Raw genomic sequence first — 82,637 nt, 5'->3', positions numbered from 1 at the left:
CGGATGAAGGGCTCGCGATGCTTGTGTCGCAGCGAATGTCGCTGCGACACAAGCATCATTCTGTTCTGATCGCTCTGTCATGAACAGAACACATCACCACACCATAAAATCCACAAGGCGTCTCACACCGGAAGCTTACTTACGAACAGCAATTCCGACCATATACGTTGCTCGATCCTGATGACCGTCCCGTCGCCGCGACCGCGATCGAGGCAGACGCGCCGATAATCGTCACATGGAACCTAGACGACTTTCCTGTTGCCGAATTAAGAGAGCATAGCTTGGCGCAGCAGTCACCGGATGTCTTCCTGGTCGACCTCTGCAAGCGGGCCCCGGATAGGCATTGCCTTCTGAACGAAATAGGCAATCTGCTTTCACCGAAGTCTCAGGGCATTGAGCCGCAGTGCGTTTGTCACGACGGCCAGGGATGACAGGGCCATCGCGCCTCCCGCGAACATGGGCGACAGCGTAAGGCCAAAGACGGGATACAGTACGCCTGCGGCAAGTGGGATGCCGATCCCATTGAACAGGAAAGAAAATGCCAGATTCTGCCGGATGTTGCGCATCGTCGCCTGTGCCAGGCGGCGGGCGCGTACCAGTCCGGCGAGGCTGCCTTGTGCCAGTGTCATCCCGGCGCTTTCGATGGCGACATCGGTGCCTGTGCCCATGGCGATTCCGATATCGGCGGTGGCCAGGGCCGGCGCGTCGTTGACGCCGTCGCCCGCCATGGCGACACGGGCTCCCTTCTGTTGCATGTCACGAATGATCGCGGCCTTATCCTCGGGTTTGAGGTCGGCATGTACCTCGTCGATTCCCGCCTGCCGGGCCACGACTTCCGCAGTCCGGGCATTGTCACCCGTCAGCATCACGATCCGCATGCCGGCTGCGTGCAGTGCCGCGATGGTCTCCTTCGCGTCGGTCTTCAGCGGATCGGCCACGACCAGCAACCCAGCGGCCTGTCCGTCGATGCCGACGAACATGACGCCCGCGCCCTCCGCCCGGTGGGTGTCCGCGACAGGGATCAATGCCGACGCATCGATGCCCTGCTGCCGCATCTGGGCCTGGTTTCCGACGACGACGGCATGCCCGTCCACGGTGCCGGTCACGCCCAGGCCGGTCTGAGACGCGAAATCCCCGACCGGCGCGGCCTGAAGGCCCTGCTCCGTCATCGCGGCGACCAGCGCCTGGGCCAGCGGATGCTCGGATTGTGTTTCCAGTGATGCCGCCAGTCGCAGGACGATGCTGGAATCCCATGCACCTGATGTTTCGGTCGCGATCAGCCGGGGCTTGCCTTCCGTTACGGTGCCGGTCTTGTCGATCACCAGCGTATCGACCGTATCCAGTGCCTGCAGGGCCTCGGCGTTGCGAACCAGCACGCCAGCTCGCGCCCCGCGTCCCATGCCGACCATGATCGACATCGGAGTGGCCAGGCCCAGCGCGCACGGACAGGCGATCACCAGGACCGCAATGGCGTTCAGCAGTGCGTGTCCGAAGCGCGGTTGCGGACCGACCAGAAGCCAGACGACGAAGGTCAGCAGGGACACAAGCACGACCAGCGGCACGAACCAGCCGGAGACCCGGTCCGCCACCGCCTGGATCGGTGCCCGTGTACGCTGCGCAGCCGCCACCATGCTGACGATCCGGGCCAGCATCGTGTCCGAGCCAACGGCCTCGGCCGTCATCAGCAGGCTGCCGGTGCCGTTGATGGTTCCGCCCGTCACCTTGTCACCCGGGCCCTTGGCGACAGGTGCTGGCTCTCCTGTCAGCATGGCTTCGTCCACGCTGGAGCGCCCGTCCATGACGGTGCCGTCCACCGGGATGCTTTCCCCCGGCCGGATGCGGAGCCGATTGCCGGGCACGATCTGGGCCAGCGGTACGTCGTCCTCGCGATCCTGCGCGCCGACACGGTGTGCGATTTTCGGTGCGAGATCCAGCAGGGCGCGAATGGCGCGACTGGTACGGGCGCGGGCGCGCAGTTCCAGGACCTGCCCGGCCAACACCAGGGCCACGATAACACCTGCGGCTTCGTAATAGACCGGGACCGACCCGTCATGCATGCGGAAGGCAGCAGGGAACAGGCCAGGGGCTACTGTCGCGGCGATGCTGTAGAGAAAGCCCGCGCCGACGCCCAGCATGATCAACGTAAACATGTTCAGATGCCGGGTGCGGAGAGACATCCAGCCGCGTTCGAGGAACGGCCAGCCGGCCCACAGCACGATTGGTGCCGTAAGCGCCAACTGAATCCAGTTCGTCAGGCCGCCATCGAAAAATGCCAGCCCTCCCATATCCGCCGCCATGGCGATGACGACGAGCGGGACCGCCAATATGCTCGCTCCCCACAGGCGCCGGCTGAAATCCACGAGTTCCGGGTTGGGCATGTCGGCGTCGGATGGCTCCTCCGGTTCCAGCGCCATGCCGCAGATGGGGCAGGAGCCGGGGTGATCCTGTCGGATCTGGGGGTGCATCGGGCAGGTCCAGATCATCCCGGCCCGCCTGGGCTGAGGCTTGATGGGCGTCGTGTCCGCCTTGTGCAGGTAATGACAGGGGGCGGCCTCGAACTTTGTCTGGCAGTGCGCGCTGCAAAAATACCAGGTCCGGCCATCATGGTCGGCATGATGCGTCGCCGTCGCGGGATCGACCGTCATGCCACACACAGGATCCTTGACCAGGTGCGCGTCAACTCCGGTCGCTGCCGGGGTGGGACCCTCTCCATGGAGATGGGACGCGCAAGCTGCTGTATTGTCGTTCGTCATGAAGCCCCCTTGCTTGTGGCCGCCAGCCGCGGCGTCGAAGTATGCCATAATCGCTTGCACTTCAAGGTATGCCCCTGTAGGGTATAGTGCAATGAGGCAGTCACGGGTAAAGATTTCGCAGGGCCTGAAACGGGTCGAAGGTCAGGTGCGTGGCATCCAGAAAATGGTGGACGAAGACCGCTATTGCGTGGATGTTCTGCTTCAGCTTCGGGCCGCCAAGGCGGCGTTGCATCGGCTCGAGGGGCTTGTTCTGCGCGAACATATCGCGGGCTGCGTTGTAGAGGCGATCGAATCCGGCGATCCGGTGGAGCGTCAGGAAAAAATCGGGGAACTGATCGAAACGGTCAGCAAGATGACGGGGTAGACGTGCAAGAGATCGGCGCGATACGGTTGGGACGGTTGCTGGCCTGCCTGCTTCTGCAGGTGGGGCTGATGCTGGCATCCGTCATGCCGGGTCATGCCGCCACGTTGCCCTCTACAGTTGCTGTGGTTACCCAGCCGATGGCCGACATGCCAGGGATGCAGATGCCATCCCGTGCGGATACGACGACCGCACATTGCAATCATGAACCGTGCCACGACCATCATCCATGTCATCATTGCGGCGATTGCTGCGCCCAGGGTGCCTGCGTCGCCAATTGGCTGATGCCGCCCTCCGTGACCAGGGCGTTTGATTACTCAGGTGTTACGGCACCTTTCGGCTTGTCTCGCTCAGATCGCATCGTCGGTCATGGGTTCGCGCCGGCGCTGCCACCGCCCAGACAGATGGCCTGATTCTGTTCTGACAGTCTCAGGACTGGTCATTGACCTATGACCGGTTCCGCCTTCTCTCTTTTGCGGACTATTATTCATGTCAATACGATCCCTTGCGGGACGGAGCGCGATCACGCGCCGCCGTTTCGTCGTCGGGACGGGCCTGTGGGGGGCGGCGCTGGCCGTCCCGCAGGGCAGCGCGGGCGCCTACGCTCCGGTCTATGCGCCGGCGTCGGGTCGGCCCGACCCGCTGCCTGGCACCCGTTTCGACCTTACGATCGGTTCTGTACCGATCAATATCACCGGTGCGCGCATGCACGCGGTGGGTGTGAACGGCTCCACGCCCGCGCCGATCCTGCGCTGGCGTCAGGGTGACACGGTCGAACTGAACGTCACCAACCGGTTGGATGAGCCCACGTCGATCCACTGGCACGGCCTCCGGGTGCCGGCCCACATGGATGGCGTGCCCGGCCTCAGCTTCGGCGGCATCGCGCCCGGCGAGACGTTCACCTATCGCTTCCCGCTGCATCAGAGCGGCACCTACTGGTATCACAGCCATTCCGGCTTCCAGGAGCAGACGGGCCTGTATGGGGCTCTGATCATCGATCCGAAGGATGGTTACGCGCAGCATTTCGACCGTGACTATGTGATGGTCCTGTCCGACTGGACCGACGTCGATCCCGAGGACATCGTCTCCAACCTCAAATTCCAGAGCGATTACTACAATTTCCGCCAGCGTACGGTGGGCACGTTCTTCCGTGACGCGCATCGACAGGGGCTGGGTGCGACCATCCGGGATCGTCTGCAATGGGGTGCCATGAACATGGCACCGACCGATATTCTGGATGTTTCGGGCATCATCTACACCTACCTGATCAACGGCCAGTCTCCCGGGGCGAACTGGACGGGCCTGTTCCGACCGGGCGAGCGCATTCGCCTGCGCTTCATCAATGCATCGGCGATGACGCTGTTCGACGTGCGGGTTCCCGGCCTGACGATGACCGTTGTTCAGGCCGACGGTAATGACGTGGAGCCCATCCCGGTCGATGAATTCCGCATCGGGCCAGCGGAAACCTACGATGTAATTGTCAGCCCCACCGCCGATGGACCGTACACAGTCTTTGCCCAGGCCGAGGATCGTACCGGATACGCGCGCGGCACGCTCGCCACCCGTTCGGGCCTTGCCGGGCCGGTTCCCCCCATGGACCCGCGCCCTCTGCGCACCATGACCGACATGGGTATGGGGAATATGGACATGAAGGGCGGCATGGCGGGCATGGAGATGGGGAGTTCGCCGGGGAAGCCCGGTGAAGCCCCTGCCAGCGGCGGCATGGACATGGATCACATGGACATGAAGGAGGCCAACAGACCCGGAGCCGCTGCGATGGATATGCCGGGCATGGCGGCTGCGTCGCGGCATAAAACAGAGCTGAAGCCCGGCGTCGCGGTGCAGAGTGTCGCCATGATGCCGATCAACCGGCTGGCGGAACCGGGCGACGGGCTGGAGAACAATGGTCGCCGCGTTCTGACATATGCCGATCTGCGGGCGACGATCCCGGGCGCGGACCCGCGCCCGCCATCGCGCGAGATCACCCTGCATCTGACCGGCAACATGGAACGCTTCATCTGGGGGTTTGACGGCAAGAAGTTCTCGGAAGCGGAGCCCATTCGTCTCACCCTGGGCGAGCGGGTGCGCTTCGTCCTGATCAACGACACGATGATGGAGCATCCGATCCACCTGCATGGGTTGTGGAGTGAACTGGAAAATGGGCAGGGCGAGTGCCGACCCTACAAGCACACGATTACCGTCAAGCCGGGTGAGCGGCTGAGTTACCTGGTCACGGCGGACGAACCCGGGCTGTGGGCGTATCACTGCCACCTGCTCTACCACATGGAGGTGGGCATGTTCCGCACGGTGGTGGTGTCGTGATCCGGGGTCTGATAGGTGGCACGGTCCTTGCCGCTGGACTGGCTACCGCGGTACCTGGCACGGGACGCGCCCAGTCAGTCCCGGCACGCCAGAGCGAAGGAACCCAGGAAGCGCAGACCGCCTCGGCTCCCGCGCCCGTGGTCTATATCAACGGCATCCAGCCGGTCATGGACCATAACATCTACATGCATGCGCTGCTCGACCAGTTCGAGGCGCGCTTTGGTGCCGATGGCGGGCAGTTCCGTTACGATGGGCAGGCTTGGTTCGGCACCGACTACGACAAGCTCTGGCTGAAATCCGAAGGCACGGTCGGCACAAACGGCAAGTTCGGTGATGGAGATCATGAGGCCCTCTATGATCGTGCCATCTCCCGGTATTTCGATGTCCAGACTGGCGTGCGTCTCGATATTGACAACGGCCCCACACGGGCCTGGGGCGCGATCGGGGTCGAGGGACTGGCGCTATATTTCTTCAATGTGGAGGCCACGGCATATTTCAGTGACCGAGGCGCGGCGGGGCGTCTGCAAGGTTCCTACGATATCCTGCTGACCAATCGCCTGATTCTCCAACCCCAGGTCGAGATGAACTTCTATTCCGCGTCCGATCGTGCGCGCGGCGTCGGAACCGGGCTGTCCGATATCGATACGGGATTGCGGCTTCGCTACGAATGGCATCGGAAATTCGCGCCCTATATCGGCGTGAGTTATTCCGGCACGTTCGGTCAGGCCGCCGACATGGCACGTTCAAGGCATGAGCGTGTCCAGGACCTGAATTTCACCTTCGGGATCAGGACGTGGTTCTGACCGCTCCTGCCCGATGTGAAGTCGTTGCGGGGCGCACCGTGCGGTCCCGATTCAGATAAAAAAAGATAAGGAACTTACAAATGCTAACTGTCAATTTCAGGATCTCGGCCGCTCTGGTAGCACTTCTGGCCACAGCCTCGGTTGCGCATGCCCAGACACCCGCTCCGGCACCGGCCCAGCCGCAGGGTCAGGATATGTCCGGGATGCAGGGCATGTCCGGTATGTCGGGGATGGACCACGACAAGATGAAAATGGACGGCATGTCCGGTTCCGGCATGGAGGGCATGGAGAAGGGCATGAAAATGAAGGGAAAGATGGGAGACTGTATGAAGATGAAGGGCATGAATATGTCGAACGGCCACGCCATGGCGCCGTCAGATCACAAGATGAAAATGGGCTGCGGTGACAAGGAAAGCGGCATGAAGATGCCGATGGGGCCGCAGGGCATGCCTGACGCGGTTCATCAGCGCTGATCGGGTCCAGACCGGAGCGGGGCGGCGCCATCAGCGTCGCCCCTGGAAAGGCCAAGGGAGGCACGTATGACAAGACTGATCTGGGGGTTCGCCGGTATCCTGCTGTTTGGGATCGGCGCAGGAGCGACCGTCGTTTTCGGTGGCCTGTATGATGTGGGCGCCACCTCGCCGCACTGGCGGCTGACCTATCGTGTTCTGGAAACGGCACGCCTCCATTCAATCCGGCATCACGCCGAGGGCATTACCGCACCTGTCGATCTTGAGACGCAGGCACGGCTCGTCGGTGGTGCATCGCATTTTTCGATGCATTGCGCCTCATGTCATTCGGCGCCGGGCGTCGAGGCCGAGGATATGGCGGAGGGGATGTATCCGAAGCCACCGGTTCTGAATGATGTAGCGCAACGTTATACGCCGGGCGAACTGTTCTGGATTCTCAAGCATGGCATCAAGATGTCGGGCATGCCGTCCTGGGCGGATCATGGTGATGACGATCTCTGGAACATTGTGGCGTTTCTCGAGAAACTTCCGGGAATGAACAGTTCCACCTACCAGGCGCTGGTCGCTCGGGCAGAAGCAGCCGGCGGGCATCATATGCATCACGACATGGATATGCCGATGCCGCGACAGTAGATGCCGCTGGGATAATTGATCGAGATCAAGGAAAATATGCCATACCCCCGTATAGTAATAAGTGGTGTCCTGACGACATCCGGAAAACGGGCCGGTATGGGCTTTGCCGAGGATGATGGCGTGTTGGAGAAACCATGAGGCGTGTCTTTTTGAGCGTGAGTGTCGTGATCATGACGCTGCTCGTCAGCATGTCCGAGGGATTCGCTCAGGCACCGGGTGAGTCTCCCGCCGTTCCGGCCATGTCCAGCGGCACTATGACGGGGCCTACGACAGGCAGCCCGCCACCTTCGCTGGCGCTGCGGCGGGATCAGCCGGAAGACGATGGGCCGATGGCAGCGCCCCGGGATGCCGGTCATGGCGCCGAGTCGTCCGGCGGAATGGAGACGACCACCGCTCGACCCGACTCAAGTATGTCCGACATGGACGGCATGATGTCGATGGGTGGTGACGAGCATGCAAGCCATCACCCTGGCATGGGCGCGGCGGGGAACCCCGGTGCGCCACCATCCGGGCCGGCGGTGCAGGGCGATATGATGAGCCGCATGCTGCCTCAGGCTGGGCAGGCATTGAGTGCGGTTCCCGGAGCAGACAAGGCCGACGCGGGTTGTTGCGGAGCGCGCGGTCGCACGCCGCTTTATACTTTCATGATGACGCATCCGAAGCTGACCGACGCCGAACGTCAGATGCTGGCCGATATTGCGGCACAGAGGCTTCAGGACGGTCTTCGCGAAGTCGGCGCCGCATCGGTCGATGCCGCTCAGTCCCTGTCGTGGGAGACGATGCGTCGATCCAGCCAGCATCTCCATGAAGGCGTTGCGTTGCTCGATAGCGGAATGGCCGCGCGCGCGGCCGCGACCGGCCTCGTGAATCCTCAAATGGTGGCATTCAACTGGTTCACGGCACAGATGGGTCTGCCGACAGTCGCGGCGAGCCAGCAGAACGGCCTGTTTTTCGGATTGACGCCGGCCCACCTGGTGTTCATGACGATCCTGATCCTGGTATCGATCGCTCTGCTGATCTTGCAGGTCCTGCGGTTGCATCGCGTGCAAGAGATTCTCAGGACCACCACGGCATTCGCACCGAAACCAACGGTCCCGCCCACGCCACCATCGTCGACCGGCGGCGGTCCAACACCTCCTGTTCCGCCGCCTCCCCCTGTACCGGGACCAGGCGGTGGAACGGCCACTCCGATCGTCGGCGCACCTCGACACGGCCTCTGGCGTGGCGGTCTGAAAGTGGCCCGGATCATTCGGGAGACACCGGCGATCGTGACGTTCTATCTAGTTCCGGCCGATGGGGGGCGGATTCCCTTTGACTTCAAACCCGGCCAGTTCGTGCAACTCACCATCGAGCCGACGTCTGGCAAGCCCGCGAGCCGGTCCTATACGATCGCATCGTCGCCGGGGCAGGTCGAACATCTCGAACTAACGATCAAACGCGAGGAACATGGGTTGGTCTCGCGCTACCTGCACGACACGGTCAAAGAGGGTGATCTTTTAAAGATCGCGGGTCCATCGGGTATGTTCACCTTTACGGGTGACGAGGCAGACTCGATCGTCCTGCTGTCCGGCGGCGTAGGCATCACACCGATGATGGCGGTCCTGAGATACCTGACCGATATCGTCTGGCCTGGCGAGATCTACTTCGTCTATTCCGCTCATGCCAGCATCGACTATGTGTTTCGCCAGGAAATCGAGTGGCTGGAACGTCGCAATGACAAACTGCACGTTATTGCCACCATGCGGCGGTCGCCGGGGACAGAGTGGTCGGGGCCGGAAGGGCGCATCACGAAGGAACTGCTTCAGCAATCGGTGCCAGATCTCACAAACCGGCGTATCCATGTCTGCGGCCCACCCGGGATGATGGCAAGCATGAGAGCGTTATTGACGGATCTCGCTGTGCCGGAAGCCAATGTTCATAGCGAGGCATTCGGACCAGCCGCGATGAAGGCCGAACCTGCGGTCGGGCCTGTGGCGGCCCCCTCATCCCCGGCCGTTACGCCTGCCGCAACGACCATTACGTTTTCCACTTCAGGGAAATCGGCTCCGTTGCAACTGGATGAAACGGTTCTCGACGCGGCTGATGCGGCAGGTGTCAATATTCCATCCTCCTGTCGATCCGGTATCTGCGGCATGTGTACGACTCACCTGCAGCAAGGTGAGGTGACGATGGCGGTCGAGGATGGGCTCGATCCGGCTGACAAGGCCAAGGGTTTCATCCTGGCCTGTCAGGCGAAGACCACGGGTGGTCCGCTGGTCGTGGAGGCGTGATGCAGGAGCGCAGCGAAATCATTGTCGGCGCCCTGGTCGTCCTGCTGGTGCTGTTCCCGCTGGGCTTTCTGGTGCATGTCGCGCCACGCTTTCCTGGGAGTCTGGCTGGCAGCCTGATTGGCATTTGCGCCGCCATCCTGATGCTGGTGCCGCTGATTTACGTAGCGGGCAAACGCATTCCCGTCGTGCATCGTTATTTCGCGCCGCGTGTCGAGAGCCGAACCCTTCTGTCGGTGCATATCTATGCTGGCGTCCTTGCACCCATTTTGGGCCTGATCCACGCCGCCCATAAATTCGATAGCCCGATGGGGATCTCGCTAACCGGCATCATGCTCGTCCTCGCTATTAGTGGCTATGTCGGGCGCTACATGTTGATCCAGATCGGGCGCGGATTGCGCGGTCGCACCCAGGAACTGGCCCAACTGCGCACGTCTCTGGCAGATGCCGGGGTGGCGCATCTGATGCCCGAGACGCCGGATGTGCCCCATAATATCGTCCAGCGCCTTTTTCTGACCTCGGCCTATCCCGGTACGCGGGGTACATCGGATCGCGAGGCCACGATTGCCTCGGCGCTGGCCGATGTTGAGTATGCGGTCAGGTCGGAGAGGGTGGCGAACGCACTGTTCGGGCGTTGGCGCAAGATTCACGTCATCCTTGTGGTCATCCTCTATTTTCTGCTGATTCTGCATATCTGGTCAGGCCTGTATTACGGGCTGAGGTGGCTATGAAGCCCGCTGTCATACTCTATACGGTCTTTGCGCTTGCGGCTCTGATCGTCGGACTGGTTGTGCCCCTTGCCGTGCATCGTTCCGGCAGTAACGCAGTTCCTGGTTGGGAAGGGTTGGTGAATCCCGGACCGATCTCGAAAGCGCACCAGTTTATCGCGGGCCAGTGCGAGACATGTCACAGGCCTTTCACAGGTGTGGTGACCAATAACTGCGTGACCTGTCATTCTCTGGCGTCGTTCGCCGACAAGCAATCCACCCGGTTTCATGTCGCGGCGACGCAATGTACGTCCTGTCATGTGGAGCACGGTGAGCGGCCACATATGACCGTGATGGATCATAGTGCATTGACGAGGGCGGATTTCTGGTCAGACACCGTTGCGCAACTTCGCTCGGCCGGGCTGGTTGGAGCGTCGCCGATTCCGGGAAGCGCTGCGGCTATTCCGACTGATCATCGACTTGACCGTGATGCCGTTCTCCATCTGAATTGCGCAAGCTGTCACTCCAACGTGGATCCTCATCGCGCCCGCTTTGGTCCTGATTGCGCGAGTTGTCACTCCACCAAGACATGGCTGATCGCCGCGTTCGAACATCCCGCCGATCAGATATCGACGGATTGCAACGCCTGTCACAAGGCGCCGCCCAGCCATTACATGATGCATTTCAAAATGATTTCGCAGCACGTCGCGCATCAGGATGCCCCGGTGGAGCATTGCTATGCCTGCCATACCACCGATGCATGGAACAATATTCGAGGGTATGGATGGTATAAGCACCATTAAATCTTACGAAATTTGCGTCAGAATATCGCCATTTAACGCGCGTGTGTGATGATGAAATCACTAGAAGCGGCGACATTGCCCAAAAAAGATATTGTAAATCAGAAAATATATCGAACGTTACGTATGATTATTTCGCACGTCGTAAACCTTTGAAGAAAGCAGTTGGCTTACTCTGGCCCGAATAGGGTTATTTCCAGGTTACGGCTAGATAGAAAAATTGACATTTCTTCAAAAAAATCTATAATTATTAGGACACTCCTAGAAGGGTTCAGGCTTTACTATATGCTTACCATTGATGATGGCGGAGGAACGTTATGATCGCATACTTGAGGAATTCGTTTAAAATAACGACGTGTATCTCTTTGATCGCTTTGCTTTCTGCATGTGGCACGACGACAGATCGTCGACTCACTGAGGACGAACAAAGTTGCCGGAGCATGGGGCATACTCCGGGAACGGCTGAGTTCAAGAACTGTCTGGCGGATTTAAATGCCAGAAGGTGTGCCACTTCCCGGCAAAAGGGGTGGGGCGAACATCACGATGCATCGCTGGACTGCACAAGATTGCCCTGAATACGCCGTTTATTATGTTGTGAAACATCGTTTGTGTATATCATTATATAATTAATAGGTGTCATGATGTCGCGATCCGGCTTGAGTCAGAAGCGCCGAATGGTGAGGCGTCGTTTTTGTTTGAGACATTCGGTAGCTTTTTCTGTGGATTACGGGTGGTCTAACATATTCTGTCGACGGTGCGGTTCATGTTGGTGTTCTGACTCGGATACAGATCGGACATCGCATCTTTTGTGATGTATACTGCGAGTCCACATGTCCAGTTTCGGGGAGCAGATAACACAGGCTGGACGACCGACAAGAGGACGGTTAGCGACTTAATCGGCCTCGGGTTTTTCATGAAAAGTCAGAGGGTGGGAGTGATTTCATGACGGATTCAGGGGTGGGAGAGAGGCTTCCGCCCGTCCGTCACGGAGTGTTCCGCCATGGCGAGCGCCATCCAGAAAATCGCTCTCAATGCGTCCCGTGATATCCCTTTCAACAAACTGGTGCTGTCGCAGTCCAATGTGCGGCGTGTGAAGGCCGGCCTGTCGATCGAGGAACTGGCCCGCGACATCGAACGTCGCGGGCTGCTCCAGAGCCTCAACGTACGCCCTGTTCTGAACGATGATGGGACGGAGACAGGTTCCTACGAGGTGCCGGCTGGCGGCCGTCGCTTCCGCGCGCTCGAACTGCTGGTCAAGCAGAAGAAACTGGCCAAGACTGCCCCGGTGCCCTGTGTCGTGCGCGAGGCCGGATCGGCCATTCTCGCCGAGGATGATTCCCTGGCCGAGAACGTGCAGCGCGTGGCGCTGCATCCGCTGGACCAGTTTCGTGCCTTTCGGGACATGCTGGAGAAGGGCATGTCCGAGGACGAGATCGCCGCCGCGTTCTTCGTCGTGCCCACCGTGGTCAAACAGCGCCTGCGCCTGATGACCGTGTCCGACAAACTGCTCGAGATTTACGAGCAGGACGGCATGAAGCTCGATCAGCTCATGGCGTTTTCCATCAGTGATGACCATGCCCGTCAGGAGCAGGTCTGGGAGATTATCGCCCAGAGCCATAACCGCGAGCCCTATCTGATCCGCCGCATGCTGACGGAAAAAACCGTGCGCGCATCGGATCGCCGCGTGCGCTTCGTCGGGCTGGATGCCTATCTCGCTGCCGGTGGCCATGTCATGCGTGACCTGTTCGAGGCCGATGACGGCGGCTGGCTGCAGGATCCGACCCTCCTCGACCGGCTGGTGATGGACAAATTGGCTGGGGCGGCCGATGACATCCGCGCCGAAGGCTGGAAGTGGGTCGAGACGGCGCTGTCCTTCCCGTGGGGACACACGCGGGGCTTCGCGAGGATTGAAGGCTCGCCGGTTGTGCTCTCGGAAGAAGAAGCCGCCCGTCTAACCGCTCTGCACAGCGAGCAGGAAGCCATCGAGGCGGAATACGCACAGGCCGATGAGTTCCCCGACGACGTCGATACCCGGCTGGGGGAGATCGAACAGGCTATTGAGGCGCTGGAAGAACGCCCTGTGTCCTTCGATCCGGCGGAGGTGGTCCGGGCAGGGGCCTTTATCAGCCTGGATACTGATGCCACGCTGCTGGTCGAACGGGGCTTCGTCCGCCCTGAAGATGTGCCGGCGGAGCCCGAGGACGGCCCGGATACACCCGAGGGTGATGATGACGCGGTCGTCCATCACGGCGCGGGTGATGACGTCGAAGGAACTGGGACGGAAGGCGCCCCCGGCACCGAGCCCGAAGAGGAAGATGGGCTGAAGCCGCTGCCCGACCGCCTGCTGACAGAGTTGACGGCCTGGCGCACGCTGGCCCTGCGTGACGCGTTCGCCGGCAATCCGCACATCGCGTTGACCGAACTGCTCCACACGCTGGTGCGCGATCTCTACTGGCAGGTGTCGGGCGCGGATTGCCTGGAAGCCTATGTCCGGGAAATCCCGCTGCGGGTGCATTCGCCAGACATGCCGGGCAGTGTTCCCGCTCATGAACTTCGCCAGCGCAACGAGGGCTGGAAGCATGATCTTCCCGATGACGAGGATGCACTCTGGCAGTGGCTCGACGGGTTGGATGATACCAGTCGCCTGGCCCTACTGGCGCATTGCCTGTCTTTTGGCGTCAACGCGCTGCATGAATCGTCCCATGGTCCGTCTCTGGCACGTAGCGTCAGGGAGCGCCTGGCGCGAGCCGGCCGGCTGGCGACAGTGCTCCAACTCAATCCGGCCGAAGCGGGATGGCAGCCGACGGTGGAGAACTATCTCGGCCGTGTCACCAAGGCGCGTATCCTCGAAGCCGTACGCGAAGCACGCGGCGATGAGGCAGCGGCCCGCATTGCGCATCTCAAGAAAATGGACATGGCCAGTGAGGCCGAGCAGTTGCTGGACGGCTCCGGCTGGCTGCCCGAAGCATTGCGAACTGCTGGTTTGACCGACGGTCATCAGAAACAGGTCGCTGTTATCCCCATCGAAACCGCCACGAATATCGCGGCCGAATGACGGGCGCCTCGTAATTCATGACTCCGAACCTAACCGGCCCTGGCTTCGGTCAGGGCCGTCCTGCTGATCCAGGAGAAACAGGACATGACCAATCCAGGAAATACGCCTGAACGGGCCGATACCTTCACCGCCTTTTCCGAGCATTATGAGGCCTATCGGAAACGGCAACAGGAATTTGGAGCAGTCAATCGCAAAGCACTGTTTGATTGCCTTGATGCTGCTGGGATCGAAACAGCGGTGGTCACCTTCGATGGTTGCGGAGATAGCGGCCAGATCGAAGATATGGCGGTCACTCCGGAAACCGATAATACGGTTCTGGAAAACTGCATGCCTTACATCTCTGTCGACTGGCAATGTGCCACGTCGAAAACTGATGATTGCAGCGTCAAGGATGTCATTGAGAACGTCTGCTACGACCTGCTTTCCGAAGCGCACGGTGGTTGGGAAAACAATGATGGTGCGTATGGCGAGTTTACCTTTGACGTCGCGGGACGGTCCATCGCCCTGGAGTATAACGAGCGTTACACCGCCGTCGAAAACTACGGCCATGAATGGACGGAGGAAGGGCACCATGGCGCATAGTTATCATCATGCCCTCTCCTCTGTGCGGAAATGGGGCGGTACGGTAGAGGATTACCTGCCGTTGCATACATGGTTCGATGAATCGAAACTGATCACGGCGGACTTCCGGCACCGGGCGCTGCGACACCATGCGGAAGGCATCTTCCTTGCCGAAAAACTGTTCGGTGTCACACTCACGCTTTCGACCGGGCGGGCAGTGCCGACCCGGCTGATCGGCGAACAGCACGTCCGGGAAGATTTCGGGTTTATCCCGAGCTTTGCGGACTGGGTGAAGGAAATCCGACCCTGTCCATGGATGGGACGCGCCAGGCCTCTCGATGTAGAGCATGAAACACCGCACAGTATGAGCTGATGCGGGATTTCGAGAAAGCGGCTTCCGTTATCCGGAAGCCGCTTTTTTCGTGCCGGTCCGGCCGGGAAGGAGTGAGAGGGCGGCTTCGCCTCTGATGCCGAATATCCGGCAAGAGAGGAGAGTCCCCATGTCCGCTTCCATTCTGTCTTCCGCCCGCACGGGCTTCCGGATTGATCCCTCCCGTGGCGAACGCAGCGCCCGCGTATCGTCCGAATGGTTCTCGCGCCCCGATGACGAACGCTATCTGTCGCTGTCCGACCTGCATGCTGCCACGCTGGCGCGGGCAGACCGGGCCACAGCCCGCACGGTGGAAAGCCGCGCCATCCGCGTCGAGGCCTCGCGCGACAATGTCGAGCGTCTGACCCTGACCGTGCCAGGACAGCATGAGCCGATCGCGCCGACGCATTGGTCCTTCGGCCAGATGTGCAGCCTGGTCAGCGCGCCGTCCTCCTATCTGCGCGACCTGCCGGCACCGCTGGCGGCGATCAATCTCCAGCACGGGCTGCTGTCGCACCGCGCCGAACTGGTGAAAACGCTGGAGACCGAAGACGGACGGGTAGAACTGCGCGCCGTGACCGGTCCGGATTATGGCCGCATCTGGGATCACGAATTGGTCGGGGCGGTGCGCAAGATCGCGGGTGACGGCACAGGCGATACCAACTGGAAGGTGCCGGGCGTCATCGACTGGGCCACCATGACCCATAATCCCTACGTCGATATCACCAAGGAAACTACGACGCTGTATGCGTCAGACAGGGACGTGTTCCTGTTCCTCGTGGATGATACGCATCCCATCGAGGCCGGACGCCTGCCCAATGGCGATCCCGATCTCTATTTCCGGGGTTTCTACGCCTGGAATTCGGAAGTCGGCAGCAAGAGCCTAGGCATTGCGTCATTCTATCTGCGCGGGGTGTGTCAAAACAGGATGTTGTGGGGCGTGGAAAATTTCGAACAGATCACCATCCGGCATAGTAAGTTCGCGGCCTCGCGCTTCGTGCATCAGGCGACACCAGCACTACGGAATTTCGCCACTGCCAGCCCGGCCTCGTTCGTCTCCGGCATTCAGGCCTCGCGTCGGGCGCTGGTCGCGAAAACAGATGAAGACCGCGAAAGTTTCCTGCGTCGTCGCGGGTTCTCGAAACCGGAAACCGCAAAGATCATCGAAACCGTGCTGCACGAGGAAGGCCGCAAGCCCGAGAGTGTGTTCGATTTCGTGCAGGGGATTACGGCGCTGGCGCGGACAAAGGCCAACCAGGACACGCGGCTGGATCTGGAAGAGAAGGCCCGCAGGCTGATGGAGCGTGCTTCCTGAAAGCCGCTTTTCTGTCTTTCCGTAAAGACGTTTTTACGAGCCCGGCCACTGCGCCGGGCTTTTTCGTTTCGGGAGTCATTCCGATGGCTGATTTCTTCACGCATTTCTCGTGCGTTCTCGATGTGGGTACGGTGGAAAACGCTGCCAAGGCGCTCGATCTCTACAATGAATTCATGGACGAACTGGCGGCGGAAGACCCGCCATCTGATGGGTTCCGGCTTTCTGTAGAACCGGAATATGGTGGCACCAAGCTTTGGATGCGCGATGAGGTGACTGGCGATCCGCATCAGGTCGTGGAATTCGTGCTACGCTGTGCGCGGGCCTTCCGGCTTCGGGGCCGATGGGGGTTTCAGTGGGCCAATAGCTGTTCACGTCCCCGGATCGGCGCCTTCAGCGGCGGTGCGCATCTGCTTGACCTTGGCAGGCGCAAAACGATTTCATGGATGACCACCGATCGCTGGCTGGCGATCGCCCTGGACGGAGGCAATCCCGACACAGGAGGGCAGGGCGATGACCTTGCATGATGCAGGCGATCTCGCCCGTCGGCTGGCGGAGAACGCGGAGGCGGTGTGCCGGCAGTATCTGTCCGCCGGTCGCCGTCACGGCAATTACTGGCTGGTCGGTGACGTGCGCAATACGCCCGGCCGGTCGCTGTTCGTCCGGCTCCACGACACCGCCAACGGCAGGGCGGGAAAATGGACGGACGCTCAGTCGGGTGAGCATGGCGACCTGCTCGACGTGATCCGCGAAAGCCTCGGCCTGGTGGATTTCCGCGACGTGGCCGACGAGGCACGCGCCTTCCTCAGCCTGCCGCATCCTGACCCAGTGCCGCCGTCACAGGACCGACCTGCCCGTGAGCGTGCTTCCGCCAGTTCTTCCGAAGCGGCACGACGGCTCTGGGCCATGTCCGGGCCGATCATAGGCACATCCGTAGACGCGTATCTCCGTAGACGCGACATTACGCTTTTGCACGGAACCGAAGCCCTGCGCTTCCATCCGCGTTGCTTTTACCGCCCGGACGAGGACGGTCTGACCGAGACCTGGCCCGCCATGATCGCCGCTGTCACCGACCTCGACGGCACTCTGACCGGTGTGCATCGCACCTGGCTGGCGGCGGACGGCCGTGGCAAGGCACCGGTCGACCATCCGCGCCGTGCCTTGGGCGGGCTGCTCGGTCATGCCGTGCGCTTCGGGGTGGCATCCGACGTGCTCGCCGCCGGGGAAGGCATCGAGACGGTGCTTTCGCTGCGGCAGGTTCTGCCCGATCTGCCATTGGCCGCCTGCCTGTCTTCGGCACATCTCGCTGCCCTGATCTTTCCGCCGCTGCTACGCCGTCTCTACGTCCTGCGCGACGACGATCCGGCCGGGGATCAGGCGCTGGCGACGCTGCACGCCCGCGCGGGTGACGCCGGGATCGAACTGATCGGCCTGTCGCCACGGCTGGGCGATTTCAATGATGATCTCCGTGCGCTGGGACGCGGCGCGCTGCGGGCGATCCTGCATCCGCAACTCGCGCCAGCGGACGTGGCACGCTTTCTGGAGGCCGCCGATACCTGAGCGGGCCGGAAAGAGGAGTGGGGGGGCCGTCTTCTGTCGGCGGGCCTGTCGTGCCTCCCGTCCGGCAGGTCCGCGCCCCGGCCTTTCAAGTGGGGAGCGGGCGTCAGCCGGGCCGGGCCTTCAATGGCGTGAGCCGGCTATTTTCCGTCGCGCCCTGTGGGGGCGCTTTACATCGCGAGGCAAAATAGCCGGCCCCCTGCCATCCTTCGCTGTGCTGCGGCCGCGCGCCAGCGCGCGGTTCCGGCCCGTCCCTGGTCTGCCGCTGTCCGCCCCCGGAAAGGCCGCGAAGGGCGCAGCCGGAGACCTGGGAGGACAGCCTCATGACCCGCATGACCGACGATTTCGAACCGCCGCACGCCGCTTCATCCACCGCGCATGTGCTGACCGAACTCCAGATGTATGGCTACCGTCCCTTCGCGGACGAGCCGGACCCCAGGCCGCTACCCGAAGCGCAGCGCATCGGGGGTGCTGTGGCCGACATCTTCGACGCCATCGCTGCGACGCTGACCGACACACGGCTGGAAGCCGATCTCGAAGCATTGCTCTGGTCCACCGTGAACATCTTCCACCGCATGGTCGGCCAGGTTGAGCGTGAGCTTGACCGCAACGAGCAGGCGCAGAAACGGAGCCAGCAGGAACAGGATGGCAGCGAGATCCGCTCGGTGGAACTGGAGCGGCTGATCGCCGAAGGGCTGACCCTGATCGAGCGCCGCAACGCCTACGAGATCTTCCGCGACGAGGCGCAGGAGCAGTTCGAGCGCCTGACCCTGAGCGCGTGGCGTCCGAAGGCCGGCTCGCTGGTGTCACGTCGCACCATGACGGCCTCCATGATCGACAGCCGCGATTTCCTCAACGCCCGACGCCGCGCCGAGGGCGAGTTGCTGGTCCCGCCCGGCCCCAAGGTGGTCGTGACCGGGGGCCTGGACTTCGACGACCATATCCTGATCTGGGACCGGCTGGATAAGGTGCGGGCCAAGCATCCCGACATGGTGCTGCTCCACGGTGGCTCGCCCAAAGGTGCTGAGTTCATTGCCTCACGTTGGGCCGATCACCGCGATATCGTGCAGATCGCCTTCAAGCCGGACTGGACCAGGCATGCCAAGGCGGCGCCCTTCCGTCGTAACGATGCGCTGCTCGACACTATGCCGATCGGCGTCATCGTCTTCCCCGGTTCAGGCATCCAGGAAAATCTGGCCGACAAGGCAAAGCGGCTCGGTATCCCGGTCCTGCGGTTCGGAGGCGGCGCGTGAGCGCTCTCTCCTTCCCCGCAAGCCAGCGTCTCAGGCAAGAACCTCAAGACCGTGCTTCTGAATGACGCTCAACAGCTTGAGCGCCATCCCGCTCGGCCGTTTGGCGCCGCTCTCCCACTTCTCGACCGTGCTTTCGCTCGTGTTCAGATACCGCGCGAAGACCGGCTGGCTGACATTGTTCGCCTCGCGGAGACGCTTGATCTCGATCGGCTCGATCGCAGGGGGCACCACCAGATGGCGCGTGTCAAAATCACGCATCGTCGCCTTGTCGAGCGCGCCGACCTTGTGCAGCATTACCGCCCCGGAATGAATGGCCTCGGAAATGTCGCTCCGGAAGCTATTTTTTCTCTTCATCGCCATGGCATATCTCCGTCAGGTCTCGATCCTTCAAAAGCCGTTCGACCTGTTCCCCGGTCAGCACGGCATAGGCTTTGGCGAGGGTCCGGAAGTCTTCCAGTTCATCGCTATCGATATTGTCCCGGTCCTTCTTCGCGAACAGATAGGCGTAGATCCAGTATCGACCGCCTTTCGCAAGAATAATGCTGCGATGCAGGTTCTTGTTCAGGCGCTTCTTGAAGACACCACCACCCAGATCGACGGCCTGACCCTTCATGACCTCCCGGATCGCTTTGCAGAGTTCATCGTCTTTGATGCGAGCTTTCCGGGCCGCCCTGGCGAACCAGGCGGTCTTGAATGCCCGCTGGGATGGCTCGGCATTGGTCATGACCTCCTATGTAGCACCAGGTGCTATGGATCGCAAGGTTCTTCGCAACGCCACCGGATCACGGGGGAAGGCAATAACGCTCGACCTGATTGACCGCAACGTCCGCATACCAGCGATAGATTTCGATGATATCGTCACCGGCGGGACGTAAGCCGCGCGGATTTTCGTTCCGGTCACCGTATCATCTGCGCTATAATGCGGGTTGCGCCGTGGTGGTGGTGGCAGGCGCGACCGTCCGACATTGTCGGTTGCACGGAGACCGCCGCCATGTTCATCCTTGCTCCCTTCCTGCTCGTCGCCGGCATTGGCTTCCTGTGCTGGTTGTTCTTTACCGTGGCAGTCTTCGCCCTGCCCTGCGCCATGGGTCTGATGGCCGGGTTCTGGGCGTATGGTGCGGGTGCTGGTGTTGTCGGCGGGATCATCGTCGGTTTCGTCGCGGGCGCTGCAACCTTCGTTATTGGCCAGGTCGCCTTCGCCTTGGTGCCGTGGATGTGGCTCAAGCTGCTGATCGTCCTGCTCTATACGGTGCCCGCCATTATCATGGGCTACAGCACGACACATGGGATCGCCCAGATGCTGATGCCGTCTCCGGCGTGGCAGCTCTTTTTCTCCATCATCGGCGCGATCGCGGTGGGCGTCACCGCTTTCATCCGCTTTACAACCGTGGCCCCACCCGGACCGTCCGGCGGCAATATCGCGCGGGTCTGACACCGCTCTGGCAACCGGCGAGGCAGGACAGGATCGGGGGCTTTCGCATCTGGCCGCCTCGCTGTCAGGAGGGTATGGCAGGAGCGATCGATGAGGCCCTGATTGCAGCATATTGGCTGAAGGTGCTCTTTCCCTGGAGCGTGGACGTCCAGCGCTTCCTGTCAGCATCGGCCGGTGGAATCCCGGAAGGCAGGGCGTGTCCGTGCGAAACGCAGTCCCGGAACGGGGCGTGTGCAGGGTCGGAAGCAGGGCATGACGATGCCTTCCCCTTCCTGGCCGACACTTGCGTGGGGCGCGGGTGGCCATAGTCTCCGTGATGTGTGCTCTGTCGGGCCGCGCACGCATGCCGCCTCTCAAGATGGCTGATCTAGCCGAAGGTCGGCTGCGCCTCGATCGGCCATGGCGCAACAGCGGTCCATAATTTTCTTCCCCTGACGGCTGCGCCGTCATTCCTCGCGAAACAAGAAAATTCCGTCCCGCCGTCCTCCGCTGCGCTTCGGTCCCTACGGGATGCGCCGCCGCTCGCCTCCGTCTGTCCGATCGCCATCGAGGCCGCAATGGTGCGGGCTCGGTAACAGAGATCACGGAGCAGTATCATGGCTACCATCGGCACCTTCAAGAAAGTCGGCAACGGATATAACGGCGAGATCGTCACCCTCTCGCTCCAGACCCCCAACGTCCGCATCGCCCCCGAGACCACGCGCCTGAACGAAAATGCCCCCAGCCACCGCGTCTTCGTCGGCCGGGTCGAGATCGGAGCGGCCTGGTCCCGGCGCTCCAACGAGGGGCGCGACTATCTGAGCCTCAAGCTCGACGATCCGAGCTTCAACGCCCCGATCTTCGCCAACCTCTTCGATGACGAGGACGGCGAGGGCTACAGCCTGATCTGGTCCCGCCCCAACGGCCGCCGCAACGGCGACTGAGGTGCCAGCGATCCCCCGCCCGGCCGGTCCGGGTGGGGCCTTCGCATGACCGATCGCGAACCGGCGGGTGGGCGCACCAGTCGCGCCGCGCCCAATCTGCCAATGTGTGGGCAAGAAAGGGGAACAGGGCTTCCCTCAGCCTTCCCATTGTACCATGCCCGGCGTGAACCGCCTCAAGGACGCGCGGTCCCCCCAATTTTGCCCGGCGCACCCTACGGGCACACCAGACAAAATCGGCTCCCCCGCGCGCCGCTGGGGCGGTCGCCTGCGGCGATCCTTGACCCGATTCACGCGCGCATGAGGCGACGGCCTGTCTTCGAAAAACGAAAGGAGCAGGACGATGACCACGCTACACGACCAGATCCAGATGCTGCGCGCCGAACTGACCAGCTTTCACCTCAGCCGTCGTGAGCGGGCCAAAATCGAGCGTGAACTGAACCAGGTATGCGCGCAATTCGCAGCAAAATGCCACGACGGGGAGGCCTCCGCGTAAGCGGGGGTCTTTTCGTCTGGTCGCCCGTACCGACGGCGGACCCCACTGACGGTCCTATCAGAAGCAGGACGCCGGTGTTTCCTCACTATCCAACTGAAAGAACGATATTGAATCTCCATTATACGACTATTATAGTCGTATTTCTGGTGTGCATGCCCTGCATGTCGGATGTGATCATGGATGATCACTGGCCGACAGGTAAGGGCGGCACGGGCACTCCTGAACTGGACACAGGAACGGCTCGCTGAAAAAGCCCTCGTAGCATTGACCGCGCTCAAGCGCCTTGAATCCGAGCGTGGCCTTGGTGTCCATGAGGGCACGATCGACCAGGTCCGCCGCGCGCTGGAAGCAGCGGGCATCCTGTTCATCGAGTCCGGGCAAGGGCGTGGTGTCATGTTTCTTCACGAGACTTCCGATCCACAGACGCGACAGGATGCGGGCCGTCGCAGACGCGCGCCGTCCTGATCGGCCTGGCCGCGCAGCCTTCCCACTCGGCCCCGCGTTGTTTTTTGCGTCAGCGCGGAACCGTCGAACGGTCGTCATTCCACGAATTTGTTATCGAACCGATCCAACAGCGCTATCACGAGGGATCGTCATGACCCACCCATCCTTCCAGGATCACCCGCCTCTGACGGCGCGTGTGAACGCCTATGACGAGCAGCATCTCGACCTTTATCTCCGCCTCCTGATCGCCGACGAGGAAGGTGCCGACTGGCGCGAAGTCGTTGCGGTGCTGTTCAAAATCGATCCTGTCTGTGAACCCGTGCGCGCCAGGGCTGTTTACGACAACCATCTTGCACGGGCGCGCTGGATGACCAAAGCCGGCTACCGGCATTTGCTGGAGCCGCGCCTGCAATAGCCGGGCTTCGCCGGCCCACGCGCTGGTCCCCCACGGCACTCTCCCCAATAGAAAATCAGGGTCTATGCGCTCGCGGTTCCGATCCGGCTAATTGAGGCTGCCCCCTTGCCGTATGAGGGGCCAGACAGGGAGGTCACCATGCCGACATCCTTCTGGCGTTCACAGGAAATACGCGACCGTATCAGCACTCTGGACCGTTCCGGTTTCGCCGTCGAGTTCCTGCGCCGCAACGCGACGTACCGTCGCGAGTATGCCCGCCTGCAACGACGCATCGCCCGCCGGGCAACGGACGCCGCCGCAGAGCGCGCGGCGTTCGCCGAACGCTGGGGGTTGGGCTTTTGTCCATGCTCCCGATGAACCCGCCCGCCGCGGCCGCATGGTCTGGAGGCCCGAGGTCTCCCCGGCCACGCTGATTCTCACGCCGGCACCCTCGGGTTTCGCGACGGTGACCCCGATCGAACCCGCCATGCTGGGGAATATCCTGGCCCGTCACGACGATGCGGATGGCGGGTGGCTTACGATCGGCGACGCGGTTGGCGATCTCTTTCTTCGGCTTCTGGACCCTTCGGCCTTGCAACGCCCCGCCGTGCTGCTGCCGCTGGACGCTGCCGGCGAGCTTCGTCTCGACGTGGCGTTGCGCTTTTTCCGGCATCTGCGTGGCAGCCGCGTTGCCCTGCTTCCACGCGCGCTCCAGCTCACGCCGCTCCAGCGTGCGCGGCAGATTCAGCTTCTGATCGCCTTCGACATTCAGGAAATTGGTGGCGGCCCACGTGAGGTCGCCATAGCCGCCGGCCGTTCATGGCAGGCGATTTTACCTTCCATCGAGTGGAAGAACACTGCGGCGCGGCGCTTTGCGGATCGCCTGATTCAGGACGCAGAGAACCGGGTAAACGGCGGTTACCTGGATTTCTTACACGGCAAATAGCATCAGCCGTTTTTCGCTCTCCTGCGCTGTTTCCCTCCATTTTTTCGACGCTGGCCTGCGCCCGGCTGCGCACGGTAACTCTTGCGCGCGTCATGGTCCGCCGAAGGTGGACACTGAGTCTGAAAAATCTTCGTCCACCCCCAACGCCTGCTTTCTTCGCCACCGTCATCCCGATCCGCCGCGACTTCGCCGCGACGCTTCAAAACCGGACGGAGGCATATCATGCTCAACAGACCCACGCCCTCACCGGCGCGCTATCTGCGCACCCATGAGGCTGCGCAAATTCTCGGACTTTCGCCGCGCACACTGGAAAAATATCGCTGCCACGGTACAGGACCGACGTTCCGCAAGCTTGGTGGTCGCGTCGTCTATCTGATCGATGACCTCGACGTATGGGCAGCCGCCGGTGCGTGCAAATCCACCTCCGACCCGAATTATGACGCGGCGCGTGCCGCCGGGCATGACCCACGATGAATGCCGCGCCGGGTATTCCGCGTTCCAGGCGCGCAAGCGAACGCAACAGGCTCGACCCGTTCGTGGTCTCCGGCGGGGATGCCAGCCCGCGCGATCAGCGCGACCTGATGGAGCGACCGTTCTTCTCGCTCGCGAAGACAAAGCGCACGGTGCCGATCTTCTATGAAGCCGGTGACGTCCGTGTCGAAGTCTTCGGCATGCCCGACCATGGCATGGCGACGATCTGGGACGCCGATGTGCTGATCTGGGCCGCCAGCCAGATCGTCGAGGCGGAAAATCTTGGTCTTACGACATCGCGCTTCCTGCGCTTCACGCCCTATCAGCTTCTGAGCAGTATCGGGCGTCAGACGGGAGCGCGGGATTATGGGCTACTCAAGGCGGCACTGACCCGGCTCCAGTCCACCGTGGTCGCCACTACGATCCGCAACGGCCAGAACTGGCGCCGTCAGCAGTTCTCCTGGATCACCGAATGGGAGATCTGTGCCAGCCAGACGGGCCGCGCCGCTGGTGTCGAGATCGTCATTCCCGAATGGTTCTATCGCGGCGTGATCGACCGCTCGCTCGTGCTTGCCATCGACCCGGCCTATTTCCGCCTCACCGGCGGCATCGAACGCTGGCTCTATCGCATCGCCCGCAAGCATGCTGGCCGCCAGCGTGCGGGCTGGACCTTCGAGATCGCCCATCTGCATGCGAAATCCGGCAGCCTGGTGCGTGTCTCGGATTTCGCCATCCAGATCCGGCATATCGCCGCCCGCCAGTCGTTGCCCGGCTATCGCCTGGGCATCGAGCGCGACGGCGCGCGCGAATTGCTCCGCATCCTACCGGCCGACTTATCCACAATTCCTGTGGATAACCATGTGAATGGTATCGGGATTTCACACGCAACCCTTATCGGGACATCACACGCAGGACTATCGGGACTTCGCACGCACGAATCGCAGCTAAGTCTTTGGCCTGAAACGGCGATTCCGGCCCTTAACTTATCTAACTTAGAATCTAACTCTTATGTTGATGGGGCGGGCCGCCTTGTGGATAACGGCCCTGGTCCCTCCGTTTCCGGCCCAAAAGCACGCGGAGACGGGCCATGATCGTGGCCCTCCTCAACCAGAAGGGCGGCGTCGGCAAGACGACGCTGGCGCTGCATCTCGCGGGCCAATGGGCTCGGGAAGGCCGGCGCGTGACGGTCATCGATGCCGACCCGCAGGGCTCGGCGCTGGACTGGTCGGCGCAGCGCGCACGGGAGGGACTGCCCCGCCTGTTCGGCGTGATCGGCCTGGCGCGCGACACGCTGCATCACGAGGCGCCGGAACTGGCTCAGGGGGTGGATCACGTCGTCATCGACGGTCCGCCTCGGGTGGCGGCGCTGCTGCGCTCCGCCCTGCTGGCGGCCGATCTGGTGCTGATCCCGGTGCAGCCTTCGCCGTTCGACGGCTGGGCCTCGGCCGAAATGCTGCGGCTGCTGGCGGAAGCGCGGCTCTTCCGTCCCGGTCTGCTGGCCCGTTTCGTGCTGAACCGCTGCGCCGCGCGCACGGTGATCGCCCGCGAAACCCGGCTGGCGCTGGTGGGGCATGAGCCGGCGGCGCTGGCAGCGCGGATCGGCCAGCGGGTCGCGTTCGCCGACATGGCGCGCACCGGCCGCTTGGTCTGCGACTTGCGCCCGCAGGGGATTGCCGCCCGCGAAATCGCCGCACTGACAGCCGAGATTGGGGGGCTGGTGTCATGACCCTGCTGACCGGCGACAGCGCGCTCCTGATGCCCTGGCACGGCCCCTACGACATGATCCTGGTCGATCCCCCCTATGGCGATACGTCGCTCGCATGGGACCGGCGCATAGCGGATTGGCCCGGCAAGGCGCTCGCTGCCCTGAAACCCAGCGGCTCGCTCTGGGTTTTCGGCTCCCTGCGGAGTTTCCTTGCATCCAACGCGGCATTTCGGAATGCGGGCTGGAAATATGCCCAGGAACTGGTCTGGGAGAAGCAGAACGGTTCCAGCTTCCATGCCGATCGGTTCCGGCGCGTGCATGAACTGATCGTCCAGTTCTATCGCGACGATACGCCCTGGCGCGCCGTCTACAACGTGGTTCCGACCACGTCCGACGCACGGGCACGCACGGTACGACGGAAACACCGGCCGCCCCACATGGGTCGGATCGATGCCGGTCGTTACGTCAGCGAGGACGGTGGCCCGCGCCTGATGCGCTCCGTGATTCCGGTCCGTAATACGCATGGCCGGGCCATCCACCCGACCGAGAAGCCGGTGGCGTTGCTGGAGATCCTGATCCGCACGAGCTGCCCACCGGGTGGCCTGGTGGGCGACTGGTTCGCCGGCTCGGGGGCTGCTGGCGTCGCCTGTCGGCTCGCCGGTCGGCGCTATGTCGGCTGCGAGATCGATCCTGTCATGGCGCAGAAAGCGCGCGACCGTATCGCGTCCGTGCTGCCGCTCGGCGAGGGAATATCGCCATGACAGAGCGTCGCACGCTACCCGGCTTCGCGTCGCGCCCCGCCGACCCGGAACGCTGGGTCAAGGCGCCGGACAAGCCTGCGGCTGCCAACCACTTCACCGCCCGGCTGACCATCGACGTCACGCCGGCGCTGCGCGCCCGCATCAAGGTCGCGGCGTTCCAGCGCGGCATGACCGTCGCCGACATGCTGCGCGCGCTGCTCGCCCGTGAGTTCCCTGACAATCCCGGAGACGTGCCATGAACGGACGATTTTCTACGCCGCCGCATCGCCGCGCGGCGTCGCTGACCCATGTCGAACTGACCTGGATCGAGAAGCGTATCGAGCACTGGTTGCGCTTCGGCCACCGCGTTGACGAACAGATCCTTGATGGTCGCCGCCGCATTTCCAGTTTCGCGCCGGGCAGCATCTTCGCCTTCGTCCGCTGGGCGTCGAACGATCTGGGAGCCACGGTCTCCCGCGTGGACATCGTGCGGGCGGTGGAAGCAGGAAGTCCATTCCAGACTCTGCCATTTGTGCGTCCCGGTGGCGAAATCCTCCTGCGTGTCGATAGCTGGCCGAGGGTCGAGCGCGTGCTTCGGGCGATCGACGCTGTTGACGCGCTGGGCATCGACCCGGCGGATGCCGCGCCCGATTACTGGCGGCATCTCCACCATCGCATCACTGCCGGACATGAGCCCCGCAGCTACACGCGCGAGCAGCACGCAGCCTGGCTCAAGCGGCGGCAGGTGACGTCATGACCCGGCGTGGCTGGTTCTTCGCCACCTATTTCGCGGTGCTCGGTGTGGGCGTTTCGCTGGCCCTGCATCCTATGCCCCGGCTGATCTGGAACGAAACGGCGAGCGTGCCCGTCGGGCTTTATCGGCTGCACACGGACCCTGCGCCGCATGTCGGCGATCTGGCCGCTGTCCGTCTGCCCGAGCGCGAGGCGATGCTGCTGGCGACGCGCGGCTACCTCCCTCTCGGTGTGCCCCTGCTCAAACCTGTAGCGGCCATCGCAGGGCAGTTCGTGTGCCGTACCGGACAACGCATCACCATCGACGGAAAATTCGCTGGCGACGCGCGATCCGTCGATCATCGTGGTCGCCCGCTGCCCGTCTGGCGGGGTTGCCAACACCTCGATCCCGGCCAGGTCTTCGTCATGAATCCGGCCGAGCCACGCAGTCTCGATGGCCGATATTTTGGCGCGCTGCCCCTCTCCACCGTCATCGGCCGAGCCACTCCGGTCTGGCTTCCATCCGGGAGCGGCCAGGCCGTCGCCTTATCCTCCAATCCATCCGCGAAAGGACACTAAGATGGCACAGATCGGTCTTTTCACCCGCACCAAAACCGGCTTTGCCGGGCGTATTCGCACCCTTACCGTGACGCAGGATCTTATCCTCATTCCGGCCGATTTTTCCGACGCCGAACATGCACCGGATTATCGCATCCATCTCACCGATGCCGACGGTCCGGAGGTCGGCGCAGGCTGGAAACGCACCGGCGAGAGGGCCGGTGAATACGTCGCCGTAGCACTCGACGATCCCGCCTTCACGCAGCCCATCCGGGCCAATCTCTTCCGCACCGCCGACGACCGCGCGGTCTGGGTGCTGAACTGGACGCGCCCGTCAAAGCGCGCCGAAAGAGGAGATTGAGACGATGCGACCCGCGTTCTTCCTCGCTGTCGGCATCACCGCGATCGGCGTATTAGCTGCTGCCGACCAGACACGGGCGGCGTCGGTTTCGACACTCGCCGACACCGATTCTTTTGCTGCCCAAATCGCTGAGGCAGTCCGCCGTTTCGACGTTCCTACCACCTGGATACGGGCGGTGATGCGTGCTGAAAGCGGCGGTGATACCAGTGCGATTTCGTCGAAAGGCGCGCTCGGCCTCATGCAGATCATGCCCGCGACCTGGGCCGACCTGCGTGTCCGCTATGGGCTGGGAAGTGATCCATTCGATGTGCATGACAACATTCTCGCGGGTGCCGCGTATCTGCGCGAGATGCACGATCGCTACGGATCACCGGGGTTTCTCGCAGCCTATAATGCCGGACCGGGACGCTACGAGGACTTCCGCGATCGGCAACGTCCGCTGCCGCCCGAAACCCTCGCCTATGTCGCCGGTCTTCTGCCTCTTCTCGGCCAGAACGGTGACGCAATACCGCTTCCGGCGGCGCGTCCCGATCCCCTGGCCTGGAGACGCGCGCCGATCTTTTTCGCACGCGCGAACGATGCGTCTGCCAACATCACCGCACGCGATCTGTTGCCTATTGCACCGCACTCCGCTGGCCTGTTCGTGACGGTTTCTGACAGGGAGTCGGCACCATGACCATGCCGAATCCGCCTCTCCTTACCGCCCATTCGCAGCCGGTCGCAGGTCAGCGCATAATCGTGGTCCGGCGTGGTCCAGCGTTTCTCATGACGGATCGTAGCAGGGATCAGGGACCGCACTGGGTCTGGGCAAAGGAGAGGCGAGATAAAAGGGCGCACATTGCGCCTCGGTTGGGGTGTTGGTTTTCCAGCGTTTTTTCCTTTCCTACACAATGTTTCTCCCTCTCCGCCAATGTTTGCCGACCCTACTTTTCCTTGTTGCACCTGTCTTTTTCGCACATTGGGGGCGCCAATGGCCCGCGAGAATGATTTCCAGCCCCGTCTGGGCCGCATCCGCTCGCCCCGCGCCCAGCGGCTCAAGCCCTTCGTCGCCCAGGCCCTCGCCTCGGCCCAGCGTGCCGGAGGCGGTGGCTTCCGATCGGGCCGCAGCGGCGGCGGTTCCCGCTCGTCCTTCGGGCGTGGCCGCGTCGCAGCAGCCAGGGCCAATCGTCTGCTGACCAGCCGTGTCCGCCGCGTGACCGTCAAGGCCCGTGTCGTGCGCCACAGCGGGCGCAAGGCGCCGCTCGCCGCCCATCTGCGTTACCTGCGCCGGGAAGGGGTGACGAAGGACGGCGAGAAGGCGCGGCTCTTCGGTCCTGGCATCGACGATGCCGACCCGAAGGCGTTCGCCGAGCGCTGCGAGGATGATCGCCACCATTTCCGTTTCATCATCTCACCCGAGGACGCGCCCGACATGGCCGACCTCAAGGGCTATGCCCGCGAACTGGTCGGGCAGATGGAAAAAGACCTCGGCACGAAGCTGGACTGGGTGGGGGTGGATCACTGGAACACCCAGCATCCCCATGTCCACATCCTCGTGCGGGGCGTAGCCGAGGATGGCAGCGACCTCGTGATCTCCCGCGATTATATCCGGGAGGGCCTGCGCGCCCGTGCCCAGGATCTGGTGACGCAGGAACTCGGGCTACGCAATGACGTCGAAATCCATCGTGCCCTCGAACGCCAGGTCGGCGCCGAGCACTGGACCCAGCTCGACCGGCAACTCGCCCGCGATGCGGGCCGCAACGGCATCATCGACATGGCGCCAGCGCCGGATCGGCAGCCTGATCCGTTCGAGGCCCTGAAGGTCGGGCGCCTGCGCCACCTGGAGGGGCTCGGTCTCGCCCATCAGGTCGGTCAGGGACAATGGATGCTGGATGAATCCGCCGAGGCGACGCTCCGCGAGTTCGGGGAGCGCGGCGACATCATCAAGCGTATCCACCGCTCGCTGACGGAGCGCGGGATCGAGCGGAGCACATCGAGCTACGTCCTGGCGGGTGAAAGCCTCGACGTTCCTGTCGTCGGCAGGCTGGTCGATCGGGGGCTGGACGACGAGCTGAAAGGCACGGCCTACGCCGTCATCGACGGCGTGGATGGCCGCACGCATCATATCCGTTTTCCCGATCTCGACGCGACCGGTGATGGCAGCATGGGGTCGGTCGTGGAGCTTCGCGCCTTCGATGACAGGAAGGGGCAGCGTCGCGTGGCGCTGGCCGTCCGTTCCGACCTGTCGATCGAGGATCAGGTGACGGCGCGCGGGGCTACCTGGCTCGACCGGCAGGCAGTGGCGCGCGACCCTGTTGCATTGGGGCAGGCGGGGTTCGGTGCCGAAGTGCATGAGGCGATGGAGCGGCGGACCGAGCAACTGATTGAGCAGGGTCTTGCCGAACGCCGGACGCAGGGGGTGATCCTGGCGCGCAACCTGATCGGGAAACTCAGGGACCGCGAGCTTCACGAAGTGGGAGAGCGGCTCGCCGCTGAGACGGGCCGGACGTTCAGTCAGTCGGCATCGGGCGAGTATGTCACCGGCACGTATCGGCAACGCATGGCCCTGGCCTCCGGCCGCTATGCGATGATCGATGACGGCCTCCAGTTCCAGCTCGTGCCATGGACGCCGTCGCTGGAGAAGCAGCGGGGCCAGCACGTCTCCGGCGTCGCACGCGACGATGGCGGGATCGACTGGAGCTTCACCCGGAACCGGGGGCTCGGGCTATAGTCGTCGTGGCGATAAGGACAGTTAAATTCCCCTGGATTGAAGATAGACCCGCCGAGGGAAAGGAAGTTGCCGACGCTCGGTTCGTCAGTGGATATAGAGAATGATGAACGACCGACACGGCCAATATGTCGGGAAAGCAGCCAATCGGAAATCGGCAATGACACTGCACAATCCGGCGACAGGAACGGCCCATCGGGCGAAAGGGAATTGACAATATTCTATATATCCACGAGTAAGGATATATGGATACCGAATCGACCCTGTTGGCCCTGAGCGCACTGTCGCAATCCACGCGGTTGGAGATATTCCGCCTGCTGGTGCGCCATGAACCGAACGGGCTGCCGGCCGGAGACGTCGCGCGGCATCTCGATGTCCCGCAGAACACGATCTCGGCCCACCTCGCCACTCTGACCCGTGCCGGCCTGCTGACCTCGCAGCGCCATAGCCGTGTGATTGTCTATCGTGCCTGCCTACCGCGCCTGCGGGAACTGATGCTGTTTCTCGTCAAGGACTGCTGCGGGCAAAGCCCTGAACTTTGTGAGCCACTGGTTGCAGAACTGTCGTCCTGCTGCCCATCCGAGTGAACCCCCCAATGACCGATCGCGTCTTCAATGTGTTGTTTCTGTGTACGGGTAATTCCGCACGTTCGATTTTGGCCGAGAGCATCCTTCGCAAGGATGGTGCTGGCCATTTCAGGGTCTTCTCCGCCGGTAGCCATCCCAAGGGGCAGGTCAATCCTCTCGCCTTGAAAGTGCTGGCGAGCTTCGACTACCCGACCGAGGGACTGCGTTCCAAGCCCTGGGATGAGTTTGCTGTTGCGAACGCTCCCGTTATGGATTTCGTTTTTACCGTCTGCGATGACGCTGCTGGAGAAGTCTGTCCGGTATGGCCGGGGAAACCCATCACGGCCCATTGGGGCATTCCCGATCCGAGTAATGTTTCGGGAACCGATGCCGACCGGGAGCGAGCGTTCGTCTCGGCGTTCAAGGGTCTGAAGAATCGTATTTCCCTGCTTGTCGCATTGCCGCTGGCCAAGCTTGAGACTGCCAGTTTGGTGACGAAATTGCGCGACATTGGCACCGAGCCAACTGGCGTCACAATCTATCATAACCCGAATTGCGGCACATCGCGCAATACGCTTGCCCTGATCCGAAATGCGGGGATCGAGCCAACCATCATCGAATATCTCAAAACACCGCCATCGCGCGCCGAACTGGTCAGTCTGATCACGCGCATGGGGATCTCGGTTCGCGATCTCCTGCGGCGCAAGGGCACGCCCTATGATGAGCTTGGCCTCGATAATCCGGCCCTGAGCGATGACGACCTAATCGACGCCATGATGGCGCATCCAATCCTGATCAACCGGCCCATCGTCGTCACCCCGCTGGGTGCGGCACTCTGCCGTCCGTCCGAGGCAGTTCTGGACATCCTGCCCAACCCGCAGCGAGGCGCTTTCGTCAAAGAAGACGGCGAGAAGATCGTCGATGAATCCGGCAAGCGGATCGTCTGATGCTGGCGCTTCTGATTTTCGTTGTCACGCTCGTTTTTGTCATCTGGCAGCCTCGGGGGCTGGGCATCGGCTGGAGCGCAATGGCAGGTGCCGCCGTGGCCCTGGCGGCTGGTGTGATCCACTGGCACGACATTCCTGTCGTGTGGCACATCGTCTGGGACGCGACCTTCACCTTCATCGCGCTGATCGTCATCTCGCTGTTGCTGGATGAGGCCGGATTCTTCCATTGGGCCGCCCTGCACGTCGTGCGCTGGGGCAAAGGGCGAGGCCGTACGCTGTTCCCGCTGATCGTGGTGCTGGGAGCGGCCATTGCGGCTGTGTTCGCCAATGACGGCGCGGCCCTGCTGCTGACGCCCATCGTCATCGCCATCCTCACGCAGCTTCGCCTCAGTCCTGCTGCGGCGCTGGCCTTTATTATCGCCACTGGCTTCGTCGCGGATACCACCAGCCTGCCGCTCGTCATCTCCAACCTGGTGAACATCGTCAGCGCCAATTTCTTTGGCATTGCGTTCGATCGCTATGCCGCGATCATGGTCCCTGTCGATCTGGTAGCACTTGGTGCAACGCTGGCCGTCTTGTGGCTGTGGTACCGGCGGCAGGTGCCTGCGACCTATCCCGTCGCCGAACTGCCCGCACCTGCCACGGCCATTCGTGACCCCCATGTGTTCCGGGCGGCATTTCCGCTACTGGCCCTCGTACTGGCGGCCTATTTCCTGACCGCGCCGTTTCATATCCCGGTCTGTGTCGTAGCCTGCCTGGCCGCCGGAACCCTGTTGCTCGTCGCCGGGTATGGCCGGGTGATCCCTGTTCGCAAGGTGCTGCGGGGTGCCCCGTGGCAGATCGTGATCTTCTCCCTGGGCATGTATCTGGTGGTCTACGGGCTGCGCAATGCCGGGCTGACTGACTACCTTGCGACCGCACTGGTCTGGCTCGGTCATCAAGGGACGTTCACGGCCACCATCGGCACCGGCTTTCTGGCGGCTGTTCTGTCGTCCATCATGAACAATATGCCGAGTGTGCTGGTCGGGGCGCTGGCGATCCAGCAGGCTCACGACATCACGCCGCTGACACGCGACCTGATGATCTATGCCAACGTCATCGGCTGCGACCTCGGGCCAAAATTCACGCCGATTGGTAGTCTCGCAACACTGCTGTGGCTGCATGTGCTGGCATCCAAGAACCATCGGGTCACATGGGGGCAGTATATGAAAGTTGGACTGGCGATTACGCCGCCCGTCCTGCTGGCAACACTCGCGGCGCTGGCCCTGTGGCTGCCCCTGATCAGCCACCCGTAATACAAGAAAGGACCGATATATATGACCGCTCCTGACCTGCCAGCCCTGCACCCCGAATATCTTGAACGGGTCGATCTCGCGCGGCTCGAACCGCAACCGCGTGTGGACCATCCGCCGCGTATCCTGCTGCTCTACGGCTCTTTGCGTCCCCGATCCTTCAGTCGGTTGCTGGTGCTTGAGGCGGAACGCATCCTGAAGGTGCTGGGGGCCGAGACACGGGTGTTCGACCCGACCGGCCTGCCGATAGCGGATTCCGTGCCTGCCACGCATCCGAAAGTGCAGGAACTGCGGGAACTGTCGATCTGGTCGGAAGGCCAGGTCTGGTGCAGCCCCGAACGGCACGGCAACATAACCGCTGTGTTCAAAAACCAGATCGACTGGTTGCCATTGTCCGAAGGCTCGATCCGTCCGACGCAGGGCCGCACGCTGGCGGTCATGCAGGTCTCAGGCGGATCGCAAAGCTTCAATTCCGTCAATGCCCTGCGGGTTCTGGGCCGATGGATGCGGATGTTCACCATCCCCAACCAGTCCAGCGTGCCAATGGCCTATACGCAGTTCGGTGACGATGACCGCATGAAGCCGTCCCCCCTCTATGACCGGATGGTAGATGTCATGGAGGAACTGATGAAGTTCACATGGCTGCTGCGCGACCGGGCCGACTACCTCGTGGACCGCTATAGCGAACGGAAGACGGAATTCCGTCTCCCGGAAAGCCTGTGAGCCGGGCAATGGGCGAGCAGTTCGATGTCGTGATCGTGGGGGGCGGTCAGGCGGCCCTCGCCGCGTCGTATTTTCTACGACGGACCGGACTGCGTTACGTCATTCTCGATAACGGGACCCAGGCAGGTGGTGCATGGGTGCATGGCTGGGACTCCCTGCATCTGTTCTCGCCCGCGTCCTACAGTTCTCTCCCCGGCTGGCCGATGCCCGACACGCCGGATGGCAGCTACCCCACCCGCGACGAGGTGCTTGACTATCTGCACCGCTACGAAGCGCGCTATGCGCCGCCGATCCACCGCCCCGTAATGGTCGGACGTGTGGAACGCACTGACCAGAAATTCCTGAATGTCAGCACCAGCGTGGGTGATTTCCTAAGCCGCGCGGTCATCGGCGCCACCGGCACATGGTCTGCGCCCTTCATCCCCGATTATCCGGGCCAAGGGTTGTTTGCGGGAGCGCAAATCCACTCCTCCCATTACCACAACGCGGTACCCTTTGCCGGTCGCCGTGTGCTCGTGCTGGGCGGGGGCAACTCCGGTGCGCAGATTATGGCGGAACTGTCGCTTGTCGCCCAGGCAACATGGGTCACGCTGCATGATCCCGTCTTCCTGCCCGATGACGTGGACGGACGAGTCCTGTTCGAGCGGGCGACCGCTCGCGTTCTCGGCGGCCCGTCGGCCATGCCCACTGGCGGCTTTGGCGATATCGTCATGGTACCACCCGTGCGCGCCGCCAGGGAGCGAGGCGCGCTCCACGCGGTGCGCCCGTTTGTGCGGATGACGGCTACGGGCGTCGTCTGGCCCGATGGCCAGGAAGAGGCCATTGACGCGATCATCTGGTGTACCGGCTTCCGACCCGCGCTTGGTGCATTTGCGCCGCTCGACGTGATCGAGCCGGACGGGCTGATCCGCGTTGACGGCCAGCAGGCCATCAGGGAGCCACGTCTCTGGCTGCTGGGTTATGGCTCCTGGTGCGGCCCCGCATGCGCCACCCTGCTGGGGGCGGGCCGTGTCGCGAGATCCATGGTCCGGCAACTGGCGGCCTGGCTTGCGTCGCCAACACAGGATGTCCGTTTGTAGAAAACTTGAAGGTCTTCATTCTATGATCAGGATGAGGGCGGAAGACGGCATGGAGATAATGCCCTATTATATGCCGACACGTCTGCCATGTTTACCCACGCGACAGCAGCCATCCCTTCACGAGAGCATAGAGCGCCGGAATAACCAGCAGGGTCAGCACGGTCGACGAGACCATGCCGCCCACCATGGGGGCCGCGATCCGGCGCATGACCTCGGACCCGGTGCCGGCGCTCCACAGGATGGGCACAAGGCCCGCCATGATCGCCGTGACCGTCATCATTTTCGGCCGCACGCGCTCCACCGCGCCGTGCATGATCGCAGCCCTCAAGTCCGCGCGCGTCAGTGCGCGCCCTTCGGCCTGGGCCCTGCCGCTGACGTCTGCCAAGGCATTGTCGAGATAGATCAGCATGATCACGCCCGTCTCGGACGCGACACCCGCGAGGGCGATGAACCCCACCACGACAGCGACACTGACATTGTAGCCCAACCACCAGGTCAGCCAGATCCCACCGACCAGCGCAAACGGCACCGACAGCAGCACGATCAGCGTCTCCGTGATCCGTCCGAAATTGAGATAGAGCAGCACGAAGATCAGAACCAGCGTTGCCGGCACGACCAGCTTCAGCCGCGCCATGGCGTGCTGCATATATTCAAACTGGCCGCTCCACGCGACGCGGTATCCCTGCGGGAGCGTAACCCGCTCGCGCACGGCGCGGGCCGCGTCGTTGACGTAGCCGCCGATATCGCGTCCGTTCAGGTCCACATAGACATAGGCGACAAGCTGGGCATCCTCGGTGCGGATCGAGGGCGGTCCCCCGGTGAGACGGATCACCGCCACCTGCCCCAGCGGGATCATCGCCCCGCCCGGCGTCGGCAGCAGCACCTGTTCGGCGATCGCCTGCGGGTCATCGCGCAGGTCACGCGGGTAGCGGACGCTCACGCCGTAACGCTCGCGCCCTTCCACGGTCGTCGTGACCGTCTGGCCGCCGAGCGCCGTGGCCACCACCTGCATCACATCGTCGACCGACAGGCCATAGCGCGCGATCGCGTTCCGGTCGGGTATAATCTCCAGATAGTGGCCACCCTCCAGGCGCTCGGCAAACGCACTGGTGGTTCCGGGAATGGTGCGCACGACCTGCTCGACCTGTTCCGCAATTCTGGCGAGCTGTCCCAGATCCGGCCCGAACACCTTCACCCCCACCGGGGTACGAATCCCCGTGGCGAGCATGTCGATGCGGGCGCGGATCGGCTGCGTCCACGCGTTGCTCACCCCCGGCAGGTCAAGCGCCCGGTTCATGTCGGCCTTCAGTTGGTCCGGGGTCATGCCGGCCGGCCATTCGCTTTGCGGCTTGAGAGTGATCACCGTCTCGAACATTTCCGTGGGCGCCGGATCGGTGGCCGTCGCCGCGCGCCCGGCCTTGCCGAACACCGACTGGACCTCGGGAAAGCTCTTGATGATGCGGTCCTGACCCTGCAGCAGCTCGACCGCCTTGGTGACCGAGAGACCTGGCGGCGTGACCGGCATGTAGAGCCATGTCCCCTCGTTCAGATCGGGCATGAACTCGCTGCCCAGATGGGCCGCCGGATAGATCGTACCGGCGCCAATCCCGATCGCAAGGAGGACGAGCAGGACCGGTCCCCGCAGCACGACGCGGATTACGGGACGATAGAGCGCGATCAGCACGCGATTGATCGGATTACGCGCTTCGGGAAGGATGCGGCCGCGCACGAAGGCCAGCATCAGGACCGGCACCAGCGTCACCGCGAGCAGCGCGCCGCCCGCCATGGAAAAGGTCTTTGTGTATGCGAGCGGCTTGAACAATCGTCCTTCCTGCCCCTCCAGGGCGAACACCGGCAGGAAGGACACGGTGATGATCAGCAGGCTGAAGAACAGCGACGGCCCGACCTCGTTCGCCGCCGCCAGCAGCGCCGGGCCACGCGCTTCACCGGGCGCCAGCCGCTCCACGTGCTTGTGCGCATTTTCGATCATCACGATCGCCGCATCCACCATCGCCCCGAGCGCGATGGCGATGCCGCCCAGACTCATGATGTTCGACCCGACACCGATCATGTGCATGGCCAGGAAAGCGAACAGGACGCCGACAGGCAGGGTCACGATCGCGACCAGCGCACTGCGGACGTGCAGCAGGAAGACGACGCAGACGAAGGAGACGATGAGACTCTCCTCGATCAGCGTGTGCCGGAGCGTGGCGATGGCACGCAGGATCAGGGCCGAGCGATCATAGACCGGCACAATGGAAACGCCCGGCGGCAGGCTAGGCAGCAGCTCGGCGATCCGCTGCCTGACGCTCCGGATCGTCGTCAAGGCATCCGCTCCGTCGCGCTTGACGACGATGCCGCCGACCGCCTCTCCCACACCGTCCAGTTCCGCGATGCCGCGCCGCTCGTCGGGGCCGAGTTCGACGCGCGCGACGTCTCCCACCGTGACTGGCGTTCCGACGGCGTCGACCTTCAGCACGATCCGCTCCAGATCGCGGACATCGCGCACATAGCCCCGACCGCGCACCATATATTCCGTTTCGGTCAGCTCGATGGTGCGACCGCCGACATCCTGATTGCCCTGCCGCACCGCATCGCCCACGCGCGACAGCGGGATACCGTAGGCCTGGAGCTTCCGGGGATCGACGACGATCTGATATTGCCGTTCGAACCCGCCAATGGCGGCCACCTCGGCGACGCCGGACGCCTTGGTCAATTGAAAGCGGATCACCCAATCCTGCAGGCTGCGCAATTCCGCCAGCGTGCGCTGTTTACCCTGGACGACATATTCGTAGACCCAGCCGACACCGGTTGCATCCGGCCCCAGCGACGGCGTGACACCCGCGGGCAGGCGCTTCTGCGCGAAATTGAGATATTCCAGCACGCGCGAACGCGCCCAGTAGAGATCGGTACCGTCGTCGAAGACGACGTAGACGAACGACGTGCCGAACGTCGAAAAACCGCGCACCACTTTCGAATGCGGCACGGCCAGCAACGCCGTGGTCAAGGGATAGGTGACCTGATCCTCGACGACCTGCGGCGCCTGGCCGGGATAGTCGGTATAGACGATCACCTGCGTGTCCGAGAGATCGGGAATGGCATCGAGCGGCGTGTTCATCACCGCCCAGACACCAGCCCCCACGAGGAACAACGTTGCCAGTATCACCAGCAGCGGGTTACGCGCCGACACCGCAATGATTCTGGCAATCATCGACCGGCACTCCCTGCCCGGGCAGGCTTGCTGTCCGGCACGGTAAAGGCCTGTAGGGCGGCGCGCAGATTACTTTCGGAATCGATCAGAAAGTTGGCGCCGACCACCACGCTTTCCCCCGCCTTCAGGCCATCCAGGATCTGAGCCTCGTCATTGCCACGCGCGCCGACGCGCACCGAACGGGGTGCAAAACGGCCCTCCCCCGTTTCGACCAGCACAACCTGACGGGTGCCGCTGTCGATAACCGACGAGGACGGCACGACCAGCACCGGCCCCGCCATGGACGCAGGGACATCGATCGCGATATCGGCATACATGCCTGCCCGCAGCACACTATCCGCATTCGGCAACACGATCCGGATACGTCCGGTTCGCGTCTCGGTGGAGACGCTCGGATAGAGGAAATCGACGGTTCCGTCGAAGCGACGACCGGGAAAGGCGACAAGGCTGGCGTGCGCCTGCTGACCGACCCGCACCGCGCCCAGATCCTGCTCCTGCACTTCGGCAATCAGCCAGATCGGTGCGGTCGCCGCCGTCCGGTACAGCGGTTGGTCCGGCCCGACGCGCGCGCCCTCCACCGCCATCTTTTCGGTCACGACCCCGTCCGCCGGCGCAACGACCGGGATGTGCCGCACGGCATGCCGGGTGCGTCGCAGCCGCGCGATTTCGGTCTCAGGCGCCCCAAGAGAGCGCAGGCGCTCCAGCGCGGCCGTTGCCATAGCCGGGTCCAAACTGGTGGCAATCAGATATTCCTGCTCGGATGCAACCAGATCCGGCGCGTAGATTTCGGCCATGACCTGGCCACGCCAGACAGGATCGCCTGTGGCAGCGATATCGAGATGCTCGACCCAGCCGCCGACCCTGCTTGTCACCAAGGCGATGCGCCGTTCATCGAACTGGGCAATGCCGGTGGCATGCACGCTGCGGTTCAGCACCGGCTGCACTGCGGCAACGGAAGTCCGCACGCCGAGGATCTGCAAACGACCGGGCGGCACAAAAACCGTTCCCGCATCCCGGATCTCGTTCTCATAGACAGGGAGGTACGCCATCCCCATGGCATCTTTCTTCGGCACCGGCGAAGTGTCGGGCAGCCCCATGGGATTGCGATAAAATAGCACCCGGCCACGATCCGCCGACCGGGCCGAGGGACCGGAGGATCGCGAGGACGCGGCACCAGACCCCTGTGACCCGTCAGCATAGACCGGAACATAATCCCGACCCTCCGACGTCTTCTTCGGATTGGCGGAATAGGCGGGCTTGCCGTCCGGATCCTGGTAATAGAGTGGCGTTCGGTCAGTCGCCGTCGCCGGTCCTGGCGTAGCGGTCGAAAGCGGGAGCAACGCCAGGACCAGGGACAGAAGACGCACCTTCACAGATCACCCCCGATCAGGCGCTCGATGGTGGCCAGTTCCGTCTGTTCGTCGGTCTCGGTCCGGAGAAGCTCCAGCTCGGTGTCGTGCATCTGATGTTCCGCCGCGATCGCTGCCGCGAGATCGCCATGCCCCTGGCTGTAGCTGGCCAGCGTCGTCCGCGAGAGCGCGTCCGCCTGCGGCATACGCTGGCGACGGAGGAGGCTCTCCACATCGCGCGCCGCCTTGAGGCGGGCCAAGGCTTCGGCCAAGGCTGCCTGGATGGTCGCCATCGTTCCGTCGCGACGGCGCTCGGCGGCATCAAGGCGCGCGGTCTGCGCGTCTTCGTCGGCGCGCTTGGCACCGAACTGCACGGGGATGCTCAGCGAGACCATGGCGCTGAACCCCGTCGGGGCATTGGTCTGCACGACCGGGCCGCCGCCGACCGTCACATCGGGATACCAGGCCCGCTCGGCCAGCCGTCTCCGGCTTTCCGCCTCGTCGATTGCCGCGCTGTTCGCATGGACGGCGCCATTCCCGCTGCGCGCCCGGTCGAGCAAGCTCTCCACGCGCGGCAGAACCGCTGGGATCGGACGTAGCCGCATGGGCTCGGCCAATGGGGCGCCCGGGGGGCGGGCCAGCAGCGCATTCAGTTGGGCGGCGGCGGACTCTCGCTCGGCCTCCAGCCGGCTCGCCTCGATGACGGTGTTCGTCTCCTCCTCCTGGGCCTGGATCACGCCCGATTGGGCACCGTCGCCCTGGCCGTAGCGCACCATGGTCGCCTGCCGCATCTTGCGGGCGAGCGTCTGGATCTGCCGGTTGACCACCAGCGCGCGGGTAAAAGCGTAATAGCGCGCGAAGGCAATTTTGATCTGCGCGTCGAGTTCGTCCTGGGCGGCCCGCTCCCGGCCGCGCGCCGCGTCCACCTCGGACAGCGCCGCACGATGACGCAGATCCCGCTTTCCCCCGAGCGGGAAAGTTTGCGAGATCGTGATGAAGTTCATGCTGAACAGGCCGCCGGAGTGATAATTCTGGTAATTCTCCGTCAGCACCGGATCGTCCAGCGCACCGGCCGCTTCCGCCTGGGCCGCAGCGGCGGTCGTATCGAGTCCGGCGGCCCGCACCGCGGGGTTCAGGCGCTCGCCGAGCGCGAGCAGGCTCTCTACGGTGGCACCCGGCGGCCCTTCAGCCGCACGAGCAGCCCCGGATGAAACGATAAGAGCAGCCGCAGCCAGGAGCAGGCGCCCCGCCGCGTCACGGTTCCGCCGGGTTGCCATGCTATTTCTCCAGCGTGACAACAACGGAACCGCGCACCGTCTCGGTTTCACCCTGCACCTTGGCCGCGAGCGTGATCGCCCACGGGCCGGGAGCACCGGCATCGAGGTCGATACGATAGAGCCCATCGCCTGACGCCGGCTCGATGGTCGTGGGCGAGGTCATCGTCGCCATGCCCATGGGGCTCATGTCGGCCTTGCTCTCGAAGATGACGGCGTCCATGACCGGCTTGCCGTCGGGCACATGCACAAGCCGCACGATCATGACAGCCTTGTCACCGCTCAGATGTGCCTGCTTGCCGGCAGCCTCGAAACGATAATCCGTCGCTGCCGCGAATGTCGGTGACACAAAGGCACCGGTCACGACGACGCAGGAGGCGAGCGCCAACGCACCCGCGATCAGATATGTACGCATGATAATGGAATCCTTCCCGCCCCGGAAATCCGGGGATAGAGCGCTGATCGACGTCCGGTTGCGGTCAGGACGCGCGAATACGCGCGCTCCTGAACGCAGGACGTGCGGAAACCAACGCCGTCACGGCGCCGGTGGGATCAGGCGGTTCTGGGAGGGAAGGAAAGCGGCTCGGGCGAGCGGCCGACAGGAACACGTTCGGCAAGGCTATAGGCGATCATGCTGTAGCGGACCGGGCTTCCGATCGCCGCGGCCTGCGTTGGGCGATCAGGCACGCCGAGGCACTGCATGGTTTTCAGGCACTCCGGCGTCATGCCCTTGAACGGTGCGGTCGTTCCGGCGGGATGCATCGAGACCGACCCATCACAGCATGGCATGGCCGCATCCAGGCTCGTGGCCTGCTCGGCATTCTGCGGCGGCATAGCCTGCACGGTGGCCGCGCCCATAAAGGCAAGACCAACGATAACGAATACCAGACGTCGGAGAAAGCACCACCGCATACCGGCCATCATCTCGCAAACAGGCAAAGGGGGCAATCTCTTATGCACGGAGCGGAAGTCATGCCGCGCTCTTGGGCCGGTCGTTTGGGCTGGGACATCCCTCGCCACGCGAGGCCGGGCAACTCACTTGAATGTCCGATCTGCGGAAGGGACTCGGCCGATCCGCGTCCTCCATCCCTCCGCGCACCACAGATACTTGACCAGTGCCGCGATCGCGAGCACGAGCACGATCAGCGTGAGCAGGCCGAACAGGCCCATGCCCCATCCCATGCCCTGCATGCAGTTTGTCATCATGACGGCCTCCCATGAGGCAATGATGCGGCCCGGCATGGCGATCCGCACGAACCATGACGACGTTGGCATTGTCCCGACTGTTTTCAATGCCAAGAAGGGCATTCCCGGATGCGTTCCCCGCACGTCGCGAAGAACGACGTCATCGCCCGCACGCATCTGGCGGAGATCGACGGCAAGATGCGTGACTTGCAGGCCCTGCGTCGGGAACTGGTCGCGATGATCGGGCAATGCCACCATGGCACCGTCGCCGACTGCCGTATCATTGAGGCGTTGGCACCGCGTCAGTGAGCGTGGCCGTGCCGATGATGCAGGTCGGGATAATGCGGATGCCGATGGACCATCGGCATGTGCCGGTGCCGATGCGTGTGCGGTTCGCCCGTCGGATCGCCAGGCCCGTGCGCATGCTGATGGTGTTCGTCATGGCGATGCCGGTGCTCATGTTCCATGGCCTCGTGCGCATGCTCGTGATCGTGGCGCTCCGACAGGTGGAGCCACAACCCGAAACCCATCAGGCCGCCGGCGATCAGCAACCTCAGCGACAAGGGATCGTGGAGCACCACAACCGCCAGCAGCGCGCCGACGAACGGCGCAAGCGAGAAATAGGCCCCCGTGCGCGCGGCACCGAGATGGCGCAGGGCCAGCACGAACAGGACAAGGCTCACCCCGTAACCCATGAACCCCACGGCTCCAGCGGCGCCGAGTCCCCCGACAGTCGGCAGGACACCGCCCCTCCCGAACGCCAGCAGAAGATTGACCGTCCCTGCGACCAGCCCCTTGAGCATTGCGATCTGCATCGGATCGGCCGCAGAAAGTTTGCCGGTCAAGTTGTTGTCGATCCCCCAGCACAGGCAGGCCGCTGCGATGAACAGGGCGCCCTGGTCAAGCATCGCATGCCCCTGCCATGATAATAACGCGGCGCCCGAGAGAATGGCGAAGGCGCCCAGCAGAAGCCGCCGGTCCACGTTCTCGCGGAATACGATCCAGGCAATCCCCATCGTCGCCAGCCCTTCGAGATTGAGCAACAGCGACGCGCTGGCCGCGTCGGTGCGCGCCAGCCCCAGCATCAACAGCAATGGGCCGGCAATCCCACCCGCCAGGATCACCAACGCCAACCAGGGCAAGTCCCCACGCCGCAACGGCGCTTCCGCAACGGGGCGTCCACGCATCCAGCGCAACAGATGCACCGCCGCCAGACCGATCCCGGAACCGAGATAGAGCAGCCCGGCCATCATCCACGGATCGACGGAGCCAAGGAGAAGCTTGGCGAACGGTGTGCTGGCTCCAAACAGGATCGCGGACAATAATGCGAAAAGGATGCCAATGCGGTTCATGGCCCGATCCTACCGCACGGTGGCTCAATCGAGAATGGGCCCCGCTGCAAGCGATGAGCAGACTACCGCCCGCGCTCTACGCTTCGATTTTGATGATAACGTGCCGGTTTTCCAAATGGATACACGATGCATGGACCGCACCGTCAAACGGCGATCGTCACATTACTGGCCAGGACGACACCATTACTTCATCGCCGCTGCCGCCCCAGGTCTATGTCGAACCGTCTCCGCAGCATGCCAGTCGCCCATGTTCCTGAACCGGCGGGCAAGGAACGTCGCCATAGGAGCAGAAGACGCAGCAATCCCCCGGCTTCGGTTTCAAGACGACGCCACAATGCGGGCAATCGTAAAAGAACTGGCAGGCATCGGTCGGCATGGTTTCCAGTGATTGCTGGCCACATGCGGGACAGGTCAGAAGCGAGGCAGGCCGAATCATCTTACAGACAGGCTCCTGAGCAGGACGGGTTCCAGGCGTGGCCACACCAATGCCGCCAGCACGATGAGCGCGGTGGCAAAGGATAGCATCTGGATAACCCCGATGCGTCGCCGGATAGACCCACTTTCCACACCCGCACAACAGACCCTGGCCTGCCGCCGATTGAGCGCCCAGGCGCTGACCAGCGCCGCGACCGCCAGCGCAATCAATGGCACGCGCCATGGCGCAAGTCTCGACAGAACACTGAAAACCCCCGCACCGGCGCCCAGAGAAGCGAAGGCGAGCGGAATGAGGCAGCAGGACGACGCGATCAGCGCACCCACACCGGCGGCCATACCGCCCGCGACACACAGGACTCCACCTCTTTCCATGCCCATGCGGCTACGTGATGTTCGTTGAGGCAGGTCCGCCGTCTCATCCATGATCGTCACTTTCCCATTGCGTCGCGCTTCATGCTACACCCCGTAGTGGCTACGGACTCAAGAGCAGGAGTGACGCATGGTCGCCATCACGATCGGCAAGCTGGCATCGGAAACCGGCGTTCATCTGGAGACGGTGCGCTACTATGAGCGCATCGGCCTCATTCCCGCGCCGCGAAGGGCGCGTAATGGCTATCGCCATTATCGGGCCGAGGATGTCAGGCGCCTGTCATTCGTCCGACGCGCGCGGGATCTTGGTTTCGACATCGAGGAAATCAGAACCCTGCTCGCCTTGGCAGAACCCGGCCTACCCTCCTGCGACGAGGTCAGAACACTCGCCATAGCTCATCTGGGCGACATCCAGAGCAAGATCTCCGACCTGCAACGGCTCGCATCGCTCCTGACAACAAGCATCGAACAATGCCGTGAGTCGGAGGCCCTGACTTGCCCGGTGCTCGATATGCTGGGTGCCTCTGCGATCGGAAGCACGCCCAACCCGTGACGTATCGTTCCGGGAGGCGGTTAAGGTCTTGGCGTGGGTCCAATAATGGCGTCCGATCCGCGGCAGGCTACCCGCGCAAGAACCCAATCGCCACCGGCTCGATCCGTGGCCAGAGCCATGCAAGACACCCCATGATCGTGGCGAACCCCATGATGCCGAGCGTCTGCCAGCCAGGCCTGTGTCCTGTCTGGTACGCCTGATAACCCACCCAGAACCAACCGACAGCAACCGCCAGGATCGCGACCGGCGTCAGCCAGCGATAGGCGTTGGCGAACCAGGCGAGAATACCGCCTACTGACCCGAGGATCGCGGCCGGCAGCGCGAGCGGCACGACGCAGCACACGCCGCAGGCCAGCGCCGCACTGGACGCCGTCATGGCAACCGCGCTGGCCGCCTTGTTTCCCGATGCGCTCGCCTCGCTCATGCGCCGCACTCCGCCGCGCACCCGCAGGTCTTTTTCATCGGCGCGGTTGCTGGCTGACTGCGCGACGCAAACTGCTCAAGCAGCGTTTCCGCAGCCTCACGCGCATACTCCGGGGCAGTAATCGTCAGAGTCAGCGCATCCATACGTTCAGCGATGTCAAACGCGAGGAACGCGCAACAGGTTCGTTCGCCTTCGACCATACGCGCGATATCGTCCCGTGCGGCAGGATCATAATCCAGCACGAGATGAAGACCATCTCGGTGCGCTGACCGAAGCGCCCTGGCGTTGAGACTGGCGATCCACTCCAGCCGCCTCGCCAGATCGCTGTTCTCCAGTGTGCAGGCAAGTGGGGCAGGCTCGTTTGGCTTCGTCACGATACTCTCCTCGATGCCGTTCCGCCCGTTCGCGTGACGGTCTGGCGCTTGTTTACGAGTTCAAGTAACTTGAGGTTCAAGATATTTTTTACGCGAGTTTCCCCCCATGCCCGGATACAAGATCGGCGAGTTGGCCGAGCGCACCCGTACCAATGCCCCCACGATCCGCTATTATGAAGAGATCGGCCTGCTTCCACGTCCGGAACGACAGGAAGGCAATCAGCGGCGTTATGCTGAAGACGATGTTCGACGGCTTACCTTCATTCGGCGCTGCCGGGCGTTTGGCTTTTCGATCGATCAGGTTCGGGCATTGGTCGAATTGGTACAGGACCGTACGCGATCCTGTGCGGAAGCCCGCGACCTCGCGCATACTCACCTGATGGACGTCCGGGCGAAGTTGCGCGAATTGAAGGCGCTCGAGAAAAGCATCGCCGGGTTCGTCGCGACCTGCGACGCACAATGCGCCGGCGGTCCCGGCTCCGAGTGCGTGATTCTTGACGAACTTGCCACCATCGAGCCGGCGGGGAACCGCGCATGCTGCGAAAGTGCGGTCTGATCTTCGCCTATAATCCATCTTCGGATGGGAGAAACCTGATAGAACGAAAGAGATAAAAACGATGAATTCCACACCACCGAACGACATGGCCGGCACCCTGCGACGGGTCATCTCTCTCGTGGGACTTCTGAATCTTGCCTATTTTGGCATCGAATTCACGGTAGCGCTTGCCATCGGCTCGGTCTCCCTGTTCGCGGATAGCGTCGATTTCCTGGAAGACGCCTCCGTCAATTTCCTGATCGTAGCGGCACTCGGCTGGACGGCGCGCAGCCGGGCGCGGGTCGGAATGGCCCTTGCCGCTATCCTGCTGGTTCCGGCGCTCGCGACGCTCTGGACCGCATGGCAAAAATTCAATCTTCCGACACCGCCCCAGCCGCTCGTCCTGTCGGTGACAGGATTGGGGGCGCTTGTGGTAAATTTCTCCTGTGCGCTCATGCTGACCCGCTATCGCTATCATGCAGGCAGTCTGACGCGCGCTGCCTTCCTGTCGGCGCGCAACGACGTGCTGGCCAATATCGCGATCATCGTCGCAGGCCTGGTCACGGCCTTTCTGTGGCACGCCGCATGGCCGGACCTACTTGTCGGGCTCGGTATCGCCGCGATGAACGCCGACGCCGCCCGCGAAGTCTGGCAGGCCGCGCGCAATGAGCACCGCGCGGCAGCATAGCCCCCTCAATTTACGTCCGGGGCGCGAACAGGATCAGGCTGGCCCCGCCGAGGCACACTAGGGCACCAACAATCTCCCACCGGTCCGGGGTGCGCCCCTCGACCAGTCGCATCCACATGAGCGAGGCGGTGATGTAGACGCCGCCATAGGCTGCATAGGCCCGCCCCGCCGTATCCGTATCGATACGGGTCAGCAGAAAGGCGAACAGGACCAGCGACACCATGCCCGGAACGAGAACCAGCGGCGAACGCCCCAGCCGGAGCCAGCTCCAGAAGGCGAAGCATCCGCCGATCTCTGCAAAACCCGCGACGACATAGATGATGAAAGGTAGCACAAACCCCACTGTTACATACTTTCCAGTCAGGATCGTGAAGCAGCCACTCCACGATCACCATATCCCGCCATTTGAATGGCCCCGGGTTTTCGGAGACGTTTTCTATCCGGTTTAAGCGGCCAATGCATGCGATTTCTGTTGTGCATGGAAACGTGCCTCAGCCACTTCTGGCGGGATGTTTCCAATGGATGACAGAAGGCAACGATTATTGATCCAATTGACCCATTTAGAGGTGGCCAGTTCGATGCCGCCACGGGGCAGACACCACAAGGTTTGGCAAACGCGGCTTTGGAGTGGATACGCTGCGGATTACGGAGCGGCTCCGCGCCCGGCGGTTCAGGCCGAGCGAAAGTCCTGCTGCGGCTAAATCAGTTCTTCGCGATTTTTGACGTGTGCGTGTCGGTCCAGAATGATGACGTCGCCATGCTTCGCCTTCTCCTCGGGCTCGATGTGAATGTTGATCACAGCCTGCCCGAGCTGTGTCCTGAGTGCGTGCTCGATGTGGTCGCAGATCTCATGCGCCCTGCCGACGGTCATCCCCGTCGGGACCACGAGATGAAATTCAATGAATGTCGTGTTGCCCGCGACACGCGCCCGCACGTCGTGGGCTTCGATCGCCCCTGATGCATTCCCTGCGATCGTCCGGTCCAGGCGTGAAATCAATTCGGGATCGGAGACTTCATCCATCAGCCCGGCGACGGCTTCCCGCACGACACCATAACCTGCCCAAAGGATATTGACTGCGACCAGGCCGCCGATGGCCGGGTCAAGCCGGAGCCAACCAGTCACCGGGATCAGCGCAAAAGCGATCAGGACCGCAATGGTCGTCCAGACGTCCGTCAGGATGTGCCGGCCGCCCGCGACGAGCGCGGGCGACTTCCACTGCTTGCCATTGCGGATCAGTAGCAGCGCCCAGAACAGGTTTATAACCCCGGCGCTGCCATTCAGGGCCAAGCCCAGAAGCGGCGTGTCCGGTGCTTTCGGGTGCTGCCAGCCGATCCAGGCTTCCTGGAAGATCAGAATTGCCGTTGCGAGCACGAGGCCACCCTCGATGATCGCGCTCAGATATTCCGCTTTCTGGTGGCCATAGGGATGGTTTGCGTCTGCGGGTTGTGCGCTGACCCACAGGGCGATAAGCGCGCCGACGGCGGCCGCTACATTGACGATTGTTTCCAGCGCATCCGAGTAAAGCGCGATGCTGCCCGTCATCCAGTAGGCGGCAAGCTTCAGGGCCAGAACGACCAGACTGACGGCAAGTGTGCCCCATGCGGTCTTTATGGTGCGGTTCATGGGGACTACTCCTGCATGCTGCGACCCGTTTGCGATACTCGATGATTTGTTTACGACGCTTTGCACCCTGCCTCCGTGCCGAGATGTTCTGACGTGCATAAAGAATGATCGCTCAGGACCTGAATGATCCGACAGGTCCCGATTGTGTTGCATGAACACTGATCCAACATGCGTTGCAATTCGCCCTGGAGAGCCGTCAGGCGGGCAATACGGTTCCTGACCTCGATCAATTGGCGTTTTGCTATCTCATATGCGGCCATACAGTTTTGATTGGGATCGTCAGCAAGATCTAGTAATTCACGGATTTCATCTAGTGAAAATCCAAGTTCCCGCGCATGGCGAATAAAACTCAGGCGTTTTTTTGCTTCCTCTCCATAGACACGCTGCCCTCCTTCACTTCGGTCGGGCTCCTCAAGGATGCCGATCTGCTCGTAATAGCGGATGGTCGGCACCTTGACGCCAGTTGACCCGGATAATTTTCCGATACTGAACATAAAAGCCCCCTTGAACCTCTAGCGACTAGAGGAAGTAGATAACGGATTCGCTGCTGGGTGAACAGGAGAATCCGGATGCCGGACAGGCGCGAGTGGGATGTCACGGGCATGGACTGTGCTGCTTGTGTCAGCAAGGTGAAGGGCGCGCTTGGTCAAATCGCAGGCGTCCAGAATGTAGAGATTTCCCTGGTGTCTCAGAAACTGCGACTGACCATGGATGAGAATGCGATTTCCGTGACCAAAGTCGAAGAGATGGTCAGGAGCCTGGGATATGGTATCCGGCGCCTCAATCCTGCCACTGTAGCTGACATTGTATTTGCTCAGGATGCGACGAATGACGCCGGCGCGCCTGATACGCCCTGGTATAAAACCGGAAAGGGACGACTTGTTGTCACGACCGGTATTTTGTTGGTGCTGGCCTGGGGTATCAGCCTGATCGCACCAAACGAGATGAAACCCTGGCCATTTGTCGGGGCCTGCCTGGTAGGGCTTTTTCCGGTTGCCCGCCGCGCCTTAGCCTCGCTCCGGGTTGCTCAGCCGTTTTCCATCGAAGCCCTGATGATGATCGCGGCGATCGGTGCGCTATTTATCGGCGCGGCCCAGGAGGCTGCACTCGTCGTCTTCCTCTTCGCGGTCGGGGAACTCCTTGAGGGCGTTGCCGTCAGTCATGCCCGTGATGGTATCCGCGCGCTCGGAGCGTTGGTACCGAAAATCGCCTTGCGCGAAGACACTGCCGGTATCCGGGAGGTTCCTGCTGTCGAACTCCGACTAGGCGATGTGGTCCTGGTCCGGCCGGGAGACCGCATTCCGGCGGATGGAGAGATTATTTCCGGCGTAAGTGGCATTGATGAAAGTCCGGTCACTGGTGAGAGCGTGCCAGTGTCGCGTGGGCCGACGGATGCCGTCTTCGCCGGCTCGGTCAACACGGAAGCTGCGTTGCGGGTTCGCGTGACCCGCACTGCGGCGGACAACACCATCTCCCGCATCATCCATCTTGTAGAGCAGGCCGAGGAGGCACGCGCACCGACTCAACGGTTCATCGACCGCTTCAGCCGTTGGTACATGCCGACGATCGTCGTGCTTTCGGCGGTCGTCGTATGCCTTCCCCCACTGGCGTTTGCTCAGGCTTGGTCGGTCTGGGTTTATCGCGGGTTGTCCCTTCTGCTGATTGGTTGCCCCTGCGCGCTCGTCATATCGGTTCCCGCAGCCATAGCGTCCGCGCTGGCCCTGGGGGCACATAACGGGCTGCTCATCAAGGGAGGAGCGGTCATCGAGGCCACTGCGCGGGTGAAGACAGTCGCACTCGACAAGACTGGAACCCTCACACTGGGACGGCCTGACGTCACCGACATCATCGTGCTGGACAGCTTGCCCGAAACTCAGGTTCTTGCTGTCGCCGCCGCCGTTGAAGGCGCGTCCAGCCATCCATTGGCCCAGGCTATCCTGCGCCGAGCCCAGAGTAACGGGCCGGGTATCGACATTCCCGTTGCACAGGAGAGCAGGGCAATTCCCGGAAGAGGGGTGACAGGCCGCATTGACGGAATGGATTTCACGATCTCCAGCCCCCTTCAGGCGGTACGCGACGGCGCGTTGTCAGCTACTGACACCGCACGTGCCACCGAACTTGAGGCGGAAGGAAAAACCGTTGCCGTCTTGTATGGTGACAAGGCACTCGCGTTGATTGCCCTCCGTGACGAGCCGCGCGCGGACGCGGCAGAAGCCATGCGCCAGTTACGCAACCTCGGTATTACGCCGGTCATCCTGACGGGCGACAATAGCCGGACAGCCGCCGCGATCGCCTCAATGCTGGGGGCGCATTACAAGGCCGAACTGCTGCCGGAGCAGAAGTTGGCCGAAATACGGGCTCTGGCCGCGCAGGGCGGTGTTATGATGGTCGGAGATGGCATCAACGACGCGCCTGCACTCAAACAGGCAACTGTCGGGGTCGCAATCGGCTCGGGGACCGATGTTGCCCTGGAGGCAGCCGACGCCGCCATCCTGCGGAACAGAGTCTCCGATATTCCAGCGCTGATCCGCCTCGCCCGTTCGACCATGCGAAATGTTCGTCAAAATGTCTCGATCGCTCTTGGGCTGAAAGGAGTGTTCCTGATTGCCACCATCGCGGGGCTGACAGGGCTCTGGATCGCCATTGCGGCCGATACCGGGGCAACCGTTCTCGTCACCCTCAACGCGCTGAGGCTGCTGCGCTCCCGCAGCCTCGATGCAACATCGTAAAATATTATGAGAATTTTCAGTCGAATGTCCGTGTGTTGTGTTCGGTGTCGGTGGAAATCTGTGGCGGCGAGCCTCGCAATGGCTTTGGTGTCGGGTGGCGTGGCCACAGCCGACGATACGACAGCGATTCCCGCCACCTTGCATGATGTCATCGCAGCAGCATGGACGAATGATCCTGCCCAGAATGATCTCGCGACTCAGGAAGCTGGGGCAAAGAAACGCCAGCGTGCCGCGAAATCCTGGTTCGCAGGTGGGCCATCGGTCGATGCTCAATATTATGACGACAGACCCAGCGGCCGTAACTATGCGTACCGCACGACACAGGTGGGTCTCTCCGTTCCTCTCTGGCTGCCAGGACAAGGAACGGCAACTGAGCATGTGGCTGAAGCCGATGCACAGGCCGCTGTAGTACAGAAGGATGTCGCCCATATGGCGGTGGCCATTCGTGCCACGGATGCCATCGGGGCTGTCCTGCTCGCCGAGCGACGGCGATCTGCCATGGATTCCACACTGGCTGCGTTGCGACGCATGGCCAGGGCCGTGCGGGCATCGAGCCATGCAGGAGAAAGCACATCGGCGGAACAGCAGGCGGTGGATGCGCGGATCGCTCTTTCGGAAAGCGATCGCAATGCCATCGACGAGGAAGTCGAGGCCGGCCAGGCCAATCTGGATATTCTGACCGGCCATCCGACGAAAGCCGGTCTGTCGGAAATCGACACGCACTGGCCGCTATTCCTGCGAGCGACCGCGCGGCCATGGAGCGAGGCGAACGACCCGCGCGTGCGTGCGGCTCACCAGAGCGTCACGGTCGCCACGGAACAGGATCATCTTGCCGCTCACAGTTATATGCCCAATCCGGAAATCGGCGTCGGCGTGATCAATCAGGGCCAGTACGGTTCGCCATGGGACACGCAGGTTGGGGTCAGTCTCAGGATGCCGATCCCAAGTGACGTCACATCGGTTCCCGTGAGAACGGCCGCTCAGAGTGCGCTTTCCACCGCCATCCGGCAGGAGATCGCCACCCAGAGGACCGTCAGGGCCGAGATGGCGCGCGTCCAGGCACATCTGAAAAACACATCGGCCTCGATCGTCAGTACGGCTCAGGCCGCGCACGAGATGCTTGCGCGCGCGGACGCCATGGAGCGGTCGTGGCGATCCGGTGAAACATCACTCATAGAGGCGCTTCGTGCCCGCATGGATGCCTATAACGCCCTGCTGACCTTCAGCCAGGCCGAAATCGATCATCGCATTGCGATCGTCAGAACTGTTATCGCCTTGGGGTACATACCATGAGATCGACCTGTATCCTCGTTGTCGCAGCCCTATTCGTGGCTTTACCTCACCTGGCTTTGGCGGAAGAAACAGAGGGGTGGCAGCAGACCGTGACCATGGATGCAGAAGCCCGGCAGGCCGAGGGTCTTGAAACCGTCAAGGTTAAAAAAGGCTCCGTAAGACCCCGAATTCAGGCGATGGCGAGTGTAACGGAGAACATCGCGCGTTCCGTGTCCATACGGCCGGCAGGCGATGGCAAAGTCCGCGCGGTCTACGTCCTGCCCGGCCAGCAAGTCACCGTCGGCCAGACGCTCGTCTCCTATATTGATCACTCATTGCATGTCGTCGATCTCCAGCTTGCCCAGGCGAAAGCTAGTCTGGCCAGCGCCCAGGCCAACCTCGCTGATACTGCACTGGCGTACCGTCGTGGTAAGTCATTGGCCGGGGCCACAGTCTCCGCGGGCGAAGTGTCGCGTCGCCTTGCCGTGATGCACGAGGCGCAGAACGCTGTCCACTTTCAGGACGCTGCGGTCAAAACCCTGACCCATCGTCTTGAGGAAGAATTCACCTCGCCAACGGAACGGATCGTGGACTTCGAAAATTCGGTCCTGATCGCGCCGGTTGATGGCATGGTCGAACAGGTCGGTACGGCTGTCGATAATGATATTTCGCCCACAGACGTCGTAATCAGGATTACGAGTCTGGAAACCGTATGGGTCGTGGCTAACGTCCGCCCCGAAGATGCATCAGACATTTCAATTGGCACTGAGATGACGTTCATGCCCGTGGGAGCCGATCCCGCGCAAGCCGCGATGGCAAAGGTTCAGACCATTGAAGGTACTGCCGATCCCGAAACTGGGCTGGTGAAGGTTGTCGCGACATTTTCGGATCCGCGTCGGAGATTCCGGCCCGGCACCCAGCTCAATGCCTGGCTTCCTGCGCAGGAGCAGGCCAGCGGTCTGATCGTGCCGTCCGCCGCCCCGCAGAATGTCGACGGGCATATGGTGGTGTACCGGCAGACCGGCGCCGATACGTTTCAACCTGTTCCCGTTCGTGTGCTCCTCGAAGGGCCAGAGCAGAGCGTGGTGTCCGGAGATCTCAAGCCTGATGACACTATCGTCGCAAAGGGGAGCTTTACGCTCAAGGCGATGGCGCTTCTGTCCGGTCTCGATGGAGACTGAAAATGCTCTTTGAATTCTTCCAGAAGCAACGCTTTTTTGTTTTCGGTCTGATTTTTGCCCTCCTGATAACCGGACTGGCCTGTGTCGAAGGGCTTCCTGTCGAGCCTGTTCCCGACATTTCACCCCGCCAGGTCATGGTGACGGTTACTGCTCCCGGGCTTGCGACCGAGGAAGTCGAAAAGTTGATTACCTTTCCGGTCGAGACCAGTCTGACTGCTCTTCCGGGTCTCATTGATTTGCGCTCGGTATCAAGGACGGGTGTATCTGCGGTCTATCTACAATTCGACGATGCGACAGACATCGACTTGGACCGCGCACGTGTCGCCGAACGTCTGCCGGCCGCTCGTGAGAGTGTCGCCGTTCCGGGTGTCAGCGTTCAGATGGGGCCGCGGACGACCGGCATGGGCGAGATCATGCAGTTCCAGATCCGCGGACCTGGCTATTCGCTCCTGGACCTCAACCGCATCATGCACTGGACGGTCGCGCCTGAACTGAGACTTCTAGCGGGCGTGGCCGAGGTCAATATCAATGGTGGCGCGGAACAGACCTTTCAGGTCACGCTCGACCCGCTTCGGCTGCGTACCTACGGAGTCACGGTGACAGACGTCTATCAGGCAGTTGACCGTAATAACGCCTCGGCTGGTGGTGGCTGGATTGCCCACCAGGCCGAGCAGCAGGTGATTGTTGGCCGTGCCCTGGTCGGCGACCTGAATGATTTCGGTCTGATCCCGGTCAGAATCGGCCGGAACGGGCATGTCATCCGGGTCCAGGACGTGGGGAGTATCGCACTGGGTCCGCGGACGCGCCTCGGCGCGGCGACCCGGGACGGAAACGGAGAGATCGTCCTGAGCGCGGTAATGATGCAGGACGGAGCAAGCTCGAATGCCGTTCTTGCAAATATCCGCAAAGCACTTCCTGGTATCCAGAAGTTGTTGCCAGCCGGCGTGACGCTTGACCCCTACTATATGCGCTCGACGCTAACGGGAGAAACCATTTCCACCGTCAAGGAAAATCTCCTGATCGGCGCGGCTCTGGTGCTTGTCGTTCTTATCGTGGTTCTGGGTGACTGGCGCGCGTCGCTGGTCATTGCCTCCGCCATCCCCGCCGCGCTGTTGTCAGCCTTCATCGGCATGAGGGTTTTCGGGGTCTCGGCCAACCTGCTGAGCCTCGGCGCAATTGATTTCGGTATGATTGTCGACAGCTCTCTCGTTGTCGTCGAGCACTTCATGACGTTGAGGGAGGCTGAAGGCACAAAGCGTTCCATGCGGGACACAGCTATTGAAGCGGCGAAGTCTGTCGTCAGGCCGGTGACATTTTCGATTTTCGTGATCATTATGGTCTACCTGCCGATCCTCACTCTGGAAGATATCGAGGGCAAGATGTTCCGCCCCATGGCGCAGACCGTCGCCATGGCGTTGCTGGCATCACTGATTTACTGCTTCATTTGCATCCCCGTCCTTGCAGCAGTACTCCTGCGTGATCCGAAGTCTCACCAGGAGACGAGGTTCGTGCAGTTTGTGCGACGCTATTACGAGCCGATGCTGGCCTGGAGCGAAAAGCATAGCAGGACAGTGATCATCGTCACGATCTCTGTGTTCCTCGTTTCGGTTGGCCTGGCCACGCGGTTGGGTGGGGAGTTTATACCGACGCTGGAAGAAGGCTCCCTGACGACAACGGTCACGCGCTGGCCGAGCGCCTCACTGCCTACCGTCATTGATGAAATCGGGAAACAGGAACGAATCATCCGTTCGTTCCCTGAAGTTCAGACGGTGGTAACAAATATTGGCACACCGGCTGTTCCGACAGATCCTATGGGCCCCAACGAGTCAGACAGTTTCATCATTCTGAAGCCCCTCTCGCAGCGGAAGACCGGGCGGACCCAGGATCAGTTGGTTCAGGCGATGGCCGACACCCTCAAGGCGAAGCTCCCCAGTGCCAATTACGAATGGTCACAGCCGATCCAGATGCGAATGGATGAATTGCTCTCAGGTGTTCGCACTCAAATAGCTATCTCCGTTTATGGCGATGACTTGAAGGAACTGGCGAAACTGGCCGATGAAGTGACCTCAGCCGTGGCGGCGGTTCCGGGGGCTGCGGATGTTGCCCCACAGGGCGACGGAACAGTGCCCTTCATGCATATCGACATCAATCGGGATGCCGCAGCCAGACGTGGGGTGGCCGTGTCCGACGCTCTTGCCCAGATCACGGCTATCGGTGGATTGATCGGAAAACCTGTTGTTGTGGGCAACGCGATCATACCAACTCAGATCCGCCTTGATCCGACTTCGACCCTGTCAGTTTCGATGATCGGAAATCTGCCCGTGCGCAGGTTGGACGGACAAGGGTGGGTCTTGCTGTCGGATATTGCGAAACTACAGGTGATAGACGGCCCTTCCCGGATTGATCGGGACCGTATTCATAGGCGCGTCATTGTTCAGGCCAATGTCCGGGGGCGGGACGTCAGTTCCTTTGTCGCAGCGGCGCAAAAAGCGGTTGCGGAGAAGGTCAGACTCCCGTCAGGCTATCGTCTTGAATGGGCCGGACAGTTCGAGAACCTGAAATCGGCAATGCAACGTCTGGGTCTGGTTCTACCCATCGCTCTCTTGTTGATATTTGCGCTCCTGATTGCAGCATTAGGATCATTCAGGGCGGCCTCCCTGGTATTCATCAATCTCCCTATAGCAGCGACGGGAGGAATTTTCGCACTGACCTTGCGTGGGTTGCCGTTTAGTATTGCTGCCAGCATCGGTTTCATTGCGCTGTTTGGTGTGGCCATTCTCAATGGCGTCGTTCTTGTAAGTCAGATCCGCGCGCTTCAGGAAGCCGGCATTGATGCGGCAACGGCGGCATTCGAGGCAGCACGCGCCCGATTCCGGCCTGTCATCGCGACCGCAAGCGTCGCTAGTCTGGGCTTCTTCCCGATGGCGTTTTCGGGAAGCATGGGCGCGGAGGTCGAGCGGCCGCTTGCGACTGTTGTGATTGGAGGTCTTGTGACATCGACCCTGCTCACTTTGCTTGTTCTACCAACCCTTTATGCTAGCCTGTTTCGGAAGCGCTGAATTCAGAGGACATACGAGCCTTTTGTGACTACTTCATTTCACCGTTGCCGCCAACCATGGCGTTTGCATCCCACACTAACCTTCCTGTGCGGTGGATGTCGGTCGGTTAGGATGCGGCCGATCATCAGGAATTTCAAAGTCTGTACACTCGTTCGATTCACGAAGAAGACCTAGAAGTGCATCAGGAACGGGCTCATTGATAATGCTACCAAACCGCGCACGAAAATGCTGTTTTATCCAGAATTTGACGATCTGGTCCTCAGACTCGATGTCCATCTCCGAATACCTTCCATGACCGATCAGTGAATTAAGTCACGGTCCTGCGGCCCCAACGTCATGAGGTGATCCACGATATTTCGTACATTCATCCAGAATTGCGCGCTGTCGCTCTGACCCGCGTCAACACATCGCAAGACATGCGTATGCGCTTTGTTCCGCGCTCCACTCCATCCGAAGGATCGGATCAAGGCGTCTGCCATGTCTGACGCAGAACACTTATCGGAAGTTTCGTCATCGTTTTCTATCGCCAAATCCGCTCTCCGTCTCGCACGACATGACGACGACGGAAGCGAATTGAGGGCGTGACTCCCCGTACCCGCCTGGCGTCGGGCGGGTCGAAAGGTGTTTTGCACTGGGCGTAGCCACCTCCTGCCTATTCCCCTGCTGAGAACAGCCAAAGCTGTTCACCGCAGGACCGTAGGTCCGGGTGTTCTATTCGGCAGGCCACCCGACATAGGAGGCCGCCCAGTTGCAAAAAAGCGTTTCGACACGCTGATTTCAGGATAGCACATGGGATATCCCCATGTCACCCTTACGTAAGCGCGCGTGCGCGCTGCACCTTCGCGATGCATATCCGTCAACTCGGCAAAAAGTTTGGAGATGAAGCGAGTATTGATTAATGAAGTCGTAGCATTCTCTGCTTTGACCAACACTGTATTCAGAAGTTCCTATACTCTGCTATTCTTCTAAAAAGAAATTCCATGTCTCTATATTTCCAATAATTCCTATTCTTTTTAACATATTTTCCATCCGATGCAGGCTGCGCTGCCGATCGTCCATTCCTCATTGTCATTGCCGTCACCGTAATTTTGAAGCTCAGCCCTATCTCCGAATCGCCTGCTACCGGTGTGTCCCAGGATCGGCTGGGCGGACCTTGTCCGCACAGCGCAAGTATTTTTTCGCTCTGGTTTGCCCGGCTGCGAACAACGCTTAAAAGCACTTGAACGCAGGAATCCGCCGTTCCTTCCTCCTCTAAAAGGGAGGGCTCCCGATGTCGGGCACCAAGATTCTTTGGGGGCAGATCATCGTCGTCTTGGCGATCGTCCTGCTGACCATGTGGACTGCGACCGAATGGATCGCTTGGAAGCTGGCCTTCCAGGCTGAACTCGGGCGACCCTGGTTCGTAATCCTGCGGTTCCCATTCTACTTTCCGCCCGCGTTCTTCTGGTGGTGGTATGCGTATGACGCCTATGCGCCGGAGGTCTTCGCACGGGGTGCCTATATCGCCGCGTCGGGCGGCATCCTGGCTGCGGTCACTGCGATCGGGCTATCGGTCTGGCGCGCGCGCGAGGCGAAGCGGATCGAGACATATGGCTCGGCCCGTTGGGCTGACGCCAAGGAGATCGCCCAGGCCGGCCTACTTGACCCCGACGGCGTGGTACTAGGCCGCTATCGTCAAGAGTACCTGCGGCATGACGGGCCAGAGCACGTCCTGACCTTCGCACCAACGCGCAGCGGCAAGGGTGTCGGCATGGTCATCCCCACGCTCCTGACCTGGCCCGGTTCGGCCATCGTCCACGACATCAAGGGTGAGAACTGGGAGCTGACGGCGGGATTCCGCGCCCGTTTCGGACGTGTCGTGTTGTTCGATCCCACCAACGCAGCCTCGTCCGCCTATAATCCTTTGCTGGAGATTCGGCGCGGGGAGTGGGAAGTCCGTGATGCCCAGAACGTCGCCGATATCCTCGTAGACCCGGAAGGCAGCCTGGAGAAGCGCAACCACTGGGAGAAGACTTCGCACTCCCTTCTCGTCGGCGCCATCCTGCATGTCCTCTATGCCGAGCCCGACAAGACTCTGGCCGGTGTCGCCAATTTCCTGTCGGACCCGAAGCGCCCGATCGCCACCACGCTGTCAGCGATGATGCGGACGAAGCATCTTGGCGATGCCGGCCCGCATCCCGTCGTGGCCTCGGCCGCGCGCGAACTGCTGAACAAGTCCCCCAACGAGCGCTCGGGCGTGTTGTCCACAGCCATGTCCTTCCTCGGCCTCTATCGCGACCCGGTGGTCGCGGAGGTGACGCGGCGCTGCGAATGGCGGATCGCCGACATCGTCGGCGCCGATCGCCCGGTGACGCTCTACCTTACCGTGCCACCGTCTGACATCAGCCGCACCAAGCCGCTGATCCGTCTGGTGCTGAACCAGATCGGCCGGAGGCTGACAGAAGATCTTGATGCTGCGGCGCGGCGGCGGCGTGTGCTGCTGATGCTCGACGAATTCCCGGCCCTCGGGCGTCTGGATTTCTTTGAATCGGCGCTGGCCTTCATGGCGGGCTACCGGATCAAGAGCTTCCTGATCGCCCAGTCCCTCAACCAGATCGAGCGGGCCTACGGGCCGAACAATTCGATCCTCGACAACTGCCATGTCCGCGTGAGCTTCGCCACCAACGACGAACGGACGGCCAAACGTGTCTCCGACGCGCTCGGAACCGCCACCGAGATGAAGGCGATGAAGAACTACGCGGGCCACCGTCTTTCGCCTTGGCTGGGCCATCTGATGGTTTCGCGCTCGGAGACGGCACGCCCGCTGCTGACGGCGGGAGAAGTCATGCAGCTCCCGCCAGCGGACGAGATCGTCATGGTCTCCGGGCTGTATCCGATCCGTGCGAAGAAGGCCCGTTACTTCGAGGATGCGCGCTTCCAGGAACGCATTCTGCCACCGCCAAAGCCTACGCCCCCGAAGGACGGGTGCCCGGACGACTGGAGCCGCCGCCCCCTCCCACCCAGGCCGCCGGCACCCGATGCGGCGGCCGAAACGCGGACAGTGGAGGACGAGGAAGAAGACCCGAAGCAGTCCGCCCGGCGCCATCAGCCCGAACTGGACGAAGGCACTGTCGAGAAAAAGGAGCCGATGGAGAACGAGTTCACGCCCGATCCGGTCGATGAATTCGACGACATCGCGCCCCGCAACAACCGGATGAATGATCTCATGCGCGGTGTCGCCCGGCAGGCGTCGCTCGACCGTGGCGATGAGCTTGAGTTGTGAGGCCGCAATGGCAATGCCGAAAAAGAAGGCCCAGATCTCCGTCTATCTCGATCCCGAGGTGATGAAGACTCTGTCCGCCTATGCCGCGCGACGCGCGCAGCCGATGTCGCTGATCGTCGAGGCCGCTGTCGCCTCCTTCCTTTCGCCCGATGGCGAGGAGCGCCGCGAGGCTGCCACATCGAAGCGTCTCGACCGGCAGGACCGGCGCCTCGCGCGGCTGGAGCGTGATATTGGCATCACGGTGGAGACCCTGGCGCTGTTCATCCGCTTTTGGCTGACCACGACCCCGCCACTTCCCGAACCGGCCGCCAAGGCAGCGCGGGCACAAGCCGGAGCGCGCTACGATAATTTCGTCGCGGCCCTCGGCCGCAGGCTGGCTCAGGGACCACGACTCCAGCAGGAAATTCCGGAGGACGTTTCGGACCCCGCCGCACAGGATGATCCGGAGTCGTAATTTTCGCACCCCGCAAGTATTTTTGCCCTCCGTCTCGCTGCGTTTCTACGACGCCTGAATTCTTGTTGAACCGCCCCGTTTCCTGCCTTTCCTAATGATCCCCGTCGCCGTGCGCCCATCGCGCTCGGCTTATACCGGGGAAGATCATGTCGGTTTCCGCCATCAACCAAGGGGCAAGGGTACGGAGCATTTCCATGCTGCGTACGGCGATGGGGCCTGCGATCGCCGGGCACCTTGCCGATGCGGCTGTGGTCGAGCTGATGCTCAACCCCGATGGGCGGCTGTGGGTCGACCGTCTGTCTGAGGGGCTGGCTGATACGGGTGATGTGATTGCACCAGCCGATGCCGAGCGCATCGTCCGCCTGGTCGCACACCATGTCGGGGCGGAGGTGCATGAGGCAGCCCCGCGCGTATCGGCGGAATTGCCGACTGGCGAACGGTTTGAGGGATTGCTGCCGCCCGTTGTGACCGCCCCAAGTTTCGCGATCCGCAAGCCCGCTGTCGCCGTGTTCACCCTCGACGACTATGTCGAGGCCGCGATCATGACAACGGACGAGGCGGCATTCCTGCGCCGCGCTGTCACGGAACGGAGGAACATTCTGGTCGCGGGCGGCACATCGACGGGCAAGACCACGCTGGTCAATGCCCTCCTGGCCGAGGTTGCGAAAACCGGCGATCGCATCGTGCTGATCGAGGACACGCGCGAACTGCAATGCACGGCGCCCAATCTCATCGCCCTGCGCACCCGTGAGGGCGTCATCACCCTGTCGGATCTCGTCCGGTCCGGTCTCCGCCTGCGTCCCGACCGTATCCCCATCGGTGAGGTACGTGGGGCCGAGGCCCTTGATCTGGTCAAGGCATGGGGTACTGGCCATCCGGGCGGTATCGGCACGCTGCACGCCGGATCGGTGCTGGCTGCCCTGTATCGTCTGGAACAACTGATCCAGGAAGCGGTGGTCACGGTGCCACGCGCCATGATCGCGGAAACCATTGACGTGATCGCTGTCCTGTCTGGACGCGGGACGGCCCGTCGCCTGTCCGAACTCGCCACCGTGGACGGGATTGATCCCGGCACTGGTGCCTATCGCATTCATTCAATCGATACCGATGGAGATTAGAAATGAACCTCACGCTGTTCCGTGTGCGTCGGCACGCGCCTGTCCTCTCCACCATGCTGCTGCTGTCCATCGCATGGTGCTCCTCGGCCCTGGCGTCGGGCTCCGACATGCCGTGGGAGGAGCCGCTCAACCAGATTCTGGAATCCGTGCAGGGACCGGTCGCCAAGATCATCTCGGTGATCATCATCACGGTCACGGGTCTGACCCTGGCGTTCGGGGAAACATCGGGTGGGTTCCGCCGCCTGATCCAGATCGTCTTCGGCCTGTCCATCGCTTTCGCCGCCAGCTCGTTCTTCCTGTCGTTCTTCTCGTTCTCCGGCGGAGCACTGATCTGATGGCGGGATATGACGATGACGCGTTGCCGGGGTTCCATGTCCCGGTGCATCGCTCGCTGACCGATCCCATCCTGCTGGGTGGTGCGCCCCGTGCCGTCGCCATCGCCAATGGCACGCTGGCCGCCGCGATCGCGCTGGGCCTGCGGCTCTGGCTGATCGGAGCCGCATTCTGGATCGTGGGCCACGGGCTCGCGGTCTGGGGGGCGAAGCGTGATCCGCTGTTCATCGAGGTCGGGCGGCGACATCTCCGTTACCCCGCCTGGCTGCGGGCGTAGGGAGGGCAGGGCGATGATGTCCCTTGGCGAATATCGCAATCGCGCCGCCCTCCTGTCGGATTTTCTCCCATGGGCCGTGCTCGTGGAGAAAGGCGTCGTCCTGAACAAGGACGGCAGCTTCCAGCGCACGGCGCGCATCCGTGGTCCCGATATGGATAGCGCCACGCCTGCCGAACTGGTCGGTGTCACCGCACGGCTCAACAGTAATCTCCGCCGTCTGGGCTCCGGATGGGCGGTGTTCGTCGAGGCGCAGCGCGTCCCGGCCACACTCTATCCCGAGAGCGATTTCCCGGATGCCGCCTCGCACATGGTCGATCTGGAACGGCGTGAGCAGTTCGAGGATGAGGGCGCGCATTTCGAGAGCCGGTATTTCCTGACCCTGGTCTGGCTGCCACCGGCGGAATCGTCCGACCGGGCTGCCCGGTTCCTGTTCGAGGGCAGGGAGCGCGAAGGGCCGGACCCACACGGCATACTCCATGCGTTCGTGGATCGCTCCGACCGGATGCTGGCGTTGCTGGACGGTTTCATGCCCGAGGCCACCTGGCTCAATGACGGTGAAACGCTGACCTATTTACATTCGACCATTTCGACGCGGAACCAGCGTGTCCGGGTGCCGGAAATCCCGATGCATCTTGACGCGCTGCTGGTCGATCAGCCGCTTTCGGGCGGGTTGGAGCCGAAACTCGGCGATGCCTTCCTGAAAACGCTGACGATCACCGGTTTCCCGTCGCGGACCTTTCCCGGAATCCTGGATGACCTGAACCGGCTGGCGATGCCCTATCGCTGGTCAACCCGTGCCATCCTGCTCGACAAGACCGACGCCACCAAGGTGCTGACGAAGATCCGCCGGCAGTGGTTTGCAAAGCGTAAGAGCATCGCAGCCATTGTCCGGGAGGTGATGACCAACGAGGCATCCGTTCTCGTGGACAACGACGCTGCCAATAAGGCTGCCGATGCTGACTTGGCCTTGCAGTCCCTCGGTGCCGACGATGTCGGACAGGCGTATCTTACCGCGACCATCACGGTCTGGGACGGTTCCGCCTCCATCGCGGCCGAAAAGCTTCGGCTGGTTGAGAAGATCATCCAGGGCCGCGATTTCACCTGCATGACGGAAAGCCTCAACGCGGTGGAGGCATGGCTGGGTTCGCTGCCCGGCCATGTCTACGCCAATGTTCGTCAGCCCCCGGTCTCGACGCTGAATCTGGCGCATATGATTCCGCTGTCGGCCGTCTGGGCAGGGCCGGAGCAGGACGGGCATTTCAAGGCAGCACCGCTGTTCTACGGCAGGACGGCGGGCGCCACACCATTCCGGTTCAGCCTTCATGTCGGCGATGTTGGCCACACGCTGATCGCAGGACCAACAGGGGCGGGCAAATCCGTGCTGCTGGCGCTGATGGCGCTCCAGTTTCGGCGTTATGCGGGATCGCAGATTTTCGCCTTCGATTTCGGCGGGTCCATGCGTGCGGCGACGATGGCGATGGACGGGGACTGGCACGATCTTGGAGGCGGGCTGACGGACGAGGGCGATGGGCATTCCGCCGTCTCCCTTCAGCCGCTGGCAAGGATTGACGATCCCGACGAGCGCAAATGGGCCACGGAATGGCTGGGGCAGATCCTTGTCGGTGAAGGGGTAACGCTGACCCCCGAGGTGAAGTCTCACCTCTGGTCGGCGCTGAACTCCCTGGCGTCGTCGCCCGTTCAGGAGCGGACCCTGTCAGGTATGGTAGCACTTCTCCAGTCCAACGCCCTGAAGCAGGCAATGGCGGCATATTGCCTGGGTGGTCCCTATGGCCGCCTGCTGGATGCGGACACCGAGCGGCTGGGTGACGCCGATGTCGTGGTGTTTGAAACGGAAGGGCTGATCGGGTCCGGGGCGGCATCGTCCGTGTTGTCCTACCTGTTTCATCGGATCGAAGGACGGCTGGATGGCCGTCCGACCCTGCTGGTCATTGATGAGGGCTGGCTGGTTCTGGATGACGGGGACTTTGCTGGCCAGCTTCGGGAGTGGCTGAAAACCCTGCGCAAGAAGAATGCGTCGGTGATTTTCGCCACCCAGTCCCTGTCGGACATCGCCAATTCCCGCATTGCCCCGGCTGTGGTGGAAAGTTGCCCGACGCGGATCTTCCTGCCCAATGAACGGGCCATTGAGCCGCAGATCGCGGCCATCTACCGCGATTTTGGGCTGAACGACCGACAGATCGCCATTATCGCCCGCGCGGCGTCGAAGCGGGAATATTACTGCCAGACCCAGCGGGGAAATCGCCTCTTCGAACTGGGGCTCGGGCCGGTGGCACTCGCCCTGTGCGCCGCCTCCGGCAAGGACGACCACCGGCTGATCGACGCGATGCTGGTGGAACATGGGCGGGCCGGCTTTCTCCCAGCCTGGTTCGAGGCGCGTGGCGTCATGTGGGCGGCCGATCTTCTTCGGGAAGGAGCGATGCCATGACGGAAGAACCTTTCCGTATTCGGGCAAAAGATTTCCGCCCCGGATGTGCCGTGGTCTTCGGCGCTGCTCTGGCTTTTGTCATGCCAGTCGTGTCAGCCCATGCCCAATGGGCGGTCTATGACGGCGCCAACCACGTCCAGAACGTGCTGATCGCGGCCCGCACGCTCCAGCAGATCGACAACCAGATCACGTCACTGGCCAATCAGGCGCAGATGCTGGTCAACCAAGGTCGCAATCTGGCGAGCCTACCACTTTCGACACTGTCGACGCTGCAATCGACGATTTCCCAAACCACAGCGTTGCTCGCGCAGGCGCAGAATATTGCCTACAGCGTCCAGTCCGTCGAGCAGCAGTACCAGCAGGCGTACACGTCCGTGTCCTCTGGCATGTCCGACGGTGCCCTGTTCAGCCAGGCACAGACACGCTGGCAGAATTCTGTGGGTGGGTTCGAGGACGCCCTGAAGCTTCAGGCGCGGGTGGTAGGAAACATCCCGAGCGACAGTTCGGCCATGACGCAACTGGTTTCGGCCAGCCAAACGTCAACCGGGGCGTTGCAGGCCGCGCAGGCCGGCAACCAGCTTATGGCCCTGCAATCCCGGCAACTGTTCGACATCCAGGCGGAACTGGCCGCCAATGGCCGGGCTGCGGACCTCGAACGGGCGCGACAGGCGGCGAACGAGGCAGGGGCGGAAGCCCAATATCAGCATTTTTCGCAGTATGACGCCTATGTTCCCCAGGCCGTCGCCATCCCAAGTTCTGGATATTGAGCAATGGCGAGCGACAATGTCGGCATCATCGACGGTTTCCTGAATACCTTCGAGACTACGATCGACAGCGGTTTCGGTCTGGTGAAGGGAAGTGTGGTGTCGCTGGCCGGCTCGCTCTCGGTGCTGGACATCGTGCTGGCCGGCCTGTTCTGGGCTTGGGCCGCCGATGAGGACATCATCCAGCGTCTGGTGAAGAGGACGCTGTATATCGGCTTCTTTGCCTTCGTCATTGACCATTTCAGCGGCCTGTCGGGGATCGTTTTCAACAGTTTCGCGGCCCTCGGGCTCAAAGCCGGGGGCGGCACGCTGGCGCTTGGGGATTTCATGCATCCCGGCCGACTGGCGGCGACCGGGCTCGATGCCGCGCAGCCGCTGCTGGATGCGGCGAGTAAACTGGCGTTTTCCTTCGGTGCGCTGGCCAGCATCGTGCAGATCCTCGTCCTGCTCCTGTGCTGGTTCATCGTGCTGGCGGCCTTCTTCATCCTCGCGGTGCAGCTCTTCGTGGCGATCGTCGAGTTCAAGCTGACCTCACTCGCGGGCTTCGTGCTGATCCCGTTTGCCCTGTTCAACCGCACGGCGTTCCTCGCCGAGAAGGTACTGGGCAATGTCGTGTCGTCCGGCGTGAAGATCATGGTGCTGGCGGTTATTTCCGCCATAGCTTCCGTGCTCTTCAGGCAGTTCACGACGTCCTACGGTGATAGTGCGCCCACCATCGGCCAGGCGCTGTCCGTCGTGCTGGCGTCACTCTGCATCGTGGGTCTCGCCATTTTCGGCGGCTCGCTCGCCAATGGGCTGATTTCCGGTGCCCCGCAGCTTGGTGCCGGGGCAGCAGCGGGAACCGCGATGGCGGTGGGCGCGATGGGGGCTGCGGCTGTTGCCGCGCCCGCCGCCGTGGCGTCTGGCGGAGCGGCGGCCCTCGGTGCGACGGCAGCGGCAGCGCGCGGAGGGGCTGCCGTCGCAGGTGCCGCCACGACAGCCTACTCCATGGGGGCGGCCGGACAGACTGGTGCGGCGGGCATGGCATCGGCGGCTGGCAATGTCGGTCGCGCCGCTGGGGGTGCTGCGATGAACGCCGTGAAGAGCAAGGTCGGCGCGGCAACATCCTCGTTGAAGGAAAGCTACTCTGCTGGCGGACGCTGGGCCGCCGGTGCGATGGGCGGCGCCGGAGAAGGCGATAGGCCATCGGGTGACGGTGGGTCTTCAGGCCCGTCCGGCGGCGGAGGTGATCCCGGTACCGGGCCTGCCGGTAGCGGTAACCCTGGTGGCGGCCCCTCGGGAGGCGACCCCGATAGCGGCGACGGCTCCGACGGCAAGCCGCCCCGCTGGGCGCGGAACATGAAGCGCCGCAACGCCGCCACCCATGCCGCCGAGGCCGCCCATATCATCCGCTCCGCCGATGGCGGGGGCGGGTCCACGTCCATCGATCTCTCGGAGAAAGAATGATGTTCCGTCGCTCCACAACACGCTACGGGACCACGCCCGAGCCCGTCACCCCATACCAGAAGGCAGCGCAGATCTGGGATGAGCGCATCGGCTCGGCCCGCGTGCAAGCCCGCAACTGGCGTCTCATGGCCTTTGGCTCCCTGTTCCTGTCCGCCGGTCTCGGGGGCGGGCTGGTCTGGCAGTCCGCGCGCGGCACCATCACGCCGTGGGTCGTGCAGGTGGACCGGCTGGGGCAGGCGCAGGTCGTTGCCCCGGCCACGTCCGGCTACATGCCCGCCGATCCGCAGATCGCCTGGTATCTGGCGCAGTTCGTCCATGACGTGCGGTCCCTGTCTTCGGATGCCGTGGTTGTCCGGCAGAACTGGCTGCGCGCCTATGATTTCACCACCACGTCCGGCGCTGTGGCCCTCAATGATTATGCCCGCCTGAATGATCCGTTTTCGCGGATCGGGCACGAGCAGGTCGAGGTGGACATCGCCTCGGTGATCCGGGCCTCTCCCGGAAGTTTCCGGGTGGCCTGGACGGAGCGCCATTACCGTGACGGCGCGTTCACCGGCACCGAACGCTGGACCGCCATCGTCTCGGTTGTTCTGCGCACCCCGCGCGACGCGGATCATCTGCGGAAAAACCCGCTCGGAATCTACGTCTCCGCCATTAACTGGTCGAAGGAGCTTGGCCAATGATCCGTCGTGCTCTTCGTGCTTTGCCGTTGCTGACCCTGCCCCTGGCGGGTTGCGCGCAACAGTACCATCCACCCGTCATACGATATGACGACGCGGCCCAGGCCATGCTCCTGCCTGATCCGCCGAAGCCTGTGCGGGTGGTGGAAGTCCCGCGGCTGCTTCCCCTGCCGGGTCAACTCAAGCCGCTTCCACCCTTGCGGCGTGCCCATGTCGTGCCCGAGGCGGCTGACCCTACCGTGCGCGTGACCCAGGCCAATCTTGCCGCCCGCATCCAGCCGACGCGGGCCGGTTATGTGAATGCGGTGCAGGTCTATCCCTACAGCGCGGGCGCGCTCTATCAGGTCTATGCCGCGCCCGGCGAGATCACCGACATCATGCTCCAGCAGGGCGAGAAGCTGGTCGGTACTGGCCCGGTCGCGGTGGGGGACACCGTGCGCTGGATTGTCGGCGATACCACCAGTGGCGCGGGCACGACCAGGCGCGTGCATATCCTGGTCAAGCCGACGCGACCGGATCTCATCACCAATCTGATCGTCAATACCGACCGGAGGAGCTACCTTGCCGAACTGCGGGCGACACCCACGACCTATATGGCGTCGGTGTCCTGGGATTATCCCGAGGACGACCTGATTGCCCTGCATCGGCAGGACAGCGACGCCGATGATGCAGCCCCGGTGGATGCGGGGCTGGATCTGAATGCGCTGAATTTCCGTTACGCTATTCAGCCGGTGAAAGGTGGCACGCCGCCCTGGCTGCCCAGCCGGGCGTTTGACGATGGCCACAAGGTCTATATCGCGTTTCCGTCCGGTATCGGGCAGGGCGAACTGCCGCCGCTGTTCGTGTTGGGGGCCGATGGCGGGCCGGAATTGGTGAACTACCGCGTCCGGCAGAACTGGATGATCGTCGATCGCCTGTTTGCCGCCGCCGAATTGCGGCTGGGCGACAGGCATTCCGAGCAGCGGGTACGGATCGTGCGCACGGATGGCAGGAAGTCATGAGCGGCGCGGAAGAGCGCCCGGAAGGGAATACGGGAGCCACCACAAGCGGAAGCGGAACAGGACCATCATCCCCGCCGCCCTCTCCCGATCTGCGGCTGCGCGCGCAGCGTCCGCCGGTGGTCCGGCTCTCGCGCCCCGTCATCTGGACGCTGGGTGGTGCGGGGATGCTCGCGATCGGTCTTGCGCTGGGCTACGCGCTGCAAAATGGTGCGCAGAAGGGGCCGCTCCAGGGGGCACAGGACACCGACACCCGCCCCTCGGCCGACGGGCTGGCCGCACTCCCCAATGACTATACCGCCACCCCGAAACTCGGGCCGCCTTTGCCCGGCGATCTCGGCAAGCCGATCCTCGATGCACAGCGGAACGGTCGCGCGGGACCGGTTTCCGGCATGGGAGACCGGCGTGGCGATCAGGAGATCGAGGCGGCACGCACCAGCAGGCTCTTCGCGCAGATCGAGGCGCGGGAGGGCCAGGCTGCGCAGACGATTCCGGTCATGGCCACCGCTCCCGGAGCACAGGCATCACCGACCGGCCCCGACCAGCAGACCGGCAATCGCGCCTTTCTGGCAGGTCAGCCGGATCGCGCGACGGTCAGCCCGGACCGGATCGTATCTCCCGCCTCGCCCTATATGCTCCAGGCCGGGACCGTCATTGCCGGCGCGCTGAACACGAAGATCAGTTCCGATCTGCCCGGCCAGATCGTGGGGCATGTGACCCAGAACGTCTATGACAGTCCGACAGGCCGGTTCTTGCTCGTCCCGCAGGGTAGCACCCTGTTCGGAGCCTATAACAGCGGCATTTCCTTCGGGCAGCAGCGCACCCAGATCATCTGGACGCGGCTGATCTATCCGAATGGCGAAAGCCTCGTCCTGGAAAAGCTGCCCGGTGGCGACGCCATCGGCCAGTCTGGCCTGTCCGATGAGGTGAACAATCATTGGGGGCAACTGTTCAAGGCGGCCCTCGTCACGACCCTCCTCAGCGTGGGCTCCGAGGCCGGGACGTCATGGAACGAGAACAACCTGATGCAGGCCATCCGCTCCGGCGCGAGCAACGGGTTTTCTATGGTCGGCAACCGGCTGATTGATCGCAGCCTGAATATTCAGCCGACGCTGACAGACCGCCCGGGCCTGCCGTTCACGCTTATCCTGAATCGCGACCTTGTCCTGAAACCCTGGCACCCAAAGGAACCGGCTCCATGACGAAGCTGCGCATCACCGAAATTCCCGACGAGAAGCCGGTCCGTGTCACCGTGGACCTGCCTGCGGACCTGCATCGCGATCTCGTCGCTTATGCTGCCCTGGTCAGCCAGAACGGCCAGTCCGTCGATCCGGCCCGTCTCGTACCGCACATGATCCGTGGCTTTATCACCTCCGACCGCGCGTTCCGAAAGCTCCGGCAGGAGCCACGGCGGGCACCCGTTAAAACGCAGTCGCCTGCTGCTCCAGAAAACGGATGACTGTCCTCGCGGCCGGTGGGCAGCGCTCACGATGCCAAGCCGCGCCATAGGCGAAGTGGGAAAATCCGTCCCCGTCGATGACTTCCACTACCGCGATCCGCTCCCGGATGGCAGCGGGCAGAAAACCCAGCCAGGCATCCGGCAACAGAGCGATGCCGCTGCCATTCGCTGCCAATGCGACGACCCGCAGGCTTCTGACCGCCTCCTGACGTGTCACCGGCACGAATCCCGCCTGCCGCATCTTGCGCATCAAGAGCGCGAGCAGTTCCTCGCCGGTATCATCCTTGCCGATCAGAAAGATTCCATCATGCAACTCAGCCCATGACGCGGTTCCGACCTGTGCGATCGGATGTTCGGCCGACATGATCGCAACGACACGATCGCTCCAGAGCGGGACGGTGGCCACCATGCTGCCGGGCAGGGGCAGCGTCATTATCGCGAGGTCGATCTCCTCCTGTTCCAGGGCCTGGAACAGTTCTTTTTTCGCATTATCCCGATAAGTGAAGGAGATACCGGGTTGCGCAAGGCTGTACGACTCCAGTATCGCCGAGATCCGGCCGGGTGGGATGCTGCCCTGGACGCCCACGGAGATGACGCCGGTCTCGCCCCGGCTCCAACGCCGCGTGCGCTCGTACAGTCCGACTGTTCCATCGAGCAACTTCTCAGCCTCTCGCAGAAAGGCAACTCCCGCCGGGGTGAGCCGGGCACCGCTCGACGTGCGTCGAAAAAGGGAGACGCCAAGTCGCTCTTCCAGTAACCGCAAGGACCGGCTTACGGCAGATTGTTTGCCTCCCAGCGCCCGTGCGGCTCCATGGATACTTCCCTCCCTCGCGATGACACGCACGAACAGCAATTCCCGCAGATCGAGAGGTGGTCGCCGAACCGACATTTTCTGTCTATCCCGATTTTTTGAAGACCTTCGGCATGACCTGCCAAAATCCAGTCATTGTGCTTTCAAGTCTGCAACAATAATTCGTTCACGATATATTATGACGTTACTCTCTGCCTTCGCCATGAAGCCATCGCAATATCCGCGCTGCGGTGCAAAATGCTCTTGTGGCATAGTGCGCTAATGTACCACCTCGCCGAAGAGAAATGGAAGCATGATGAACCTATTGGACGAATTCATCCCGCGCTTCGATTTCAGCGAGCGACACAGTGTCGATATCTCCGCCCCGGCCAGTCGCATCATGAACGCGGTGGCTGCATGGCGGAATCAGGACGATCCGCTGGTTCGTGCCGCCATCCGCCTGCGCGAAATGCCCGCCCGGCTGTTAGGCCATGCGCGGCAACGGAATCTGGACCTCACCGACTTCACGCTGCTGGAACGGCGAGGCGATGCCGCCCTGGTCTACGGCCTCGTCGGCGCGTTCTGGCGGGCGGATTACGGATTGTGCGACATTCCCACAACGGACGCTTTTCTCACCCCTTGCCATGATGACGTCTGCAAGCTCGCTCTGGGCTTCTCCATCCAGCCGGGACCACACGGTACCCAGTTGCTGGTGACGGAAACCCGCGTGTTTTGCGCCATGGACCGGGCCAGGCGTCGCTTCACGCCCTATTGGTATCTGATCCGCCCGGTCAGCGGCCTGATCCGCCGCCGCATGCTCGCGACCATCCGGGAACAGTCGGAGTCTCCGCCCTCTCATCACCCGCGCGCAGCATTGCCATGAAGCTTTACGACTACCCCACCGCCCCCAATCCACGGCGTGTGCGCTTCTTCATCGCCGAGAAAGGGCTGACGATTCCTATCGTTACAGTTGATCTGGCGAAGCACGAGCAGTTCGCGCCCACGTTCCGCCTCCTTAACCCCTCCTGCACCGTTCCCGTCCTGGAACTGGACGACGGCACCGCGATCAGCGAGGTGCCCGTCATCTGCCGTTATCTGGAGGAGTTGCATCCCGATCCCCCTCTGATGGGCGCGACGCGAGAACAACGCGCCATCATCGGCATGTGGGACCGGCGCATGGAGATCGACGGCTATCTTGCCGCGATGGAAGCCGTACGGAACAGCCTGCCGGGACTGTCGGGCCGCGCACTGGTCGGACCACACGGCTATGCGCAAATCCCCGAGCTTACCGCGCGCGGCCGTCAGAGGCTGGCCGATTTCATGGCCGATCTGGACACCCGGCTGCGCGATGTACCCTATGTCGCGGGCAATGCCTTCTCGATCGCTGACATCACCGCGTTCGTCACGCTGGATTTCGCCCGTAGCCGACTGAAGCTGGCATTGCCAGACGAGGCCTCCGCCCTGCATGCATGGGTCACGAGCATCGCGAAACGGCCAGGAGCACAGGCATGACGGCCTTTGCCATACTCTTGTTAGCCGGCATCTCGTTCAAGAGCGCTGTTCTACTTATGAACATCACCCGCCCGAACATCCTGACGATGTGTGCCACGGGATTCGGCACGCTACGCCGTAGCCACCCCCGATTTGCTCCGGGCTGCTTACAAAATGCTTACATTCCTGTGCTACGGCACACTGTAAACAAAAAACGGTCCCGAAGGAACGTCTTTAACCGCCTGATTTTCCTTGGAAAATCTGGAGCGGGCGATGGGATTCGAACCCACGACCCCAACCTTGGCAAGGTTGTGCTCTACCCCTGAGCTACGCCCGCGTCCTGTTCGACGAGGGCTCGTTTAGATCAGACTTTCCGAAGGCGCAAGGGACAAAACGTATTTTATCAGCTGAAAAAATATCACCCTGTCCAGACGCTCTGCACAGCTTGCGAAAAACACTGGAAAACCCTCAGATTCCTGGCAATTCATTCACTGTAACGACACGCCAGGCACCATCGTGACACTCGAGAATCGTGAGAGAAAGATTCTGGATCGAAAAATGGAGTGCTGTATCCGGTGTGATTTTCAGAGCATGCGCCAGCGCGGCTCGTATCGCTCCGCCATGACTGACGAGAACCATGTCCCGTGATGCATTATCTCTGGCCAGCCGACTCAGTGCGGCCCCGACGCGCGAACAGACCGTCATCATGCTCTCACCACCCGGCGGGCATTCATTTCCCGAGAGGGGCCAGAACTGATGTGGAGGCATCTGTAGTTTTCCAGGGAGATCGCCATGTGGCAACCCCTGCCATTCACCCAGATCCTGCTCAACCATATCCGGTTCAACTGTCAGGCCCCGCGCACCATAACCCGCGTTCTGAATTGCCTGTGCGGTTCGCCGCGTGCGGATCAGAGGCGAGACAAACCACAGAGCGTCTGATGGTAAACGACGGGCCAAGGCATTATACATTGGTTGCTGTGCAACCAGGCTTTCAGGACATAGCGGCACATCCATGGTACCGTAGAGCATTGCCCGGGCGTTTTGCTCAACCAGAGCGTGGCGGATGAGCCAGAAACGCGTGATACCTGATTCCAGTTTCGGCGCATCCAGAAAATTGCCGTGATTCTTCTGTCCTTCAGGAATCAGTCCGGATGTCACGGCTACCATCAGAAATCTCCATTTTGTTTCATGATATTATCTTCCACATCATCAGCATCCGGCAGTGGCGCATAGGTCGGCAGAGGGTCGACTGCCCGAATGCGATCCCAGTGCCGCCTGATCAGGCTGATTTTTGCGATGACCTCACGCACATCGGCGATTTCACGCTCAAGACGCAGGTCGGTATCCATTCCCTCATGTGAGGGTTCTCCGGACACGAGACGGGCACCAACTGAGATTCTCAGTGCGCCGGCACAGGCGCCGCCGAGGATTGCGGATGGAACGGCAACCGGCTGGCCAATGTGACACAACCGCTTTGCCAGCCCGCTGATCCGTTCGGGCTCATCTGCTGAAAAAATCCGACTAAGATCCGCATTCAGCCAGTGATAAAGACGACGCGCATCCGCAAGTCCGAAAGGCTTAAAGCCCTCACTTCCTGTTTCGTGCATGGTTAAATCCGGCGCTTTGACAAGAAAGCTGAGGATTGTGGTCATGCCATCCCAGGCACCAGGCAGGGCGGGTCTCACTGGGTCCGGCGTTTCAAGCAACGCTATGTCGTCACAGGATATCAGCGCATCGCGTGCCGCCTCCAGAAATCGCTCAAGCCGCGCCCGTGTCTCCTTAGCCGGAACAGCTTTGAAAGCCTCCATTTCGGCCATGGCTGCATGCCATCTGAGAATCAGCCCATAATTCGCATCATCCGGCAGATACCGGGTGGCTGCGCAATCCGGCCATTCGTTCTGGCCCGCGTAGTCGCGCAGGCCTCCCGGCAGATATCCGCAATTCAGTCTCTCGCGCCATTGCGCGGGAAGCAGCAATGCACCACAAAATGGTGGACCGGTCACAAACTTGGATCCGGTAATCATGACGGCACGACCGCTGGCTACCCACCCCCCGACACGCTCCGGCGTCACACGATCCTGGCAGGCGTCAACGACAATATCGACCGCATTACCGAATTCGTCCGCGAAGGCTTCGAGAATCTCCTCTGTCGGTGCCAGAAGGCCTGTTTTCGACAGATCAAGCTGATGCAGAAGCACGTGACGCCCTCGTGCAATCGCATCGGAAATCCGTTCCCGGCAATGCCTCGCCAGGATGTCGGACGCAACAGCCTCTCCTTCTGTATCCCGCAGCCTCACGTCCTCGACCTGGATATAAGCTTCGCCGTCGCCAGAGCATGGTCCATCAAAACCATTAATCATCTGGCCGCGCGAAACCTTCGACCGACGGGCAGTATCATCGGCAAAGTGGCGCCCCGCAGCAGCGAGAGGCACACCGCTGCCCGTTTCATCGGGTGCAATCAGAATATTGGTGAGTGCTTTCCCGCCGGCCCCAAGCAACGAGATGGCCAGAGCGGCGAGTTCACAATCCGTACCTGAAGGTGCAAGCACGATCCCTTCCTCAGGTGACAACCCGAAATACACGGCCAGGAAAGCACGCACCTCACCGGCAAGCGTCGCGCAAAGACCCTTACTGTCATCGCAAAGGAGCGCGTGCTGTAAACGCTGGCGGGCCTTTTCGGCACCGGAAAATCCACGCTCCGATACGGAAGACGCTGTTGAAGATGCGAACGTGACCGCCCATGGTCTGGGGCGATGCGAACAGCCATAATGATTCAGGCCCGTGTGCGGATTGACCATGAGTCTTGCGTCACCACCTGCGGCCATAAGCGTCTCGGCAGGCCCGATAAATGCCCAGGAGCGGGCAAGCCACTCCCTGAGATCCTCAAGATCAGTGGTTGAGAGATGCTCTGTCACTTCTGAAGGTACAGGAAGAAAAACCCGCAATATGGGCCAGACTTCGCCGATCACGGACGCTTCGGGAGGTACGTCACTGCTCATGGGGCCGAGCCAGTCTGGCCGCCAGACGTCATCGCCCGGAAGAACTGCATCCAGACCACAAAACAGAGCAGCAGTTCGCGCTGCTGCAAAACTCGCTCGCGGCATTGCCCGCTCCGGAGACAGCTGCTGCCCCACATCAAGCAGGGTCGCCAGTTCGAGAGCGTGTCTGACGACAAATGCCTGATAGCGCGCATCGTTCCGGCATATTGCAGCATCACCGATGTCAATCGTCCCATCAGACCTGATACGGAAAGTAGCTGTGACTTTTGAAACGAGACGAATAATACGCTGAGCTGCGATAACCTGCAGATCTGGTCGCTCGGAGCCCTGAAAAAGAGCCTTACCGGGGGCGCCTGCCAACATGAATGCTTCCATTTTCCGTTAAATAAACATTAACTCCGCACCGGTCGCGGTTAAATAAGGCGCACGACGCGGCGCTCTTCAATCAATATGAAAGTGCTTGCTAGTGATCGGACCCGCACTCGGCTATACGCAAATTGTAGCCCTTCCGGGCCTTCGAAACGGGATGGATTGATGCGTATTCTTTTGACCGGTGGATGTGGATTCATTGGATCCGCCGTAGTGCGTCACCTGATTGGTGCCACTGATCACTCGGTTCTGAATGTGGACTGCATGACTTACGCAGCTTCCCCGGAAACGGTACAAAGTGCCGCTTCATCGGACCGGTACCAGTTCGCCGAAGTGAACATCACCGACGGGCCTGCCCTGGCAAAGCTCTTCGACTCCTTCCGCCCGGATGCGGTCATGCACCTCGCGGCAGAGAGCCATGTGGACCGCTCCATTGATGGCCCGGGCATTTTTATCCAGACCAATGTCGTCGGGACTTACACGCTGCTTGAGGCAGCGCGAACCTACTGGCAGACACTGGATGAAGTCGCGCGCAAAGCTTTCCGGTTCCATCATATCTCCACGGATGAAGTATTCGGGGCTCTGGAACCGAGCGACCCGCCATTCACAGAGACCACACCTTACGATCCGCGCAGTCCGTATTCAGCCTCCAAGGCATCTTCCGACCATCTTGTTCGTGCCTGGTATCATACTTACGGCCTGCCAACCTTCGTCACCAACACCACAAACAATTACGGGATCTGGCATTTCCCCGAGAAGCTTATTCCGCTGGTAACGATCAATGCCATCGAAGGCAAGGAACTGCCGGTTTACGGAAAAGGCGAGAATATTCGCGACTGGCTTTTCGTCGAAGACCACGCAGAGGCACTCGTCAAAGCCGTTGAGATCGGTCAGCCAGGCGAGACTTACGCGATCGGCGCCCGCCAGCCGCGCACGAACCTCGAAGTCGTCAGGACCATCTGCCAGATTCTCGACGAACTTTCGCCTGATCCGAAAGGCCCCCGCGAGCGCCTGATCCGATTTGTGCCAGATCGTCCGGGACACGACTTCAAATACGAAATCGACCCTACTCATGCGGAAACAGCATTGGGCTGGAAAGCGAAGCACAACTTCGAGTCAGGTATCCGCCGCACAGTTCAGTGGTATCTCGACAACCGTTCATGGTGGGAATCCATCCGTGCGCGCCGGTATACCGGTGAACGTCTCGGTCAGACAACGACAACAACATCCGGAACTGACGCGAAATGAGTAAGACCCCCCCCCGTCGAGACGAACATGAAGGGCATTCTGCTGGCTGGAGGATCGGGGACACGCCTCTATCCGATGACTCTGGCGGCCAGCAAGCAGCTTCTTCCTGTCTATGACAAGCCGATGATTTATTATCCTCTGACGACGCTGATGCTCGCCGGAATCCGGGATATTATGATCATCTCGACGCCGGCGGATCTGCCGCAGTTCAGGCGTCTGCTGGGAGATGGCTCACAGTTTGGGGTTCGGTTTGAATATCGCGAGCAACCGAGCCCGGATGGCATCGCACAGGCGTTCCTGATCGCAGGTGACTGGATTGATGGTTGCCCCTGCGCGCTTGTGCTCGGCGACAATCTCATCTTTGCCGATCATCTGTCAGTATTGCTGCGTGCTGCGGCGACGCGCCCGAAAGGGGCTACAGTCTTTGCCTATCAGGTACGCGACCCTGAGCGCTATGGCGTTGTCAGCTTCGACGAAACAGGAAAAGCACTGTCAGTCGACGAAAAACCGAAGCATCCCGTATCAAACTGGGCGATTACCGGACTGTATTTCTATGATAACCGCGTCATGGAGTTTGCTCGCCAGGTCAAACCCTCGCCACGTGGTGAACTGGAAATTACGGATCTCAACCGGCTCTATCTTGAAGAAGGAAGTCTGCATGTTGATCGCCTGAGTCGCGGTTGTGCCTGGCTGGATGCAGGTCTCCCTGACAGCCTGATGCAGGCTGGCCAGTTCGTGCATACGATTCAGTCCCGACAGGGCATGCTTGTGGGTTCACCGGCAGAGGTCGCTTTCCGCATGGGCTATATCAATGCGGGTGATCTGCGTGCTCACGCCGCCAGAATGGGTAAAACCGAACTGGGTCGCATGCTCACAGAGCTCGCGGATCAGGGTTGAGCCTGACTGCAGGATTGCCTTCCGCTCATATCAGCGGAAGGTGACCCGGTCGCCCGAAGCTGCTTAATATGCCCCGGTTTCATCCTTTCGTATCATCTGAAAGCAATATTGTTTTCTGTGGAGTTGACTTATGAAGGTAGAACGTCTGGCCATTCCTGACGTAATTCTCGTTACACCGCCTCGCTTTTCGGACAATCGCGGTTTTTTTTCTGAGACCTACAATGTCCAGCGTATGACGGAAGCGGGAATTGCGCTGCCTTTTGTACAGGATAACCAGAGCCTTTCTCGTCAGAAAGGTGTTGTTCGTGGCCTGCATTGTCAGCTTGATCCGCATGCTCAGGGAAAACTTGTGCGCTGCACGAAAGGGGCGATCTGGGATGTAGCGATTGACGCTCGCTCCGGCTCTCCCACTTATGGCAAATGGGTCGCAGCTGAACTTTCAGAAGAAAACTGGTCACAGCTGTGGATTCCGCCCGGTTTCCTTCATGGTTTTTGCACGCTCGCCGAGGAGTCCGAGGTCCAGTACAAGTGTACCGGTCTCTATGATAAAGCATCAGAACGTGCCGTGATCTGGAACAGCAGGGAGCTGGCAATCGACTGGCCCGTTTCATCCACAGACGCGGTGCTGTCCGAAAAAGATCTTGAGGCGCCGGAGTTTTCCGCAGCAAAAGACTGGTTTCATTCCTGATGACAGATACAGCTGCTGACAGCCGTCCCATTCTCGTCACGGGTGGAAACGGGCAACTCGCCACTTCTCTGGCAAATCTCGGTGGTGCAAAGATCTGCCGTGTCGGGCGTCCGGAATTCGACTTCGACCACCCGGAAACCATAGAAGCAACGATCGCTGTCCATAATCCCGCAGCCGTGGTCAATGCGGCCGCATGGACTGCGGTTGATCTGGCGGAGAAAGAAGTCGCGGGAGCGGAAGCCGCAAACCGGGATGGTCCGGCCTTGCTCGCCGCCATCTGTGCGAAGCGCAATATTCCCTTCATTCATGTTTCGACAGACTATGTTTTCTCCGGAGACAAAGGTTCTCCCTATGTAGAAACGGATGCTGTTTCTCCGGAGACTGTTTATGGCCGCACTAAAGCTGATGGTGAACGGCTTGTCATGAAGGCCGATCCGAAAGCTATCATTCTTCGGACCTCCTGGGTTTATTCCGCCCATGGCAAGAATTTTGTACGCACCATGATCAATGCGGGAGCGAAAAATCCTGTCCTGAAAGTTGTGGGCGACCAACGTGGCAATCCAACAAGCTCTGATGATCTGGCGGAAGCAATTCTCGCAATACTGGCTCTGATCGGGCGAGACGGCTGGAAGGATGAGTATGCGGGTATCTACCATGCCTGCGGTACCGGTGAGGCCACCTGGCATGAGTTTGCCGTCTCAGCCCTTAAGCGCGCCGCATATCATGGCCAGGCCATGCCTGAGGTTACTGCAATCCGTACCGAGGACTGGCCTACTCCGGCAAAGCGTCCAGCGGATTCGCGAATGGACAACAACAAACTTGCCCATGTGTTCAATGTACAGATGCCTGACTGGCATGACAGCGTTTCCCGAACCATTGACACACTTTTTGCAGCAAAAGCATCCTGAACAACCCGGCAATGCCATGGGACTGCGCGCCCGATGAGTGCTACCCCCATGGCACCGGCTTCATGGGCGCCTCGTTTTGTCAGGATGGGGCAGGATACGGCTGATGGACCGCCAGTAGCGATCCTTCTTTCTCTCTTTAATGGCGAAGTTTTTCTTAATCGTCAGCTCGATTCATTTCTTGAGCAGCAGCATCGAAACTGGTTATTACTCTGGCGTGATGATGGATCATGCGATGCATCCCGTGCGATTCTGAAGGCTTTTCAGGCCAACCGGGGTGCTGGTCGCTGCACCGAAATTGACAGCGATTCAGACACCAATATCGGAATAGCTGCATCTTACTGGCGGCTTCTGGAACATGTCCCTGCCGGATATCTGGTTGCTTTCGCGGACCAGGATGACGTCTGGCTCCCGGAAAAACTTTCACGAGGCATCACCGCACTTGAAAGAGTTCCGCCGGACACGCCAGCGCTTTATTCTGGTCGACAGATTTTGACAGATCGTCTTCTGAATCCTCTGACTACCTCTCCCGTCACAGGAAATCTGCAAGGCGTTTTTTCGGCTCTTGCACAGAATATCGCAACGGGCTGCACGATAATGCTGAATGAAAAAGCCCTGCATCTCATGAATGAGATGCGCCCTCCGCCGCCTTTCATTCTTCATGACTGGGCAGCCTATCTCGCTGTCTCGGCGGCTGGTGGAACAGTATGTGTCGATGAACAACCCGTTATTCTTTATCGGCAGCATTCAACCAATGCAGTGGGCGCTCCCACATCCTGGTTCCGTCGCGCTTATGCCGCAATACAAAGAGGCCCTGGCGTTTTCATGACGATTTTTCGCTCCAATCTTACGTGGCTTCTCAATCATCAGGATGCCATTGCGCCGTCAGTCATAAACAGCCTGGAAACAATACAAAGGGGCATGACGGCAGGTACATACTTCAGACGTTTGCAGCTTCTGAGGCAATTCCCAGGCCTGACGCGGTCCGGTTTCAGTGAAAAACTGCTATTTCGTCTGTGGTTTATCTTTGGATAGATGACTGTCTGCCCCGGCACTCAGAGCCAGAGATTCCTCTCTTCTCAGATCTTGCTGTCATGATGGGCTCGTTGAGCGGTTTCTTTCACGAGGCCTTTCCAGGCTAAGCCGTGACGCTATGCGGTCAGGATGAAACCATAGCTCAGGGCGCTGAGAATGGCCTGTGTCAGTCACGCCGCCTTTTCCTCCCAACAGCGCAATCTCATCATTTTCCGGATTTATCATCCGCATCCATTGCAATGTCATGCTGCGGGATCAACCGCGCATTCTAAATGACCAGACAATTATCAACGATTAATGCTGATTCATGGCACGACGTTACAGACACAGAAAATGATGGTAGACCCCGCACCGGTGTTTCACCGCCGGCACGCAGATCAGGATCATCTCGGGAGCGCGTTCATGTTTCTGGCTCACAGGACCGGGCAGCCAGCACGCGCCGTCGAAACGGAGGCTGATGCCATTGGTGCTACCTGGCTGGACCTCATTGATCCGACGGACACCGAGCATGATCTGGCAACACGTATCGCAGGCGAAGATATTCCCCGTCGCGCGAATCTTGATGAAATCGAGAGTTCCTCGCGCCTTTTCACCCATAACGACGCTGTTTATTTATCGACTCCCCTCGTGCGACGTACGGAAACCGAGCTTATCTGCCCGCCGATCGGCTTCGTTCTTACACCTAAAATTCTTATCAGCGTCCGCTTTTCCGAATATGCCTCATTCGATATTGCGGCACGTCAGGTTGCGGACACGACCGCCCCCCTGAACAGCGATGACATGCTTATCCTGCTACTCGAAGCCATCGTGGATCGTCTGGCTGACGTTCTTGAGCATGTTGGACTGGCACTAAATCAGCTCTCGCGTGATGTTTTCGCCGGCTACAGTCCTCGCGCCGGGCGGATTGCAGCATGGCAGCGTGCGCTTCTTCGTCGTGTCGGTCATGCGGAGGATTTTTCATCCCTCGTCCGGGATAGCCTGCTTGGTCTGGACCGTATTGCGATCTTTGTCAGCGAAACAACGAAACACAATCTGCCCCATTCTCTCGCAACACGTCTGGGAACCATAAATCGCGATATTGCCTCTCTTAATGACTTCGTATCACAACTCTCCAATAAAGTTCAGTTCCTGCTTGATGCTGCGCTGGGCTTTATCAGCATTGAGCAGAATGATGGTATGAAAGTTCTGACGGTTGTCAGCTTCATTGGCGTCGCACCAACTCTGATTGCGGGCGTTTATGGAATGAATTTCAAGGATATTCCGGAACTTACCTGGAGTTTTGGATATTGGTACGCTTTGACTGCCATGGCGACGTCGGTGATCCTGCCACTTCTGTGGTTCTGGCGGCGTGGATGGCTTGGAGCAGTGCGATGAACAAAGGATCAGGTATGCGGAAACACGCGATTCTGCTGATAGCTGTGCTCATCACCGATTTCAGCGCCAGTCTGCTGTCCGGACCAGTTGCAAATGCTGCGACGGAATCTGCCGTAGCGCTGTCATCTGCGACAGAAGAGTCGCCATCTGCCGCACAGGTTCTTATCAACCGCATGGGCACTGAACCCTGGCGTTATGGCGGGTTGTCGCCCAGCGGAAAAAACCGGGTTGTCGTCGGGCTGAGACGGGATGG

Annotated in this window: 88 protein-coding genes, 1 tRNA gene and 1 pseudogene (1 of these 90 only partly in view); 69 read left to right on the top strand and 21 right to left on the bottom strand. The window is 61.6% G+C overall.

Features of this window, described 5'->3' with window-relative positions; genetic code table 11:
- Window positions 1–374: 374 nt before the first annotated feature.
- Window positions 375–2,801 carry a heavy metal translocating P-type ATPase gene (locus GOB85_RS06135; protein ID WP_077813805.1) on the bottom strand — a complete coding sequence of 809 codons (2,427 nt, stop codon included), beginning with the start codon at window positions 2,799–2,801 and terminating at the stop codon, window positions 375–377.
- Between the two features lie 43 nt (window positions 2,802–2,844).
- Between GOB85_RS06135 and GOB85_RS06130 the strand changes: the two genes are divergently transcribed.
- From GOB85_RS06130 to GOB85_RS06055, 16 genes are all read left to right on the top strand, one after another.
- Window positions 2,845–3,117 carry a metal-sensitive transcriptional regulator gene (locus tag GOB85_RS06130; protein ID WP_007284529.1) on the top strand — a complete coding sequence of 91 codons (273 nt, stop codon included), beginning with the start codon at window positions 2,845–2,847 and terminating at the stop codon, window positions 3,115–3,117.
- Window positions 3,118–3,119: 2 nt separating this feature from the next.
- Window positions 3,120–3,527 carry a hypothetical protein gene (locus GOB85_RS06125; RefSeq protein WP_236748168.1) on the top strand — a complete coding sequence of 136 codons (408 nt, stop codon included), beginning with the start codon at window positions 3,120–3,122 and terminating at the stop codon, window positions 3,525–3,527.
- Window positions 3,528–3,603: 76 nt separating this feature from the next.
- Window positions 3,604–5,436, top strand: a complete 1,833-nt coding sequence (locus GOB85_RS06120) for a copper resistance system multicopper oxidase (protein ID WP_173576631.1) — start codon at window positions 3,604–3,606, stop codon at window positions 5,434–5,436.
- Window positions 5,433–6,239 (top strand): copper resistance protein B, encoded by an 807-nt coding sequence (locus GOB85_RS06115; protein WP_173576632.1) that lies wholly within the window; start codon window positions 5,433–5,435, stop codon window positions 6,237–6,239. Before GOB85_RS06120 ends, GOB85_RS06115 begins: the two co-directional genes overlap by 4 nt.
- A 203-nt stretch (window positions 6,240–6,442) precedes the next feature.
- A complete protein-coding gene (locus GOB85_RS06110) occupies window positions 6,443–6,712 on the top strand; it encodes a hypothetical protein (protein WP_242011317.1) in 270 nt (89 codons plus the stop codon).
- A gap of 66 nt (window positions 6,713–6,778) precedes the next feature.
- Window positions 6,779–7,342, top strand: coding sequence for a c-type cytochrome (locus GOB85_RS06105; protein WP_173576634.1), 564 nt, complete (start codon window positions 6,779–6,781; stop codon window positions 7,340–7,342).
- A gap of 134 nt (window positions 7,343–7,476) precedes the next feature.
- The gene (locus GOB85_RS06100) at window positions 7,477–9,612 is read left to right on the top strand and encodes a 2Fe-2S iron-sulfur cluster-binding protein (RefSeq protein ID WP_023979780.1); all 2,136 of its coding nucleotides are present in this window, start codon (window positions 7,477–7,479) and stop codon (window positions 9,610–9,612) included.
- Window positions 9,612–10,340 carry a hypothetical protein gene (locus GOB85_RS06095; RefSeq protein ID WP_010668179.1) on the top strand — a complete coding sequence of 243 codons (729 nt, stop codon included), beginning with the start codon at window positions 9,612–9,614 and terminating at the stop codon, window positions 10,338–10,340. The genes GOB85_RS06100 and GOB85_RS06095 overlap by 1 nt, the downstream gene beginning before the upstream one ends.
- The gene (locus GOB85_RS06090; protein ID WP_010668178.1) at window positions 10,337–11,119 is read left to right on the top strand and encodes a hypothetical protein; all 783 of its coding nucleotides are present in this window, start codon (window positions 10,337–10,339) and stop codon (window positions 11,117–11,119) included. The genes GOB85_RS06095 and GOB85_RS06090 overlap by 4 nt, the downstream gene beginning before the upstream one ends.
- A 997-nt stretch (window positions 11,120–12,116) precedes the next feature.
- A complete protein-coding gene (locus tag GOB85_RS06085) occupies window positions 12,117–14,171 on the top strand; it encodes a ParB/RepB/Spo0J family partition protein (RefSeq protein ID WP_018308134.1) in 2,055 nt (684 codons plus the stop codon).
- A gap of 84 nt (window positions 14,172–14,255) precedes the next feature.
- The gene (locus GOB85_RS06080) at window positions 14,256–14,753 is read left to right on the top strand and encodes a DUF6878 family protein (protein WP_010669160.1); all 498 of its coding nucleotides are present in this window, start codon (window positions 14,256–14,258) and stop codon (window positions 14,751–14,753) included.
- Window positions 14,743–15,105 (top strand): DUF6915 family protein, encoded by a 363-nt coding sequence (locus GOB85_RS06075; RefSeq protein ID WP_010669161.1) that lies wholly within the window; start codon window positions 14,743–14,745, stop codon window positions 15,103–15,105. The genes GOB85_RS06080 and GOB85_RS06075 overlap by 11 nt, the downstream gene beginning before the upstream one ends.
- Window positions 15,106–15,232: 127 nt before the next feature.
- Window positions 15,233–16,417, top strand: a complete 1,185-nt coding sequence (locus tag GOB85_RS06070) for a hypothetical protein (protein WP_018308133.1) — start codon at window positions 15,233–15,235, stop codon at window positions 16,415–16,417.
- Window positions 16,418–16,500: 83 nt separating this feature from the next.
- A complete protein-coding gene (locus GOB85_RS06065) occupies window positions 16,501–16,941 on the top strand; it encodes a hypothetical protein (protein ID WP_018308132.1) in 441 nt (146 codons plus the stop codon).
- Window positions 16,928–17,974 carry a DUF7146 domain-containing protein gene (locus GOB85_RS06060; protein WP_010517764.1) on the top strand — a complete coding sequence of 349 codons (1,047 nt, stop codon included), beginning with the start codon at window positions 16,928–16,930 and terminating at the stop codon, window positions 17,972–17,974. The genes GOB85_RS06065 and GOB85_RS06060 overlap by 14 nt, the downstream gene beginning before the upstream one ends.
- Window positions 17,975–18,294: 320 nt before the next feature.
- Window positions 18,295–19,224: a DUF2493 domain-containing protein gene (locus GOB85_RS06055; RefSeq protein WP_010517762.1), complete on the top strand. Its 930-nt coding sequence runs from the start codon at window positions 18,295–18,297 to the stop codon at window positions 19,222–19,224.
- 30 nt (window positions 19,225–19,254) lie between these two features.
- Here the strand turns inward: GOB85_RS06055 and GOB85_RS06050 are convergent, their stop codons facing one another.
- Together GOB85_RS06050 and GOB85_RS06045 are read right to left on the bottom strand one after the other, a co-directional pair.
- A complete protein-coding gene (locus tag GOB85_RS06050) occupies window positions 19,255–19,584 on the bottom strand; it encodes a helix-turn-helix domain-containing protein (RefSeq protein WP_018308131.1) in 330 nt (109 codons plus the stop codon).
- Window positions 19,562–19,948 (bottom strand): type II toxin-antitoxin system RelE/ParE family toxin, encoded by a 387-nt coding sequence (locus GOB85_RS06045; RefSeq protein WP_010517758.1) that lies wholly within the window; start codon window positions 19,946–19,948, stop codon window positions 19,562–19,564. The genes GOB85_RS06050 and GOB85_RS06045 overlap by 23 nt, the downstream gene beginning before the upstream one ends.
- Between GOB85_RS06045 and GOB85_RS06040 the strand changes: the two genes are divergently transcribed.
- The 24 genes and pseudogenes from GOB85_RS06040 (at window position 19,947) to GOB85_RS05930 (ending at window position 35,737) form a co-directional block, all read left to right on the top strand.
- On the top strand, window positions 19,947–20,099 hold the full coding sequence (locus GOB85_RS06040) for a hypothetical protein (RefSeq protein WP_010668868.1): 153 nt from the start codon (window positions 19,947–19,949) through the stop codon (window positions 20,097–20,099). The two genes, GOB85_RS06045 and GOB85_RS06040, sit on opposite strands and share 2 nt — an antisense overlap.
- A 116-nt stretch (window positions 20,100–20,215) precedes the next feature.
- Window positions 20,216–20,656: a hypothetical protein gene (locus GOB85_RS06035; protein ID WP_010517753.1), complete on the top strand. Its 441-nt coding sequence runs from the start codon at window positions 20,216–20,218 to the stop codon at window positions 20,654–20,656.
- 596 nt (window positions 20,657–21,252) lie between these two features.
- Window positions 21,253–21,579, top strand: coding sequence for a DUF736 domain-containing protein (locus GOB85_RS06030; protein WP_018308129.1), 327 nt, complete (start codon window positions 21,253–21,255; stop codon window positions 21,577–21,579).
- A gap of 340 nt (window positions 21,580–21,919) precedes the next feature.
- Window positions 21,920–22,072 carry a hypothetical protein gene (locus GOB85_RS06025; protein WP_010518334.1) on the top strand — a complete coding sequence of 51 codons (153 nt, stop codon included), beginning with the start codon at window positions 21,920–21,922 and terminating at the stop codon, window positions 22,070–22,072.
- 180 nt (window positions 22,073–22,252) lie between these two features.
- Complete coding sequence (locus tag GOB85_RS06020) at window positions 22,253–22,537, top strand: helix-turn-helix domain-containing protein (protein ID WP_018308128.1); 285 nt, start codon at window positions 22,253–22,255, stop codon at window positions 22,535–22,537.
- 130 nt (window positions 22,538–22,667) lie between these two features.
- Window positions 22,668–22,931 carry a DNA -binding domain-containing protein gene (locus GOB85_RS06015; protein ID WP_010518332.1) on the top strand — a complete coding sequence of 88 codons (264 nt, stop codon included), beginning with the start codon at window positions 22,668–22,670 and terminating at the stop codon, window positions 22,929–22,931.
- Window positions 22,932–23,069: 138 nt separating this feature from the next.
- Complete coding sequence (locus GOB85_RS06010; protein WP_010518331.1) at window positions 23,070–23,288, top strand: transcriptional regulator domain-containing protein; 219 nt, start codon at window positions 23,070–23,072, stop codon at window positions 23,286–23,288.
- A 19-nt stretch (window positions 23,289–23,307) separates the two neighbouring features.
- Window positions 23,308–23,856, top strand: coding sequence for a DUF2285 domain-containing protein (locus GOB85_RS06005; protein ID WP_018308127.1), 549 nt, complete (start codon window positions 23,308–23,310; stop codon window positions 23,854–23,856).
- Window positions 23,857–24,078: 222 nt separating this feature from the next.
- On the top strand, window positions 24,079–24,330 hold the full coding sequence (locus GOB85_RS06000) for a helix-turn-helix transcriptional regulator (protein WP_010668883.1): 252 nt from the start codon (window positions 24,079–24,081) through the stop codon (window positions 24,328–24,330).
- Window positions 24,327–25,418: a replication initiator protein A gene (locus GOB85_RS05995; protein ID WP_173576635.1), complete on the top strand. Its 1,092-nt coding sequence runs from the start codon at window positions 24,327–24,329 to the stop codon at window positions 25,416–25,418. Before GOB85_RS06000 ends, GOB85_RS05995 begins: the two co-directional genes overlap by 4 nt.
- On the top strand, window positions 25,415–26,053 hold the full coding sequence (gene parA, locus GOB85_RS05990; protein ID WP_018308125.1) for a ParA family partition ATPase: 639 nt from the start codon (window positions 25,415–25,417) through the stop codon (window positions 26,051–26,053). Before GOB85_RS05995 ends, parA begins: the two co-directional genes overlap by 4 nt.
- A gap of 29 nt (window positions 26,054–26,082) precedes the next feature.
- Window positions 26,083–26,793: a site-specific DNA-methyltransferase gene (locus GOB85_RS05985; protein ID WP_231367965.1), complete on the top strand. Its 711-nt coding sequence runs from the start codon at window positions 26,083–26,085 to the stop codon at window positions 26,791–26,793.
- Window positions 26,790–27,032 (top strand): ribbon-helix-helix protein, encoded by a 243-nt coding sequence (locus GOB85_RS05980; protein WP_018308123.1) that lies wholly within the window; start codon window positions 26,790–26,792, stop codon window positions 27,030–27,032. The genes GOB85_RS05985 and GOB85_RS05980 overlap by 4 nt, the downstream gene beginning before the upstream one ends.
- Complete coding sequence (locus GOB85_RS05975; protein ID WP_023979783.1) at window positions 27,029–27,529, top strand: DUF2840 domain-containing protein; 501 nt, start codon at window positions 27,029–27,031, stop codon at window positions 27,527–27,529. Before GOB85_RS05980 ends, GOB85_RS05975 begins: the two co-directional genes overlap by 4 nt.
- The gene (locus tag GOB85_RS05970; protein ID WP_023979784.1) at window positions 27,526–28,083 is read left to right on the top strand and encodes a S26 family signal peptidase; all 558 of its coding nucleotides are present in this window, start codon (window positions 27,526–27,528) and stop codon (window positions 28,081–28,083) included. The genes GOB85_RS05975 and GOB85_RS05970 overlap by 4 nt, the downstream gene beginning before the upstream one ends.
- Before the next feature lies 1 nt (window position 28,084).
- Window positions 28,085–28,423 (top strand): DUF736 domain-containing protein, encoded by a 339-nt coding sequence (locus GOB85_RS05965; protein WP_023979785.1) that lies wholly within the window; start codon window positions 28,085–28,087, stop codon window positions 28,421–28,423.
- A 4-nt stretch (window positions 28,424–28,427) separates the two neighbouring features.
- Window positions 28,428–29,099 (top strand): lytic transglycosylase domain-containing protein, encoded by a 672-nt coding sequence (locus GOB85_RS05960; protein WP_023979786.1) that lies wholly within the window; start codon window positions 28,428–28,430, stop codon window positions 29,097–29,099.
- Window positions 29,100–29,393: 294 nt separating this feature from the next.
- Entirely contained in the window at window positions 29,394–31,133 is a 1,740-nt protein-coding gene (locus tag GOB85_RS05955) for a relaxase/mobilization nuclease domain-containing protein (protein ID WP_029604265.1), read from the top strand.
- A 242-nt stretch (window positions 31,134–31,375) separates the two neighbouring features.
- Window positions 31,376–31,717 carry an ArsR/SmtB family transcription factor gene (locus tag GOB85_RS05950; protein ID WP_018308121.1) on the top strand — a complete coding sequence of 114 codons (342 nt, stop codon included), beginning with the start codon at window positions 31,376–31,378 and terminating at the stop codon, window positions 31,715–31,717.
- A gap of 8 nt (window positions 31,718–31,725) precedes the next feature.
- Window positions 31,726–32,016: pseudogene (locus GOB85_RS19870) on the top strand (arsenate reductase ArsC); the annotation flags it as partial.
- Between the two features lie 189 nt (window positions 32,017–32,205).
- Window positions 32,206–32,643: an arsenate reductase (glutaredoxin) gene (gene arsC / locus GOB85_RS19180; RefSeq protein ID WP_029604264.1), complete on the top strand. Its 438-nt coding sequence runs from the start codon at window positions 32,206–32,208 to the stop codon at window positions 32,641–32,643.
- Window positions 32,643–33,938: an arsenic transporter gene (locus GOB85_RS05940; RefSeq protein WP_018308119.1), complete on the top strand. Its 1,296-nt coding sequence runs from the start codon at window positions 32,643–32,645 to the stop codon at window positions 33,936–33,938. The genes arsC and GOB85_RS05940 overlap by 1 nt, the downstream gene beginning before the upstream one ends.
- Before the next feature lie 21 nt (window positions 33,939–33,959).
- Complete coding sequence (gene arsH, locus GOB85_RS05935; protein WP_018308118.1) at window positions 33,960–34,658, top strand: arsenical resistance protein ArsH; 699 nt, start codon at window positions 33,960–33,962, stop codon at window positions 34,656–34,658.
- Between the two features lie 8 nt (window positions 34,659–34,666).
- The gene (locus GOB85_RS05930) at window positions 34,667–35,737 is read left to right on the top strand and encodes an ArsO family NAD(P)H-dependent flavin-containing monooxygenase (protein ID WP_018308117.1); all 1,071 of its coding nucleotides are present in this window, start codon (window positions 34,667–34,669) and stop codon (window positions 35,735–35,737) included.
- Window positions 35,738–35,828: 91 nt separating this feature from the next.
- On the opposite strand, the gene GOB85_RS05925 is transcribed toward GOB85_RS05930, so the two are convergent.
- The 6 genes from GOB85_RS05925 to GOB85_RS05900 all read right to left on the bottom strand — a co-directional run bounded on the left by GOB85_RS05925 (window position 35,829) and on the right by GOB85_RS05900 (window position 42,870).
- Window positions 35,829–38,948 carry an efflux RND transporter permease subunit gene (locus GOB85_RS05925; RefSeq protein ID WP_173576636.1) on the bottom strand — a complete coding sequence of 1,040 codons (3,120 nt, stop codon included), beginning with the start codon at window positions 38,946–38,948 and terminating at the stop codon, window positions 35,829–35,831.
- Window positions 38,945–40,315, bottom strand: a complete 1,371-nt coding sequence (locus GOB85_RS05920; protein WP_231367964.1) for an efflux RND transporter periplasmic adaptor subunit — start codon at window positions 40,313–40,315, stop codon at window positions 38,945–38,947. The genes GOB85_RS05925 and GOB85_RS05920 overlap by 4 nt, the downstream gene beginning before the upstream one ends.
- A 2-nt stretch (window positions 40,316–40,317) precedes the next feature.
- Complete coding sequence (locus tag GOB85_RS05915) at window positions 40,318–41,574, bottom strand: TolC family protein (protein ID WP_173576637.1); 1,257 nt, start codon at window positions 41,572–41,574, stop codon at window positions 40,318–40,320.
- Between the two features lies 1 nt (window position 41,575).
- Window positions 41,576–41,986, bottom strand: coding sequence for a FixH family protein (locus GOB85_RS05910; RefSeq protein WP_010667677.1), 411 nt, complete (start codon window positions 41,984–41,986; stop codon window positions 41,576–41,578).
- 137 nt (window positions 41,987–42,123) lie between these two features.
- Entirely contained in the window at window positions 42,124–42,483 is a 360-nt protein-coding gene (locus GOB85_RS05905) for a hypothetical protein (RefSeq protein WP_010667676.1), read from the bottom strand.
- A gap of 123 nt (window positions 42,484–42,606) precedes the next feature.
- Window positions 42,607–42,870, bottom strand: coding sequence for an SHOCT domain-containing protein (locus GOB85_RS05900; RefSeq protein WP_242011316.1), 264 nt, complete (start codon window positions 42,868–42,870; stop codon window positions 42,607–42,609).
- A 15-nt stretch (window positions 42,871–42,885) separates the two neighbouring features.
- Between GOB85_RS05900 and GOB85_RS05895 the strand changes: the two genes are divergently transcribed.
- Window positions 42,886–43,065, top strand: coding sequence for a MerR family DNA-binding protein (locus GOB85_RS05895; RefSeq protein ID WP_010667674.1), 180 nt, complete (start codon window positions 42,886–42,888; stop codon window positions 43,063–43,065).
- Here the strand turns inward: GOB85_RS05895 and GOB85_RS05890 are convergent.
- From GOB85_RS05890 to GOB85_RS05885, 3 genes are all read right to left on the bottom strand, one after another.
- On the bottom strand, window positions 43,059–44,108 hold the full coding sequence (locus GOB85_RS05890; RefSeq protein WP_010667673.1) for a DMT family transporter: 1,050 nt from the start codon (window positions 44,106–44,108) through the stop codon (window positions 43,059–43,061). The two genes, GOB85_RS05895 and GOB85_RS05890, sit on opposite strands and share 7 nt — an antisense overlap.
- A 211-nt stretch (window positions 44,109–44,319) precedes the next feature.
- Entirely contained in the window at window positions 44,320–44,544 is a 225-nt protein-coding gene (locus tag GOB85_RS19575) for a GDCCVxC domain-containing (seleno)protein (protein WP_035979039.1), read from the bottom strand.
- Window positions 44,541–44,966, bottom strand: a complete 426-nt coding sequence (locus GOB85_RS05885) for a hypothetical protein (RefSeq protein ID WP_231367962.1) — start codon at window positions 44,964–44,966, stop codon at window positions 44,541–44,543. The genes GOB85_RS19575 and GOB85_RS05885 overlap by 4 nt, the downstream gene beginning before the upstream one ends.
- A 76-nt stretch (window positions 44,967–45,042) precedes the next feature.
- Between GOB85_RS05885 and GOB85_RS05880 the strand changes: the two genes are divergently transcribed.
- The gene (locus GOB85_RS05880) at window positions 45,043–45,465 is read left to right on the top strand and encodes a MerR family transcriptional regulator (RefSeq protein WP_018308113.1); all 423 of its coding nucleotides are present in this window, start codon (window positions 45,043–45,045) and stop codon (window positions 45,463–45,465) included.
- Between the two features lie 67 nt (window positions 45,466–45,532).
- Here GOB85_RS05880 and GOB85_RS05875 read toward each other — a convergent pair whose 3' ends face one another.
- Window positions 45,533–45,889 (bottom strand): hypothetical protein, encoded by a 357-nt coding sequence (locus GOB85_RS05875; protein ID WP_023979792.1) that lies wholly within the window; start codon window positions 45,887–45,889, stop codon window positions 45,533–45,535.
- Window positions 45,886–46,263 (bottom strand): hypothetical protein, encoded by a 378-nt coding sequence (locus GOB85_RS05870; RefSeq protein ID WP_010667495.1) that lies wholly within the window; start codon window positions 46,261–46,263, stop codon window positions 45,886–45,888. Before GOB85_RS05870 ends, GOB85_RS05875 begins: the two co-directional genes overlap by 4 nt.
- Before the next feature lie 106 nt (window positions 46,264–46,369).
- On the opposite strand from GOB85_RS05870, the gene GOB85_RS05865 reads away from it, so the two are divergent.
- Together GOB85_RS05865 and GOB85_RS05860 are read left to right on the top strand one after the other, a co-directional pair.
- A complete protein-coding gene (locus tag GOB85_RS05865; RefSeq protein ID WP_010667496.1) occupies window positions 46,370–46,819 on the top strand; it encodes a MerR family transcriptional regulator in 450 nt (149 codons plus the stop codon).
- Window positions 46,820–46,880: 61 nt separating this feature from the next.
- Entirely contained in the window at window positions 46,881–47,486 is a 606-nt protein-coding gene (locus tag GOB85_RS05860) for a cation transporter (RefSeq protein ID WP_010667497.1), read from the top strand.
- 10 nt (window positions 47,487–47,496) lie between these two features.
- Here GOB85_RS05860 and GOB85_RS05855 read toward each other — a convergent pair whose 3' ends face one another.
- The 3 genes from GOB85_RS05855 to GOB85_RS05845 form a co-directional block, all read right to left on the bottom strand.
- Complete coding sequence (locus tag GOB85_RS05855) at window positions 47,497–47,820, bottom strand: YnfA family protein (protein WP_023979793.1); 324 nt, start codon at window positions 47,818–47,820, stop codon at window positions 47,497–47,499.
- Between the two features lie 363 nt (window positions 47,821–48,183).
- The gene (locus GOB85_RS05850) at window positions 48,184–49,110 is read right to left on the bottom strand and encodes a cation diffusion facilitator family transporter (RefSeq protein WP_018308112.1); all 927 of its coding nucleotides are present in this window, start codon (window positions 49,108–49,110) and stop codon (window positions 48,184–48,186) included.
- Window positions 49,111–49,160: 50 nt separating this feature from the next.
- Window positions 49,161–49,604, bottom strand: coding sequence for a MerR family transcriptional regulator (locus tag GOB85_RS05845; protein ID WP_023979795.1), 444 nt, complete (start codon window positions 49,602–49,604; stop codon window positions 49,161–49,163).
- 75 nt (window positions 49,605–49,679) lie between these two features.
- Here GOB85_RS05845 and GOB85_RS05840 point away from each other — a divergent pair, with 75 nt between their 5' ends.
- The 16 genes from GOB85_RS05840 to GOB85_RS05765 all read left to right on the top strand — a co-directional run bounded on the left by GOB85_RS05840 (window position 49,680) and on the right by GOB85_RS05765 (window position 70,588).
- Window positions 49,680–51,839, top strand: coding sequence for a heavy metal translocating P-type ATPase (locus GOB85_RS05840; protein ID WP_010666083.1), 2,160 nt, complete (start codon window positions 49,680–49,682; stop codon window positions 51,837–51,839).
- Window positions 51,840–51,917: 78 nt separating this feature from the next.
- Window positions 51,918–53,132, top strand: a complete 1,215-nt coding sequence (locus GOB85_RS05835; protein ID WP_023979796.1) for a TolC family protein — start codon at window positions 51,918–51,920, stop codon at window positions 53,130–53,132.
- A complete protein-coding gene (locus GOB85_RS05830) occupies window positions 53,129–54,292 on the top strand; it encodes an efflux RND transporter periplasmic adaptor subunit (RefSeq protein ID WP_031241571.1) in 1,164 nt (387 codons plus the stop codon). The genes GOB85_RS05835 and GOB85_RS05830 overlap by 4 nt, the downstream gene beginning before the upstream one ends.
- Before the next feature lie 2 nt (window positions 54,293–54,294).
- On the top strand, window positions 54,295–57,351 hold the full coding sequence (locus tag GOB85_RS05825; RefSeq protein WP_173576638.1) for an efflux RND transporter permease subunit: 3,057 nt from the start codon (window positions 54,295–54,297) through the stop codon (window positions 57,349–57,351).
- Between the two features lie 1,270 nt (window positions 57,352–58,621).
- Window positions 58,622–60,613: a conjugal transfer protein TraG gene (locus tag GOB85_RS05820; protein ID WP_010666656.1), complete on the top strand. Its 1,992-nt coding sequence runs from the start codon at window positions 58,622–58,624 to the stop codon at window positions 60,611–60,613.
- Between the two features lie 7 nt (window positions 60,614–60,620).
- Complete coding sequence (locus GOB85_RS05815) at window positions 60,621–61,067, top strand: hypothetical protein (RefSeq protein WP_026200111.1); 447 nt, start codon at window positions 60,621–60,623, stop codon at window positions 61,065–61,067.
- A gap of 194 nt (window positions 61,068–61,261) precedes the next feature.
- Window positions 61,262–62,185, top strand: a complete 924-nt coding sequence (trbB, locus tag GOB85_RS05810; RefSeq protein ID WP_018308109.1) for a P-type conjugative transfer ATPase TrbB — start codon at window positions 61,262–61,264, stop codon at window positions 62,183–62,185.
- Between the two features lie 2 nt (window positions 62,186–62,187).
- Window positions 62,188–62,520, top strand: coding sequence for a TrbC/VirB2 family protein (locus GOB85_RS05805; protein ID WP_018308108.1), 333 nt, complete (start codon window positions 62,188–62,190; stop codon window positions 62,518–62,520).
- Window positions 62,520–62,795, top strand: a complete 276-nt coding sequence (locus GOB85_RS05800; RefSeq protein WP_010667264.1) for a VirB3 family type IV secretion system protein — start codon at window positions 62,520–62,522, stop codon at window positions 62,793–62,795. The genes GOB85_RS05805 and GOB85_RS05800 overlap by 1 nt, the downstream gene beginning before the upstream one ends.
- A gap of 13 nt (window positions 62,796–62,808) precedes the next feature.
- Window positions 62,809–65,241, top strand: a complete 2,433-nt coding sequence (gene trbE / locus GOB85_RS05795) for a conjugal transfer protein TrbE (protein WP_173576639.1) — start codon at window positions 62,809–62,811, stop codon at window positions 65,239–65,241.
- Window positions 65,238–66,008 carry a P-type conjugative transfer protein TrbJ gene (trbJ, locus tag GOB85_RS05790; protein WP_010667262.1) on the top strand — a complete coding sequence of 257 codons (771 nt, stop codon included), beginning with the start codon at window positions 65,238–65,240 and terminating at the stop codon, window positions 66,006–66,008. Before trbE ends, trbJ begins: the two co-directional genes overlap by 4 nt.
- A gap of 3 nt (window positions 66,009–66,011) precedes the next feature.
- Entirely contained in the window at window positions 66,012–67,451 is a 1,440-nt protein-coding gene (trbL, locus tag GOB85_RS05785) for a P-type conjugative transfer protein TrbL (protein ID WP_018308107.1), read from the top strand.
- Complete coding sequence (gene trbF / locus GOB85_RS05780) at window positions 67,451–68,134, top strand: conjugal transfer protein TrbF (RefSeq protein ID WP_018308106.1); 684 nt, start codon at window positions 67,451–67,453, stop codon at window positions 68,132–68,134. Before trbL ends, trbF begins: the two co-directional genes overlap by 1 nt.
- Window positions 68,131–69,132, top strand: coding sequence for a P-type conjugative transfer protein TrbG (trbG, locus tag GOB85_RS05775; RefSeq protein WP_173576640.1), 1,002 nt, complete (start codon window positions 68,131–68,133; stop codon window positions 69,130–69,132). The genes trbF and trbG overlap by 4 nt, the downstream gene beginning before the upstream one ends.
- Complete coding sequence (locus tag GOB85_RS05770) at window positions 69,129–70,331, top strand: TrbI/VirB10 family protein (RefSeq protein ID WP_010516382.1); 1,203 nt, start codon at window positions 69,129–69,131, stop codon at window positions 70,329–70,331. Before trbG ends, GOB85_RS05770 begins: the two co-directional genes overlap by 4 nt.
- On the top strand, window positions 70,328–70,588 hold the full coding sequence (locus tag GOB85_RS05765) for a DUF2274 domain-containing protein (protein WP_010516380.1): 261 nt from the start codon (window positions 70,328–70,330) through the stop codon (window positions 70,586–70,588). Before GOB85_RS05770 ends, GOB85_RS05765 begins: the two co-directional genes overlap by 4 nt.
- On the opposite strand, the gene GOB85_RS05760 is transcribed toward GOB85_RS05765, so the two are convergent.
- Window positions 70,551–71,477, bottom strand: a complete 927-nt coding sequence (locus GOB85_RS05760) for a LysR family transcriptional regulator (protein ID WP_010516378.1) — start codon at window positions 71,475–71,477, stop codon at window positions 70,551–70,553. The two genes, GOB85_RS05765 and GOB85_RS05760, sit on opposite strands and share 38 nt — an antisense overlap.
- 214 nt (window positions 71,478–71,691) lie before the next feature.
- Between GOB85_RS05760 and GOB85_RS05755 the strand changes: the two genes are divergently transcribed.
- Together GOB85_RS05755 and GOB85_RS05750 are read left to right on the top strand one after the other, a co-directional pair.
- Window positions 71,692–72,261, top strand: a complete 570-nt coding sequence (locus tag GOB85_RS05755) for a hypothetical protein (RefSeq protein WP_010516376.1) — start codon at window positions 71,692–71,694, stop codon at window positions 72,259–72,261.
- Window positions 72,258–72,890: a glutathione S-transferase family protein gene (locus GOB85_RS05750; protein WP_010516374.1), complete on the top strand. Its 633-nt coding sequence runs from the start codon at window positions 72,258–72,260 to the stop codon at window positions 72,888–72,890. Before GOB85_RS05755 ends, GOB85_RS05750 begins: the two co-directional genes overlap by 4 nt.
- Before the next feature lie 241 nt (window positions 72,891–73,131).
- Here the strand turns inward: GOB85_RS05750 and GOB85_RS05745 are convergent.
- From GOB85_RS05745 to GOB85_RS05735, 3 genes are all read right to left on the bottom strand, one after another.
- Window positions 73,132–73,206, bottom strand: a tRNA-Gly gene (locus GOB85_RS05745).
- A gap of 131 nt (window positions 73,207–73,337) precedes the next feature.
- Complete coding sequence (locus GOB85_RS05740; protein WP_173576641.1) at window positions 73,338–74,036, bottom strand: histidine phosphatase family protein; 699 nt, start codon at window positions 74,034–74,036, stop codon at window positions 73,338–73,340.
- On the bottom strand, window positions 74,036–76,231 hold the full coding sequence (locus tag GOB85_RS05735; protein ID WP_173576642.1) for a hypothetical protein: 2,196 nt from the start codon (window positions 76,229–76,231) through the stop codon (window positions 74,036–74,038). Before GOB85_RS05735 ends, GOB85_RS05740 begins: the two co-directional genes overlap by 1 nt.
- A gap of 171 nt (window positions 76,232–76,402) precedes the next feature.
- Here GOB85_RS05735 and rfbB point away from each other — a divergent pair, with 171 nt between their 5' ends.
- The 7 genes from rfbB to GOB85_RS05700 form a co-directional block, all read left to right on the top strand.
- Entirely contained in the window at window positions 76,403–77,485 is a 1,083-nt protein-coding gene (rfbB, locus tag GOB85_RS05730; protein ID WP_173576643.1) for a dTDP-glucose 4,6-dehydratase, read from the top strand.
- Window positions 77,486–77,512: 27 nt separating this feature from the next.
- On the top strand, window positions 77,513–78,382 hold the full coding sequence (rfbA, locus tag GOB85_RS05725; protein ID WP_173576644.1) for a glucose-1-phosphate thymidylyltransferase RfbA: 870 nt from the start codon (window positions 77,513–77,515) through the stop codon (window positions 78,380–78,382).
- Between the two features lie 130 nt (window positions 78,383–78,512).
- On the top strand, window positions 78,513–79,070 hold the full coding sequence (gene rfbC, locus GOB85_RS05720) for a dTDP-4-dehydrorhamnose 3,5-epimerase (protein ID WP_173576645.1): 558 nt from the start codon (window positions 78,513–78,515) through the stop codon (window positions 79,068–79,070).
- Window positions 79,070–79,978, top strand: coding sequence for a dTDP-4-dehydrorhamnose reductase (gene rfbD / locus GOB85_RS05715; RefSeq protein WP_173576646.1), 909 nt, complete (start codon window positions 79,070–79,072; stop codon window positions 79,976–79,978). The genes rfbC and rfbD overlap by 1 nt, the downstream gene beginning before the upstream one ends.
- A gap of 33 nt (window positions 79,979–80,011) precedes the next feature.
- Window positions 80,012–81,010 carry a glycosyltransferase gene (locus GOB85_RS05710; RefSeq protein ID WP_173576647.1) on the top strand — a complete coding sequence of 333 codons (999 nt, stop codon included), beginning with the start codon at window positions 80,012–80,014 and terminating at the stop codon, window positions 81,008–81,010.
- A 402-nt stretch (window positions 81,011–81,412) separates the two neighbouring features.
- Window positions 81,413–82,384: a magnesium transporter CorA family protein gene (locus tag GOB85_RS05705; RefSeq protein ID WP_173576648.1), complete on the top strand. Its 972-nt coding sequence runs from the start codon at window positions 81,413–81,415 to the stop codon at window positions 82,382–82,384.
- 14 nt (window positions 82,385–82,398) lie between these two features.
- On the top strand, window positions 82,399–82,637 hold the start of the coding sequence (locus GOB85_RS05700; RefSeq protein ID WP_173576649.1) for a hypothetical protein. It continues 337 nt past the right edge of the window; only the first 239 of its 576 coding nucleotides appear in the window; its start codon is at window positions 82,399–82,401; the stop codon falls past the right edge of the window.

Origin of the sequence: Acetobacter fallax, assembly GCF_011516735.1 — a bacterium.
GTDB classification, from domain to species: Bacteria; Pseudomonadota; Alphaproteobacteria; order Acetobacterales; family Acetobacteraceae; genus Acetobacter; species Acetobacter fallax.
The sequence above is the reverse complement of the archived record's forward strand: the minus strand, read 5'-3'. Positions and strand labels throughout refer to the sequence as shown.

Bases quoted from the DNA above. Each gene is read 5' to 3' on its own strand.
- GOB85_RS06055 (WP_010517762.1), top strand. From the start codon at position 18,295: ATGACCCGCATGACCGACGATTTCGAACCGCCGCACGCCGCTTCATCC.
- trbL (WP_018308107.1), top strand. From the start codon at position 66,012: ATGGCGAGCGACAATGTCGGCATCATCGACGGTTTCCTGAATACCTTC.
- GOB85_RS05970 (WP_023979784.1), top strand. From the start codon at position 27,526: ATGACCCGGCGTGGCTGGTTCTTCGCCACCTATTTCGCGGTGCTCGGT.
- GOB85_RS05940 (WP_018308119.1), top strand. From the start codon at position 32,643: ATGCTGGCGCTTCTGATTTTCGTTGTCACGCTCGTTTTTGTCATCTGG.
- trbG (WP_173576640.1), top strand. From the start codon at position 68,131: ATGATCCGTCGTGCTCTTCGTGCTTTGCCGTTGCTGACCCTGCCCCTG.
- parA (WP_018308125.1), top strand. From the start codon at position 25,415: ATGATCGTGGCCCTCCTCAACCAGAAGGGCGGCGTCGGCAAGACGACG.
- GOB85_RS05735 (WP_173576642.1), bottom strand. From the start codon at position 76,231: ATGTTGGCAGGCGCCCCCGGTAAGGCTCTTTTTCAGGGCTCCGAGCGA.
- GOB85_RS06065 (WP_018308132.1), top strand. From the start codon at position 16,501: ATGGCTGATTTCTTCACGCATTTCTCGTGCGTTCTCGATGTGGGTACG.
- rfbA (WP_173576644.1), top strand. From the start codon at position 77,513: ATGAAGGGCATTCTGCTGGCTGGAGGATCGGGGACACGCCTCTATCCG.
- GOB85_RS05830 (WP_031241571.1), top strand. From the start codon at position 53,129: ATGAGATCGACCTGTATCCTCGTTGTCGCAGCCCTATTCGTGGCTTTA.
- GOB85_RS05905 (WP_010667676.1), bottom strand. From the start codon at position 42,483: ATGCGGTGGTGCTTTCTCCGACGTCTGGTATTCGTTATCGTTGGTCTT.
- GOB85_RS05885 (WP_231367962.1), bottom strand. From the start codon at position 44,966: ATGGATGAGACGGCGGACCTGCCTCAACGAACATCACGTAGCCGCATG.
- GOB85_RS05895 (WP_010667674.1), top strand. From the start codon at position 42,886: ATGCGTTCCCCGCACGTCGCGAAGAACGACGTCATCGCCCGCACGCAT.
- GOB85_RS06080 (WP_010669160.1), top strand. From the start codon at position 14,256: ATGACCAATCCAGGAAATACGCCTGAACGGGCCGATACCTTCACCGCC.
- GOB85_RS05915 (WP_173576637.1), bottom strand. From the start codon at position 41,574: ATGGCAACCCGGCGGAACCGTGACGCGGCGGGGCGCCTGCTCCTGGCT.
- GOB85_RS06015 (WP_010518332.1), top strand. From the start codon at position 22,668: ATGACCCACCCATCCTTCCAGGATCACCCGCCTCTGACGGCGCGTGTG.
- GOB85_RS05890 (WP_010667673.1), bottom strand. From the start codon at position 44,108: ATGAACCGCATTGGCATCCTTTTCGCATTATTGTCCGCGATCCTGTTT.
- GOB85_RS06090 (WP_010668178.1), top strand. From the start codon at position 10,337: ATGAAGCCCGCTGTCATACTCTATACGGTCTTTGCGCTTGCGGCTCTG.
- GOB85_RS05800 (WP_010667264.1), top strand. From the start codon at position 62,520: ATGGCGGGATATGACGATGACGCGTTGCCGGGGTTCCATGTCCCGGTG.
- GOB85_RS06035 (WP_010517753.1), top strand. From the start codon at position 20,216: ATGTTCATCCTTGCTCCCTTCCTGCTCGTCGCCGGCATTGGCTTCCTG.
- GOB85_RS05815 (WP_026200111.1), top strand. From the start codon at position 60,621: ATGGCAATGCCGAAAAAGAAGGCCCAGATCTCCGTCTATCTCGATCCC.
- GOB85_RS05995 (WP_173576635.1), top strand. From the start codon at position 24,327: ATGAATGCCGCGCCGGGTATTCCGCGTTCCAGGCGCGCAAGCGAACGC.
- GOB85_RS05770 (WP_010516382.1), top strand. From the start codon at position 69,129: ATGAGCGGCGCGGAAGAGCGCCCGGAAGGGAATACGGGAGCCACCACA.
- trbB (WP_018308109.1), top strand. From the start codon at position 61,262: ATGCTGCGTACGGCGATGGGGCCTGCGATCGCCGGGCACCTTGCCGAT.
- GOB85_RS06020 (WP_018308128.1), top strand. From the start codon at position 22,253: ATGATCACTGGCCGACAGGTAAGGGCGGCACGGGCACTCCTGAACTGG.
- GOB85_RS05760 (WP_010516378.1), bottom strand. From the start codon at position 71,477: ATGTCGGTTCGGCGACCACCTCTCGATCTGCGGGAATTGCTGTTCGTG.
- GOB85_RS05850 (WP_018308112.1), bottom strand. From the start codon at position 49,110: ATGAACCGCACCATAAAGACCGCATGGGGCACACTTGCCGTCAGTCTG.
- trbE (WP_173576639.1), top strand. From the start codon at position 62,809: ATGATGTCCCTTGGCGAATATCGCAATCGCGCCGCCCTCCTGTCGGAT.
- GOB85_RS05875 (WP_023979792.1), bottom strand. From the start codon at position 45,889: ATGAGCGAGGCGAGCGCATCGGGAAACAAGGCGGCCAGCGCGGTTGCC.
- GOB85_RS06045 (WP_010517758.1), bottom strand. From the start codon at position 19,948: ATGACCAATGCCGAGCCATCCCAGCGGGCATTCAAGACCGCCTGGTTC.
- rfbB (WP_173576643.1), top strand. From the start codon at position 76,403: ATGCGTATTCTTTTGACCGGTGGATGTGGATTCATTGGATCCGCCGTA.
- GOB85_RS05980 (WP_018308123.1), top strand. From the start codon at position 26,790: ATGACAGAGCGTCGCACGCTACCCGGCTTCGCGTCGCGCCCCGCCGAC.
- GOB85_RS06095 (WP_010668179.1), top strand. From the start codon at position 9,612: ATGCAGGAGCGCAGCGAAATCATTGTCGGCGCCCTGGTCGTCCTGCTG.
- GOB85_RS05740 (WP_173576641.1), bottom strand. From the start codon at position 74,036: ATGGTAGCCGTGACATCCGGACTGATTCCTGAAGGACAGAAGAATCAC.
- GOB85_RS06060 (WP_010517764.1), top strand. From the start codon at position 16,928: ATGACCTTGCATGATGCAGGCGATCTCGCCCGTCGGCTGGCGGAGAAC.
- GOB85_RS05845 (WP_023979795.1), bottom strand. From the start codon at position 49,604: ATGTTCAGTATCGGAAAATTATCCGGGTCAACTGGCGTCAAGGTGCCG.
- rfbD (WP_173576646.1), top strand. From the start codon at position 79,070: ATGACAGATACAGCTGCTGACAGCCGTCCCATTCTCGTCACGGGTGGA.
- GOB85_RS06135 (WP_077813805.1), bottom strand. From the start codon at position 2,801: ATGGCATACTTCGACGCCGCGGCTGGCGGCCACAAGCAAGGGGGCTTC.
- GOB85_RS05750 (WP_010516374.1), top strand. From the start codon at position 72,258: ATGAAGCTTTACGACTACCCCACCGCCCCCAATCCACGGCGTGTGCGC.
- GOB85_RS05705 (WP_173576648.1), top strand. From the start codon at position 81,413: ATGTTTCTGGCTCACAGGACCGGGCAGCCAGCACGCGCCGTCGAAACG.
- GOB85_RS06070 (WP_018308133.1), top strand. From the start codon at position 15,233: ATGTCCGCTTCCATTCTGTCTTCCGCCCGCACGGGCTTCCGGATTGAT.
- GOB85_RS05955 (WP_029604265.1), top strand. From the start codon at position 29,394: ATGGCCCGCGAGAATGATTTCCAGCCCCGTCTGGGCCGCATCCGCTCG.
- GOB85_RS05710 (WP_173576647.1), top strand. From the start codon at position 80,012: ATGAGTGCTACCCCCATGGCACCGGCTTCATGGGCGCCTCGTTTTGTC.
- GOB85_RS05925 (WP_173576636.1), bottom strand. From the start codon at position 38,948: ATGATTGCCAGAATCATTGCGGTGTCGGCGCGTAACCCGCTGCTGGTG.
- GOB85_RS05805 (WP_018308108.1), top strand. From the start codon at position 62,188: ATGAACCTCACGCTGTTCCGTGTGCGTCGGCACGCGCCTGTCCTCTCC.
- GOB85_RS05985 (WP_231367965.1), top strand. From the start codon at position 26,083: ATGCCCTGGCACGGCCCCTACGACATGATCCTGGTCGATCCCCCCTAT.
- GOB85_RS05820 (WP_010666656.1), top strand. From the start codon at position 58,622: ATGTCGGGCACCAAGATTCTTTGGGGGCAGATCATCGTCGTCTTGGCG.
- GOB85_RS06025 (WP_010518334.1), top strand. From the start codon at position 21,920: ATGACCACGCTACACGACCAGATCCAGATGCTGCGCGCCGAACTGACC.
- GOB85_RS06120 (WP_173576631.1), top strand. From the start codon at position 3,604: ATGTCAATACGATCCCTTGCGGGACGGAGCGCGATCACGCGCCGCCGT.
- GOB85_RS05930 (WP_018308117.1), top strand. From the start codon at position 34,667: ATGGGCGAGCAGTTCGATGTCGTGATCGTGGGGGGCGGTCAGGCGGCC.
- GOB85_RS06040 (WP_010668868.1), top strand. From the start codon at position 19,947: ATGACCTCCTATGTAGCACCAGGTGCTATGGATCGCAAGGTTCTTCGC.
- GOB85_RS05825 (WP_173576638.1), top strand. From the start codon at position 54,295: ATGCTCTTTGAATTCTTCCAGAAGCAACGCTTTTTTGTTTTCGGTCTG.
- trbF (WP_018308106.1), top strand. From the start codon at position 67,451: ATGTTCCGTCGCTCCACAACACGCTACGGGACCACGCCCGAGCCCGTC.
- GOB85_RS06000 (WP_010668883.1), top strand. From the start codon at position 24,079: ATGCTCAACAGACCCACGCCCTCACCGGCGCGCTATCTGCGCACCCAT.
- trbJ (WP_010667262.1), top strand. From the start codon at position 65,238: ATGACGGAAGAACCTTTCCGTATTCGGGCAAAAGATTTCCGCCCCGGA.
- GOB85_RS05960 (WP_023979786.1), top strand. From the start codon at position 28,428: ATGCGACCCGCGTTCTTCCTCGCTGTCGGCATCACCGCGATCGGCGTA.
- GOB85_RS06105 (WP_173576634.1), top strand. From the start codon at position 6,779: ATGACAAGACTGATCTGGGGGTTCGCCGGTATCCTGCTGTTTGGGATC.
- GOB85_RS06005 (WP_018308127.1), top strand. From the start codon at position 23,308: ATGGTCTGGAGGCCCGAGGTCTCCCCGGCCACGCTGATTCTCACGCCG.
- arsH (WP_018308118.1), top strand. From the start codon at position 33,960: ATGACCGCTCCTGACCTGCCAGCCCTGCACCCCGAATATCTTGAACGG.
- GOB85_RS05950 (WP_018308121.1), top strand. From the start codon at position 31,376: ATGGATACCGAATCGACCCTGTTGGCCCTGAGCGCACTGTCGCAATCC.
- GOB85_RS05910 (WP_010667677.1), bottom strand. From the start codon at position 41,986: ATGCGTACATATCTGATCGCGGGTGCGTTGGCGCTCGCCTCCTGCGTC.
- GOB85_RS05755 (WP_010516376.1), top strand. From the start codon at position 71,692: ATGATGAACCTATTGGACGAATTCATCCCGCGCTTCGATTTCAGCGAG.
- GOB85_RS05975 (WP_023979783.1), top strand. From the start codon at position 27,029: ATGAACGGACGATTTTCTACGCCGCCGCATCGCCGCGCGGCGTCGCTG.
- GOB85_RS06110 (WP_242011317.1), top strand. From the start codon at position 6,443: ATGCAGGGCATGTCCGGTATGTCGGGGATGGACCACGACAAGATGAAA.
- GOB85_RS06075 (WP_010669161.1), top strand. From the start codon at position 14,743: ATGGCGCATAGTTATCATCATGCCCTCTCCTCTGTGCGGAAATGGGGC.
- GOB85_RS06030 (WP_018308129.1), top strand. From the start codon at position 21,253: ATGGCTACCATCGGCACCTTCAAGAAAGTCGGCAACGGATATAACGGC.
- GOB85_RS05835 (WP_023979796.1), top strand. From the start codon at position 51,918: ATGGCTTTGGTGTCGGGTGGCGTGGCCACAGCCGACGATACGACAGCG.
- rfbC (WP_173576645.1), top strand. From the start codon at position 78,513: ATGAAGGTAGAACGTCTGGCCATTCCTGACGTAATTCTCGTTACACCG.
- GOB85_RS05765 (WP_010516380.1), top strand. From the start codon at position 70,328: ATGACGAAGCTGCGCATCACCGAAATTCCCGACGAGAAGCCGGTCCGT.
- GOB85_RS06050 (WP_018308131.1), bottom strand. From the start codon at position 19,584: ATGGCGATGAAGAGAAAAAATAGCTTCCGGAGCGACATTTCCGAGGCC.
- GOB85_RS05865 (WP_010667496.1), top strand. From the start codon at position 46,370: ATGCCCGGATACAAGATCGGCGAGTTGGCCGAGCGCACCCGTACCAAT.
- GOB85_RS05965 (WP_023979785.1), top strand. From the start codon at position 28,085: ATGGCACAGATCGGTCTTTTCACCCGCACCAAAACCGGCTTTGCCGGG.
- GOB85_RS06100 (WP_023979780.1), top strand. From the start codon at position 7,477: ATGAGGCGTGTCTTTTTGAGCGTGAGTGTCGTGATCATGACGCTGCTC.
- GOB85_RS05840 (WP_010666083.1), top strand. From the start codon at position 49,680: ATGCCGGACAGGCGCGAGTGGGATGTCACGGGCATGGACTGTGCTGCT.
- GOB85_RS06130 (WP_007284529.1), top strand. From the start codon at position 2,845: ATGAGGCAGTCACGGGTAAAGATTTCGCAGGGCCTGAAACGGGTCGAA.
- GOB85_RS19575 (WP_035979039.1), bottom strand. From the start codon at position 44,544: ATGATTCGGCCTGCCTCGCTTCTGACCTGTCCCGCATGTGGCCAGCAA.
- GOB85_RS05880 (WP_018308113.1), top strand. From the start codon at position 45,043: ATGGTCGCCATCACGATCGGCAAGCTGGCATCGGAAACCGGCGTTCAT.
- GOB85_RS05860 (WP_010667497.1), top strand. From the start codon at position 46,881: ATGAATTCCACACCACCGAACGACATGGCCGGCACCCTGCGACGGGTC.
- GOB85_RS06010 (WP_010518331.1), top strand. From the start codon at position 23,070: ATGCCGACATCCTTCTGGCGTTCACAGGAAATACGCGACCGTATCAGC.
- GOB85_RS06085 (WP_018308134.1), top strand. From the start codon at position 12,117: ATGGCGAGCGCCATCCAGAAAATCGCTCTCAATGCGTCCCGTGATATC.